Genomic DNA, 111,119 nt, shown 5'->3' on the forward strand with positions numbered 1-111,119 from the left:
AAGGAGTACCTCGCCGGCTTCTGGGTCTTCGAGGCGCCCGACCTCGACGTCGCCCTGAAGATCGCCACCGGCGGGTCACGGCCGGGCGAAGGGGCGGACCTCGACGCGGCGGTTGCAGGCCCGCGAACCCTCGGCGGCGATCTTCAGGGCGACGTCGAGGTCGGGCGCCTCGAAGACCCAGAAGCCGGCGAGGTACTCCTTCGTCTCCACGTACGGGCCGTCGGTGATCAGGCCCGCGCCGTCGCGGTTGTCGAGGACCGTCGCGGCGCTGGGCGCGGCGAGGCCGCCGGCGAAGACCCAGTGCCCCTCGTCCCGCATCCGGTCGTTGAACGCGTCGATCGCGGCCATCTCGTCGTCCCTGGGCACGATGCTGTCGTCGAAGAGGACGGAAACCAGGTACTGCATCCTCGGATCATCTCCCGTGGTCCGGGCCGCCCTCGTCGGCGGCGCTCATCCCATCTACGAACACGTCCCGCCCGATCCGACAGGTTCCTCAGGAATCTCCGAGGACGAGCAGGTCGCTGTCCATTGTGATGTGGCCCGGGTCGTCCCCGGCGGCGACCGCGCGGTCCAGGGCCGCGAAACCGAGCCGGGTCTCCTCCTCGGTCAGGTGCTCGAAGGTGGAGATGGCGCGCAGGCGGAGCCGCCGCGCGTAGGCGGCGAGGTCGGTGGCGACCGTCTCGCGGATCCGGTCGAGGCCGAGGACCGTCAGGCCAGCGTCCTCGAAGAGGCCGGTCACCTCGGCGACCGTCGGGAACATGCGCAGCTCGACGTCGCGGGCGCTGGGGAAGAACCGGTGCCAGTACAGGTCGGGCAGGCGGTCGGCGAAGGCGCTGCGGACCAGGACCCGGCCGCCCGGGCGCAGCACCCGGTGGATCTCCGCCGCCGCGCCGGGCCGGTCGACGATGTGGTGGAAGACGAGGAACAGCAGCACGACGTCGCAGGAGTCGTCCGGCAGCGGGATCGCTTCCGCGCTGCCCGCCAGGTACTGCACGCGCGGGTGGGGGGCCGCCTGCTCCCGCATCCGCCCGGACGGCTCGACGCCGTAGACCGGGCCGCCGAAGGTCTCCGCGAGGATCGGGGTGAAGCGGCCCGTGCCCGAGCCGAGGTCCAGCACCGTCAACGGGTTCGCCGCGCCCGCCCACCTGGCGAACACCCCGGACCAGAGCCCCGCGGTCCCTTCCGGCAGCGCCCGCCCGGCCGAGTACACCGAATGCTGCCGTACGTCGTAGTCAACCCGCTCCAGCATGGCCACCGTCCTCGAGGTTGCCGGCGGCCTGGGCCGCGACCGTGCCGTCGAGGTGGCAGTGCGACTCGTGCCGCACCCGGGTGCCCTCCCCGCAGCGATCTGACGATGAGTGTGACCGTACCCGTGCGGCCGGGCCCGCCGTGCCCGGCCGCTCCGAACTTGTGGCTCAGGGCGCGGAAAGCGCCTCGGTCGGTGACAGCCGGCTGGCGCGGATCGCCGGGTACAGGCCGGCGACCCCGCCGACGAGCATCGTCGCGGCGACGGCACCGGCGGTCGCCCACGCCGGGACGACCGAGGGCCACGCCTGGTAGGTGGCGTAGCCGGCGGTGACGGCGACGCCGAGCACCACCCCGCCGAGGCCGCCCATGGTGGACAGCAGCAGCGACTCGACGAGGAACTGGAGGCGGATCTGTCCGCGGGTGGCGCCGAGCGAGCGGCGCAGGCCGATCTCGGCACGGCGCTCCAGGACGGAGATGACCATCGTGTTGGCCACGCCGACGCCGCCGACCAGGAGGGCCACCGCGCCGAGGCCGAGGAGCAGGCCGTTGAGCGTCGTGTCGGCGGCCCGGCGGGCGGCGAGGACGGCCGACGGCTTGGACACCGCGACCGTGCCGGGCGCCTGCGGGTTGGCGGTCGCGGCCAGGACGCCGTGGACCGCCTCGATCTGGCTGTCGCGGGTCCGCGCGTAGACGGTGCTGGCCCGGCCGTCGAAGCCGAACGCGGTGGCGGCGACGTCCCAGCCGATGAGCACCGCCGCGTCCAGCTCGGGGGCGAGCGCGACCGGGCGCAGCACGCCGATCACGGTGAACCGTTCGCCGCCGACCAGGATCTCCACGTCGGGGCTGGCCCGCCCGACGCCGAGCCGCTCCGCGGCCGCCGCGCCCAGCACCGCCGCCGGGTACCGGCCGGTCAGGCCGTTGAGCCAGGTTCCGCCGCGCACCGTGGCGCCGACGGTCCGCGGCAGGCTCTCCCGCGCGGCGAGGACGGTGAGGCCGTTGGTCTCCGCCCGGTTGATCCGGTCCGTCCGGTACACCTTGGCGCCGGTGACCTTCCCGGTCGCCGAGACGCCGGTGACCGGGCCGATCCGCGCGATCATCGCCTCGGCCTCGGCGGGCAGCTTCGCCGCGTCGCCCTCGACGGTGCGGCCGGGCGCGACCGTCAGCAGGTTGGTGCCGAGGGCGGCGAGCTGGCGGTCGAGCTGTTCCCGGGACGAGGAGGAGATGCCGACGACCGCGACCATCGCGGCGATGCCGATCGCGATGCCGAGCGCCGACAGCAGCGCCCGGGTGGGCCGGGTGCGCAGGCCCGCCGCGCCGACCCGGACCACGTCCCGCACGTCCATGCGGGCCGGGGCGAGCTGGGCCGCGGTCACGATCGCGCCGCCGTCGCGGAGTCGGCGACGACCAGGCCGTCCCGCATGTGGACCTGCCGGTCGAGCGCCGCCGCCACCGAAGCGTCGTGGGTGATGACGACGACCGTGGTGCCGCCGGCGTGCAGCTCCCGCAGCAGCGCCAGGATGCCCCGCCCGGACACGGTGTCCAGGTTGCCGGTCGGCTCGTCGGCGAGCAGCAGCGCCGGCCCGCCGACCACGGCGCGGGCGATCGCGACCCGTTGCCGCTCGCCGCCGGACAGCTCGTGCGGCTCGTGGTCGAGGCGGTGCCCGAGTCCGACCCGCTCCAGCGTCGCCTCCGCCCGCCGGCGGCGCTCCTTCACCCGTACGCCCGCGTAGAGCAGCCCGTCGGCGACGTTGTCGAGTGCGGGCACCGCGGCGGCGAGGTGGAACTGCTGGAACACGAAGCCGATCCGGCTCGCCCGCAGCGCCGACAGCTGCCGGTCCGACAGCCGCGACACGTCGTGCCCGTCGACGGCGACCGTGCCCGAGGTGGGCCGGTCGAGGGTGCCGAGCATGTGCAGCATCGTCGACTTCCCGGAGCCGGACGGGCCGACCACGGCGACCAGCTCGCCGGCGCCGACGCGCAGCGTGATCCCGGCGAGCGCCCGGACCCCGCCCGGGTACTCCTTGGTGACGCCGGTCAGCTCGATCATCGCGGCATCCCCACGGTCATGCCCTCGCGCAGGCCGTCGCCGGTGACCTCGACCCGGCCGTTGGCGAACAGGGCGGTCTCCACCCGCACGTACCGGGTGCCGGAGCCCTCGACGACCTCGAGGCCGTAGCCGCCCTCGGCGAGCGCGACGAGCGCCGCGACCGGCACGGTCAGCACGTCCTTGTGCTCGGCGGCGGTGAACGTCACGGTGACCACGGCCGCCTCGACGCCGGTCGCGGCCGACGGGTCGCCCAGCGACACGATCGCCTCGATCTTCGTCAGCGGCGGGCCGTCCTGCTGCTCGATCACCGTGTACACCCGCTCGACCCGGCCGGGCACCGTCCGGCCGTCGGGCATCTGGACCTGGACGGCGACGCCCTTGCGGGCCAGGCGCTGCTTGGACACGTCGAGCTTGACGGTGATCTCCCGTCCGGTGCCGGTGAACCGCAGCACCTCGTCGCCGCCCCCGGTGGACGCGTTGACGCCGGCGGTGACGGTGTCGACGCGGATCGCCCCGGGCGCGAACAGGACCCGGCCGAGCTCGACCTGCCCGGTCTGCGGCAGGTGGTTCGCCTGCTGCCAGCGGCGTACCGCGGTGGCCGTCGTCGTCGAGTAGTTGTCGTCGACCGTGAACCCGGTATAGCCGAGCGCCCGCAGGTTCGTCTCCAGCTGCCGGACGTCGGCGCCGACGACACCCGGGGCGAGCGTCCGGTACGCGGCGACCTCCCCGAACAGCAGCACGACCGGCGCGTCGTCCACGCGGTACACCGGCTGGCCGCGGTCGATGACGTCGCCGGCCTGCGGCAGCCGGGTGAGCACGCCCGGGATCCGGCCCGCGAGGGCCGTGGCGGGACCGTAGCCGAGGCTGCCGGGCTCGTCGTCGGTGTCCAGCATCGTCGTGCGGGTCACCTGCGCGGTGGCCGGCGGCAGGTCGGACGCGTCCTGGGTGCCGGTGTCGCCGCCGCCGAACTGGAACCCGGCGAGCCCGACGGCCGCCGCCGTGGCCGCGCCCACGACCCCGGCGACCGCGGCGGCCTGCCCGCGCCGTCTCACCGGGTCACCGCGGGGCCCGGCGTGCAGGACCGGACGTGGTCGTCGCACAGCAGCGGCAGCGACCCGGCCGTCAGCGACCTGCTCATCGGGACGCCGCCGGGGACGGGGTGAACGAGCGGACCTGGTCGTCGCAGAGGCGCTTCGTCTCCTCGTACCGCGGACTCTGGCGGATCGCGTCCGGCACGACCGCCCGTCCGTCGGCGTCCGGGTCGGGAAAGTCGGGGAAGCCGTGCGCCCGCATGCACCGCGAGAACTCCCGGGACTTCTCCACCTTCGCCGCCGCCTCCGCCGGCGGGAGCTGCGGCAGCAGCGGCGCGCACGCCGCCTCCGCGGCCACCAGCTTGTCGTTGCCGACGGCGGCCTTGTCGACCGGGCCCATCCGAATGCTCGACGCGCTGACCTCCGGGTCGCCGAGCGGGACGCCGTGCTCCCGCATGCACCGCGTGTAGGCGATCGCCTGCTCCTGCAGGCTGCCGGTCGCGGTCGCGCTTGGCCTGGACGTGCCGTCGACCGTGGCGACACCGTCGTCGCTGCCGGCGTTCGAGCAGGCGCCGGCGCACGCGGCGAGCAGGAGCGGCAGCACGGCCCGGGCGAGGAGTCTCGTTCTCATGGCGGCCAGTGCAGCAGCGGACCGGCAACGCGGGCGTCACAGCGTCTGTAACGCTGGTGTTATCCCCGCCCACCGACAATGGCAGGGAAAGGACGGTCCGGTGCGGGTGCTGCTGATCGAGGACGAGGCGCTGCTGGCCGAGCAGGTCGCCGACGGGCTGCGCGACCACGGCATGGCGGTGGACGTGGCCGGCGACGGGCTGGACGGGCTGCACAAGGCCGGCGCCAACCGGTATGACGTGGTGGTCCTCGACCGGGACCTGCCGCTGCTGCACGGCGACCAGGTCTGCACGGCGCTCGCCGCGGGCGGCAGCGACGCGCGGGTGCTGATGCTCACCGCCGCGGGCGAGGCGGCGGACCGGGTCGCCGGCCTGATCCTGGGCGCCGACGACTACCTGCCGAAGCCGTTCGTCTTCGACGAGCTGGTGCTGCGGATCCGGGCGCTGGCGCGGCGGGCCAACAACGCGCCGCGGGTGCTGCAACGCGCCGACCTCACGTTCGACACCGGCCGGCGGGTCGTGACCCGCGGCGGGCGCATCATCCCGCTCACCACGAAGGAGCTGGCCGTGCTGGAGATCCTGATGTCCGCCGCCGGCGCCGTGGTCAGCGCCGAGGATCTCCTCGAGCGGGCGTGGGACGAGCACGCGGACCCGTTCACCGCGACCGTCCGGGTGACCGTGGCGCGGCTGCGCAAGAAGCTCGGCGACCCGCCGCTGATCGAGACGCTCGTCGGCGCGGGGTACCGGCTGTGAAGACGCACCGGCCCCGCCGCTCGATCCGGCTGCGGCTCACCCTGGTGTACGCGGTGATGCTGGTCCTCACCTGCGCGGGGCTGCTCGCGCTCAACTACGCGCTGCTGTACAACAGCCTCTACACCAACGTGCACGGCCCGACCGCGGCCGAACTGGCCGTGATCCAGCCACCCACGGACGGCTCGGAGGGGGCCGACAAGTTCGAGGCGGTGAAGCGGGAGCTGGCCGAGACCGAGCGGCTGCGCCGGCGCGAGCTGCTGCACACCGGGGAGATGTCGGTCCTGGCGCTGGCGTTGACGTTCGTCGCCGGGGTCGGCGTCTCGTGGATCGTCACCGGCCGCATGCTCCGGCCGCTGCGCACCCTGACCACCACGACCCGGCGGATCTCGCAGGACCACCTGCACGAGCGGGTCGCGCTGGCCGGTCCGGACGACGAGCTCAAGGAGCTGGCCGACACCTTCGACGCGATGGTGACCAGGCTGGAGGGGTCGTTCAACAGCCAGCGGAGGTTCGTCGCCGACGCCTCGCACGAGCTGCGGACCCCCCTCGCCATCGTCCGGACGGGCGCGGAGGTCCTGCTCGCCAAGCGGCAGAGCACGCCCGAGCAGTGGCAGGCGATGGCGACCCGCGTGCTCACCGCGACCGGCCGGGCCGAGCGGCTGCTGGACGGCCTGCTGGCCCTGGCCCGCAGCGACAGTGGTGCCGTCACCCGCGAGCCGCACGACCTGGCGCTCGCCGCGGCCACCGCGCTCGGCGACGCGGACCCCGAGGCCGTGGCCGCCGACCTGACCGTCACCACCGACCTGCGCCCGGCGCCCGCGCTCGGCGACCCGGCCCTGCTCGACCAGCTGGTGCGCAACCTGGTGGACAACGCGGTCCGGCACAACGTCCCCGGCGGCTGGGTCGACGTGACGACCGGCGGCCCCGACGGCCCCGGCGGCCCGGCGGTCGTGGTGGTCCGCAACAGCGGCCCGGCCATCCCGCCGGCGGAGGTCGACCGCCTGTTCGAGCCGTTTCAGCGGCTGTCCGCCGGCCGCCCGGCGGGCGGCCGCTCCACCGGCCTGGGCCTCGCCATCGTCCGGTCGATCGTCCGCGCCCACGGCGGCACGGTCGTCGCCGAGCCACAGGACACCGGCGGCCTGACGGTCACCGTCACCCTGCCACCGCCGCCGTGACCGGGCCACCGGCGGGTGCCCGGGTGTGGCAGGAACGCCTGAGCGGCCGGGACCAGGCGTGGGTCAGGCACGGTCCGCGGGGTCTTCCTTCGGGTAGCAGGCGACCGCCAGGCGGAACCCGTCGCCTTCGGCGCCGCCGTAGCGGGTGAACAGGTCCTGCAGCGTCTGCTGCAGCTCCTCGAGGAACGCCTTGCGCTGCTCAGGGCGCACCTTGATCTCGCCCGACACGCCGATCGACGGCAGGTCCGGACGGGTGAGGTCGAGCGCGGCGATGTCCGCCTGCACCTCCTCCATCAGGTCGACCAGGTGGCCGAGGCTGAGCAGGTCGCGGGCCTGGCGCAGCCCGATCCGGCCGACCAGGCCCGGGGACAGCCAGTAGGACCGGCCGGCCGCCTGATAGATCCCCTCGTGGATCCCGCGCACCCGGCGCTCGGCGACCTGACTGACCAGGCCGGCCTCCACCAGGCGCTTCACGTGGTAGTAGACCCGCTGCGGGGTCTGGTCGAGCTCGACCGCGACCTCGGTGCAGGACCGGGGCTCGGCGAGCCGCCGCAGCACGTCGATCCGCTGCGGCTTGAGCAGGGCCTCAGCCTGCTCGATCTGGTCGAGGTAGACGACGTCTCTCATGACAAGCCAAGTCTTTACGTACAAGATTTTTTTGTCAATAGGCACGCCGGAGGAACCCGGCATCCTCCACGGAGGCCGGGCTCAGTGGCAGTGCGGCTCCTGCCGGTCGCCGACCGGGGTCACGGACGGCCTGGTCCACTGGGGCACGGGCCGGCCGTCGCGGCGCCACCTGGTGTACGTCGGCTCCTGGGGCCAGCCGTCCGGGGACGACTCCCAGGCCTCCTGGCGGCCGTAGGCGGTCATGTCGAGCAGCTTGTGCGAGCCCATGATGGCCTCGACGCCGCGGCCGGTGGTCTCGTACGTGAGGAAGAACCGGTCGCCCTGGCGCAGGTAGCAGGCGATGACGCCACCACCGGCGTAGGCGGGGTCGTCGATGCCGTAGGTCGAATACCAGCGGTGGGTGTAGCCCATGAACTCCCGGAACGGGGCCATCTGGTAATACGGGCCCTCGCCGAAGACGGCGAACGAGATGCCGCGCTCCTCCAGGTAGGCGGCGTCGTGGAAGTCCCAGATGGACGCGGTGCAGCCCTCGCACTGGTCCTCGAACGGCTTGTCCAGGTGCCACATGTGCTTGTAGACGACCAGCTGGTCGCGGCCGGCGAAGATGTCGGCGAGCGGGGTCGGGCCGCCGGCCCCGACCAGGGAGGTCGGCGTGACCTCGGTCATCGGCAGGCGGCGGCGCGCCGCGGCGATCGCGTCGCCCTCGCGGGTGTGGGCCTTCTCGCGGGCCAACAGGCCTTCCCGCTCGCGCAGCCAGGTCGCGCGGTCCACGACCGCCGGGGTGGGCGTCACATCATGGGAAGCGGTCATGTCCAGTATCCTAAACATAGTCGAACCTATGTTCACCAGAGTGAGCCGGGATGAGCCAGAGTGTTCCGGAGCGATCCAGGGTGAGCCGGAGCGGGGAGGGGCGAGGCGCGCGTGCCGGTCAGGCAGGGCTACGGCGACCACGGCGACGCGTGCCGCGCCGCGAACGCGCTCGACCTCGTCGGCGACCGGTGGACGCTCATCATCGTGCGGGAGCTGGTCCTCGGCCCGAAGCGCTTCGGGGACCTGCAGGACGCGGTCCGCGGCATCACCCCCGCCGTCCTCACCGAGCGGCTGCGGTCGCTGTGCCAGGCCGGCATCGTCGACCACGTCGTGCTGCCCGACCTCGCCCGCACCCGGGCGTATGTCGCCACCGCGTGGGGCCGCGACCTCGAGGGCGTCCTGGCGGCCCTCGGCCGCTGGTATTCCGCCGGCCCCGACCCGGCCACGACCGGCGGCATGACGCCCGACGCGGTCGTCCTCGCGATGCGGACGATGGCCCCGGAGGCGCCGGGCGAGGTGCCGGCCGTCGTGCTGCGCCTCCACGACGCCCGGCGCGCCCACCCGCCCGTCCGTGTCTTCCACACCGTGGCCGAGGGCGGCGCCGTACACGTGAGGACCGGCGAGATCCGGGACCCGGCCGCGACCGTGACGGCCGACTCGACCGCGTGGACCCACATCCTCTTCGAGGGCCTCGGCCTCGACGCCGCGGACATCGACGGAGACCAGGGCGCCGTCGCCCGGCTCGTCGGCCTCTACACTCCACCGGCGTGACCCTCGGCCCCGACGCGCAACAGCTGCTCCAGGCCATGACGGGGCCCGCCCCGGACGACCCGCGGTTCACCGGCGAGCCCCCGGACCTGAGCCGCGTCGGCGACGAGGAGCTCGGCGCCCTGTTCGTGGCGGCGTGGCAGGTGGCCCCGGAGACAACACAAGGGGCAACACAAGGGGCGACACAGGAGACGGCACCGGCGGCGGTCACGGCCGCCGGCGCGGTGCGGCTCGCGGTCCAGGAGCGTTCGCCGGCGTTCACCCCGACCGCGTGCACCGACCTGTTCCACACCATCGCGGAGCGCGGGTTCAGCCCCGGCGTGGCGGTGGCCGCGGTGCTGCGCTGCACCGGCCCGCTCCCGCCCGATCTCGCCGCACCGGCGGCGGTGCTGGCCCGCGACGCCCGGGGGCTCGGACGGCTCGTGCTGGCCGCCCTGGCCGGGCCCGCCGTCCACGCGGCCGTCAGCGCCGGGGTTCGGGCGGACCTGGCCGGCGACCCGCTCGCGGCCGCCGAGGTCGAGGAGGTGCTCGCGCTGGACGTGGCGGGACGGGCGGTGGTGGCCGAGGCCGACCGGCACCGGGACATGGGCGGGGTGGCGGCGCTGCCCGACATCATCGACCGGCTCGCCGGCCTCCCCGGGTACGGGCCGTTCGCCCGCACCGCGCTGGAGACCGCCGGCGCGCGCATCGTCGACATCCACAGTGGACGGACCGCGTACGCAGCGGACAAGGCGTTCACACCCCTCGAGGTCGACGTGCTCTGGCGGGCGTGCCAGGTGGCGCTGCTGCGGGACGAGCCTTGGGTGGGCGAGGTGCTGCAGCGGCTGCTGCCCGGCGCCGTGGTGGCGCCGACCTCGGCGAGGACCGCACCGTCCCAGGCGGCCGGCCACGCCCTCGCCCAGGCGGTGGCGGCCTGGCCGACGCCGGAGTCGGTGGCGGCGCTGCGGGCGGCCCGCACCGCGGCCCGCCACGCCGGTCTCGTCAAGAAGCTCGACCGGCTGGTGCCCGTCGCGGAGCAGGGCCTCGCCCGGCGGCCCGCGATCGCGCTGCGCCTGCCGGCCGGCGCCGCCCCGACCCGGGCCCAGCTGACGACGATGACCCACGCCCTCGAGGGCGGGTACCTCGGCGACGTCAGCTTCCCGTGGGAGCGGTGGCACGCCGACGTGCCCGGCGACCTCGCCGCGCGGCTGATCTGGGAGGCCGAGACCGCGCCCGGCCGGTGGGAGGCGGCCCTCGGCGCGCCGCCGCGGGGCGGGCGGGTGCGGCTGTGGCACCCTGCGCGGGCCGGCGCGGCGGACCGGGCCGCCTGGCGGGACACGGTCGTCGAGCGGCGGTTGACGCAGCCGGTCCGGCAGGCGTTCCGCGAGCACTACCCGGCCAGCGACGGCACCGAGACCGACATGTTCGGCGGGTACGCGGTGGCGATCCGGCCGCTGCTCGGCGTGGCGGTGCGCGACGGCTGGCGCGGCGAGCACGGCGCCGGGCTGCTCCGCCGCGACCTGGGCCGGTGGCGGGTGGCGTTCGCCGTCGACGGCCCGCTGCACCGCGGAGCGTCCGGGTTCGGCTTCACCGGCGCGCTGCACCTGCAGCACCGCGACGGCAGCCAGTGGTGCCCGGCCCGGTTCACCGACGCGCCGCCGGTGCTCGTGTCGGAGGCGCTGCGCAGCGTGGACCTGCTCGTCAGCGTGGCCGCGTTCGGTCTCGACGACGACCCGCGGCTGCGCGACGACGCCCGCTGGCAGGCGCTCACCCGTCTCGCCGACCGGCCGCTCGGCGAGCCGGACCGGATGCGCCGCGCGGCGCTGCGCCGGATCCTCGCCGGCGTCGACGGCGTGTCGTTCGGCGACCGGCACGTCCACGTCGGCCCCTACGCCGTGCACCTCGCCACCGCCCGCGTCACCCGCGACGGCGACCCGGTCGCCACCGACGTGCGGCACCGGGTCCCCGCCTCGGCGGTGCCGTGGCTACCGTACGACGAACACCTGCTGGAACGCGTCGCCCACACGGTCGTCGCGCTCGCCCACTGATTCGGGGTGCCCGGATGGCGGTCCTCTACGTCGCGCTGCTCGTCACCGCCGGATGGGCCGGGGCGGGACTGCCGCGCCCGGCCGGGCCCGCGAAGGTGCCGGTGGCGACGCTGGTCTCGGTGGCGGTCGTCGCGGTCGTGTCGGGGCTGCAGCTGACGGTGGCGCCGGGGCTGTTCGAGGCGCTGCGGCGGGACCGGACGGCGATCGCGGACGGGCAGGTGTGGCGGCTCGTCAGCTCGTTCGTCGTGCAGGACAGCGGCTGGACCGGCACCGTCTTCAACCTGGTCGCGCTGGCCGTCCTCGGCACGCTCGTCGAACGCCGCTGGGGCGCGGCGCGGTGGCTCGTGCTCGCCGGCACGGTGCAGGTGCTCGGCGGGCTGTGGGGGCTCGTCGTCCTGCCGGTCGGCGCGGGCAGCTCGCTGGTCGACTTCGGCCTCGCCGCGTCCCTCGCCGCGGCGGCGCTGGTGCTCGGCACGTCGGTCCAGGTCCGGGTGCTGGGGACGGTGAGCCTCGTCGCGGCGCTCGTGCTGCTCGTCCTCGGCGACGTCCACGGCGGGGCCGCGACGCTGGGCGCGGCGGCGGGTGTGACGCTCGCCGTCCAGCAACGGCGGTCGATAGGCTCGGTGCATGTCTGACGGGGAGACGCTCGGCATCGACTTCGGCACGTCGCACACCGTCGCCGCCCTCGCCCGGGCCGACCCGCACCGCGCCGTCGAGTTGCTGCTCTTCGACGCCTCGCCGCTGCTGCCGTCCGGGGTGCACGCCGAGGGCGGCGAGCTCCTCGTCGGGCGCGACGCGCAGCGCGGCGCGCGGCTCGACCCGTCGGCCTACGAGCCGCACCCGAAGCGCCGCGTCGACGACGGTGCGCTCCTGCTCGGCGGCGCCGAGGTGCCCGTCCGTGACGCGATCGCCGCGGTGCTGCGGCGGGCCGGGGGTGAGGCCGCCCGTACCCTCGGCGGCGCGACACCGTCAGGGCTCGTCCTGACGCACCCGGCCGGTTGGGGGCCGCGGCGGCGGCAGCTCCTCGTCGACGCGGCCGCGGCGGCCGGCCTGCCCGCACCGCGGCTGGTGCCGGAGCCGGTCGCGGCCGCCGTCTCGTTCACCACGGTGCTCGGCCACCGCGTCGACGTCGGCAGCACGGTGGTCGTGTACGACTTCGGCGGCGGCACGTTCGACATCAGCGTCGTGCGGCGCACCGGCGGCGACCCAGGCGGTGATGCATGGGACGTCGTGGCGGCCGACGGCCTCGACGACGTCGGCGGCGTGGACCTCGACGCGGCGGTCGTCGACTGGGTCGGCCGGCAGGTCGCGGACCGCGATCCCGCGCGGTGGCAACGGCTCGCCTCGCCCGGCTCCGCCGTCGACCGGCGGCACCGGGCGACGCTGTGGGAGGACGCCCGGGCCGTGAAGGAACAGCTGACCCGCGGCAGCAGCGCCGGGCTGAGCGTGCCGCTCTTCGACGTCGACCTGCACCTGACCCGCGATGAGCTCGACACGCTCGTCCGGCCGTGGCTGGAGCGCACCGTCACGCTCACCACGGCGACGCTCTTCACCAGCGGGGTCACCGCCGACCGGCTCGCCGGGGTGTTCCTCGTCGGCGGGTCGAGCCGGATCCCGCTGGTCGCCACGCTGCTGCACCGGGCGCTGGGGGTGGCGCCGGTGGTGCTGGAGCAGCCCGAGCTCGTCGTCGCCAACGGCAGCGTCCACACCGTGGGCGCCGCACCCACGCCCGCGGTGGCGGCTCCGCTTCCGGTCGATCGCACTGTACGGGCGGCTGCCCCTCCCCCGCCTCCACCGCCGGTCGCGCCGGTCGAACCCGCCACCGCCCCGGTCGAAGCTCCCACGGCCGCTCCTGTCGCCGGTCGTGACAGCGTCCCGGAAGAGCCGGTCACGGCGGCGCGGCGGCGGGTCGCGCACCCGGTGCTGCTCACCGCGGCCGGCGTCGCCGTGCTGCTCACCGCGGTGCAGATGGCGCAGTTCCGGACGCTGTTCGGCGACCTCAAGGCCCGCTCGCCCGGCTCCACCGACTTCGGGATCACCGTGGAGGGCGTCGCGTATGCGGCGGCGCTGCCGCTGCTCGCCCTCATCGCCGCCGTCCTGGCGGCACGGGCCCGCTCCTGGCCCTGGGCCGCGGCGCTCACGGCCACCGCGGCCGGCACCGTGCTGCTCCTGCGCGCGACGCGGTTCGTCCACGACGGCGACGGCGGCGTCGAGCGGCACGACCTGCTCGGCTGGCTCCGGGACGCCACCACCGCCGGCGGCGCACCCGGGTCCGCCTTCATCGCCGTACTGTGCCTGCTCGCCTGCGCCGCACCGGTCGCGTGGTTCGCGGTCCGCGGCGCGGGCCGGCCGGCACCGGACCGCGTCCGGCCGGCGCTGCTCGCCACCGCGGTCACCGCCGTCCTGCTCGCGGTCGCCAGCACCGCGACGATGGTCCTGGGCCGCGCCAACCCGGTCCGCGCGAAGTTCTCGCCGTTCACGCCGTTCACGCCGATCACCGTCATCGACGCGTCCGGACCCGGCCGCAACGTCCACCGCGGCCTGCTCGGCCTGGGCGTCGTGGACTGGCCCGGCAACCACGTCGGCCCCCAGCCGTGGCAGATCAGCTGGATCCTCGCGCTGCTCGCCGGCGCCGCCGCGCTCGCGCTCGCCGTCCGCGCCGGCCGCCAGGCCTGGGCGGTGCTGACCGGCGGCGGACTGCTCGCCTCGGTGGTCGTGGCCGTGCTCGCCGCCGGCACCTACCTCAACAGCCGCCAGCCCCTGCTCGCGGTCCTGCTCCTCGCGGTCACCATGCTCGCCGCCGTCCCGGCGGGCCAGTACGCAATACGCTTCCACGCCGTCGCCCGGACATGACGGCGCAGGGTTCCGTCGAAGTTTGCCGGGACCCTCTTGCTCCGGCGAAGGCATTGACCTACGTTGAGCATCGACATCCACCGGGGGCGATGTGCTGAAGCACGGCCGCGCGCCGGTGGCCCATGCGATCCACGGGGGATTCGATGACGTCTGTCTGGAAGAAGTCTGCCCAGAGCCTGCTCGCGGTGGCGGCTGTTGCCGCGTCTGTGCTCTTCGCGCCCGCCGCGGGCCACGCGGCACCCTCCTGCTCCCCGGTCGCACCGACCGAGGCGGCGGCCGCCGCAACCGCGAAGGCCTGCGGGATCACCGTCGAGGCGCTCGACCACCGCTCCGCCACGAGCAGCCTGCAGGTGCAGGCCGACGGCACCGCCGTGCTGTACGTGTCGACGTACGCGTGGACCCAGGTGTCCAGCGGCTACCCGACCACCTCGTTCTGGACGACCAACCGGGACGCCATGCGCTCCGGCCGGGAGTACGGCACCACCCGGGCGTGGCGGTCGTTCGTCCGCTTCGACGGCCTGGCCCCGGTCGCCGGCACCCAGATCCTCAACGCGACCGTCACGCTGACGCTCAACCACTCGGCCTCGTGCGCCGCGACGCCGGTCGACCTGTGGAAGACCCAGGACCTGACCACTCCGGCGACGACCACCTGGGCCAACTCGCTCGGCTACTGGCAGACGAAGGTTGCGTCGGTCTCCACGGCGGCCAACACCACCTGCGGCTCGGCGCCGCACGCGGTCACGTTCAGCGGCGGCGTGACCAACGCCGTCCAGCAGAAGGCCGCCGGGGGCGGTGCCGACATCACGTTCGGCCTGCGCGCCCTGGACGAGAACGACCAGCTGCAGTGGAAGAAGTTCGCGCCGACCGGCGCGTTCCTCGAGATCTGGTACCAGACCGCCTGACGGTGGACTGATCACCCCATCGGTCATCAGTACCGGCGGACGCCGGGCACTCCTCGTGGAGGATGATCGCGGGGTGGACATCGCAGACACACCTCGCGTCATGAACGTCGCGCGCGGGGACGGCGGGGTCCGATGAGCGTGCTGGTCGTCGGCGCGGTCAACGTCGACCTCGTCGTCCACACGCCGCGGATCGCGCCGCCCGGCGAGACGATCATCGCCACCGGGTCGACGACCGTGGCGGGCGGCAAGGGCGGCAACCAGGCCGTCGCGGTGAGCCGGCTCGGCGGGGCGTGCGCGCTCGTCGCCCGGGTCGGCGCCGGGTTCGACTACGGCAGCCTCGACGGTGTGGATGTGACGCGGGTGCGGCAGGACCCGGCGCCGACCGGACTCGCCATCGTCATGCTCGACGCCAGGGGCGAGAACGCGATCACCGTCGTCCCCGGCGCCAACGCGAACCTGGCACCCGACGACGTCGGCGAGCTCACCGGCGCCGGCGTCGTCCTGGCCAGCCTCGAGGTGCCCCTGGAGACCGTCGCCGAGGCGGGCCGGCGGGCGGCCGCGGCGGGCTGGACGTTCGTGCTCAACCCCGCGCCGACGGGGCCGCTGCCGTCGTCGCTGCTCGCGCAGGTCGACGTCCTGGTGCCCAACGAGCACGAGCTGGCGCTGCTCGGCCCGCCCGAGACCCTGCTGGCCCGGGGTGTCGGCACGGTGGTCGTCACGCTCGGGTCGGCCGGCTGCCGGGTACACCGGCCGGACAGCGTCACCGAGTTCCCTGCCCATCCGGTGCGGGCGGTCGACACCACCGGCGCCGGGGACGCGTTCTGCGGCGCGCTCGCCTGGGCCCTCGACGCGGGCCGCGACCTCGACGACGCCGTCCGGCTCGCCTGCGCCGCCGGCGCCCTCGCGACCCGGGCCGTCGGTGCCCGCGCCAGCCTGCCCACCGCCGCCGAGGTCACCGCGCTGGCCGCGAGCCTGCGAGCGTGACGGCTAGTTCCGGGTGACCGGGAGCGCCATCATCTGGTCGCCGTCGCGGCTGCGGCTGTAGTGCACGGCCTTGCCCTCGCGGGCGCGAACGAGCAGGCCGGCACCGAGCAGCGCGGCGAGGTGGTAGGACACCGTCGACTTGCTGAGCCGGTGCCGCCGGCTGAGCTCGGTCGTGGAGCGCGGCACGTCCAGGTCACGCAGGATCGCGGCCCGGTGCGCGCCGAAGAGCTGGACCGGGCCCTGCACCTGGGCCGGCGGGGCGGGGGTCGCCCGCAGCGCGTACTGCACGAACGAGTTGGCGGGGTCACCCAGCTGGATGTTCAGTCCCGGCCGGCCGAGCAGCGACGGCACCAGCGGCAGGCCGGTGGCCGACAGGTCCCACGTCTCGCGGAACGCCACCCGCAGGTCGATCGCCGCGCCCGACCAGTGGATCTTCGGGTGGAGTGTGTTGACGGCGTGCCCGATGCCGTGCCGGGCCATGAGCCGCGCGCGCATCGCGACCTCGGCGTCGATGGCGGCGCGGACGGTGGAGATCTGCTCCGCGAGGACGGTGTCGTAGAAGTGGCGCAGCGCCCGGGCCGCTCGCCCGGCGAACGTGCCCTGCTGCACCGCGTCGCGCACCTCCCGCGGCAGGTTGCCGGGCAGCATCCGGACGGCGTCGGCGGCCGGCGTCGCACGCACCTGCTCGAGCTGCTGCCGCCAGGCGGCGTCCCAGTCCTGCTCCGGCGGGCTCGGCATCAGCAGGTCCGGGACGTAGTGGCGGTAGGTGCGCAGTACCGCGCCGACCAGGGCGACATCGCGGTCCCGCAGCGCGAAGCGGGCCGCTGCGCCCGGGTCGCCGAACTCCCGGTGCCGCTCGCCGCACGCGGCCAGGCGCAGCCACTCCAGGGTCTCCGCGACCGGCGACGGCGTCAGCCGCACGTATGCGAGGCCCGGACCACCGACCGACACCGAGATCACCGTCGAACTCTACCGACTCGCGCCACGCCTGGCACCGTTCGACGAGGTTCGAACGGATTGCGGGCCGCCGCCGCGGCGTAGTGCACTGCGTACGGCGCTTCGCCGGGTTCAACGGGGGACCCGGCGACGCACCCTCGCCGGCCGTTCGGTGACCGGCTTGACGCACTGACAATGGGTGCGTTACGGTCGGTGCATTACCGACAAAAGATTTTTTCGGCTGTGCTAAGGTGGGTTAGCCGGCGCGCCACCGGGACCGAGCACCGCTTCCACGGCGCCGACGGGCCGCGGCGGCCCGGCGCCCTCCCCGAGGTGGTCGGCCTGCTGGTCCTGCTCGTGGTGTTCACGCGCCTGCACGCGGCCGCCGGCACTGACGCCGCCGCCGCGACCTCGAACGCCGTGGCGCTGCAGTCGATCGAACGCGGCCTGCACCTCGACGTCGAGCGCGGCGCCAACCACTGGCTCGACGGCCACCTGCTCCTGAGCCATGTCGCCGTGTACTTCTACCGCCTGTACTACGTGGCGATCGCGGGCGTCCTGCTGTGGGTGTACCTCCGCCACGCCGCCGTGTACCGGCACGTGCGCCGCACGATGGTCGCGATGCTGCTGCTCATCCTGCCGGTCTACTGGGCGGTGCCGATGTCCCCGCCGCGCTTCGCCCTGCCGGGCGTCGTGGACGTCGTCGCCCTGTACGACCTCTTCGGCGACGCCTCCACCGACACCACGAACGGGCAGAACCACTACTCGGCCATGCCGAGCCTGCACGTCGGCTGGTCGCTGTGGTGCGCGTACGCCGCCTGGACCGCGCTGCGCCCGGCCCGCCCGCGCGTGGCCCTGTTGCCGTGGCTCTTCCCGCTGATCATGGCCGCCACCGTCCTCACCACCGGCAACCACTACATCCTCGACATCGCCGGCAGCGTCGTCCTGCTGCTCGCCGCCGTCGCCGCCGCGCTGCTCTGGCGCCGCCTGGCGTCGTCCCGCGGTGGCCGCCCGGCCGCGCCGGACGGCGGTGCTCCCCCGGCCGCGCCGGGCGGTGGCGTTCGCCCGGCCGCGCCGGGCGGTGGCGTTCGCCCGGTCACGCCGGACGGTGGCGCACCGGTCGTCGCCGGATCGGGTCCGTCTGCGGGCGCCTCACCCCGGGTCAGGCGGCGGTGGCGCCCGTCGGCGCGGAGTCTGCCGGGGCGCCGGGGGTGGGGCGGCGGGTGAGGACCTGGGGGCCGGAGGGCGTGACGGCGACGGTGTGCTCGGAGTGGGCGGTGCGGGAGCCGTCGGCGGAGCGGATGGTCCAGCCGTCCTTGTCGTACTTGATCTTGTCGGTGGAGCGGCAGAACCAGGGCTCGATCGCGATGGTGAGGCCGGGCTCGAGCTTGATGCCGCGGCGGGCGCGGCCGACGTTGGCGACGTGCGGGGCCTCGTGCATGGTGCGGCCGATGCCGTGGCCGCCGAACTCGCCGTTGACGCTGTACCCGTAGGAGTGGGCGACCTCGGCGATCGCGGCGGAGATGTCGCCGAGCCGGCCGCCGGGCTGGGCGGCGTTGATGCCCGCCTCCAGGGCGACCTCGGTGGCCTCGATGAGCTTCAGGTCGGCGGGGTCGGGGGTGCCGACGACGAAGGACAGCGCGGAGTCGGCGACCCAGCCGCCGATGCCGACGGCCATGTCGATGCTGAGCAGGTCGCCGTCGCGCAGCACGTAGTCGTGCGGCAGGCCGTGCAGGACGGCGTCGTTGACCGACAGGCACAGCACGTTGCGGAACGGGCCGCTACCGAACGACGGGGCGTAGTCCCAGTAGCAGGACTCGGCGCCGCGCTCCTTGATCCGGCGGCGGGCGTGGTGCTCGACGTCCATCAGGTTCACGCCGACCGCGGCGACGCCGCTCAACTCGGCCAGCAGCTCACCGACGAACTGCCCGGCCACCGCCATCCGGCCGATCTCGTCGGCGGACTTGAGCTCGATCACGACGCCTCTCCCCACTTCCGTGTGCGGTATTTTTATACCACACACGGTCCGGGGCGGTATCCTGCTCGCATGGTTCGCCAACCACTCTCCGTCGAACAGATCGCCGCGGGCCAGCGCCTCGGAGCGGCACTGCGGGCCGCGCGGGCGGGCCGCAGCCTCGTCGAGGTGGCCCTGGCGGCCGGCATCTCCCCCGAGACGCTGCGCAAGATCGAGACGGGCCGTCTCCCGGCGCCGGCGTTCGGCACCGTGGTCTGCCTGAGCCAGGCCCTGGGCGTCCCCCTCAGCGACCTGGCCGACGCCTGGCTCCCCGACACCCCCGTCCGCCAGGCGTCGTAACTTTCACGTCGCCGCTGGCCGTACAGTGGCAGCCGACCCGATTCGTTGACCGCCGTCGATGCGGTGAGCCAGTCTCGGGCCATGCCCGGAACTCGATCGCTGCTTCGGCTGGCGTCCGTCGCCGGCACCGCCATGCTCGCCGGCGCCCTGCTGGTGGCCGTCAACGACGCCAACGGCAGCGTGGCGGTCACCCCCGCCCCGCCCGCGCCCTCAACCTCGGGGACACCCGACACCTCGCCGTTCCCGCCGACCCCGCCCACGAACCTGCGGGCGACGGCCGTCACGTCCACGTCGGTGACGCTGAGCTGGACCGCCTCGAGCCGCGGCTGCTGCGCGGTCACCGGCTACGACATCACGTCCATGCCGGCGTTCAACGACTACGGCCGGGTCATCGCCGTCGGCGACGTCACCACGGCCACCGTCACCACCGACATCCGGCCGGGCCAGCAGTACACCTTCCAGGTCTCGGCCCACGACGGCCTCGGCCACCGCTCCGGCGGCTCGAACACGGTCGTCGTCGTCACGCCGGTCACCGACACCGGCCCGGACACCGTGCCGCCCGCCGCGCCGACCGGCCTGCGGGCCGACCCGACCAGCGGGCCCAGCACCACGCTGACCTGGTCGCCCTCCACGGACAACGTGGCCGTCACCGGCTACAACGTCTACCGCTTCGACGGCGTGTTCATCTCCACGCTGCTGGCCACGGTCCCCGGCACCACGTACACGGCGGCGGTGGTGTCGCCCCGTGACCAGTTCTACGTCCGGGCCCGCGACGCGGCCGGCAACGTCTCGATCGCCTCCAACACGGTCGTCGTCACCGGCGGGACCGGCGGGCCGGGCAGCCCGTCCGCAAGCTCGCCGCCAGCGCTGTCGTGCCGCGCCACATTCACGTACACATCGGTGTGGGCCAACGGGTTCGTCGCCGACGTCACGGTCACCAACACAGGGACGACGCCCATCTACGACTGGGTCATCACCTTCACGTTCCCCGGCGACCAGCGCGTCACCCAGGCCTGGAACGCCACCTCCAGCCAGACCGGCGCCGCGGTCACCCTCACCCACGCGAGCTGGAACCGGGTCATCCCGCCTGGCGGTTCGGTGACCGTGGGCATGTACGGCACCCGGACCGCACCGCCCACCCCGCCGCCGACCGTCTACGTCAACGGCGTGCCCTGCACCGCCTGACTGTCCACTTGCGACTCCCGCACCTCCCACCCGTTTCGCCTGGTAAAGTAGACGGCTCCGACGGGCGGGAGGTGCGGGATGCGAATCGCTTCCGTCCTGCGCACGACCGCGGTCGGCCTGGCGCTGAGCGCGTGCGTCCTGCTGCTCGGGCTCTCCCGGGCCCACGACGCGCTGCCCGGCGACACGTTCCAGTTCGCCCGCGGCACGGTCGCCATCGCCGCGGCCGGTGCCGAGACACCGCACGGCAGGAAGCTGCCCGAGTCGCGGGACCTGCGGTCCGGCGCGCCGCACTGGCTCGCCGTGCTCCCACCCGTCACCGACGCCGACCCCGTCCTGGGGCCGGCGTGCCGCGGCCCGGCCGCCGCCATCGTCCACGCCGGACGGCCGGCGGCGGCGCCGACCTGCCGGGGCCCACCCATCTCCTGAGCGTCCACGTTGTCCGCAGCCGCGACCCTGCCGGGGTCGACGGTCTCGTCGCGTTGACCCTCAGGAGGTCGTCCGTCATGAACCCCACACCACCGATCACGCCGGCACGCCGGCGCCCCCGACCCGGATCCCCACCGCCGCCGGCGCCGCGCATGGCCACCCGGCGGAGCGTCCCGCGCACCACCAGCGCTCCCCTGCCCGGCATCGGCACGCTGCACGTGCTCGCCGCCCGGGACGGGCACCACGTCGGCGTCATCCGGCACGACGACGACCGGCGGGAGCTCGTCGTGTACGACCCGGCCGACCCGGACACCCGCCTCACCGGGGTCCTGCTCACCGCAGCGGAGGCCCGTACCGTGGCCGAACTGGTCGGCACGACCGGCCCGATGACGCACTGCGCCCGCCTCGACCGGCACACCGACGGCGTCGCGGTGCTGCAGGTCCTCATCGGGGCGGACTCGCCGCGGGTCGGCAGGCCCCTGACCGGCACCGGCGTCGCCGGCACGACCGTCATCGCGGTGGTCCGTGACGAGCACGTCGTGCCGTCCCCCGGGCCGGACCTGCGGTGCCGGGCCGGCGACATCGTCGTCGTCATCGGCCGGCCGGACGCCGCGTTCGAGGTGATCGACTCGGTGACGGCGGCCTGATGTACCGCTTGCTGTATCGCCAACAGGATCGCTGAGTGCCCTACCGCCGGACGCACCCGGGTGGTGCCATCGAGTGCACCGAGCAACCATGCTCGTCGATGTTTCCGGAGGCGGTCTCATGCGTTCGCTGTGCAGGCGGTACATCGTGACGGCGCTCGTCGGCATCGTGGGTGCGGCGGCGTCCGCCGTGCCCGCCGGCGCGGCGCCGTCACCGCTCGTCGTCGACCAGGCCCGCGCCGACGAGCTCGTCTCCCTCGCGGGCGCCGACCAGGCGACCTTCGGCGGGGTGAGCGTCGACGAGGCCGGCAACGTCCTGACCATCCGGTACGCGCCGGGCCGGCTCGCCGCGGCGCGTTCCAAGGTGGGCCCCAGCGCCGCCGGTCAGGGCGGGCGGGGATGGCGGGTCGACCTCGTCCCGGTCAGCCACAGCCTGGCCGAGCTGGACGCGGTGCGCCAACGCGTCGGCCGGTGGCGGCCCGGCGGCGGGTCACTGTCGGAGTGGTACGTCGACGTCACCCACAACCGCGTCGCGGTCGGCGTGACGGAGCTGTCGCCACGGCTGGTGGCCGCCGCGCGGGCGGAGTTCGGCGACCGGGTCGCCCTGCACCAGGCCGCGCGGGCGAACCGGGCGAGCCGGAACGCCGACTGGAAGCCCTGGGCCGCCGGGATCCGGATCACTTCCGGCGGCACGGCCTGCACCGCCGGGTTCTTCGTCGAGGTGCCCGGCACGCCGGCCACCCGCAGGATGGTCACGTCGGGCCACTGCTTCGCCAACGCCGCGGTCGTCTCCAACAACGGTGTCTCGATCGGCACGGTGACAAGCCGGACGCTGACGGACAACGGCAAGGACGTCGAGTACGTCCTCGGGACCTTCACGCCGTGGACCTACAAGGGCCCCTCGACCAGCGACTACGGTGACACCATCCGCGGGACGAAGGCCTCCGTGGTCGGCCAGACGTTCTGCACCAACGGCGCGTTCGGCGGCGAGGTGTGCTCGGGCACGGTCGACGCGACGAACCTCTGCGTGCTGATGACCGACGGCATCACCACGTGCAGCCTCGACCGGCTGGTCAGCGGCGGCGGCGTCATGACCCGGCTGGGCGACAGCGGCGGCAACGTCTTCACCTATGACGCGGCCGGGCTGAAGATCGGCGGGATGATCGTGGCCATGTCGCCGGGCGGCACCACGACGTACTTCCACCCGGCCGCCGCCGTGACGCCGATGGGCTGGCGGGTCTCCGTCGGCTGACGCTCAGCGCGCCGTGGTGAAGTGCCGCTCCAGGCGGTCGAGCAGCGCGGTGCACCGGCGGACGTCGCCGAGGTCCTCACCGAGGGCCTCGGCGAGCTCGCGGGCCCAGACGGCGCGCAGCGTCCGCAGGTTGGCGGCGGCGCGTTCGGTCGGGTGGACGGCGACGCCGCGGCCGGCGGTGGCGCGACGGGCGACCATGCCCTTCTCCTCGAGGCCGCGCAGGGCGGTGCTGACGTTGGTGCGCTGGAGCCCGGCGCGGTCGGCGATCTGGCTGGGCGAGGCGCCCGGGAAGAGGTCCACGACCCGCATCACGTGCCGCTCGGTCTCGGTCATGGGCACGACGTCGGGGCCTTCCGGTGTACGGGCGCGCACCAGCCGGCCGACATTGAGGATCAGCTGCGCCAGGTCGGCGAGATCGGTGTCGTTGCCCACGGTTCACATCCTAGTGGATTATGACATCATAGTTATGTGCTGATAACCCTTGCCGGCGAGGACCTGCGCCGCGGGCGGCGGGCCCGGCTGGCGGTGGTGCTCGGCTCGCTCGCCGCGTTCGGCCCGCTCACCATCGACATGTACCTGCCGGCGATGCCCGGCATGGCGCACGACCTGCACACCAGCGCGCCGCTGGTGCAGCTGACGCTGACCGTCTTCGTGGTCGGGCTCGCCGCCGGCCAGGTGATCGCCGGCCCGCTGTCGGACGCCTGGGGACGCCGCCGGCCGCTCCTGCTGGGCCTGGCCCTGTACGTCTTCGGTTCCCTGTGGTGCGCGTTCGCCCCGGACGTCGGCTGGCTGATCGCCGGCCGGGCCGTGCAGTCCCTCGGCGCCGCGACCGGCGTCGTGCTGTCCCGCGCGATCGTCCGGGACCTCTTCGAGGGCACCGCCATGACCCGTTTCTTCTCCACGCTCATGCTCGTCAACGGCGCCGCCCCGATCCTGGCGCCCGTCGTCGGCGGCCAGCTACTGACGGTCGCGACCTGGCGGGCGGTGTTCCTGGTGCTGGCCGGCTTCGGCACCGTCCTGTCCGTCGCGGTCGTCCTCGCGCTGCCCGAGTCGCTGCCCGCGCAACGCCGCCGGTCCGGCTTCCGCGACACGCTGCGCGCGTTCCGGACCCTCGGCACCGACCGGCACTACCTGCGGCACGTCCTGGCCGCGGCGCTGATGTTCGCGGCGGTGTTCGCCTACATCTCCGGCTCGTCGTTCGTTCTGCAGGAGGTGTACGGGCTGAGCGCCCAGCAGTACAGCCTCGTCTTCGGCGGCAACGGCCTGGGCATCGTGCTCTTCGGCCAGCTCAACGGGCTGCTCGTCGGCCGGGTCGCGCACGAGCGCACGCTGCTGCGCGGCGCCCTCTGCGTCGCCGTCACGGGCGCCGCCGGCGTCGTCGTGGCCGCCGTGGCCCGCCTGCCGCTGCCGGTGCTGCTGGTCTCCCTGTTCGTCGTCGTGTCGATGCTGGGCGTCGTGCTGGCCAACGCCACCTCGCTCGCCCTCGCCGGGCACGGCGCCTCCGCCGGTGCCGCCTCCTCGCTGCAGGGGCTGCTGCAGTTCCTGGTCGCGGGCGTCGCGGCGTCCGCCATGAGCCTGGCCGGCCAGGCTTCCGCCGTACCGATGGCGGCGACGATGCTCGTCTGTGCCGCCGCCGCGCTCGGCGTGCTGACGCTTGCCCGACAGCCGGTATCTGCCCGGTCCGCTCCCCCGTCCTCGCCGTGACCTTGTTCAGCCGATGTACGTGGCGACGAGCGACGCCGCGGTCGGCGTCACGCGTATCTCCGTTGTCCGTAGCCGCGGATGCTCCAGCCAGAACATGCGTGCTTCGTCGAGCTCTCCTGCGTGTCGGGGCGGCCAACTGGTCATGGGAGTGAAGTCGTCGATCACCACCACGGCCCCTCGGCGGAGCCAGTCGGCCGGTTCGAGCGGTGGCTCGTCCGCCTTGCCCTGGCCGCCGCCGTCGAGGACCAGCATGTCGAACGGCGCCTCGTCAACCAGCTCGCGCCAATCACCGCAGCGGACCTTCACCCGCGAGTCATCCGCGAACAGCTGTTGCGCTCGCTGGGCTCGATGCGGTTCTCGTTCGATGCTGAACAGTTGAGCGTCAGGATGCGCCCCGCTGACCATCCACGCCAGGCCGACGCCGTACCCAGTGCCGGTCTCGGCGATGCGTCCGGCGCCGATCCCGGCGGCCAGCAGCTGCAGCAGGCGACCGTGCTCAGGCAGGCACGACGCGGTGAAACCAGCGCCGCGGGCCGCCGCCACCGCGGCGGCGACACGGTCCGGCAGATCAAGCTGAGTCTCGTGCCGCGCGGTTCCGCCGATCGCCATAGCCGAATGATGCCGTATCCCGTCACGATGCCGGCGGGTCCGCCGGCCTGGCTCGCTGCGGATGGATCGTCTCGTGCCGGGCGAGCATCGCTACGAACTCGGCGATCTTCCGGGTGCGCGTCTCGGCCCGCTTGACGGTATTGACCCGGCTGATGAGGGAGAAGCGGTTGGTCTTGGTGAGCACGTCGAACATCGCCTGCGCCGCTGGGTCGGCGGCGATCGCGGCGCGCAGGTCGGCCGGCACCTCCGCTTCCGACGACGGCGCATAGGCGGCTGTCCACCGCCCGTCGGCCTTCGCGGCGTCCACCGCGGCCCGGCCGGCGGGCAGCATCAGACCGGCCGCCTCCAGCCGGGCCACGTTGGCGACATTGCGCTGGGACCAGACGCTGCGGGGCCGGCGCGGGGTGAACCGCCTCCAGGAACTCCCCTCGTCGCGCTTGCGGGCCTGCCCGTCGATCCAGCCGAAGCACAGTGCCTCGTCGACCGCGTGCTGCCAGGTCAGCGTGGTGACGGAGCCGTCCTTCCTGGTCAGCGCAAGCCACACGCCAGGGGAGGCGGTGTGGTGGTCCAGCAGCCACGCGCGCAGCGCAGCGCCGTCAGCCACGATCAACTCGTCCAGTTCGGTTCCTGCCACCACCACAGGCTAGTGGAACGATCATGCTGGGCGGCGCCGCCGAGTCCGCTGGGCTGGACGGACTACACCGTCGGTTGAGCTGCCGTCAGCTCGGCTGACCGGCTCGGGTTCGGGTTCGGTGTGGCGCTGGACGGCGTCGCCGCCCGCTCCACGACGTGGGCAGCCAGGAGGGTTACCAGGGTCAGCAGGGCGAGGAAGGTACGCACCAGGTGCAGTCGCTGCCAGCGGCTGCGGACCTCGGTCCAGTCGGCTGGTGGAGCGTCCGGGTTCCACGTGTCGCCGATGGCGTTGAGTGGCTCCAGCCGGCTCACGGTCAGCCCGATGGTGACCACGATGAGCAGGATCGCCACGACCGCCGCGACGAAGGCCGGCTTCGAACGGCCGTAGCCCAGCACTGCGGTGAGGGTCAGCAGGCCCACACAGGTCAGCAACATCGGTGGCATGGCCCGGCTCATATCGGTGTTCATGGCTTGCCACCAGCGCGTGTAGGCGTCGGCGGGCAGGCGGGTCACGCTCGGCGCGATGACCACGAACAAGACGCCGCCGGCATACAGCGCGACGAGCGCCGTTGCCAGGGCACGCACGACCTCGAACGACCAGGTACGCATGACCGAACTCCACTCGATTGGATTGACTTATATTGAATAGAATCTCTTCCACTGAAAATTCTGGCAACATGGTGTCCGATGACCGACAAGCCCAAACGCCGGTACGAGAGCGAACTCCGTCGCGAGCAGTCCGACGGCACGCGCCAGCGAATTGCCGACGCCGCCCGGGAACTCATGCTCGCCCGCGGTTACGCCGACACCACCATGGGCGACGTGGCTGCCGCAGCCGGGGTTGCGGTCCAGACGCTCTACGCCGCCTGCCCCGGAGGAAAGGCAGGCCTGGCAAAGCTGGTCTACGACACGACCCTGGCCGGCGACGCCGCGCCGGTCGCGATGAGCGAGCGGCCGGCCGTGGCGGCGATCATCGCCGAGCCCGACCCAGCGCGCAAACTGCGGCTCTACGCCAGCATGGTGGCCACCACCGCCGAACGCATCGCCCCGGTGCACGCGGTGCTGCGCGCGGCGGCCGGCGGCCTGGGTTCACTCCTGCAGGAGTCGGAGGCCCAGCGCCGCACCGGGACTCGCGGCCCAGCCGGCATGCTCGCCGCAGCCGGCGCTCTGCGACCCGGCGTCGACGCGGACCGCGCGGCCGACATCATCTTCGCGCTGACGTCGATCGAGGTCTTCGAACGACTGACAACCACCTGCGGCTGGCCCATCGACGACTACGCCGACTGGCTGACCTCCACGCTCACCGACGCGCTGCTGCCACACCAGCCGGTTCGGCACACGCAGCCCGCGGACTGACCCACGCCGGCTAGGCCTCGGCGAGACGCTTGACATGGGCCGCACGCTGCTGCAGCAGCCGTCGCAGGTACGGCGCAAGCAGCACACGGGTCACCAGGAACCCCACCGGCCCCAACGGCGCACTGACCGCCATGCGGTCGGTCATCCGCGTCCGGCCGCCACCGAGGTCATCGAACAGGTGCTCGTGACGAAGGGCTCGGAAGGGCCCGCGGACCTGCTCGTCCGTGAAGCGGCGCGGAGGCTCGTACGCGGTGATCCGGCTGGTCATGCGCCACACGCGGCCGAAGTGGCGCGCCCGGAAGGTGACCTCGTCCCCGAGCTCGACCCGCCGCCGGCCCGTGCTCGTGGTGGCCGTCTCCCCGCTCGCCGCCAGGGAAGCGGCATGGACGTCCATGTCGAGCTCCAGGCCGAAGACCACGTCCGAGGCCGCATCGATCTCGGTCACCACCTCGATCAACGCATGCACCCCGCAAGCGTATGACGACCCACAGGAACGCCCACTCGCCGGCAACCGAATGGCACGAGCTCGAACCCGCCACCGGCTCCAGACTCGCTCCCGCCCTCGACCTGTTCATGAAGACCGTCACCACCGTTGAGATCCGCAACCGCGGCGCTCTCGCTCTCACCTTCGACGGCGGCGAGATCCTCATCGGCGTCGACGCCCGGTTCGAGTCCTGGCACCTGTCCGGCCACGGCGTCGACAACATCCTCGTCGGACCCGGCGGTCACGCCGACTGGCAGCAGCCGGACTGAGCAGATCCCGAAGTGTCACTGCCGTGCTTCAGAGGTCAGTGACACGGCCGTCGTCGGCGAACACCGCTACGGCGTTCAGCAACCTGCGCAGGAAGTCGTCGAGCGTCTCGGCCACCACCGTGACGTCGACGTTGAGGGCGCCCTCGTACACGCCCGCCAGATAGGAGCACTCCCGCAGCCGGAAGACCCTGCCGGTGGCACCGACCGCGACCGCGTAGAGCGTGCCGCCGCCGTCGCTGCCGAAGACGACCACGTCGACCTCGCGCTCGAACGGCCGGCCGATGCGGTCCGGACGCCCGTCGTCGTGGTCCAGCGCGTTGAGGATGTAGTCCGGCTCGAACATGAACAGGCCGTTGGCGATGTCCGGCAAGCAAACCGCGCCGACCAAACCGCACACGCCGACCAGGTCTTCAGGGATCCAGGGCAGGCGCGACCGCAGCGCGGTGAGCTCCACCTCCGGTGCGGGCGGCCCGATCGTGTGCGTGCCTGGCTCGAACGGAAACGTCGACACGATGGCGCGCAGCGCCCGCGTGACGGCCACCTCGATCGACGCCCTCCAACCTGCCAGGCCTTGCTCGTCCAAGCGGCATCCCTCCAGTCCGGCCGCTCCACACGCGGGCATCGTCCGGTGACGCCTACGATCATCACCGTGGCCGAGACCGTGATGCTCATGTTCAGCTACTTCGAGCACGACTGGGACGAGAGTCTTGAGGGTGCTGAGGCGATGGATGCGGAGCTCATGCGGCGCGTCACCGAAGGTGCGTGGATGCCGTACAGCGGCGACGAACCCGACCCGGAGAACATCGCGACGATCGAGGAGCTTGAGGGCCGCGCCCGCGAGGCGGTCGACGAGTGGGACGTGCCCGACGACGTCGTGCGCATCCCGATCGAGAAGTTGCGGGCCGTCATCGACGGCGGGGGCTGGACGTTCGTCGCGGGCGAGTTCTCCGAGTTCGAAGGGCACCACAACGACACCGAGTACGTCGTCAAGCTCACCCGGCAGCCGGCATGACCGAGTCCGTGCTGCTGATGTTCAGCTACTACGAGCACGACTGGGACGAGAGCATCGACAACCCCGAGGCGGCGACCACGGAACTGATGCGGCGCGTCACCGAGGGCGATTGGACACCGTACAGCGGCGACGAACCCGACCCGGACGACATCGCCACGATCGAGGACCTCGAGGCCCGCGCCCGCGAATCGATCGACGCGTGGAACGTCCCAGACGACGCCGTCCGCATCCCCATCGACAAACTGCGGGCCATCATCGCCGACGGAGGCTGGACGTTCGTCGCCGGCGAGTTCACGGAGCTCGTCGGAAACCACCACGACACCGAGTACGTCGTCCAACTCACCCGGTAACCGCCGCGGGGTAGGGTGCGCGGCGTGCTTGGTGGCCTTGACGCAGTTGCCTGGGGCGAGCTGTCTCACGCGTACGGCAGCGCGGGCGACGTGCCGGACCTTCTCCGGCAGGCGGCATCCGAGGACAACGAGGAGGCCATCTCCGAGCTGCACGGCAGCATCTTCCACCAGGGCACGGTGTACCCCGCCACGGCGGCCGCGGTGCCGTTTCTCGCGGAGCTGGCAGCGGTGGCCGCGGTCCGTCGGGCTGACTTCGTCTGGATGCTCGGCATGCTCGCCGACCCCCAGCACGCCTCCGGTGCCGCCTTCCCGCAGGTACGGGCGGCGGTCATCGACCAGTTGGAGCCGCTGACGGGCCTGCTCGACGACGCCGAGCCCGCGGTCCGCGAGGCCGCCGCGTATGCCGCCACCAGGGCCGGCGTCGCCGCCGGAGCGTTGTGGCAACGGTGGGCGGTCGAGGACGACCCGAAGGCGCGGGCGGCCCTGGCACTCGCGTTGGGCGAGGTGGATCCCGGCGCCGCCGAAGCGGCGCTCGGCGAGGCTGCCCTGCGCGGCGGGCCAGCGGTCAGCGCGGCGGCCGCGGTGGCGTTGCTCCGGGCCGGCCTGGATTGGCCGGCGGGCACGGTCCCCACCGTGGTGGCCGCGATCGACGCGGGTGCGACCGTCGCCTGGCCGTGGACCCGCGGAGCGGAATGGTTCGAAGACCTCGCGACCCACGAGGTGGTCCAGCACATGCTGCGGTCCGGCAACCCGCGGACCCGCGAGTCCGGGCTGTGGGCGTTGAGCGCGCGGAGCGACGCCCGGCGGTCGGCGCCCGCGCTGCTCGTGCCGATGGTCGCGGCGCTGCTCGACGATCCGGATCCTGACGTCCGCGATCAGGTGATGCACGTGCTGCGCCGGGCGGGCGCCGCGGCCGGGCGGTTCGCCGATGTGGTGGCCGACGTCGCCGCCCGCTTCCCCGACACGGCCGGGGCGCCGGGATTCACCGTCGAATACCGGGCGGTCGAGACGTTGCACCGGCTCGGTGACCCGCGCTGGGTGGTGCCGGTCTGTGCGGCGGCCGCCCGAGGGCACCGGTTCCGGTTCGCGCCCGGCGCGGTCCGCTGCACGCCGGAGGTCCTGGCCGCGGTGCACGGACGGCTGGTCGCCCGTCCGGCGGACGCCGAGGTGCTGGCCGGGATGGTCGGGCACTGGGGCGCCGGCGCCACCGTGCTCGTGCCGGCGCTGGCCGCCGCCTTGCCGCACGCCGGTCCGCAGGTCGCTCAGGCGCTGCTGCTGTTGGGTCACGACGAGCACGCCGCCGTCCCGTACTGGCGGACTCGAGCGACGGAAGTAGGTGACCTGGACGCGGCGCTGGCGGTCCGGCGGCTGACCGGGGAAACCGACGTCGTTGTCGACGCTCTCCGGGTCGCGCTCACCAGCGGTGCGGGGCCGTCGATGCCGGACCTCCGTGACCTCGGCGATGCCTTGGCCTCCTTGCTGACCGTCGCGGCCCCGTTCCTGACCGGTGTCGCCGCGCCGGTCCACCCACAGCGCGACCAACAAGTCCTGGCAGCCAGGGTGGTGGCGGCGGTGGCCGGTCCGAAGGAGGTGCTGCCGACCGTGGAGGCGGTGCTGGCCGCCGGGGACACGCCCGCGCGTCATGCCGCGGACCTGATCGCCGACTTCGCGCTCGGCTCGCCCGGCTTGGTCGCCCGCTTGGAACCGCTGCTGCGCGACCGCCTTGGTGACCGCTGGAGCAGGCTGTCGGCCGTCCGGGCGCTCGCGAGGCTCGGCGTGCCGACGGCGGAGTTGGCCGAGCCGCTCGGCCGCGGGCTCCTCGACTACGACGGGCGCTCGGCGCTCCCGCTCATCGTGGAACTGCACGCGGTCGAGACGATTCCCGTCCTGGAAGCGCTCCTCGACGGCGACGACCGCTCCGGCGTGGCCAGCTCCGCCGACGACGTCGTCTGGGCCGACGAACTGTTCCAGGAACGCATCAGCGAAGCCCTCGGCAGCCTCAGGCGGGACACGGCCGGGCGGCGTCCTCGATTTCGGTGATCTCTGCCCCGGTAGTGCCGCTCCGGGCCGCCGCACCCCACCGGTGACGCGGCCGCTACGGCTTGGGGGTTGTGGGGGGTTTGGCGCAGTCGTCGCCGATGTCGAGGGTGTGGTCGGGGCGCAGGATGGCGTCGGCGGGTTCGGATTCGCTCGGGTGCGGGGTGGCGGGTGCCGGTTTACCCGGGGCGAGCAGGCCCTTGTCGGCGCCGGCGCAGTCCATCCATGCGACGTAGGAGTCGGTGTCGGCGATCCACATGCCGCGGTCGTTCTTGCGGACCTGGTCGGGCTTCGGAAACTCCCAGCGGATGCTGTCGTGCACGGCGGCGATCGGGGTTGGCTGGCGCACGTCGAACGCGTAGACCCAGACGAAGTTCGTGGTGATGCGCAGGGTCTGGACGCCGTCGACCTTGGCGGAGTCGAAGGTGACGCGGCCGCTGACCCGGGGCTGCTCGTCGGGGTCGAGTTTCGTGGACGGGTCGATCCAGGTCACCGCGTTGATGCGGGTGGCGCCGGTGAGCCACTTCGTGGTCCCGGTGCGGGCGTTCGGTGCCAGCAGCGCGAGGAACGCGGAGTTGTCGTGGCCGACGAGCATCTTCTGGTCCAGGCGGCCGGCCACCAGCGCCTGGTGCACCAGTTGCAGGTCCGCGCTCACCTCGGCCTGGCTGAAGCCGGTGACGGCGGTCGCCGGCGGCATGGTGATCCCGGCGTCGCCCTTGGGGTACGTCGCGGCCGCGGTGCCGTCGAACGGGCCGGTCGGGGCGGCGCTCGCCGAGGTGGTCACGGAGATGCCGCTGGGCACCGGTTGGGTCGGGTAGGCGGCCGGACCGGTGTCGCCGCCGCCCGGATCGGACGTGAACGCCGCTCTCACATACGGGAAGGCGGCGGCCAGGAGCACCGCCGCGGCGACGGCGCCGGCGATCCAGAGGGTCGTCTTGGTGACCTCGGACCAACCGAAGGACCATCGGAACAGGCGCGCCACGCGGCCCCAGCGGTGGGCCCGCTTCGCCCGTCGTTCGACGTCCTTGGCCCAGTCGTCAAGCCCGTGGAACGGGTCGTCGTCGTGGTCGTTCATTGTGCTCTCATCCGCCCGGGCTTGATCATCTGGCGGCACAGTATGCACGACGGGCCGGACCCTGGACAGCCGTCCCGCGGCGACGGCACAGCCACTATCTGGGACGGCGTGATCGGCACCGGGGCGCCACGAGCGCCTGCCAGAACGCCAGGTCGTGCGCCGTCGCTTCCACCAGGTGGGAGGTGTGCGGGCATGGTGTGGGAAATTTGGCTCCGGTACCCACTGTGAGAAACCTGGGCTGCACCGCTAAGGTGCACCGACAGGCCGGGCCAACGCTGTCCCACCGTATTCCGATGCACCCACAGGCAACGGTGGAGGTCAGGCATGCCCGATCCGATGGGCTTCATGAAGTACCGGCGTCAGCTGCCGCTGCTGCGTCCTGTGACCGAGCGGGTCGCGGACTGGCGCGACGTCTACCAGCGCGCGGACTCGCAGCTCATCCACGAGCAGGCCGCCCGGTGCATGAACTGCGGTGTCCCGTACTGCCACAACGGCTGCCCCCTGGGCAACCTGATCCCGGACTGGAACGACCTGGTCCGCACCGGTGACTGGGAGCGCGCGGCCGACGTGCTGCACGCGACCAACAACTTCCCCGAGTTCACCGGGCGGCTGTGCCCGGCGCCGTGCGAGGCCGCCTGCGTCCTCGGTATCGGTGACGACCCGGTCACGATCAAGCAGGTCGAGGTCGAGATCATCAACCGCGCCACCGACGGCGGGCCGCTCAAGCCGTTCCCGGTGGCGGCGCCGTCGGGGCGCAGCGTGGCCGTGGTCGGGTCCGGCCCGGCCGGCCTCGCCGCCGCGCAGCAGCTGGCCCGCGCCGGTCACGCGACCACGGTGTACGAGCGCAGCGACGCCATCGGCGGCCTGCTGCGCTACGGCATCCCGGACTTCAAGTTCGAGAAGCACCACATCGACCAGCGGGTCGCCCAGCTCGAGGCGGAGGGCGTGACGTTCGTCACCAGCTGCCACGTCGGCGAGGACGTGTCGCTCGCGGACCTGCGCAAGCAGCACGACGCCGTCGTCCTGGCCTGCGGCGCGCTCGACGCCCGTGACGTGCCGGACACCCCCGGCCGCGAGCTGAGCGGCATCCACCAGGCGATGGAGTACCTGGAGGGCGCCAACCGGGTCGTCGCCGGCTCGCTGGACGCCCCGCCGATCAGCGCCGAAGGGCGTCACGTCATCGTCGTCGGCGGCGGTGACACCGCGGCGGACTGCCTCGGCACCGCGCACCGCCAGGGCGCGGCCAGCGTCCAGCTCGTCGAGGTCGCCCCGCTGCCCCCGCCGCAGCGCGACTCGGCCCGCAACCCGTGGCCGACCTGGCCGATCATGCTGCGCAGCGGCTCGGCCCACGAGGAGGGCGGCGAGCGCAACTTCGGCTGCGCGATCCGCCGCTTCATCGGCACCGAGGACGGCAAGCTCCGGGCGGTCGAGCTGGTCGACGTCCTGCTCGGTCCGGGCTTCACCCTCACCGAGGTCGAGGGCACCATCCGCGAGATCCCCGCGGACCTGGCCCTGCTGGCGATCGGCTTCGGCGGCACGCAGGACGGCGCCCACCTCGAGCAGGTCGAGCTGACCCGCAACCGGCGCGGCACGATCGACACCGACGCCGCGTGGCAGACCGACGCGCCGGGCATCTTCGTCGCCGGCGACGCCCGCCGCGGGCCGTCGCTGATCGTGTGGGCGATCGCCGAGGGCCGCTCCGCGGCGGCGGCGGTCCACGAGTACCTCGGCACCGGCGGCGCCCTGCCGTCGCCGATCACCCCGTCCTCGATGCCGCTCGCCGCGCACTGAGCGCACCCGGCGACACCGTGCAGGGCGGAGCGGCATCACCGCTCCGCCCTCCCCCTTTGCGCACCGGGTCCGGCCGGCGCCGTCAGTCGTCGATGGCGAACATCCCGGCGGGGATGCCCGGGGCCTCGTACTGGCGCCAGATCCGGCGGAAGCCGGGCACCTCGAGGTAGCGCCGCACCGCGGCGAGGCCACTGAGCCAGCCGGACCAGCCCGGGTAGGGCGGGTTCTCCACGTCGAACCCGCTCTGCACGAACGTGAGCCGGGTCCGGCCGCCCGAGCCCTCCAGCTCCCAGGTGGAGGTGAGCCCGTCGGGGAACCGCAGCGACGCCCGGCGCCCCGGCTCGAACTCGACGAACCTGACGCCGCCCGACGGGTCCAGGTCGAAGCCGCCCATCGCGAACCGGCCGTCCACCCTCGGCTCGATGTCGACGCGGACACCGGACCACCTGGTGTAGCGGTCCGACTGGGTGAGCGCGTCGAACACCGCCTGCGGCGTGGCGTCGATGACCACCGAGCCCTGCAGCTGCAGTGAGGTGTAGTCGCACTTCGGGGTCAGCTCGCGCCCCGCCAGGTGGTCGTGCAGGTTCTCCAGGGCGAGCGTCCAGAACGTCTGCAGCTCACCGCGCGGCCCCGCCATGTCCGACAGGACCTCCGCGAAGGTCGGCAGGTCCGTCTGCGTCAGGGTGAGCAGCGTGCTCTCCGTGCCGTCGGCGCCGGCTTCGTGCTCGGTCAGGGTGATCTCGACCGTGGTCTCGACACCGCCGACGGTCCAGGCCAGCCGCAGGCCGCGCTCGTCGGCGGACAGCACCCGCTGCCGCGGCTCGGCACCGTCGGGCGTGTGGCGGCCCCAGAACTGGAACCGGTCGGGCAGCGTCACCTCGGCGTGCTCGGCCAGCCACACCCGCAGCGCGGCCGCGTCGGTCAGCGCGGCGTGGACCACCTTCAGCGCGGCCGGCATGACCGCGCTCAGCCGCAGATCACTGTGCTCTGTCAGCTCTGTCATTGGGATCTCCTTCGGTACTGCCTACTGGAGCCGCCGAGTTGGGCGAGGTCACTCATGCGAAAGCGAGTCTTTACGTAAAAAGATGTTTTGTCAATCGCCCACGCGCAGCCCGTCCGCCGCCGTGTGAGGCCTGTGTGAGGCCCGTGGCGAGCACGTCCGGCAGTCGCCGCGGCGGCGGATGCGGTACGCGGCCGCGGCGACGGCCAGGGCGGCGCCCCATACCGGCCACAGCAGGGCGGGGCCCATCATCGCCAGCTTGTCCGGGTCGGGGTCCAGGTACAGCACGCGGGCGAACATCAGGCCCGCCGACGTGACCGCCATCGCGACGACGACCGCGGGGACGACGGCGAGGGCGACCGGCACGCGGCATCCGCGCAGCAACGGGATCCAGCGCGGGAACCGTTCGCCCCACGGGCGGATGAGGCCGAAGGTCAGCACCGAGCCGATGAGGCCCATGCCGCCCAGCGCCGCGCCGCCCCACCAGATGCCCGGCATCTCCTCGGCCATGTCGCGCAGCTGGGCGGAGCTGAAGCCGAGGGGGATGCCGAGGGCCCAGGCGAACCGGGTCGCGGCGTACACGACCGGGACGCCGGCGGCGACCCACACCGCGGCCCTGCCCCAGCGCGCCGGATTCCGGCCGGGGGGCTGAAGGCCGGCACGGCCGCAGGTGGTGCAGGCGCCGCGGCGGGCGCGGCGGTGGGCGAGCGCGGCGAGGGCGAACAGGGCCCCGCCGGCCATCAGGATGCCCTGGTGCAGCACCGGCCACGGCAGCTGCGAGGCGACCGACACCCCGTCGGGCCAGCCGAACGGCTTGCCGGCGAGCAGGACCGGGACGTGGCCGAGCGCGACCAGCGGCCGGTAGTCCGGCACGACGACGCCCAGAGCCAAGGCCACGGTCCAGGCGGCGGCCTCCAGCGCGGCACCGGCGCGGGCGGGCACCGCGAGCCGGGCGCCGGCGGCGAGCAGGCCGGCGACGAGGGCGGCGCCGAGCGCGGCCGCCGCGACGACCGGCGCCGCCGTGGACCGGTGGACCCCGCCTAGGATGGACAGGCCCTTCGCGATGCCGGGGTCGGGGTCGGCGGCGCCGAACGGGAAGCCGGCGCCACCGGCGGTCCAGTGCAGCGCGAGCAGCCCGTACGCGAGCGCCCAGCCGGCGGCCAGGGCGGGCCAGTTGATGCGTGGTGTCATGCGTCCAACCCTCGGCGGGCGGGCGGCGGCGGGGCATCTGCCGAAGGACGGATTCCCGGGGCCGGGGCGGGGCCGGCTCTGCCGTTCGGCGGACCGCGGCGCCGCCGGCGGGTCTCTACGCTGATCGGGTGAGCGTTGCGATCGGGGCCCTCGCGGTCGTGCCCGCGGCGGCCGCGGGCGGCGCCGTCGTGGTCGCGGCCGTCGTCGCCGCGACCGGCCGGCCTGACCGGCGGGTGTGGCCCGCGCGCCTCGCCGTCGCCGCCGGGGCGGTGTCGCTGGCCGCGACCGGGCGCATGGCGGTCGCGCCGCCGGACTACGGCGACGCCGCCGGCTGGGCCGGGATCGGTGAGTGCGGGGCGCTGCTGGCGCTCGTGGTGGCCGCGACCCGGTGGGCGCCACGGCGCGCCGCGGCCGCCGGGGTCGGCGTCGCCGGGCTCGCGGTCGCCGTGTGCGTGCTGCGGTTCCTGCCGTCGGACTCGCTGCTGGACGCCGTCGGCGCCTGCGCGCTGTGGGCCGGCGGGCCGGCGGTCGCCGTGGTGATCGGTGGATACCCGCGGCTCGCGGAGGCCCGCCGCCGCGACTCCGTGGCCCGGGAGCGCCGGTCGCAGCGCCTCGCGCTCGCCCGCGACCTGCACGACTTCGTCGCCCACGACGTGAGCGGGATCGTCGCGCTCGCGCAGGCCGCGAGGTTCGTCGCCGGCACCGACCCGGCCCGGGCCCTGGACGCGCTGGCCCGGGTCGAGGCGGCCGGGCTGCGGGCGCTGGACACGATGGACCGCACCGTGGCGATGCTCGGTGACCTCGCCGGCCCGCCGGGCGCCGCGCCCGGTCTCGGGGACCTGCCGGACCTGCTGCGCCGCTTCGACGGGCCGGCCCGCGTGGAGTCGGACGTCGCCGCGCCCGAGGGCGTGCCGGCGGAGGTCGGGACCACCGCGTACCGGCTGGTGCGGGAGGCGCTGACGAACGTCCGCCGGCACGCCCCGGCCGCGACGGCGGTGCGGGTGGTCGTGGCCCGGACGCAGGACGCGCTGGCCGTCACGGTCACCAACGACGCCACACCCGGCGGCGCCCGCACGCCGGGCAACGGCACCGGACTGGCCGACCTGCGGCACCGGGCGCACCTGCTCGGCGGGACGCTGCAGGCCGGGCCGTCCGGCGACGGGTGGCGGGTCGCCGCGGTGCTGCCGCTGGGGCGGCCGTGACCACCCGCATCCTGATCGCCGACGACCAGGAGAACGTGCGGATCGGCTTCCGGCTGGTGCTGGACAGCCAGCCGGACATGACCGTCGTCGGGGAGGCCGCGACCGGCACCGCCGCGCTGGACCTGGCCCGGCACCTGCGCCCGGACGTCGTCCTCGCCGACATCCGGATGCCCGGGCTCGACGGGCTGGAGCTGACCCGGCGGCTGGCCGGCACCGGCCCGCGGGTCGTCGTCGTCACCACGTTCGACCACGACGACTACCTCACCACCGCGCTCCGCGACGGCGCCTGCGGGTTCCTGCTGAAGCGGTCCGGGCCGGCGCTGCTGATCGAGGCGGTCCGGGCGGCAATGGCCGGCGACACGCTGATCAGCCCGCAGCTGACCGTCCGGCTGCTGCGCCGCCTCCAGCCGCTGCCCTCGGCGGCGGCCGGCGTCTCAGGGCTGACCGGCCGGGAGCGGGACGTCGCCAGGGCGGTGGCGGCCGGCGGCACCAACGCGGAGATCGCCGAGTCGCTCAGCATCTCCGCCGGGACGGTGAAGACCCACGTCGCCAGCATCCAGGCCAAGCTCGGCGTGCGGAACCGGGTCGGCATCGCCGCCCGCATGTGGGCCGTGGGCGAGGCCGGCGGCCCGCCCGACCCGGCCGGCTGACACCGGCGGACGGCGGACGGTCGCAACCGGGGTGCAGCCGGGGAGCGGCCCGCGAGCCGCGCTCAGCCCCGGACCGTGCGCCCCGATGTCGTGGTGTCGGACGACGGCCAGGCATTCGAGGGGCGGCGGCAGTGCAGCGTTCGCAGCGACGGCGGTGGTACGCCGTGACCGGCCTCGCCGTGATCATGCTGGGCCTGACCGGGCTGAGCGTCACCGGGGTGGCGCAGACCCGCCGGTCGGCGGCGGCCGTCAGCAAGGTGTGCGCGCTCGCCGCCGCGTACGGCCGCATCCACGACGCCGTCATCACCGAGGAGCGCAGCGAGCGGCTGTACCGGGTCGAGCCAGGATCGGTCGTGCGGATGTCGCACACCACCGCGGGCGCGTCGCTGCAGGACGCGCTGCTCGACGTGGAACGGTTCGGCACCGACACCGACCGGCGCCTGGCGACTGAGCTCGGCGCGCTGCACGGGCAGTACCTGCAGGCGGTCACCGACGTCTTCGACGCCGTCGACGACGGTGACGTGGCCCGGATCGACACCGGCCGGGCGCAGTCGCTGTTCGAGCGGATCAACCGGATCGTGCAGACCGCGACCGTCGAACGGGACGCGCAGGCCGCCCGCGCGCTGCGGCACCTGGAGCGGGTCGAGACGCTCGCGTTCATCGCGACGGTCGCCGGGTTCGCGGTCGGGCTGGTGCTGATGACGGTGCTGCTGGTGGCCAGCGTGGGGTACCAGCGCCGGCTGATGCGGCACGCCGCCTCCAGCGAGTACCTGGCCTCGCACGACTCGCTGACCGGCCTGCCGAACCGGGCGCTGTTCGCCCGCCGCGCCGCCGACGCGCTGCAGGACGCGCAGGACCGCGGCGCCGGCACCTCCGTGCTGATGCTCGACCTGGACCGGTTCAAGGAGGTCAACGACACCCTGGGCCACCACTACGGCGACGAGCTGCTGCGGCAGGTCGCGGCCCGCACGAGCGCCACGGTGCGCTCCGGCGACCTGGTCGCGCGGCTGTCCGGGGACGAGTTCGCGATCCTGCTGCCGCAGGCCGCCGCGCACGACGCCGCCCGCCTGGCCACCCGCCTGCAGAGCGAGCTGCACCGCAGCTTCGTGCTCGACGACGTGACCGTCGACATCGAGGCCAGCATCGGCGTCGCGGCGGCCCCGGAGCACGCCACCACGGTCGAGGCCGCCCTGCGCTGCGCCGACATCGCCATGTACAGCGCGAAGGACACCAAGACCGGTGTCGCCGTCTACGACCCGGCGATGCAGGTCGAGGACGGCAGCCGCCTGCTGCTGCTCGGCGACCTGCGCCGCGCCCTGGACAGCACCGACCAGCTCACCCTGCACTACCAGCCGAAGATCCGGCTCAACGACGGGCAGGTGTCCGGTGCCGAGGCCCTCGTGCGCTGGCAGCACCCGACCCGCGGCGCGATCCCGCCGGCGGAGTTCATCCCCGTCGCCGAGACCACCGGACTGATCAGCCGGCTCACCCTGTACGTGCTGCGCGCCGCGCTCGGTCAGGTCCGCACCTGGCTGGACGACGGCCTGACCCTGCCGGTCGCGGTCAACGTGTCGCCGCGCTGCCTGCTCGACGCGGGCCTGGTCGGCCACGTCGTCGCGCTGCTGCGCGAGTTCGACGTGCCGGCGTCGCTGCTGCGGCTGGAGGTGACCGAGTCGGCCGTCATGGCGAACCCCGCGACCGCCACCGCCACCCTCACCGAGCTGCACGAGCTCGGCGTCCGGCTGTCGATCGACGACTACGGCACCGGCTACTCGTCGATGGCGTACCTGAAGCGCCTGCCCGTCGACGAGCTGAAGGTCGACCGCACGTTCGTCCTGCACATGGACGCCGACCACGACGACGCCGTCCTCGTCCGCGGCGCGATCGAGCTCGGCCACAACCTCGGCATGACCGTCGTCGCCGAGGGTGTCGAGGGCATCGCCCACGTCGCCGCCCTGCAGGCGCTCGGCTGCGACATCGCCCAGGGCTACCACTACGCCCGCCCGATGCCCGCGGCCGACCTCAGCCGGTGGATCAGCGACCAGCGCCCCGCCACCGTCCCGGTCGGCTGACGCCACCCGCCCCTGCCACCACACCGGAAACCGGCGGCCGCGACCCGACCGCATGCCGCATGATCACCTTATGGACCTGGACGCGCCGGTCGATCTCGCCGGCCTCACACCGGTCGAACGGACGCTGCTCCGCCTCGGCGTCATGGAATGGGAGCGCACGGACGGCGACAGGGAGACCTCCGCCCGGCTGCTGGGCTACGACGACCAGCGCCAGCTCGGAGCCGACGTCCAGCGCCTCGCCGGCCTCGTCGACGCGGCCCGCCCCATGACGCGCCGCGACTGCCGGCGCCTGCTGCTCGCGACCGAACTGGCGTTCGCCAGCGAGACGCTGGGCTGGGCCCGTGACTGGGAGGCGGACACCGGCTTCACCGACCGCGACACCAGCACCGTGCTGCGCGGCATCCAGGAGAGGCTGGCCGGCGTCGTCCACGGCTCCGCCGACCGCGTGGCGGCGGCCGAACCGTCGGCCCGACCGGCGTGGGAACCGATTCCCATGGATGCCGATGACATCTACTGGGAGCCGTTCCACCAGCGGTTCGCCTTCCGGCCCGGCATGCGATCGTGGCCCGCGATCAACGAGCCCGTGCCGTCGGTCACCTTCGACCTGGCGCCGATCTTCGCCGGCAGCCACCCGGAGTTCTCCGCGGCGGCGAGCGCCGTCGGGAGCCTCGCGCTGGTCGCGTTCGCGCGGGTGCTCGAGATCGGGACGGGCCTGGTGGTGCTCGACTGGCAGCATCAGACGTTCCGGTTCTGGCCGCATCTGTTCGCCTGCCAGCAGGACCAGCACTGGTCGACGCCGGTCGTCCCGAACGGTGACTACTCGATCTTCCTCACCGAGGACATGCGGACCGGCACGTTCGGACACCCCTGGGAGCAGACGCTCTGCGTCTTCGGCGACCGGCTGGTGCCCACCCTGGCGCCGATGCTGGAGAGCTGGCTTCCCGTCAAACGCAGCAGCCGGTAGCGACCAGCCCGGGCGGGACGGGCCGTCAGCTCACCGGCGCGGGCGCGGGCGCGGGGGTGTCGCTGAGGCGCCAGCTGTTCTTGCCGGCGGACTTGACCGCGTACATGGCCGTGTCGGCGCGGCGGAGCAGGTCGGCGGCGCCGCCCGGGGCGTCGCTGACAGCGGCGATGCCGATGCTCGCGCCGACCCGGACCGGGTTGCCGCCGATGACGGCGTGGACGGCGACGGCCTGCACCAGCCGGCTGGCGAGGCCTGCGGCGCGCCCGCCGGTCTGGCCGGTGAGCACGACGAACTCGTCGCCGCCGAGACGGCAGACGACCGCGTCGTCGCCGGCCTCGCGGGTCAGCCGGCCGGCGACGTCGCACAGCAGCTGGTCCCCGACCACGTGCCCGAAGGTGTCGTTCACCGCCTTGAACCCGTCCAGGTCGATGAGCAGCAGCGCGGTGTCGTCGCCGGTCGCGGTGAACCGCTCGATCGCCTCGTCCACGTGGCGGCTGAACGAGGCCCGGTTCGCCAGGCCGGTCAGCTCGTCGTGCCACGCCTGGTGCCGCAGTTGCTCGGTGAGCGCCCTGTTCTGCGTGAGCAGCCGGTTGTTCTCGTGCAGGGCCGCCAGCTGGCGGGTCGCGACCAGGACCAGCAGGACGCCGGTGCCGGCCAGGACTCCCCCGCGGCGCCAGTCCAGCCCGGGGCCGACGACGGCGACCAGCAGCCCGAACGCGGCGGCGGAGGCGCCGTACGGCAGGACGGTGAACGGCCGGTCGCGGCGGGCCAGGGGCGGCACGGTGCCGGCGACGCTCGCCTGGTGCTGCAGCACCGCCCCGGTCAGCGAGGACAGCTGCGCCAGCAGCAGCAGGACGGTCGGGGCGATCGGCGCTTCCTCCTGCCCGACGGGCAGCGTGGTGGCGACGCCCGACAGCGTGATGCAGGCGGCGTAGCAGGCCAGGGTCGGGCGGGTGAGCAGGCCGGCGCCGACGAGCGCGACGCGGAGCACGCCGAACCCGGCGACGAGCACCGTCACCGGCAGGGCCAGGGTCTCCGACAGCGACAGCCAGCCGAGGTCCGGGGCCCAGTGGCTGCTGACCGTGAAGTACCAGATGAATGCGGCGGTGCCGACGAGCACGATGCCGGCGTCGAGGCCGACGCGCAGCTTCTGCGACCGGCTGTGGGTGACGGTCGGGTAGCGGAACACGGCGTACATGGTGAACACGCCGGCGACTGGATAGACCAGTTGCGCGCCGTACATCGACACGGACCGCCCGCTGACCGAGGTCGTCAGCAGCGCGGCGAGGTCCACGGCCATGCCGATCGCGTACACCAGCAGCGCCCGCGCCAGGCTGACCCAGAACCGGGCGGCCGCGGGCGGCACCCCGGGGACGCGCGACGTGTGGTGCACCACGAACGTCAGCGCACCGAGCAGCCCGAGGTCGGCCAGGACCGTCACCGGCCGGGAGGCGTCCGGCGGCAGCAGCAGCCCGGCGAGCACCGCCAGCACCGCCAGCACCGCACCGGCCGGCAGCAACGCGCCGACCCCGCGAGACAGCCGCATCCTCAACCCTCCTCGCCCCCGCCAGCTGGTCGTCGGCAGACATCGGCACCGTCCGGGCCGACTTGAACAATCCCCGCACGCCCGGTCGGCCAGGGTACCGGCGGTGCGGCGCGCTTACCCGCCGCGTGGATGGGAACCAGTACCGGCGAGAGGTCCTGCGCAATCCCAGGAGGAGCAGATGCCAGCCGGTTCCAATGCCAAGCGCGAACGGCAGTACGAGCACATCAAGGAAAGCGTGAAACGGCGCGGCAGGTCAACGGACGTCGCCGAGGAGATCGCCGCGCGGACGGTCAACAAGGAGCGGGCCCGCGCGGGAGAGTCCCGGACGGCCGGCCGCTCCTCGATCAACGACGTGTCGTCCGGGCATCGCGGCGGGAAGCGCTCGCACTCGGGCGCTCAGGGACGTACGAAGGAGCAGCTGTACAACGAGGCCAGGCAGCGCAACATCAAGGGGCGCTCCGCCATGAGCAAGGCCGACCTGGAGAAGGCGCTGTCCCACTGAACGGCACCGGCCCGTGCTCATCGGCCGTCGAGGGTGATGACGACCTTGACGTCCTCGTCGGTGGCGGTGAACGCCTCCGAGGCCCGCTCCAGCGGCACCCGGCGGGTGATCAGCCGGCCGAGCCAGTCCCGGTCGGCCTCGGCCAGCGCGTCCGCGGCCGTGGCGTAGTGGCCGAGGTTGGCGTTCACCGAGCCGACGACCACGTCGTTGTCCAGGACGAGCTCCCGGTTGAGGTCGCCGGCGTCCACGGTGACGCGGCGACCGGCCGACGAGACGCCGGTGAGGCAGACGATCCCGTACGGTGCGGTGCCCGCCAGCGCGCCGAACACCACCGACCCGATGCCGGTCGCCTCGACGACCACGTCGGGGCGCACACCCGACATTACGGTGCCGATCGGCTCGTGGTGGTACACGGCGCCGAGGTCGCGGACCAGGCCCGGCTTCGGACCGGTGGTGACGCGGTCCAGCACGTGCACGTCGAGCCCCCGCCGCACGCCGAGCAGCGCGGCCAGCAGGCCGATCGGCCCGGCCCCGGTGACCAGCACGGTCTTCGGCTCGAACCAGGCGCGGGCACCGATCTTCTCGATCTCGTCCCACGCCTTCGCCACGACGCTCGCCGGCTCCAGCAGCATGCCCACGCCGGCCAGGCCCGGGTCGAGCTTCACCGCGTAGCCGGGCTCCACGGCCCAGGCCTGGCTGGCGTAGCCGTCGAGCTCCTTGATGCCGCGTTCGGTGTACCGGCCGTTGCGGCACATGTCGAACTGCCCGTGCGCGCACGCACCGCACGGCACCGGGTCCGGGCGGCGCACGACGCCGACCACCAGGTCGCCGGGCGCGAACCCGCTGCCGGACGGGGCGTGCCGAACTCGGCCCAGGGACTCGTGCCCGATCACCAGCCGCTGCCGGTCCGGCGGCGCCGAGCCGTAGTCGCCGTGGGCGATCTCCTTGTCGGTGCCGCACACCCCGACGGCCAGCCCCTCGACGAGCAGCTCGCCGTCGCCCGGCTCCGGGTCGGGGACGTCGGTCACGGCGAGGGACTGCCGTTGCCGCGGGATGACGGTCAGGGCACGCATCCGGCGCACACCTCCATGGTCGATCCGGCTGATGACGGTGGCGGGCACGCGCGGCCCGTGTGCCGCATACCCAGTGCGCGATGCATCCATGTACGGACGGCCGCGCCGCCGGTTGCTACCGGGGTGCGAGCGGGTGCAGCGCCCGCGGCGGCACCGGGTGTGCGCTGATCTCGCCTTCGGGGTCGGCGACGTACAGCCGGTCGGCGGCGACGGCCACCGCGAGCGGTACATCGGGCAGGGCGACGACGTGCCGGGCCGCGCCGGTGAGCAGGTCCCACACCGTGAGCGCGTGTCCCGTCGCGGCGGCCAGGACCGCACGGCCGTGCAGGACGCCGACCGCGGGCGCGCTCAGTTCCTGCACGGCCTCAGGCAGCGCCGGGCCGGCCGGGCGGCGCAGGGCCAGGTCGAGGACCCGGTACTCCCGCCAGTCGGTCTTCACCAGCAGCGCCGGCCGCCGGCCGAGGGCCCACGGGCCCCAGCGGTAGCCGCGCACAAACACGGGCGGCCCGACCGGCCGGCCGCCGATCGCGTCCCACAGCCAGCCGCGCCAGTCGGTCCGCGGCGAGTCGTCGTCGGGCTCCAGCCAGGTGTACGCCCCGCCGGCCACCGCGACGAGCTCGTCCACCCGCCAGCCGTCCGGCGCGCTCCACGGCGCCCGGAGCGCCTCGCCGGTGCGCAGGTCGTGGTAGTGGACGCGCCGCCAGTCGCTGCTGAGCACCGCCGGCCGCCCGGACACCACGGCCGCCGCCACGGTGTAGACGCCGTCGCCGTCCGGTTCGAACCGGCCGACCGGCTCCGGGCCGTCGACGGTGAGCCGGTGCACGATGCAGTCGTAGCCGCGGCCGCGGACGATCGAGTACGCCTCGCCGTCCGCCGCGAACGTCGACAGGTTCGTGTCGGGGCGGGAGAAGCACCAGTCGTAGGGCATCGGCCACCCGCCGAGCAGCCGGCCCGTGTCCGCCTCGTGCAGCGTGCAGGCCGTGGCCTGGTCGACCGTGCTGAACATGCCCGCGACGACGGCCACGCCGCCGACGGTGGCCGTCCGCAGGGCGCCGAAGTCCCACGTCCGCACCCGACGCATCGTACGGACTCCGGCGGGCGCTCACTCCTTCACGCCCATGTGCTCCATCGGCGGGACGCGCAGCAGGCGGCCGATCGGCAGCACGGTGGTGAGCAGGGCGAGCAGCGCCGTGCCGGCGATGACGGTGGCCCAGCCGAGGGGCGGCACGTAGGGCAGCGGTTCGCCGGTCACCGCGTGCACCACCATGGTCAGGGTGGCCAGGGCGATCGCCGAACCCATGAGGACCGCGACGCCGAGGAGGCCGGCCTGTTCGGCGTGGACCATCCGCTTCGCCTGGCCGCGGGTGACGCCGGCGAGGCGGAGCACGGCGAGCTCGCGGCGGCGGGCGAGGGCCGCGATGACCATCGTGTTGGCGGCCGCGAGGGCGGCGTAGCCGACCATGACGCCGACGAGCAGCCTGTTGAGCCAGGCGCTGACGGCGAGGTCGGCGGCGAGCTGCCGGGTCTGGCCGCTGGTGGCGACGAGCGTGCTGCCGGGGTGCCGGGCCGTGAGCGCCGACAGGTCCGCCGGGCCCGACGTGCTGATGAGGACCTCGTCGTCGACGTCGCGGGCGGTGTGGCCGGCGACCGTGTCGCGCGCCAGGGTGATGTCGCCGAAGCCGAGGCCGCGCTCATAGACGGCGACGAGGGTGAGCCGCACGGGTGTGCCGTCGCCGAGCCACAGCGGGACCGTGTCGCCGATCTCCCAGCCGTGGGTCGATGCTCTGATCGACGATGCGGCCACGGTACCGGCGGACAGCGCGGACAGGTCGCCCTGGCGCACCCGCAGGTCCATCGTGGCGGTCAGGTCCGGCCCGGAGACCGCCTGAGCACCGACCGTCTCCGCGCCGTCGAGGAACTTCACGATGACGGACGTGCGCCGTACCGACGTGGCGGCCCGGACGCCGGGAAGCTTCCGCGCGTCGTCGGCGGCGCCGACGGGCAGCCCGGCCGGGGAGACCAGGGCCTGCGAGGCGCGCAGGCCGTCGCGGCGCTGGGCGAGGGTCTGCCGTTCGAGGTTGTCCTGCAGGAACCACACGGATCCGCCGAGCCCGACGGACAGCACCAGCGCGGTGAGCACGGCGGCCGTGCCGCGCGCGTTCGCCTTCAGGTTGGCGGTCGCCAGGTATCCGCTGGTCCCCCACACCGCGCGCAGCACCGGCGCCAGCGCCTGGGCGGCGGCCCGGTTGATCCACGGCGCAAGGAGGCCGACCGCGGTCACGAACAGGTACAGCATGCCGACCGCGGCGGCGAGCGCCGCCTGCCCGCCGGCGCCGAGCGTGAACGCGCCTGAGGAGCCCGCGCCGGCCAGCGCGACAAGCCCGCAGACGAGGCGCGCCTTACCGCCGCGAGCCGGCTCGACCGCCAGCTCGCCGAGGGCCTCGACGGGGCGGATCGCGGTGACGCGGCGGGCGGCGATCAGCGCGGACAGCACCGCGACGAGCGTGGTGACGCCGGCGGCCGCGACGGTCGCGAGCAGGCCGTCGGCGATCGGGAACGTCGCGGGGACGAAGCCGCGGCCCACGAGCTGGCCGCGCACCCAGCGGGTCGCGAGCAGGCCTGCGGGGACGCCGATCGCGACGGCGGCGAGACCCACCGCGGCCGCCTCGGCCATGATCATCCGGCGGACCTGGCCGGGGGTCGCGGCGACGGCGCGCAGCAGTGCGAGGTCGCGTCGGCGGTGCCGCACCGACAGCCCGACGGTGGCGGCGACGACGAACCCGATCAGCAGCACGACGTACCCGCCGAACGCGCCGCCGGCCTGGATCAGCAGGTCCCGTGCGTCGAGGTCGGCGGAGCCCTCGGCCAGGCCGCGGTCCGCGCCGGTGTAGACCTTCGCGTCCGCTTCGGCCGCGAGCCCGCGTACCGCCGCCGCGAGGGCGGCCTTGTCGGTGCCGGGTTGCGCGACGATCCCGATGGCGGCGACCCGGCCGGGGTGCGGCGACAGGGTCGCGGCATGCGCGTCGGTGAAGAAGACCGCGGGTGCCGGCCCGTCGACGACGCCGCTGACCCGGTACGTCCGTGCGGCGCCGCCGACGACCAGGTTCATCTGCTGGCCGGGCGCCATCCCGAGCCGCCGGTCGACCGCGATCTGGTCCGCCGCGGCCGGCGGGACTCCGGCGACGAGCCGGAACGGTGTCAGTGCGGCACTGGCCCAGCCGTGCCCGGTGACATCGGGCAACCCGACCGGCACAGGGTCGTCGGCCGCGACCGTGGCGACCCCGGCGAGCCCGCGGATCCGCTCGACCAGGTCCGCCGGGACGGTACCGCCTTCGGGGAGCCGTACCGTCGACCGGACGACCTCACCGTCGAGGTCCTTGGCGCTGATGGTGATGTCGCGGTGCGCGACCACCACGTCGGCCGCGGCGTATTGGATCGGCTCCGGCCTGTACCGCAGCCCGGACTCGACCAGCGCGCCCATGGCCATGAGGATCATGACGCCCGCGGCGAGGGCGACGAGCGAGGCGACCGCCGAACCCGTCCGGTGCCGCAGCATCTTCAATGCGAGCGCGGTCATGCCGCCACCGCCCGGCGGCGGCCCAGCGACGCGAGCTGCTCGGCGATGCGCTCCACGCCCGGCTGCGGCAGGTCGCGCACGATCCGGCCGTCGGCGAGGACCAGGACCCGGTCGGCGTACGAGGCGGCCACCGGGTCGTGCGTCACCATCACGACCGTCTGCCGGTGCTCGTCGACGACGGCGCGCAGCAGGCTCAGCACGTCCGCCGCGGTCTCGGTGTCCAGCGCGCCGGTCGGCTCGTCGCAGAAGATCACCTCGGGGCGGGTGGCGAGGGCCCGGGCGATCGCGACCCGCTGCTGCTGCCCGCCGGACAGCGCGGACGGCCGGTGGTGCAGGCGTTCCCGCAGCCCGACCCGGTCGACCACGTGGTGCAGCCACGGCTGGTCGGGCCGCCCGCCCGACAGGCGCAGCGGCAGCACGATGTTCTCCTGCACCGTCAGCGCGTTGACGAGGTTGAACGCCTGGAACACGAAGCCGATCCGGTCGCGGCGCAGCTTCGTCAGTTTCGTCTCCGACAGGCCGGACAGCTCGGTGCCGCCGATCCACACCCGGCCGGACGTGGCCCGGTCCAGGCCGGCCGCGGTCTGCAGCAGCGTGCTCTTGCCGGAGCCGGACGGCCCCATCACCGCCGTGAACGTGCCGCGGTCGAACCGCACGTCCACGCCGGCGAGCGCGGTGACCGCCTGCGGTCCGGTGCCGTACGTGCGGGTCAGCTGCTCGACGCGGACCGCCGCGCCGGCGTCCTGTTCAACGTTCATGTCCATGCCGACGACGCTATGGCGGCACCCTGCCATGATCGATCCAGCGTGCTGGCGGACCGTGGTACAGCAGGCTGTACTTACTCCCGCGCTCACGCTGTGCTAACCCTGCGCTCACCCTAGGCGCCGGGTGTCCTCCAGGTGCCGCAGGACCGCCGTGACCCGCCGGTCGGCGCGGTCGTCGGGCGCGAGGCCGAGCTTGGCGAAGATGCTGCGGATGTGCTTGTGCACTGCCCCTTCGGTGACGAACAGCCGCTCCGCGATCGCCGTGTTGCCGAGGCCTTCGGCCATCAGGGCGAGCACGTCGCGCTCCCGCGGGCTGAGCAGGCTCAGCGTGCTGTCGGGGCGGGTGCGGGCGAAGAGCTGGCTGACCACCTCCGGGTCGATCGCGGTGCCCCCGCCGGCGACGCGGTGCAGCGCCTCGAGGAACTCCTCGACCCGGCCGACCCGCTCCTTGAGCAGGTAGCCGAGCCGGGCCGCTCCCCCGGCGAGCAGGTCGGTGGCGAACGCCTGCTCCACGTACGCCGACAGCACCAGCACCGCGAGGCCCGGCTGGCGGCGCCGCGCCTCGACGGCGGCCACGATGCCCTCGTCGGTGTGGGTCGGCGGCATGCGGACGTCGACGATCGCGACGTCGGGCCGGTGCTCGTCCACCGCGGCCAGGAACGTGTCCGGCGCGCCGGTGACGGCGAGCACGTCGAGCTGCTCGGCCCGCAGCAGCAGGGCCAGGCCTTCCCGCAGCAGGGCGTCGTCCTCGGCGATCACGATCCGCACGGCAGCTCCACATGTATCGTCGTCGGCCCACCGGGTGGGCTGGTCAGGGTGAACCGGCCGTCGTGGGCCTCGACCCGCCGACGGATGCCGCCGATCCCGGAGCCACGGCCCTCATCGGCGCCGCCGTGGCCGTCGTCGGTCACCGTCACGTGCAGCCGGTCGGTCCTTCTCGTCACGGTGACGGCCACGGTACCGGCGCCGCTGTGCCGGGCGACGTTGGTCAACGCCTCGGCGACCACGAAGTACGCCGTCGCCTCGACCGACGCCGCGCACCGCCCCGGCACGTCCACCTCGACGGTGCACGGCACGCCGCAGCCGGCGGCCAGGCCGTCGAGCGCGCCGGCGAGTCCGCGGTCGTCGAGCACCGGCGGCAGGATCCCGCGCACGACGGTCCGCAGCTCCGCGAGCGCCAGCTCGGCGGCGTCGTGGGCGCGGTCCAGTACCTCCGCCGCCAGTGCCGGATCGCGGGCGAGGGCCCGCCGGGCGGCGCCGAGCAGCACGGTGACCGCGACGAGCCGGTTCTGCGCCCCGTCGTGCAGCGACCGTTCGATGCGGCGCAGCTCGACGGCGTGCGCGTCGAGGGCGGCCGCGCGGGTGGCGGTGAGCTCGGCGATCCGCAGCGACATGTCCACGTCCCGCGGCGGCGGAAGCCACCGCCGCCCCGGCGCCGCCTGCCAGCGGGCGATCCGGGGGCCGAGCGCGACGGACACGGCGAGCCAGCCGGCACCCATGAGCGCGACGGCGAGCGCGTCGGGCAGCCCGTCGATGCGCCAGGTGACGTAGCCGGGGCCGCCCACGTCCGGCGGCAGCGCCCAGTAGTACAGCGGGAACAGCAGGTACTGCACGGCCGACAGCGGCAGCGCGAGCCCGATCATCCCCAGCGCGAACCCGCCCGTGCCGTGGACGGCGACGAACGCGGCATCCCGCCGGACCCACGGGTCGCGCACGGCGTCGCGCCAGCCGGCCGGCACCGGCGGCGGCGACGGCAGGACGGCGTCCCATCGCGACAGTCGCGCCCGCTCCCGGTCCGCCGCCCACCGGGCCGCCTTCAATGCCGACGGGACGGCCACCAGGCCGATGCCGGCCAGCGACGCGACCGCCGTGACGAACAGCGACAGGAACGCGCCGAGCGCGATGGTCGCCGTGCCGAGCCCGCCGACGACGCGTTCGAGCGCGTCGACGGACGTGCGCACCCGGTCCCGAATGTACTGCCGCACGGCAGAGACGATAGGCGACGAGCGGGACGGCCGGCCGCTCGCGGCCCGGAAAGTACAGCCTGCTGTACCTGCACCGGCGCGCTGGCTGGATCGCCGGCGGGCACCCGGCTGCATAGCGTTGCCGGCATGACTGACCGTTACCGCATCGAAGCCGCCGACGCGCCTGAGCGCCGCGGCATGCTCCGCCCCGTCCTGTGGCTGGTGCTGGTCCTCAGCGCCGCCACCAACGCCGCCATGTCCGGCATCGGCGCCAACCCGTTCGTGGGCGCTGTCTTCGGGCTGGTCACCCTCGCCTGCGCGACCGCCCTCGTCGTTCACCACTACCGCCACCGCGCCCGGTGACCTGCCGGCCCTCACGCTCGGCGGGCGCTGGCCCTCAGCAGGCGGTCGCGGTGACCGTGCCGGCGGCGTCGAGCGTGATGCCGTTGGCGGCGGGCGGCTCCTCGTTCAGGTAGCCGGCCGTCACCAGGTCGCCGACCGCCGCCGGCTTCGCGTTCTCGTCGGCGACGTACGCCTGATAGGCGATCTCGACGGCCCGCTTGTCGGCCTCGCAGGCGGTCGACCTGCTGTTGCCGGTGAGGTCGCCGACCGAGGTGACGGCGATCGCGCCGAGCGCGGCGACCACGACGGCCGCAACGAGCATCTCGTTGACCGTGGAGCCGGTGTCCCGCTGCTGCCGGGGCGCCGTGATGCGACGAAGCACGAGGTATTTCTCCATCAAGGGGGGACGGGGACGGGCGGCTGCGGGGACGCGGCGATCCGCCACAGCCGCCCGTCGGCTCCGGTGCGAAACGGTAGCGGTTCGGTTGCAGCCGTCCTGTCCACCGGTCGGGCACGTGTACCCACCCACCGCCCGACACGCGGCCGTCCGGCGCCCGGTCGCTCAGCGCACGGTCGCTCAGCGCACGGTGGCGGGGGCCGGGCCGGTGGAGGCGCGGACGATCAGCCGGGCCGGCAGGGACGTGCGGGTGCCGCCGGGGCGGTCGCGGTCGTTGAGCAGGTCGGCGAGCAGGTCGATGCCGGCCCGGCCGCACTGGTCCTTCGGCTGGCTGACGGTGGTCAGGGCGGGCGTGACCAGGGCCGAGGCCGGGATGTCGTCGAAGCCGATGATGCTCACGTCACCGGGCGCGGTCACCCCCCGGGCGCCGAAGCGGCTGGCGAGACCGAGGCCGATCATGTCGTTGTAGGCGATGACCGCGGTGACGCCGGCGGCCAGGACCAGGTCGGCGACGGCGACGCCGCCCTCGAAGTCGGGTGAGACGTTGCCGGCCTCGACCCCCTCGAGGCCGAGGCCGGCCGCCACAGCACGGAAGGCGCGCAGTCGCTCGCGGTTGACCCATGAGGTGCGGGGGCCGGCGACGTAGGCGACCCGCCGGTGGCCGAGGGCGGCGAGGTGGGCGAGCGCCTGGCGGATGCCGTCGGCGTTGTCGAAGATGATGGACGGCAGCTGGCCCACCCGGCGGTTGAGCAGCACCACCGGCAGGTCGCCGCAGACGGAGCGCAGCTCGTCGTCGCCGGCGCGGGGTGCGCACAGCACGAAGCCGTCGACCTGCTTGGTCAGCGTCCGGATGAGGTCCAGCTCGGTGGCGGGTTCCTCGTCGGAGTCGGCCAGCAGCACGGCGAGCCCGAACTCCCGGGACCGGCGCTGGGCGGCCTTGACGATGCCGGCGAACAGCGGGTTGGCGATGTCTGGCACCAGGAACCCGATGGTGCCGGTGCGCCCGGTGCTCAGCCCCCGGGCGATCCGGTTCGGCTCGTAGCCGAGCTGCGCGACGGCCCGCTCGACCCGCTCCCGGGTGGCGGGCCGCACCTGGTCCGGGGCGGCGAGCGCGCGGGACACCGACGACTGGGAGACCCCGGCGAGCCGGGCGACGTCCTTGATCGTCGCCGCCATCCGCAGCTCCTCACCTCGTTCTGGAAGCGGTTCCAGATCTTGTCAGTTCGTCGACGGTAGCACGAAGGCCATCGATGCGAAACCGGTCTATTGCAAGGTATTGACAAAACTCGCTGCGGCGGACCACTGTGGGAACCGTTTCCGGCGCGCTCCAACCGCCAACCCGCCCGGAGACCCAATTCGCCGCGCGCGCCGCTGCGCACACCTCACCGCCACAAGCGCAACGGATTCGCCCGCACCTGTCGAGGAGAGTCGATGCGATGAAGAGAAGGAACGTGCTCGGCATGGCCGCCGGGCTGTCGATCGGCGCCGTCGCCGCCGGACCGGGCCGGGCCGTCGCGGCCGTCGGGGAGCAGCTGGGCAACTACGCGTCCCACCTGACCGACGCCCGCAGCGTCACCGTCACCAGCACCACGGGCCAGCGGTTGCGGATCACCGCGTACGGCAACCAGATCGTCCGGGTCCGCGCGATCCGCAGCGGGGAGACGTTCTTCGCCGACTCCCGCTACGAGATGGTGGTGCCCGCCAACCACGCCGGCATGGGCGGCACCCTCACGGTCACGAATGACAGCACCAGCCTGACGATCGTCACCGGCGCGGCCGACGGCATCCGGATCGTGCTGCAGAAGAACCCGCTGCGGCTGGAGTTCTACCACCGCGGCACCGGGGCGCTGCTGGCGAAGGAGGACGCGACCCGCAGCATCACCTGGGGCGGCACCAACAACAGCGTCATCACCGAGGCCTTCGTCCCGCCGCCCGCCGACGAGCACTTCGTCAAGGCGGGGCACGGGCTCTACGGACGCTCCCCCCGAGTCGACCGCACCGGCGACGTCGTGTCGCACAACTACGGCACCGTCCGCTCCGACCAGGCGCCCGCGATCGTGCCGCTGTACCTGTCCACCAAGGGTTACGGCGTCTTCTTCAACACGACCTTCGACACCACGTTCGCCTTCGCCAACGGCGCCGCCAGGGACTACGCGTTCTCCGCGGACGACCACAACACCGCCGGCGTGCGGCCGCAGATGGACTACTTCCTCATCAACGGCCCGGAGTTCGCGAAGCTGCTGGACCGCTACACCCAGCTGACCGGGCGGCCGCGCCTGCCGCAGATCGCCATCTTCGGGCTGCACATGTCGGACAAGGGCTTCCCCGACGTCAGCGACCAGAACTGGTGGCGCACGAAGATCACCCAGCACCGCGACGCCGGCTACCCGTTCGACCACCACGTCAACGACAACCGCTGGCGCAACGGCACCGGCGCGTGGGGCGGCTCCTGGTTCGAGTTCAGCCCCACGCGGTGGCCGGACCCGGCCGGATACCAGGCGTGGGCCGCGGAGAACGGCGTCACGATGACGCTGGACTACAACCGCAACAACTCCAACCTCATGGCCGGCTGGGTCGGCGGGCCGCCGCCCGGCTACAGCTTCAAGGCCAGCGACCTCACCGGGGTGGCCGACAGCGGCTCGGTGCCCGACTGGACCAACCCCGCGACCCGCGCCTGGGTGTGGAACGTCTTCTGGACCAAGGCCCTGAACCCGGCGCTGCACTTCCCCGGCGACGGGCTGTGGCTCGACGAGACCGACGAGCTGGGCCCGATCCCGTTCAACGCCGACTCCGCGGGCGGCAAGAAGTGGTCGGAGCTGCGCAACGCGTACTTCTTCTACCTGCACAAGGGCGTCGGCGAGGAGGGCTGGGACCCGCAGGCGGCCGGCCACATCGGCACCGCCAAGCGGCCGTGGACGTGGAGCCGCGGCGCGTCGGCCGGGCAGCAGCGCTACGGCCACTACTGGACCGGCGACATCGGCTCCACCTACGACGAGATGCGCCAGCAGATCCGGGGCATGCTGGCCGGCGGGATCGGCGGCTTCCCCTTCTCCAACATCGACGGCGGCGGCTTCCACGGCCAGACCGGCGGCCTGATCCCCGAGCCGTTCTACCGCAACTGGACGGCCGCCTGGTCGAGCCTGTCGCCGATCTGGCGGCCGCACAGCGGGGCCAGCACCACGTCGCAGGGCGCGATCGCCTCCCGCTGGCCGCTCGACCAGAGCGCCGTCATCCAGGCGGACTTCCGCAAGTACGGCGAGCTGCGGTACACGCTGCTGCCGTACATCTACAGCATCGCCCACGAGGCGAGCACCACCGGGATGCCGATGGCCCGGGCGATGGTCATCGACTACCAGAACCGGCCGAACGCCTACTCGCACGACCTGCAGTACATGTGGGGGCCGTCGCTGCTCGTCGCGCCCGTCACGTCCGACGGCGGCGCGACCCAGAACGTCTGGCTGCCCGCCGGCGCCACCTGGTACAACTTCTGGGCCGACATCAAGCACGTCGGGACCGACGCGTCCGACCTGCCCTACGTCACCCACACCGGCGAGATCATCCTCTTCGTGAAGGCCGGCGCGATCCTGCCGAAGTACCAGTACGCGCAGAGCACCGCCTACCTGAACAAGCGGCAGCTGGAGATGGAGGTGTACGCCGGCGCGGACGGCACCTTCAACCTGGTGGAGGACGACGGCGTCACCGAGGCGCACCGCGTCTCCGGCGCCAGGGCCGTCACCACCCTGACCTACACCGACGCCGCGACGAGAACCGTGATCCGGCACCCGCAGGGCACCTACGACGGCGCACCCACCGCACGCCGGTACACCGTGCGCGTCCACGGCCTGACCGCCCCGGTCGGCATGCGGGTCAACGGCGGCGCGACCCTGCCGGCCTACAGCACCGAGGCGACGGCGATCACCAGCGGCGGCGGCACGGTGTGGGACGCCACCCGCAAGGTCCTGTCGATCGTCACCGCGGCGATCCCGGTCGTCGCCGGCGGCGGCGTGGCCGCCACGGTCGAGCCGAGCGGCGCGGCCTTCCCGGCGGTCACGGGCGGCACCTCCTACCCGGCGGAACGGGCCCTGCTCAGCGGCGCCGTCATCGACACCCGCCACGCGGACTACACCGGGACGGGCTTCGTCGACTTCGCCGACACCTCGGCCAGCGGCGCCTACGTCCAGTGGACCGTCAACGTGCCCGCCGCGGGCACCAGGACGCTGACGTTCCGCTACGCCAACGGCGGCACCGCCAACCGGCCCCTCGCGATCTCGGTCAACGGCACCGGCGTCAACGGCGCCCTGGCGTTCAACCCGACCGGCTCCTGGGACGCCTGGAGCACCACCTCGTTCACCGCGTCCCTGCCCGCCGGCAGCCAGGTCACCGTCCGGGCGACCACGACCGGCGCCAACGGGGCGAACATCGACAGCCTCACCATCACCTGAGCCACGGCGACCGGCTTCCGGCGGACCCGTCGCGGCCCGCCGGGAGCCGGGCTCAACCGTGGACGGCCACCGGGCGGGGCGCGGCGGGGTCCAGCGCCGTCGGCAGGCTCGGCCACTCGGCGGCGGAGCGGTGCAGCAACGCCTCGACGTCGCCGGCGGGCAGCGGGCGGGCGAAGTGGAAGCCCTGTGCGGTGCGGTACCCGAGCAGGGTGAGCTCGGTCGCCTGGGCCGGATCCTCGATGCCCTCGGCGACGGTGTCCATGTGCAGGATCTGGCTGAGCCGGATGACGGCCTCCGCGACCGCGGCGCGCTCCGGGTCGCCGCTGAGGTCGGCGACGAAGCAGCGGTCGAGTTTGAGGATGTCGACGGGCAGGCGGGTGAGGTACCGCAGCGACGAGTAGCCGGTGCCGAAGTCGTCGAGCGCCACCCTGACGCCGCGGGCCCGCAGCCGCTCCAGCTGCGGCACGGCGGACCGGTCGTCGACGAGCGCGCTCTCGGTCATCTCCACGACCAGGGCCCGCGGGTCGAACCCCTCCCGCTCCAGGACCTCGAGGATCTCGTCGGCGAGGGCCGGCCGCTCCAGCTGGATCGGTGACAGGTTGACGCTCAGGTGCAGCGAACGCCCCGGCGGCAGCTCCGCCTGCCACGCACCGACCTGCCGGCACGCCTCCCGCAGCACCCATCCGCCGATGCCGTGGATGAGCCCGGTCTGCTCCGCGAGCGGGATGAACGTGTCCGGTCCGAGCAGGCCACGCGTCGGATGCTGCCACCGTACGAGCGCCTCGACGGCCACCAGATCGCCTGACTCGAGCGCGACGATCGGCTGGTAGAGCAGCCGCAACTGCCCCGCGTCGGCCGCCCGCGCGAGGTCGTCGGCGAGCGCCGGCACCGCCTGCTCGGCGTCCATGGCGTCGGCGGTGTACTCCGCCCAGCTGGGCGTGCCCCGGCGCTTGGCGGCGTACATGGCGAGGTCGGCGCGGTGCAGCAGCTCGTTGGGATCGACGCTGCCGGCGTCGGGCCCGCCGCGCTGGGCGACCGCGACGCCGATGCTGGCGCGCAGCTCCAGGCGGTGCCCGGACAGGTTCACCGGGGCCTGGCAGGCGGCCAGGATCCGCTCCGCGACCTGGGTCGCCTCCTCGGCGCAGCCCGGCAGCACGACCGCGAACTCGTCGCCGCCGAGGCGGGCCGGCACGTCGGCGTCGCGGACGGTGCGCCGCAGCACGTCGGCGAACGCCACCAGCATCTGGTCGCCGACCTCGTGGCCGTAGCCGTCGTTGACCTGCTTGAAGCCGTTGAGGTCGATGAGCAGCACCGCGACCGGCGCACCCGTGCGGCGGTGCCGGTCCACGGCGGCGGTCAGCGCACCCCGCAGCTGGATGCGGTTGGCGAGGCCGGTCAGGCTGTCGGTGACGACGAGCGTGTAGTTCTCCCGCGACGCGAGCACCTGCCGGGCCGCGACGCCGACCGTCATGACCAGCGCGCCGAGGACCAGTCCGAGCCACGGGAACAGGCCGGCCTTCGCGGCCGCGACGACGAGCAGGGCGAAGCCGCCGGCGAGGGCGGCGTACGGCAGCCAGGCGTTGCGGCGCAGCCTGCGCCCCGCCGCGGCGCCGCCGGCGGTCTCCTGGCGCACGGTGGAGGCGAGCAGGATCAGGAACATCGGCAGGTGCAGCGCCGTCGGCACGACCGCGTCGTGCAGCGCGCCGTCGTGCACCATCGTGTACAGGAAGACCGTGTCGACGACGAGGTAGCCGGCGGTCCCTGCCAGCATCAGCACCAGCGGCCCGCGGGACGGGACGGCGGAGCCGCGCAGCAGGACGGTGCCGACCCCCACGAGCAGCACGACGTCGCCGACGGCGAACAGCACCGCCCCGAGCCGCAGCGGGTCGAGCAGGCCGCCCGCCTGCAACACCGGGCCGAGCACCAGGTACCACATGAGCATCGCGCCGGCGCCGAGCACGGTCGCGACGTCCATGCCGAGCTTCCACCGCGCCCGCCGGTCCATCGGCTCCGCGGCGAAGCTGAGCAGCCCCAGCAGCAGCACCGGCACCGCCAGGGTCCGCAGCGCCACGGCGGCGACCGTCGCGACGCCCCAGCTCCGGTCGTGGGTGTTGAACGCGACCGAGAACCCGACGCCGGCGATGATGAGCAGCGCGAGCGCGGGGCTGGTGAACCGGTACGGGCGCTTGGCGGCCGCCGACAACCGCCGGCTGAACGCGACACGCAGGTGCAGGCCGAGCGCGACGGTCTCCAGTGCGCAGATCGAGATCCCGGCCGCCTGCGTGTTGTACAGGTCGGTGAACCGGAACACCACCAGCCCGGCGAAGAGCAGGCACACCACTCTCGTCACGTTCGACACACCCATCGCACCGCCCCGGTTCGCACACGTCCGGTCCCCTATCGGAGGAGGCCGCGGCGATCTGAGCGCTTCCCGGCTCTTGTCGCGACCCGATCTATTCCTTCGCTGCACGGCCGAGTCGGACGGCGGAGATGAGGAAGAAGACGGCGCCGGGGATGGCGTAGCCGATCGCGTTGGTCAGCGCCGGGTCGTCCGCGGCGGCGCCGGCGATGAACGACCCGCCGGCGAGCACCGAGATGCCACCGCTGATGATCATCGGCCACTGGCCGCCCATGCCGCGGCGGGTGATTCCCACGGCCAGCTGCACCAGTCCGGCCACGACTGCCCACGCACCCCAGACGCGCAGGACCGCCGGGATGCCGTCCGCGCCGGCGAAGACCAGGCCGGCGGCGGCGAGCAGGCTGACGGCGACGTTCACGTACAGCAGCGCGGGCGATCCGGTGCCGCGGGAGCCCCGGGCGTCGACGACGGCGGCGGCCACGTCGAACAGCGGATAGAGCACCAGCAGCGTCCTGGCGAGCGGGCCGAGGTGCTCGGCGGTCGTGAACATCACGAGGGCCCAGGCGATGGCGAACGCGAAGCGGACGAAGTACAGCCTCCGCAGGGCGGACGCCGTCGCCTCGATGCCGGACGTGGTGAGAGTGGTCATGGCGCTTCCTTCGCTGAGAGAACGAACGTTCTGTCTCGGCCCAGCGTGCAGGCTTCGCGGAGGCCTGTCAAGACCGAACGTTCTATCTCTAAGATGGACCCCATGGCACTGGGCGGAGTTTCCGAGGCACGGCAGCGGCTCCTGGTCACCGCCGCCGGGATCTTCTACCGGGAAGGCATCCACTCGGTCGGCGTCGACCGGATCATCGGCGAGGCGAAGGTGACCCGGGCCACGTTCTACCGGCACTTCCCCGGCAAGGAGGATCTCGTCCTCGCCTACCTGCAGGCGGCCGACCAGCAGATCCGGGGCCAGGTGGACGCGGCCCTGACCGCCGGCCTCACGGCCCCCGACGCGCTCCGCGCCGTCGCGGCGTCGATCGCCGAGGGCATCCGGTCGGACGGCTTCCGCGGCTGCGCCTTCCTGAACGCCGTGGCCGAGTACCCGGACCCCGGCCACCCCGTGCACCAGGCCGTTCTGGCGCACCGGCAATGGTTCCTCGACACGGTCACCGCCCTGATGGGCAGCGATCCTCGCGCGCAGCGGTTCGTCATGCTCCGCGACGGCGCCATGGCGGCCGGCTGCCTGTCCGACCGCGACCAGGTCTGCGAGACCTTCCTCAGCGGCGTCGACGACCTCATCCGGTCCGGCGCCGGTGGTTCATGAGCGCAGCGCCCGCCCCGGGTACGCGTCCGGCAGCAGCTCGCCGTCGCGGATGACGGGCTCGCCGTTGACCAGCAGGTGCCGGACGCCGTGCGACGGTGCCGTCGAGGCGAGCACCGTCGCCTGATCCGTGACCCGGTCCGGGTCCAGCACGACGACGTCGGCGTCCGCGCCGATGCCGAGGTGCCCCTTGCGCCGGGCGGCGGGCGCGTGCGCGTGCGCGTCGAGCAGCCGGGCCGGCAGGTAGGAGCAGCGCCGGAACGCCTCCGGCCAGTCCCAGATCCCGGTCTCCCGCACGAACCGCCGCAGCGCCTTCGCAAACGTGCCGGCCGTGCGCGGGTGGGTCGCGCCTTCCGGCAGCGGCCACTGCCGCGTGTCGCGGGTGCCGTCGTTGAACGTCACCGGCAGCGCGTCGCTGGCCACGATCGTGCCCGGGTCGGCGAACGTGCCCTCCAGCAGCGCACGGTCCGACGGATCCGTCTCGTCGAGGATCTCGATGAGGCACAGCGCGCCGGGCGTGGCCGCCCTGACCTCCCGCAAACGTGCCGCGTCGGCGATCCGCTCGCCGGACGGCAGCAGCACCAGGTTGTGCGGCTTGAGCCCCCACACGTGCAGCCGTTCGGGAGCGAGGAACGCGGCACCGATGCCCGTGCACGCGGTGCCGTACGGGTACGCCTCGTACGTCACCCGCGAACCCGCCGCGACCGCCGCGTGGATCGTGCCGAGCGCCCGCTCCACATGCCGGCCCGAGGTGCTGTTGACGTGGCAGTAGTGCATCGCGACGCCGGTCTCGGCCGCGGCCGCGGTCACCTCGTCCGCGCCGTCGACGACCACATCCGGGTCGGCCTCGATCAGGTTCCGCACGTGCGCGAACACCGGCACCCCGTTGCCGCCGGCGAGCCGGGCGACGTGCAGGAACTCGCTGGGCTCGGCACGTGGCGTGTACCCGATCGGCACCCCGATGCCCAGCGCACCGTCGGCGAGCTCACCCGACAGCAGGTCCAGCCACCGGTCACGCTGTACCGGCGACGACGACGCCTGCCAGTGCTCGTTGCCCATCAGCGCCAGCACGCCGGCCAGATCCGGCACCGGCTCGACCCCGGCGAGCACCAGCCCGCGGGCCGCCGCCCACGACGCGGAGTACCCGTAGTTCAGCGGCCGCCCCTCCTTGGCGGCCCGCTGGAGCGCGACGGCCACCGGCATCAGCCCGATCTCGAGGTCCAGCGCCGTGGTCACGCCGTCGAACGCCTGCAGCCGCTGCCCGGCGATCGTGTTGACGTGGCTGTGCACGTCGACGAACCCCGGCCCGACGACCAGCCCGGTCGCGTCCACGACGACGGCACCCTCGCTCACGCTGGCAGGATCGGCGATCGAGCCGTCGCGCACGAGCAGGTCACGGACCTCGTCCGTCCCCGCCCCCGGGTCGATGACACGCCCACCACGAATCACGATCTCGGTCATGCGCCCACCCTAGGACCGCCGACGCCATCGAGGTTGGTGACCGGCGACAGTTCCGCTCCCCCGCGTTCGTACCGCCGCACCGACCTTCACGACATCCACCCATCCCGGCCACCCGTTCCACCGCCCACGGCCGCGCGTCCATCGCCGCGCCCACCTGTCACCGCCGCTACACCTGGGGCTCGAGGACCAGGTCGCGCTGGAACCAGGTGCCTGACTTGCCCCCGAGGTGGGCCGGGTCGGCAGGGCCGGCAGGCCGGTCGGTGAACTGGTCGAAGAAGTCGTCGCCGCGGTCAGAAACCGAGGCAGCGAAATACGCTCGGTTCGCCAATTCGAAGGCCAGGACCGCCGGGGCATGACCGGCATCCAACCGTTTCAGCTCGGGCATTGTCCGACCTTACCGGCCGCTTGATTCCGCAATCATGGAGGCCGTCCCCGATGCCATTGCCGGATCGGACGGAGACCCGCCGGAGGATTTCCTCCGGCGGGTCCGGGCCGTTCGTTCACGTGACGACGGCCGGTGTCAGCACCAGCCCTTGACGGCCGGGGCGCTCTGGATGGAGCCGGAGACGGCGTACACCGTCGTGCGGCAGTCCGAGCCCCCGGTCACGGTCGTGGCGGTCACCTCGGCGGTGCCTGCCTGCGCCGGCACGGTGAACTGCCGGTCGACGTAGTAGGCGCGGTACATCTGGCCCCAGCGGGGGTCGTTGTACTGCTCCCAGTACTGGCGGGTGATGACGACCCGGAAGGAGGTCTCCTCGACCGAGTTGTCCTTGAAGCCGAACACCGTGGTGCCGTCATCCGCCCTGGAGATGGTTCGCACGTCGGTCGGGGCGGCGAGGGTGGCGGTGTACGTCCTGCAGCCCAGCTGCGGGTTGCCGGGGTTCGCGGCGCCGGCGGGCACGACGCTGATCGCCCACGCGCACACCTGGTGGGTGCCGAGACCCGCCGGGACGTTGGCGTCGAAGCCGCGGTAGGAGCCGTAGGCCGGGTACGCGGCGGCAACGTCCGGGCGGTACGTGTTGGCGCTGAGGGTCTGCTTCCACGCGCCGTCGATGTAGATGTCGACGATGAGCGGCGCGCTGCCGCTGTCCCGGTCGATGCCCCAGCCGGTGACCCGCACGGCATTGCCGACGTACGTGACCGTGTCGAGCGTGCCGTGCACGGGGATGTCCCGCACCACCGGTTCGCCGTCGCCGCCGCCGTCACCGCACGCCGGCGGTGGCACCGGAACGTTGCAATTCGGCGCGGCGCTGGCCGGGCTGGACGGTAAGACGATCGCGCTGAACAAACCGGCCAGCGCCACCGCGCCGACCTGAAGAAGTCGTCGTTTCACTGCTCTTTCTCCTCTGTACGAGGTCATCTCGGTGATGACGAGAGGAATGTAGAAATAGGACGTCGCCGCCGATTCAATTCGCCGCGGACCGTGGCACGAACTGGGGAGTGGCCCGAGTGTCCAGGACAATGTTCAGGACATAATTCGGGACACCTGTCCCTGTCCGTCCGGGACACCCTGATGATTCAATGCGGCGGTAGTTGCATCGCAATTCTTCTGCAATTCCGTCCGGGAATCAGCACGGAATGGTCGGTGGTCCGGCCCCGCGACGCCCGGGCGGTGAAGCCCCCGATGGCAGGCACCCCCTCCGATGAAAGTTTCGCCGGGTTTCCAGCGGATTCGCCCGTCCACCTTGCCGAAAAGGTTTTCGGGGCGCACCGTGGCGGAGTCCATTGATGAAAGGGGATGTGATGCGGCTTCAACGGTACCGGGGCCTCGTGCTCGTCGCCGCCACGGTCGGCCTCGTCGCGGGCGGCGCGGTCGTCGCCGGTACGTCGGCCGGTGCGGCGGTCGCGGGCTGCCGGGTGACGTACACGATCAGCTCGCAGTGGCAGGGCGGGTTCGGGGCCGACGTGGCGGTCAGCAACCTCGGCGACCCGATCAACGGCTGGACGCTGACGTGGAGCTTCTCCCCCGGCCAGAGCGTCACCCAGGCCTGGAACGCGACCGTCACGCAGACCGGCACCAGCGTCTCGGCGGTGAACGCCGGCTACAACGGCGCGCTCGGCACCGGCGGGAGCACGTCGTTCGGCTTCAACGGCGCCTGGAGCGGCTCGAACCCGGTGCCCGCCACGTTCCGGCTCAACAACGTGCTGTGCACCGGCACCGCCGGCCCGACCACGAGCGCCTCACCGACCAGGTCGCCGTCGCCGAGCGCCTCCAGTACACCCGGAAACCCCGGCACACCGGGCACGAAGACGGTGCGGGTGTTCTGGCTCAAGCCGACCGACGTCGCGTTCGACCAGCGCTACCCGGACGGCATCGCGAACGTGATGCGCGAGGCGCAGCGCTATTACCGTCAGGAGCTCGGCAAGACGTTCGCCCTGAACGCCACGGTCGTCGAGACGGTCAACGGCGAGCACGACACCAACTGGTACATCAACACCAACTGCGACCCGAACGGCGACCGCTACTGGTGCGTCGTGTTCAACATGCAGGCCGAGCTGCGGCGCCGGTTCAGCCTCGCCAACCCCGACAACCGCTGGCTGATCGTCGGCGAGATCAGCGCCGAGGACGTCGGCAAGTCCGGCGGCGGCGCCGGCCCCGGCTGGGTCCTGCTCTCCGGCCACGACGCGGACGGCGGCGCCGGCCGCAACGGCCCGATGAACCGCTGGTACGGCGGGATGGTCCACGAGCTCGGCCACGGTTTCGGCCTGCCGGACTCGAGCTCCACGGACGGCACCCCGATGTCCGCGTCGTTCTACAACTACCCGAACACGCACTTCAGCCAGGCCCAGAAGAACGCCATCCTGGCCGGCCCGTACGGCAGCTTCCTGAGCTGACCACCGCCGCCGCGGATCCCCTGCCCGGCACGGGATCCGCGACGGCGCCCGGGCTGCCGATCGTGCGAGGTCGTGGGGTGCGGGGACTGGCACCCCGCCGAGGAGCTCAGTCCGGAATGTTCAGAAAATCCATGGCCCAACGCGTCCACTGTGCGTACGGGTTACACGGGTACACGTCGATCCCGGTGCCCCAATTGCCATTGGGGTCCACGGTGTCCAGGCACATGCCGGGATACTCGATGGCCTCCCACTGTTCCTGGTTCGCGGGGTGCCGCCAGCCCTGACCGGCCTGTCCGCAGGCCTCGGCCCACACGGCGTTGGCCGGGGAGCCCGGACTTGCGACCCCGTTGACGTTGTAGGTCAGGCACTTGTTCGTGGCCTTGTTGCGGAACCGCCGGTTGTTGTCGGGCTGCCCCGCGAAGCCCTCCTGACTGAACGCCTGGTACTGCACCTGCGGCTGCTCGGACGCCGCCCGGCACCGGTAGGTCTGGACATTGGCCCGCACGTTGCCGGCCGTCTCCGCCTGAATGTCGACGCACCAGGTGCGGACGTTCTCGGCCCAGCCCCTGAACTGGTAGTACACGACATTCGGCGAGGCGCCCGCAGGCGCCGCACCCAGGGCGATCGACAACGCCATGGCCACGGTCGCCACGACGCCGAAGCTGCTACGTCTGAACAAGCTCCACCATCCTCGAGTCGATGGAGCCAGACGCTATACGTGCACACTCTTCGATCGCTCTCCGCTCGCTGGCGGCTACCTGAGCGTGCAGGTGACGGCGGTCAGGGGTTGGTTCTGGCCGGTGACGACCATGCCCCAGCTGGTGGTGCCGGCGGGTGGGATGACGGCGTTGTAGGGCTGGTTCGTCGCGGTGACCCGGGTGCCGGACTGGGTCGTGACGGCGTTCCAGGAGCTGGCGATCCGTTGTGTACCGGGGAAGGTGAACGCCGTGGTCCAGCCGGTCGACGCGGTGCCGCCGGTGTTGCGGACGGTCACCTCGGCCTGGTAGCCGTCGTTCCACGAGCCGGTGACGGCGACGGTCGCGGTGCAACCACCGGCGGACCCTGAAGCAGACACAGAAGCAGACACAGAAGGTGACCGCGAGGCCGACGGGGAAACAGACCTGGACGGCGAGACCGAGACCGACGGTGAGACCGAGACGGAGGGCGAGACCGACGGTGACGCGCCCGTCGTGGTGTACGTCGCCTTGGTGTACGCCTGGCCGCACTGGGCCGAGCAGGCGTCCGGCAGCGCGAAGCTGTACTCGCGGCCGCCGAACAGCGGCGCGTCCGCCGCGTCCCTGGCCCGGATGCGGAACTGGGTGCCGCCGGAGGTGGTGCCGCCGATCACGAACGACTGGCCCATGTCGCCGTTGGGCTGGGCCGCCCGCCAGGCGCCGTCGGCGTAGTACTCGACGCCATGGATGCCGTTGGGCAGGCGGGAGACGGCGATCGCGGGCCACCAGCGCTGCGCGCCGCTGAGGAAGCCGATCTGGATGTCGCCGGAGTAGGCGGGCGCCGGGATGAAGTTCCAGGCGACGTGCCGGTTGTTCCAGTGGTTCGGGTACAGGTCGCCGAGGGTGGAGCCGTTCTTCGAGAAGCGGTTCAGCGACGCCTTGGACAGGTCCAGGTGGTACGGGTCGTCGCGGCACCAGGCGTTCGTGTCGGCGCAGCTGTCGGCGACCAGCATGTTCAGCACGCCGCCGTTGTAGGCGTCGGCGGTCCAGGATCCGTTGCGGCAGAACGGCTGGCCGAGGGCGCCGTCGTTGGTTCCGGTGCAGTAGTCGGCGATCTTCACCTGGACCCAGCGCCCGCAGTTGCGGCCGTTGTCCCACACGCCCATCTTGTCGGCCATGGCCGGCGGCACCGGCCGGGTGTTGTAACTGCCGTCGCCGGGGGTGTCGAAGACGTTCAGGGCGACGAAGTCCTGCGTCTCCAGCTCCGCCTGCGGCAGTCCGCAGCCACCGTACGGCGAGCCGAGCCCGTCGAAGTAGGTCGCGTTGCCGGTCACCGGCGCGGCCGGTGGCGGCACCGTCGCCTCGGCGGCGGGCAGTTGCAGGTACGCCACGAGCAGGGCGGCGCACGCGCCGGCGGCACCGAGGACGGCGAGCCTCTTCGTCATGGCGCACACGCTCGCGCCGCCCGCGGCCGGCCGTCAACGGTGGCAGGTCCGAACGCCGCGGTGACCTCGGCGCGCTGGCGAAACTTCCACACGCAACCTGGTGCTCTACCCGCACGCGGGCGGCTCACCCTGGGCGAGCGGCACCGTCCGCCCCTGAAGTCGGGTCATCGCGGCCAGCTCAATGTGATCAGCCGGCCGCGGCGCGGCGGGCGCGGAAGTCGCGGACCTTGCGCCGGTTGCCGCACTCCGACATCTGGCACCAGACGCCCTTGCGGTTGCGGGCGTGGTCGTAGAAGGCCCACCGGCAGTCCTCGGCTGGGCACAGTTTGAGCCGCTCCCAGGTGCCGTCGAGGGCGGCGACCGCCACGACCGCCAGCAGCCGGGCGGCGAGCGGGTCGGTGGCGTCCTCCCCCGCCGTGAGCAGCGCGGACTGGCCGCCGAGGCGCAGCCGGAGGGGCTGGGCGGCGGCGATCGCGTCCAGGGTGGCGGGGTCGCCGTCGATCGCGTCGCGCAGCGCCGTGCGCAGTGCGACGGCGTCGCGCAGGGCGGGCGGGGACACCTCGGGCAGGTGTTGCCGGCACCACGCGGCGAGGCCCGCGGCGTCGGCGAGATGGTCGGTGCCGTGCTCCAGGTCGAGCGTGTTGGCGAAGGACCGCACGATCTCCAGGGCTCCGGGTGCCTCCTGTGGTTTCATTGCGCCGCCTCCGGTAACCGGTAAACTGCTTTAAAGGTTACATCATCGAGGTGCGGACGGAGTGACGCCATGGCAGCGCAGACCTCATCGAGCCCTCCGGTCACGGTCGCGGTGGCACGCGGACCCGAGCCGGCCCGGCGCGGGCAGGGCCGGCTGGCGGGTTACGCGGCGGTGGTCGTGGCGGCGGCGCTGTGGGGGTTCGGCGGGACCGTCGCCAGCCGCCTCTTCGACGCCGGCGTCGACCCCCTGGAGCTCGTCGCGACCCGCACGTTCATCACCCTCGCCGGGCTGGCGCTGCTGGTCGGCGCCGGCCGCGCCACCCGCCGGCAGGACCGGCAGGACCGGCAGGCGGCGCCGGAGCGGGCCGGCTGGGCCGTGACCGTCGGGTTCGGCGTGTCGGTGGCGGTGGCCAACGGCTGCCTGTTCCTGGCGATCCAGCACCTGCCGGTCGCAGTGGCGATGGTGCTGCAGAACCTGGCCCCGGCCCTCGTGGTGGGCTGGCTGATCCTGCTCGGGCGGCGGCGGATGAGCCTGCCGCTCACCCTCGGCCTCGCCGCGGCGCTGCTCGGTGTGGCGCTGGTCGTGCGGCTGCCGGAGACGTCCTGGGGGCGGCTGGACCTGGTCGGCATCGGCTTCGGCCTGGCCACGGCGGCGGGTGTCGCGGCGTTCTCGGTGCTCGGCAGCGCGGCGACGCGCGCGCACGGCGCGCTGCGCGCCAACGTGTACGCGTTCGCCGTGTCCAGCGTGGTGTGGCTGGTGGTGCTGGCGCCGGGCGGCGCCCCCGGCATCACCCGGCACGGCGACCAGTGGCCGGGAATCGTGTTCGTCGGGGTGCTGGGCACGTTGGTGCCGTTCCTGCTGTACGCGTGGGGCACGGCACGCGTCGGCGCGCAGGCAGGCGCCGTGAACATCTCGCTGGAGCCGGTGTTCAGCGCGGCGCTCGCCTGGTGGTGGCTGAGCCAGCGGCTGACCGCGATGCAGATCGCCGGCGGCGTCGTGCTGGTCGGCGCCGTCATCGCCCTGCAACACCTGCGGGAGCACCCCGAATGGGAGCGACCGGATGACCCCCTGAAGAAGCAGCCGGACGACGACACCGGTCGCGGCAGATGACCGCGCCGTTACCGGTGTGTTGCCTTTGACGGAAAGCTCCCCCGGTCACCAGGAATCGACAGTCACGGTTGATGCGACTCCGGCTACTGATAGTTATGCTTCGATATCGTTGCGGTGATGCCACCGTCGACGCTCGGGAGCCTGAAGTTGGAGTCCGATGGAGCTGCGGGTGCTGGGGCCGATGGAGGTCGTCCACGAAGGCCGGCGATGGACCATCTCCAGCACCCGCAGCGGCACGGTGCTGGCCTGCCTGGCCGTCAACAGCGGCCTCGTCGTGCCGGTCACCGACCTCATCGAGGCGGTGTGGCCCGAGCCGCCACCCACGGCCCGGTCGCAGATCCAGATCTGCGTCTCCCAGCTGCGCCGGACGCTCGCCGAAGCCGGCCGCGCTTCTGCCGTGATCACCCGCACCGGCGGGTACCAGCTGCGGATGGCGCCCGAGGAGATCGACGCCCACCGGTTCGGCCAGTTCGTCGACGAGGGTCGCCGGCTGGCCCGGGAAGGGTTCACCGAGGAGGCGCTGGAGCAGCTGCGCGCCGCGGAGGCCATGTGGTTCGGCCCGGCGCTGCCCGGCATCCCGGGCGAGCCGGCCGAGGCGTGGCGGCGGCAGCTGGAGGAGGCCCGCGACACCGCGGTCGAGGAGCGGATCCGGCTGGAGCTGGCCACGGGCCGGCACGAGGAGCTGCTCAGCGAGCTGGAGCGGCTGGCGGTGGTGCACCCGCTGCGGGAGCGCATCCACGCGCATCTCATGCTCGCGCTGTACCGGTGTGACCGTCAGGCCGAGGCGCTGCAGGTGTACCGGCGGGCCCGCCAGCTGCTCGTGGAGCGGCTCGGCGCCGATCCCGGGCCGGAGCTGCAGCGGCTGGAGCGGGCGATCCTCACCCAGGACCCGGCGCTGGAACTGCCGCCGACCGCCGGTCCGGTCGCGGCGTTGCGGACATCCGCCGGGACACCCGGGCCGCCGCGGCAGCTGCCGATGGACGTGGCCGACTTCACCGGCCGCGAGAAGCTCGTCGAGGAGATCCAGGCGGCGCTGACGGCGCGCCGGGACGACCCGCAGCAGCCGGGCAGCTCACCGGTGGTGGCGATCAGCGGACCGGGCGGCGTCGGCAAGACCAGCGTCGCGGTACACGCCGCGCACGGCCTCGCCGACCAGTTCCCCGACGGGCAGCTGTACGCGAACCTCGGCGGGCGGCCCGGCTGGGAACGGGTGCCGGAGGTCCTGGCGCAGTTCCTGCGGGCGCTGGGCACCAGCGGCACGGCCATCCCGGAGAGCGTCAGCGAGCGCGTCGCCCAGTTCCGCAGCCTGCTCGCCGGGCGGCGGGTGCTGGTGCTGCTGGACAACGCCGCCGACGAGACGCAGGTGCTGCCGCTGCTGGTCAACGCGGCCGGCTCCGCGGCGATCGTCACGTCCCGGGTGCGGCTGACGGCACTGCCGGGCTCGCACCAGTTCGACGTGCAGGTGCTGTCCGGCCGGCAGAGCGCGTCGCTGCTCTACAGCATCGTCGGGCCGCGCGTCCTCGCCGAGCCCGACGAGGCCGACGAGCTCGCCGCGCTGTGCGGGCACCTCCCGCTGGCCTTGCGGATCGCCGGCGCCCGGCTGGCGTCCCGCCCGCACTGGCGGGTCGAGCGGCTGGTCAGCCGGCTGCGGGACGAGGCACAGCTGCTCGACGAGCTCGTGCACCGGGACCTGTGCGTGCGCGGCACGCTGCGGCTGAGCTACGACAGCCTGCCGCCGGAGACCCGCCGGCTGCTGCGCCGGCTCAGCGTGCTGCCCGGCGACGACTTCCCCGCCTGGATCGCGATGCCGCTGCTGGAGGCCGGGCACGACGTCGTCGAGGACTCGCTGGAGCGGCTGGTGGACGTCCGCCTGCTGGAGGCGCACGCCGACGAGACGACCGGCGCCGTGCGGTACCGCTTCCACGACCTCGTGCGCGCCTTCGCGCGGGAGCTGCTCGCCGCCGAGGAGCCCGACGGTGCCCGCGAGGAGCTCGTCCGGCGGGTCGTCGCGGGCTGGCTCACCGCCGCGGAGCTGGCGCACCGCCGCGAGTACGGCGGCGACTACACCATCGTGCACGGCACCGCGCCGCGCTGGCCGTTACCCGACCCGGTGACCGGGCCGATGCTGGCCCGCCCGATGGAGTGGCTCGAACTGGAGCGGCTCAACCTCGTCGCCGCGGTCCGCCTGGCCGGCGACGCGGGGCTCGCCGAGCACTGCTGGGACCTGGCGTTCACCCTGGTCACGCTGTTCGAGACGCGGGCGTACTACGACGAGTGGGCCGAGACCGCCGGCATCGCGCTGCACGCCGCCCGCCGGGCCGGCGACCGCCGCGGCGAGGCGGTCACGCTGCACTCCCTCGGCACCATGCACATGTTCCTGCGCAACCCGGACCGGGCCGAGCCGAAGCTGCGGCAGGCGCTGCGGCTGCTCGACAGCGTCGACGACCCGCACGCCGCCGCGCTGGTCCGGCGCAACCTCGCCTACCTGGACCGGCTGCGCGGCGACGCGACGGCGGCCCTGGACGGCTACCGGGCGGCGCTGACCGCCCTGCGGCGGGCCGGCGACCTGGTCGCGGAGGCCCACGTGCTGTCCAACCTGGCCCGGGTCCGGCTCAGCCAGGGCGCCGCCGACGAGGCCCGGGAGCTGGTCGAGGAGGCGCTGAGCATCTGCCGGTCGGTCGGGGTGCGGCGGGTCGAGGCGCAGGTGCTGCACCGCGTCGGCGAGGTGTACCTCGACACCGGCGATCTCGGTCGCGCCGCCCAGGCCTTCGAGCAGGTGCTGCACCTGGTCCGCAGCGCCGCCGACCGTACCGGTGAGGCCCACGCCCTGCACGGTCTCGGCACGGTGCACGCGAGGGCCGGACGGACCGCGCGGGCCCGGGCGACGCTGCAGCGGGCCGTGCAGGTGGCCCAGCGGGTCGCCGAGCCCGTCGTGGAGGGGCAGGCGTTGTACGAGCTGGCCCGGCTGCCCGACCGCGAGCCCGGCGAGGCGGCCGCGCAGCTGGCCGCGGCGCTGGAGATCTTCGACAACCTCGGGGCCCGCGGCTGGCACGCCCGGGCCGCCCAGGCACTGCGTGACCTGCACGAAGACGCCCCCTGATCCGGACCGGATCCAGGGGGCGCACTGCCCGTGCCGCCCGCTACCGCGGGTGACCGACGACGGCGACGGCCGGACTGCTCCAGCCCGTCTCCGCCCGGACCTGGCCGGGGCCGCGCACGACGGCGGCGGCCGGCAGGACGGCGACCAGCGCGGCGGCGGTCACGACGAACCGACGAATCATCGGGGCTCTCCTCACGTGGTGCGGACTGCGGTCGCACCGGTTCTACCCGGGCCGCTATCGTTTCGCTTTCGCCGCGCCTTCGCCGGCGTGCCGCCCCGCCGGATAGCCGCGGGATAACCGGCCGAATAGGGCGCGGGCACAACCTCCTTGCGAACGACGCGAACACGCGAATGACGCCGAACACGCGACAACGCGACAGACAGCCGACGCGAGGAGATGGCAGATGACGATCGTCGAACAGCCCGCCCGCCGCACGACGGCACAGCTCCCGCCCGCCGGGAGCATCGAAGGCCTGCAGCTGGTCGAGGTGCTCACCGGGGTGGCCCTCGACACCCTGCGGGAGGTGACCAGCGCCCGGCCGGGCCCGGTCACCGCGGGCGGGCCCGCCGCGGTACGCGAGGCCGCCGGGCGGCTGCTCGCCGGGCCGCTGCTGCCCGAGGAGCCGGGCGACCCGGTCGAGACGTTCCGGCGGTTCGTGCGCGACTTCGCGACCTGGTCCGTCGACATCAGCCACCCCGCCGCGGTGGCCCGCATGCAGTGCCCGCCGACCCCGGTCGCGGCCGCCGCCGAGCTCGTCCTCGGCGTGCTCAACCAGTCGCTGCACGCCTGGGAGGCCGGGCCGTGGGCGCTGGAGCTGGAGCGGTACGTCATCCGCAACCTCTGCGACGTCGTCGGCTACGGCCCGGCGGCCGGCGGCACGATCACCGCCGGCGGCAGCATCTCCAACCTCATGGCGATCCTGACCGCCCGGGACAGCGTGATGCGCCGCGAGTCCGGGGTGGTGCCGTTCTTCGACGGCCTCGGCGGGACGGGCCGGCGGCCGGTCGTGCTGGCCACCGACGCGACCCACTTCTCCATCGGCAAGGCGGTCGGGATCACCGGCATCGGCGAGCAGGCGATCGTGCGGGTCCCCAGCGACGCTCTGGGCCGACTCGACCCGTCGCAGCTGCAGCGCACGCTGGAGAACCTGCCCGACGACGCCGTGCCGGTCGCGGCGATCGCCTGCGTCGGCTCCACCGACCAGGGCTGGGTCGACGACCTGCCGGCCCTGGCCGACGTGTGCGGGCGGTGGGGCGTGTGGCTGCACGCCGACGCGGCGTACGGCGGCGGCGCCCTGTTCTCGCCGCGGCTGCGCGGGCGCCTGGCCGGCCTCGAGCGGGCCGACTCGGTGACGCTGGACCTGCACAAGTTCGGCTGGACCCCGGCGACCTCCGGCATCTTCCTGGTGTCCGACGCCGCGCACCTGGCGCCGCTGTCCGGGCAGACGACCACGACGCTGAACGCCGACGACGACAAGGCCGCGGGTTACATCGGCCTGTACGGGCAGTCGGTGCAGGCGACCCGCCGCGCGGAGGCGTTCAAGATCGCCGTGACGATGGGCGCGCTGGGCCGCGCGGGCATGGCCGAGATGGTCGACGGCTGCCACGACCTCGCCCGGTACGCGGCCGGCCAGGTCGCCGCGCACCCGCGGCTGGAGCTGGCCGCCGAGCCGTCGCTGAGCACCGTGCTGTTCCGGTACCTGCCGGCCGGCGCTGACGGTGACGACGCCCGGCTCGACGCGTTCAACGGTGCGCTGCGCCGGGAGCTGATGGACCGCGGGGTGGTGCTGCTGGCCCGCACCAGGGTCCGCCGCGCCGACGGCAGCCAGCCGGTCTTCCTGAAGATCATGGTGCTGAACCCGGCCACGACACCGCAGGAGATCGACGAGATCCTGGCCGGCATCGTGGCGGTCGCCGACGAGCGTTCCGGCCGCGAGGGGGCGTGAGCGATGACCGCCACCGTGCACCGGCCATCGCCGGACACCATCGCGGCCACGGCACCCGAACGGCGGTTCGCGACCACGGACTCCGCGGACAACAGCGTCCGTGACGGGATGCGGCGCCTGCCCGGCGTGCTGCAGCTGCCGCTGACGATGCTCACCGGCCGCCCGTACACGGGACAACGCCGGCTGCACCTCACGCCCACTGCCCATCTGATCGCGGCGCTGGCCTCCATGGCGGCCGGTCTGGCGCTGAGCGGGGCGGCGCTGGCCCTCGGCGGGTGGTGGCTGTGGCTGCTGCTGCCGGGCTGGGCGAGCACCCTGCACGGCGCCCGCAACCAGCGGATGATGATGTTCCACCAGTGCGCCCACCGCAACATGTGGGCCAGACGCGGGCCGGACCGGGTGCTGGGCAAGATGATCGCCGGGCTGCTGATGGTGCAGGAGTTCGAGCGGTACAGCACCGAGCACGTCGCCGACCACCACGCGCTGCACCACATGACGCTGCGGGACCCGACCGTGCAGGCGTTCCTGGTGAGCCTGGAGCTGCGCCCCGGCATGACCCGCCAGCAGATGTGGCGGCGGGTGCTGGGCAAGCTCGTCTCGCCGGTGTTCCACGCGCGGTTCCTGTGGGCGCGGGTGCGCTCCTACGCCCACGCCGCCAGCCCGCTCGAACGGGCGCTCACCCTCGCCTGGTACGCCGGGCTGGCCGTCGCGGCGACCCTGCTGGACGGCTGGGCGCTGCTGCTGCTCGGCTGGGTGCTGCCGATGACCCTGTTCTTCCAGGTCAGCAACACGCTGCGGTTGTGCGTCAAGCACACGTTCCCCGGCCGGGACGTCGAGTCCCGCCGCGGCAAGGAGTACTTCGCGAGCCTCACCAACGCCATCTGCATCGGCGAGCCGGTGCCCGCGGCCGGCCTGCGCGGCGGTGCCCGGCTGCGCGCCTGGACCCGCTGGTGGACGCGGATGCTGCTGGTGCACGTGCCCAGCCGGTACCTCGTGCTCACCGGCGACACGGTGTGCCACGACTTCCACCACCGGCGGCCGATGACCCGCGACTGGGCGAACTACATCTTCGCCCGCCAGGACGACGTGCTGACGGGCCACAAAGGGTGGCCGCCGTACCGCGAGATCTGGGGCATGGTGCCCGCGATCGACCTGGTCTTCGAGTCCCTGTCGCTGGCCGACCCGGACGAGTTCGACCGGGCGCGGCTGGCCGAGGCGAGCGACCGCGAGCTGTTCGCCGCCTTCGACGACTGACTGCCCCCCAGAGGATTCCCAAAGGAGCGAACCATGCAGCGACTCGTCATTCTCGGCGTGGCACACAGCGACGCCCACGCGGTGGCCAACCATCTCATCGCGATGCAGCTGCGCGAGTACGGCTTCACCGTCGTCAATCTGGGCGTCTGCACGCCCCTGGCCGACTTCGCCGCGGCGCTGGAGGCCAACCCCACGGCCGAGGCGGTCGTCATCGGCAGCCTCAACGGCCACGCCTACGCCGACCTCGCCGACCTGCCCGCGCTGCGGGCCGCGGGACGGCTGCACTGCCCGGTCGTGCTCGGCGGGAACCTGACCGTCGGCAGCCACAAGTCCGCCGGCGGCATTGAACGGCTGCGCGGTCTCGGCGTCGATCACATCCTCGAGAACCCGTTCGAGCTGCCGATGGTGCTCGACCTGATCCGCGAGGCCGCGACCGCTGGGAGGGTGGCGGCCGGTGTCTGAGACCGTCGAGTGGGCCGGGATGCGCATCGACCGGTCCACCGCCGCAGACCTGCCGCAGTGGCGGGAGACCGTCGACGCGCTGCGCACCTCAACCCGGCCGCGGGCCGCCGACGCGCTGCGCGCCGCACACCGCACCGGCCGGCCGATCGCGCAGCCCCGCTGCGGGGTCGGCGGCCACGAGGAGATGCTGGAGCTGCTGCGCCGCCTCGAGCCGGCCGGGCCGGGCATGCTGACGGTCACGATCGACTCGTACACCCGGCTCAAGCAGTTCGACCGGGCCGCCCAGGCGCTGCGGGAGGCGCCGGCGGACCTCAACGGCTACCCGCTCACCGTGCACGGCTGGCGGCGCGGCCGGCAGCTGCTGGACGCCGTCGGCGTGCCGCTGGAGGTCCGGCACGGCTCACCGGACGCCCGGGACCTGTTCGCGGTGGCCCTGGCGGCCGGGTTCACCTCCTTCGAGGGCGGCGGCATCGGGTACAACGTGCCCTACTGCAAGGACGTGCCGTTCGCGACGTCGATGGAGGCGTGGCGGCAGGTCGACGCGGTCTGCGGGGCGCTCGCCGACGACGGCGTGATCGTCGACCGGGAGCTGTTCGGCACCCTGACCGCGGTCCTGGTGCCGCCGTCGATCAGCCTGGCCTGCACGCTGCTGGAGGCGATCGCCGCGGTGCGGGAAGGGGTGCGCTGCCTGTCGATCGCCTACCCGCAGGGCGGCGAGGTGCACCAGGACGTGGCCGCGCTGCGCAGCATCCGTGCGCTCGCCGCGCGGTACCTGCCGCCGCACGTCGCGGTGCACCCGGTGCTGCACGAGTTCATGGGGGTGTTCCCGCGCGGCCGGGGCACCGCCGACGCCCTGATCCTCTACGGCGGGCTGGTCGCCAGGCTCGGCGGCGCCGACAAGATCATCAACAAGACCAACCAGGAGGCGTACGGGATCCCCGACGCCGACGCCAACGCCCTGGGCATCCGTACCGCCCTGATGGGCACCTCGGAGCTGCTGGACTTCGTGGCGCTGGACGAGGCCCGCATCGACGAGGAGATGTCGTGGCTGCAGCGGGAGGTCGCGGAGCTGGTCGACCCGGTGCTGCAGGACGGCGACGTGCCGGCCGGGGTCGCCGGGGCGTTCGCGGCGGGGCGGCTCGACGTGCCGTTCAGCGCGAGCGTCCACGCCCGGTCGCTGGTCGTGCCGGCCCGCGACGCGACCGGCGCGATCCGCTACCGCCGCACCGGCGAGCTGCCGTTCTCCGCGGCCGTGCGGCAGCGCAACGACCGCCTCACCGACACCGGCGCCGCGGCACCGGACCGCTTCATCCAGGCGGTCACCGCCGACATCAACTACTTCCTGACCAGCGAAGGGGTCACGTCATGAGCGCGCACCGCACCAACGCCGAGGCGACCGCGGCCGACCGGGCGCACGTGTTCCACTCCTGGTCGGCGCAGGGGGCGCTGCGACCGCTGCCGGTGGCCGGCGGGCGCGGCAGCCGCTTCTGGGACCTGGAGGGCAACACCTACCTCGACTTCTCGTCCCAGTTCGTCAACCTCAACATCGGCCACGCGCACCCGAAGGTCGTCGAGGCGATCCAGCGGCAGGCCGCGACGCTGCCCACGATCGCCCCGCACTTCGCCAACGACCAGCGCTCCGAGGCGGCCCGGCTGGTCGCGTCGCACGCCCCGGACGGGCTCACCAAGGTGTTCTTCACCAACGGCGGCGCCGAGTCCAACGAGCACGCGGTGCGCATGGCCCGGGTGGTGACCGGCCGGCCGAAGGTGCTGTCGGCGTACCGGTCCTACCACGGCGCCACGCACACCGCGATGCACCTGACCGGCGACCCGCGCCGCTGGGCCACGGACACCGGCGCCGCCGGCGTCGTGCGCTTCTTCGGCCCGTACCTCTACCGCAGCGCCTTCCACGCCACCACCGAGCAGGAGGAGTGCGACCGCGCCCTGGCCCACTTGGAGCAGGTCATCGCGCTGGAGGGCCCGGGCACGATCGCGGCGGTGCTGCTGGAGCCCATCGTCGGCACCAACGGCGTGCTCGTCCCGCCGGCCGGCTACCTGCCCGGCGTGCGCGAGCTCTGCGACCGGCACGGCATCCTGCTCATCTTCGACGAGGTCATGACCGGGTTCGGCCGCACCGGCGCCTGGTTCGCCGCCGACCACTGGGGTGTCCGCCCCGACCTGCTCACGTTCGCGAAGGGCGTCAACTCGGGCTACGTCCCGCTGGGCGGGGTCGTCCTCTCCGACGCCGTCGCCGCCGCGTTCGACGAGCGCCCCTACCCGGGCGGGCTGACATACTCCGGACACCCGCTCGCCTGCGCCGCCGCGGTCGCCACGATCACCGCCATGCGGGAGGAGGGCATGGTCGAGCACGCCGCCCACCTGGGCGAGCACCTCATCGGCCCGCGCCTGGCGAAGATCGCCGACGCCCACCCGAGCGTCGGCGAGGTCCGCGGCCTCGGCGTCTTCTGGGCCGTCGAGCTCGTCCGCGACCGCGCGACCCGGGAGATGCTCGTCCCGTTCGGCACCGCGGGCGCGCAGGGCGCCGTCGGCGAGGTCGTCGCCGAGTGCCACCGCCGCGGCCTGTGGCCGTTCGCCCACTTCAACCGCATCCACGTCCTGCCCCCGTGCAACACCACCGAGGCCGACGTCCACGAGGGCCTGGACATCCTGGACGCCGCCCTGGACCTCGCGGACCGCCACGTCACCCGCTAGCCGCATCTGCGGACCACGACACGCGACGCGAGATTCCTCCGGCGGCACGCCTGGCGATACCATCACCATCACCATCATCGGAACAGGCGACGGGAAAGTCCGCATTCAAGATTGGGCTTGAGTGGGGCGGGTCGAGCCAGCCGCCGCGACAGCGGCCGAGTCTCTCGAGGCATTGACGAGCGAGGCAACCGTAGCGCTCTCGACGATGCCTTCGGCCACGCGCGCCACCGCCGTCTCGGGCACCGGCTTCTTCGTCACTCCCGACCTGGTCGCGACCTGCGCGCACGTCGTCGCCGGCGACGTCACCGACCTGCCCGACTTCGTGCGCGCACGCGACACGGTCACCGGTGAGAAGCTCACGCTGCGGGCCGTGCCGGAGCTCTACTTCCGGCACCGCGACGGCATCGACCTCGCTCTGCTCAGCATCACCAGGTCCGTGCCGGCCGCGGGCCGCGCGTTCGTCCTGCCGTCGACGGATCTGGTCGCCGGGGACCGGCTCTGGACCTGCGGGCATCCGGCGGGCGACGTCCCCGCCGGCTTCCAGTACCAGGGAACGTCGCGACACAAGCTCAGGCCGGCCGGCCGGCTGCCGCGGCTCTTCGGCGCCCCGCTCCAGGGCACCGCCAGCGGCAGCCCTGTCGTCAACCTCCGCACCGGGGCCGTCTGCGGGCTGCTGTGCCTGTCCGACGACGGCGGCGGCGCGCACCTCGTGCCGATCGGCGCCGTGCTGGAGCGCTGCGCCGAGGCCCAGGCCCTGCTTGACGCCGGCGCCACCGCGCACGGGCGCTGGCTGGCCCGGCTCAGCGACGAGCAGCTCCTGGCCGGGGCGTGGCCGGTGCCGACCAGGCGCCTGCGCGGCTACCTCGACGCCGCCGAGAAGGCCGCCCAGCGCCACCCCTACCAGGAGCTGATGGTCCCGCAGGACCACGGGGCGCACCGGATGCCGACGCTGTCGGAGATCTACGTGTACCAGCTGGCCACCGGCGAGAACGAGGAGGCCCGCGACGGCATCGAGGCGACCGACCTCGTCCCGATCGCCGCGGATCAGATCTTCGAAGGCACCGGCGACAGCGTCCTGCTCGGCGACGCGGGCTCGGGCAAGTCCAGCCTGCTGCAGTCGGCCGTCTGGACCTCGGTGCAACGCTGGGAGCGGGACGTCGACACGGTCGTGCCGGTGCGCGTCCGCGCCGCCCAGCTGCTCGGCAGGAAGATGCTGCCGGAGCTCGTCGCGGCCGCCGTCAACGAGGAGCTCGGCGCGGTCGGCGCCGGTCAGCAGTGGCCGGCCGGGTTCTTCGCCACGCCACCGATGGCCGGCGTACGGTGGCTGGTCCTGGTCGACGGCCTCGACGAGATCATCGAGTACCGCGACCGCAAGGCGGTCATCGACAAGATCGTGGGCTTCCGGGCGCTGTCGGACCGTGCCGCGCACCGGTTCGTCGTCGCCACCCGGCCGCTGACGGAGATCGACCACTACGCCGGCCCCGACTTCACCCCCGCGGCCTTCCGCCTGCTGCCGTTCACCGATCAGCAGTTCGTGCAGTTCGCGCAGCGATGGTTCGAGCACCTCGGCTCGCCGGAGCCCGGGGACCGGGCCACGGACCTGCTCGACCGGATACTCGGCGGCGGCCTCGACGACCTGTTCCGGATCCCGCTGGTCGCGATGATGATCTGCAAGCTGGTCGCGGACCGGCCCGGCGACGCGCTGCCGTCCTCCAGCATCGAGCTGTATCAGCGGTTCGTGTCCATGCTGACGGAGCGGCTCTTCCGCTCTGATCTGCGCGCGTCGCTCAACCGGGTGGCCGGCGACTACGGCGCCGAAGCGCTGCCCGCGGTCGACCGGCTGCTGAGCCAGGTCCACCCGCTGGCCTGCCGGCTGGCCTGGCGGCAGCGCACCGATCAGCGCACGGACGCGCTCGCGGCGATGGTGGAGTGGACCGCTCACCTGCGCCCCCCGCACCTGCCGGACGGCACCTGGCGGGTGCTGGTCCGCGAGACGCTGCGCCGCACCGGCCTGCTCGTCGAGCGCGACGGGCGCTTCCAGTTCCTGCACCACAGCATCGCGGAGTTCCTCGCTGCCCTGCACGTCGACGCCGACCGGCGCCTGCGCACCGACGAGTTCGCCGCCGTGTTCCGTGCCCGCCGGGGCGGCTGGTCCGCGGCGCGGCCGCGCTGGCGGCACCCGTACGCCCGGTTCCTGGCGTTCCTGTGGCGGGACCGCGAGGACCTCGGCGAAGCGCTGCGGCACATCGCCGCCGGCGGCGGCCTCGACGGGGGCCTGTTCATCGCGGCGCTGCGCCACGACGGCGTACCGGTGCCGCCGGCCGCCCTCGCGACGGCGGTGAAGACGCTGACACCGTTCGCCGGCAGCAACCGCGACCTGCCCAGTCGACGGTCCGCGATCGATGCGGTGACCGTGCTCGACCGTGCGGCCGGGGCCCGCCTGCTGGTCGCGGCGGCGACCGATGCCGCCGTGGACAAGCTGGGACGGCGTTGGGCCGTCGAGACGCTGGCCGGGCTGGCCGACCGGCGGGCCGCGGCCCGCCAGTCCGCGCACCGCCGCGACGGCGTGCCCCGCGATCACCGGTGGGCGCTCAGGGTGCTCGCGGCACGGCCCGGCCCGGCGGGCGCGGACCTGCTCGCGAAGCTCGCGGCCGACCGCAGTCTGGACGAGGTCGACCGGGAGTGGGTGTTCCAGGCGCTCGAGCGGGCCGGTGACCCGCGGGTGGGAGGGCTACGGCTCTCTGCGAAGGGCGTGTACCCCGTGGGCCTCACCGAGCCCAGTTCGCCGGTGGACGCGGCCCTGCTGTTCGGCACCGCGCCGACCGGCCGCCGGGTCCGCGCGCGGTTCGCCCGGTTCAACGCGCCGTGGCAGAGCCCGGCGGTGAGCGAGGTGCTCGAACCGCTGATCGCCCAGCACAGGGCCGTCCACCCGAAGGCCGACCTGCGGCTGCTGCAGCGGGCGTATGACATGGCCGAGCACTTCCACAGGGGGCAGTACCGCGAGTCCGGCGACCCCTACATCACCCACCCGCTCGCCGTGGCCACGATCCTCGCCGACCTGGGCATGGACACCACGACCCTGGTCGCGGCGCTGCTGCACGACACGATCGAGGACACCGACTACACGATCGAGCGGTTGCAGCTCGACTTCGGCGGCGAGGTCACGCTGCTCGTCGACGGCTTGACCAGGCTCGACAAGGTCAAACTACGCGCCGCGGCGAAGCCCGAGACGATCCACAGGATGATCGTCGCCACGGTCAAGGACCCGCGGGTGCTGGTCATCAAGTTCGCCGACCGGCTGCACAACATGCGGACGCTGACGTTCGTGCCCCGCACGAAGCAGGAGCAGAAGGCCAAGGAAACCCTGGAGATCCTGGCGCCGCTGGCGCTCCACCTCGGCATGAACGCGATCAGGCGGGAGCTGGAGGACCTCGCGTTCGCCACGCTCTTCCCGAAGCGGTTCGACGAGATCAGCCGACTCGTCGCCGAGCACACCCCGCAGCGTGACTCGCTGCTGCGCTCGGTCACGCAGAAGGTCGCCACCGACCTCAAGTCAGCGAAGATCAGGTCGGAGGTCACCGGCCGGCCGAAGCACCTGTTCTCCATCTACCAGAAGATGATCGTCCGCGGCCGCGACTTCGGCGACATCTACGACATGGTCGGCGTGCTCGTCCTGGTCGACACGGTCCAGGACTGCTATGCCGCGCTCGGTGTCATCCACGAGAACTGGCAGCCCGTCCCGGGGCGGTACAAGGACTACATCGCGACGCCGAAGTTCAACATGTACCAGTCGCTGCACACCACCGTGATCGGGCCGAACGGCAGGCCGGTCGAGCTGCAGATCCGCACCTACGCGTTGCACCGCACCGCCGAGTACGGCATCGTCGCGCACTGGCGCTACAGCGCGGGCAGGGACGCCGCGATCGCCGAGCCCGGGACGGGACCGGCGGAGTTCCTCGACGCGCTGCGCCTCGACCTGTCCGGCCGGGAGGTCTACGTCTTCACGCCCAAGGGCGACGTGATCGAACTGCCGGCCGGCGCGACGCCCGTCGACTTCGCCTACGCCCTGGACACGGACATCGGCCACACGTGCATCGGCGCGCGGGTCAACGGCAGGCTCGTGCCCTTGGAGGACGCCCTGTCCAGCGGCGACGTCATCGAGGTATTCACGTCGAGGTCCGAGACCGCCGGCCCGGCCCGGGAGTGGCTGGGCTTCGTCAAGAGCCCCGAGGCCCGCACCGCGATCCGGCGGCACTTCGACGAGAACGCCACAGGGTGAACCATGCCGATCTGGCCCTGCACATCGGCACCCTCGTGCCCGCCGGCTGGGGGTCGTGGAAGCTGCTGATCGGCGAGGAAGTACATGCTGAACATGTCGTGCGTGTGCCGAACCCGCCGATGACGGTCCCGGTCGGGCGCCGTGAAACACTTGCGTGAAACTGTTACATCGACGGGGGCGGGGCGGTGGAGTCGCGGACGACGAGTTCCGTGGCCAGTTCGACGTGCAGGGCGTCGAGCTCGTGGCCGCCGATCATGCGCAGCAGCATGGTCACCGCCATCCGGCCGAGCTCGGCCAGGGGCTGGCGGACCGTGGTGAGCATCGGGTGGGTGGCGCGGCTGACGTCGATGTCGTCGAAGCCCGCCACCGACAGGTCGGTGGGCACCCGCAGGCCCCGCTCGGCGGCCGCCCGCAGGATTCCGACGGCGATCTTGTCGTTGAAGCCGACCAGCGCCGTCGGCGGGTCGGGCAGGTCGAGCAGGTCGCAGGCGGCGGTGTGGCCCTGCGCCTCGTTCGGCTCGGTGACGAAGCGCAGCAGCTCGGACGGCGGCAGGAGGCCGAGCTCGATGAGCGGCGTCACGTAGCCGGCGAGCCGCCCGTCGTTGACCGACCACTCGCGGGGCCCGCCGATGATCCCGACCCGGCGGTGCCCGAGCCCGACCAGATGGGCCATGAGGCTGCGGGCGCCCGCGAAGTGGGCGGAGGAGATGGCGACGACGTCGCGCGGCGGCGCGGTGCGGGGGTCCACGACCACGAACGGGAACCGCCGGTCGCGGAGCATCACCAGGTCCTCGGTGGGCTCGGGCGGCAGGATGAGCACCGCACCGCGCACGCCCGGCCGGTCCGGCAGCGCGGGGAGCGGGCTGCGGCCGGCGGCGCCCTTCCCGGCGTTCATCATGACGCTCATGCCGTGCAGCTCGGCGGTCTCCACGACCGAGGAGACGATCAGCCCGAAGTAGTCGCTGAGCACGTACGGGCAGCGGACGAACACCACGTCGCCGTCGGTGGCGCGGCCGCCGTGCCACCCCAGCTGGCCGGCGGCGTGCAGCACCCGGTCGCGGGTGCCGGCGGCGACGTTCGCGTGCCCGTTGAGCACGCGCGACACGGTCGCGATCGACACGCCGCTGCGGTGGGCGAGATCGCGGATCGTCGCACGTCTCGGCACGTCGGCTCCTCCAGTATGTCGCCGGCAGGGGGCCCGGGATGCGGCGAAGTATAGGCAGGCGCGGCAGCGATGTAACAAATTTACAGAAAATTTGTGCTTCACTTTGATTGACTCGACACCGCATCGGGTGTGTTCTATGGAACACCCGTCACCCCCACCGGCGACCGTGCCCCGCCCGCCAGCGATGGCGCCCGGTCGTGTCCCGCCCCGGAAAGGCGCGCCCATGTCGCATGCCCACGAACCGTCCAGCCCACCCAGCGAGATGCGGCGCGGCGCCCGGCCGCGGCGCCGGCGGGGGCGGCTCGTCACCGTCGCGGCGGCCGTCAGCGTCGTCGCCGCCGCCGTGATCGTGCTGCCCCAGCAGTTCGCCAACGCCGCCAACGAGAGCGTCAACGTCTGGCTCACCACCACCTCCGACAGCGGCGGCCGCACCGTGACCCGCGGCCTGCAGCAGCAGTCCTCGGTCGTGTTCACCGCCAGCACCGGCAGCGCCAACCAGACGGTCACCGTCAACGAGGGCAGCACCTACCAGCCGTTCGAGGGCGCCGGCGCGTCGTTCACCGACACCGCCGCGTTCAACATCCGCGGCAGCGGCGCGCTGAGCCAGGCGACCCAGAACGACGTCATGACCAAGCTGTTCAGCCCGACCGCCGGCATCGGCGTCAGCGCCACCCGCAACGTCATCGGCTCCTCGGACCTGGCGCAGAACAGCTACTCGTACGACACCACCTGCTGCGACCTGAACGACTTCTCGCTCGCCCGGGACGCCGACGTGATGGCACTGACCAAGCAGGCCAAGGCCCTCAACCCGAGCATGATCGTCATCGGCTCGCCGTGGTCGGCGCCGCCGTGGATGAAGGACAACAACGCCTACAGCCAGGGCTACCTGCAGGCCCAGTGGTACAAGACGTACGCGCAGTACATCACCAAGTACGTCCAGGGCTACGAGGCGCAGGGCGTGCACGTCAACTATGTGACGCAGCAGAACGAGCCCGGCTGCTGCCCCGGCTACCCGTCGATGCAGTGGCCCGTCTCCGGCCTGCAGTCCTTCGCCAAGAACGACCTGATGCCGGCGCTGCAGGGCGCGGGCCTGAGCACGAAGCTGCTCATCGGCGACTGGAACTTCGACACGTACGACACGTGGGTGGCGCCGCTGGTCAACGACGCCGCGCTGCGCGGCCACCCGAACTTCGGCGGCATCGCCTGGCACGACTACGGCGGCAGCCCGACGCAGATGACCACGGTCCACAACCAGTTCCCGAACGTCAACCAGTACTTCACCGAGCACTCCGGCGGCACCTGGGTCGGCAACCAGCACTCCGAGGACATGTACGACCTCATCGAGTACTTCCGCAACTGGGGCCGGTCCTGGACCAAGTGGAGCCTCGCCGTCGACCAGAACATGGGCCCGCACAACGGCGGCTGCGGCACCTGCACCGGCCTGATCACCGTGCACCGCGGCGACTCGCGCAGCGGCCAGGTCGACTACACCGTCGAGTACTACACGATGGGGCACCTCACCAAGTTCGTCCGCCCCGGCGCCGTGCGCATCGACTCCACCGCGAACGCCACCATCCCCAACGTGGCGTTCAAGAACCCGGACGGCTCGAAGGCGCTCATCGCCTACAACTCCAGCGGCTCGACGCAGACGCTGAAGGTCAACTGGGGCGGCCAGTCGTTCGTGTACAGCCTGCCGACCCGGACCTCGGCGACGTTCACGTGGAACACCGCGACGGGCAACCCGACCCCGACCGCCACGCAGACCGGTGGCGGCGGCACCCGCACCGGACAGATCACCGGCATCGGCGGCAAGTGCGTCGACGTCGCCGGCGCCAGCTCGGCCAACGGGACCGCGGTCCAGCTGTACGGCTGCAACGGCACCGGCGCCCAGCAGTGGACGACGGGCAACGCCGACAACAGCCTCCGCGCGCTCGGCAAGTGCCTCGACGTGACCGGCGCAGGCACCGCCGACGGCACGACCGTGCAGCTCTACGACTGCAACGGTAGTAACGCGCAGAAGTGGACGGTGAACGCCGGGAAGCTGGTGAACACCGGCTCCGGTAAGTGCCTCGACGCGACCGGCAACAGCTCCGCCGATGGCACCCGCCTGCAGATCTGGACCTGCTTCGGCGGCGCCAACCAGCTCTGGACGCTGCCCTAGCGCACATCCGGTGGCGGCGCCCCTCCGCCCGGGGCGCCGCCACCCCCACCGCTTCCCCGCATCGACCCCGACATCGAGGGCGCGACGCTGAACAACACCACGGCGAGCTGGACGCTCGGCTAGCGCGTCAGGCGGCGAGGCCCTGCTCCGGGCGCCAGGCCGTGTCGGCGTCGAAGCCGGCCGGGGCGTCCGACGGGGTCCCGCCGCCCGGCGCGGCGATGTAGCCGACCGCGTTGTAGTGCCGCACGTACCGGTCCGGGAAGTTGTAAGACCGCAGGCGCACGCCGGCGGTGGTCGTCTCGGGGCAGAAGGTCGCGTCGGCGCGGAACAGCACGGTGTCCGCGGACGGGTCGAGGTGCACGGCGAGGCTGCGGTGGCGCAGGTACGCGCCGGGCACGTCGAGCGCCGCGAACGACACGCAGCTCGGGTCCGCGAGCCCGGGCCGGACGGTGAACGTCGCCGCGCGGCGGTCCCCGACCGGGCTGCCGGCGGTCAGGACGGCGGTGACGGTGCCGCCGTCCTGGTGGCGCAGGAACCGGTCGGGGAAGTTCACCGACCGCAGCGACACCGCCTGCCCCGGTAGCAGACCTGCGGGGTGGTCGACGACCGGCGCGAACGGGAACCGCTGCGCGGCGGCGCCGTTGCAGTCCCACAGCCGCAGCCGCGTGCCGTTGGCGGTGACCCCGTCGGGGGCGTCCAGGCAGCGGCCCGAGTTGGGGTTGAGCAGGGCGCCGTCGGCGCGGCGCAGCCACTGCTGGGCGGGGGAGCCGTTGCAGTCCCAGATCTGCAGCGGGGTGCCCGCCGCGGACGGCTCCCTCGAGGCCCGCGGCCGTTGTCGAGGCTGGTGAACATGGCGCGGCCGTTGACCGCGGCGTCGGTGCCGTCGGCGTTGCGGACCCGCTGGCCGATGAGCAGCACCCGGCCGGTGGCGGTGGTGGCGAGTGTCGGGGTGGCGGTGAGGTAACGGCCGTCGGCGGCGGTCACGACCGGGTCGAGCCGCGCCGGGTCACCCCAGGTGGTCGCGTCCGCCGAGGTACGGGTGCGGACCACGCAGTCGTACTGGCCGCCGAAACCGCACACCTCGTAGGCCAGCAGCCAGCGCCCGTCGGGCATCCGCCGCACCGCCGCCATGCCCGGCCGGTGCCCCGGCTGCGGGCCGGTGACGATGACGGTGCGCGCCGGCCAGTTCACGCCGTCGGTGGAGACCGCCTGGACGAGGACCTGGCTGCGGCCCGGCTGGCTCTCGTCGGCGAAGTACACGACGAGCCGCCCGGCCGCGTCGACGGCCAGCTCCGGCTCCCACAGCCCGCCGCTGTTGCCGGACCGGGCCACCGTCGACAGCAACCGCCAGCTGCGCCCGACGTCGTTGCTGGCCCACAGCCGGATCGCCATGCGCCGCTCGCCGCCGCCGTCCTGGCCGACGGCGCCGGCCCACAGCAGCGTGCCGGCGCCCAGCGCGCCGACCTGCCGGGGCAGCTCGAACAGCGTCGTGCAGCACAGCCCCTGCCGCGCGTCGGGGTCGGCGACGGTGCCGACCCGCTGGAACCCGCCGCCGGTGTTCTCGTAGATCGCGCCGGCCGGGCCGCCAGCCGGGAACTGGGTGACGGTGAGCAGGACCCGGCCGTTGGCGGCGCCGGAGGCCGCGAGCCGGACCGCCCGCGGGTACATGGCGGCGCCGCCGTCGACGGGCCGCCCCGTCGCCGCGCCCGCGACCGGCGCGTCGGCGAGCACCGGCGCCAGCATCGCCGCCGCGGTAGCCAGTACCAACGCGGCAAAACGCACTCGTCCCACCATCGCTCCCTTCGCACGCTGCGGATCCAGGCTCCGCGACGGCCGCCGACACATCCATCGTTTTCGAAATCTGGTGTCGAATCGAGGACACGGCGGGCGCGGTGCGTCAACCGGCGGGAGGGGTCGGGCGTCTGGGTCGTGTCATCGCACTCGATCCCTCTGGAAAGGCCACTGCCATGCGGATGACCAAGCTCCGACTGCTGTCCGCCGCCCTGCTGCTCGTCCCGGTTCTCGCCCTGCCGGGCACCGCGGCCGCGGCGGACGACCTGCCCGCCCCGACGGGCGTCACGCCCATCACGGGCACCGCGACCGTGCCGCCGTGGGACCCGCACCCGCCGACGTTGGTGGGCGTCCGGACCGGCCGGCACGACGCCTACGACCGCACCGTCTTCGACTTCACCGGCGGCACCCCCGGGTACCGCGTGGAGTACGGCCCGCTCGTCGCCGCCGGCAGCGGCGCCACCATCCCGCTGGCGGGCGCCACGACGCTGCGGGTCGTGTTCGACGGCGCGTTCGCCCACGACGTCGCGACCGGCGCGTCCACGATCGACCTCACCCGGGTGTACGACCCGCGCCTGCCGACCCTGCGCCAGATCAAGTCCGGCGGCGCGTCCGAGGGGTACATCAGCTTCGGTCTCGGGCTCGCCGACGGGGCCGGCTTCCGGGTGCTGCGGCTGACGAACCCGCCGCGGATCGCGGTGGACGTCGCGCACCAGCCCACCCAGCCGTTCACCACCGAACGGTTCCTCGGCGGCGCCGGCACCGCGGCACAGGTCCAGATCGCCGGCGTGCGGTCGGCCGCGCACCCCGGCTACGACCGCGTGGTCCTCGACCTGAGCACGGCGACCACGCCGCTGATCAGCGTCGCCTACACGGCGCCGAACCCGACGACGATCCACGTCGGCCTCACCGCCGCCACCACCCAGCGCGGCGTCGTCACCGGCCCGAACCCCGCCCCGACCGGCCTGTCCCAGGCGCAGTCGGTGTCGTTCACCGTCTACGACAACGGCACCGTGTCGGCGTTCATCACCACCCACCACCGCACCGGCTACCGGGTCATGCTCCTGACCGACCCGACCCGCCTCGTCGTGGACATCGCGTACTGAAGCGTGGGCAGCGGCGAACCGCACCGGTTGCCGGCGCGGTTCGCCGGGACCTGTGCGGTCGATCGTGTCCCCGTCGAACGGCTCAACGCCACGCACATCCGGTCGCGCAGCACCAGGTGGGCGTACCGCTGTCCGACCCATCGCCGATGCTCGGGATCGCCCGGCGCCGGCACCTGCCGGAGCCAATTGCATGCGGGTTCAGGAAGGTCAATCAGTTGCGAGGAACTTTCAAGTGCGCTGCGACACTTCAGCCGCGGCCGCGGACGAGTGGCAGAAACACCTCGTCGACGATCTCGACGAGCACCTCGTCGGGGACGGAAGGGATGCCGCGCATCGCGTACTCGGCGCGCAGCAGCAGCATCGGCGTGGCCGCGACCCTCAGGTGGACGGCCGCCGCCGGCGCCTCGCCACGGGCGGCGGCCCGTTCGAGCATCGCCAGCCAGGCCCGGTCCATGGTGTCGGCGCCGGAGCGTTCGCGCATGAGGGTGAGCAGCTCGGGGTCGTCGGCCGCGGCGGCGAGCAGGCCGCGCAGGATCGCGCCGTGCGGTGAGGACCAGGTCTGGTTCGCCCGGCGCAGCATCTCCAGCGCGTCGCCCCGCAGGGTGCCCGTGTCCGGGTCAGGCAGGACGGCGTCGGACAGGTGCCGGTACGCGGCGATGCCCAGCGCCGCACGGTTCGGCCAGCGGCGGTAGATGGCGTTCTTGTTGGTCCCGGCCCGCCCCGCGACCCGGTCCATGGTCATGCCCGCGTAGCCGGACTCCCGTAGCTCCTCCGCCGCCGCGTGCAGGATCGCCCGCTCAAGGTCCTCGCCGCGGCGCCGCGTGCTCATGACTTGCAGGGTACCGGACGTACCTTATAGGGTACGCGTCGTACCTTATAGGCGAGGAGGACCTCATGCGCGTCTTCGGCATGAACTACGACACCGGCTTCGTGAGCGCCGGGTCCACCACCCATGAGCCGTTCGACGCGGAGACCGTGCGGCGCGACCTGTGCGTCATCCGCGACGAGCTGCACTGCGACGCGGTGCGCGTCACCGGCGGCGAGCAGGACCGGCTCGAGCTGACCGCGCGGCTCGCCGCCGACGCCGGCCTCGAGGTCTGGTACTGCCCGTTCACCAACGGCCTCGACCGCGACGAGCTCATGGCCTTCGTGCTCGACGGCGCGTCGCGGGCCGAGCGGTTGCGGCGCGACGGCGCCCGGGTCGTGTACCTGGTCGGCTCCGAGATCTCGATGTTCACCGACGGCTTCCTGCCCGGCCGGGACCTGACCGAGCGGATGGCGCTGTTCACCGACCCGATGCGGATGCGGGAGGCCGTCCCGGCCGCACGCGCGGCGGTCCACGCCTTCTTCGCCGAGGCGGTCCCGGCTGTGCGGGAGCGCTTCGGCGGACCCGTCGGGTACGCCTCGATCCCCCTCGAGGCCGTGGACTGGGCACCGTTCGACATCATCGCCAGCGACGCCGGCTACCGCGACGCGACCAACGCCGCGGCGTTCCCGCAGACCCTGGCGGCGGCCGTGGGCCAGGGCAAGCCGTACGCCGCGACCGAGTTCGGCTGCTGCACGTTCCGCGGCGCCGCCGACGTGGCGGGCGCGGCGGAGCCGGTGACCTACGACGAGCACGGCCGCGCCGCGTCGCTCACCGCCGGCCTGGAGCGCGACGAGGATGGGCAGGCCCGATACCTCGTGGACCTGCTGCGCGACTACGAGGCAGGCGGCGTCGAGGCGGCGTTCGTGTACACCTTCGCCAACCGGCACCTGCCGACGACCGACGACCCGCGGCGCGACTTCGACCTGGCCGCGCGCGGGATCGTGCGGGTGCTGCCGGACGGCACGTGGACGCCGAAGGCCGCCTTCCACGCCCTCGCCGAGTACGGCCGCGCCCGCGCGGACCTCAGGGCGCGCAGAGGAACTCCGAGCGCTCCTCGTCCGTGACGCCACGCTGTTGACCTCAAGTCCGGTTGAGGTTTTAGGGTTGCGGTGTCGGTGTTGTCCACGAGCGGGACGGAAGGCGGGGCGGCGGTGACCCTCGAGGTCGGCACGGGTGTCGTGGCGTCGTTCAAGGCGGCCTTCCGTGGTTACCCGACGGGGGTGGCGGTCATCGCCGCTGCCGGGCCGGACGGCCCCGTCGGCCTGACGGCGTCGAGCGTCGCATCGGTGTCGCTGGCCCCGCCGGCGCTGTCGTTCTCGGTCATGGACTCGCCGTCGGCACGGCTGATCGTGGCGGCGGGCAGCTTCGTCGTACACCTGCTCGGCGCCGCGCACGAGGACCTGGCCCGGCAGTTCGCCCAGCCAGGCGGCCGCCGGTTCACCGCCGACCAGCCGTGGACGACGCTGCCCACGGGCGAGCCGCTGCTACACGGCGTGCCGGCGGCGCTGCGCTGCACGGCCCTGCACCGATTGCCTGTCGGCAGCTCGACGGTGGTCGTCGCCGAGGTCGCCGACGCCTGGATCGGCCCGGCCGACGCCCCGCTGACCTACCGCGAGCGCGAGTTCCACACCAGCCCGTAGCCGCCCGCGGACGCGTGTGCTCCCCGAGGTCGCGAGCGCCCCGCTCCGGCGCAACGGAACGACAGAGGAGCTGTCGCCGCCTGCGGGCGTCAGGTCGTGGCGAGGGCTTCGGCGATCATCCGGTGGCCCTGGGCCTCGAAGGTCTCGTCGCCCACCTTGTACGCCCAGCCGGCCGTGGCGATCGCCTCGCGGACCCGGGTGCGGTGCCACGCGGCGGGGTCGCGCGGGTCGGCGCCGTAGCCGTCGAGGAACGCCGCCTCCAGCGACGGGTCGCGGCGGAACTGCTGCGCGGCGAGGCGGGTGAGGTCGCTCGCGGCGGGGCGCATCGCGGCGCGGCCGAAGTCGATGACGGCGACGGCACCGTCGTGGACGAGCCAGTTGCGGGGCTGCCAGTCACCGTGCGTCGGCACCAGGCGGGCCGGCGGCGCCGGCCAGCCGGCAATCTCGGCCCGCAGCCGCTCGGCCGTTGCTGCCGGGATCCGGTGCGGACCGTCCAACCAGGCCAGCGACTTGGCGTTCTCGCGCCGCTCGTAGTCGTTGTCGGCCGCCGCGGGCTGCGCATGCAGCAGCGCCAGCAGGGCGCCGGCCTGCCGGTAGGTGGCGGGCTCGTCCTCGAAGGCGGTGCCGAGGACGAGGCCGCCCGGCAGGTGCCGGGTGACGAGCAGCTTCGCGTCGTCGTCGCCGTGCTCCAGTGCCGGCGCCAGGCCGCGGGACGTCCACGGGCCGAGCCAGTGCCGGTGCGCCTGCAGCTCGCGGACGATGTGGTGGTCGCTGACGCCGCCGGCCTTGACGATGAACCGGGCGCCGCCGGAGGTCACCTCGAGGACGGTGGTCGCGACCAATCCCCAGCTGTGGTCGTGCTCGACGGTCGCGTCCGGCAGCCATTGCCGCAGGAGATCCTGCTGCCGCGGCGAGAGACCTGTCACCGGCCGATTGTAGGACGCCGCCCGTGCCGGACAACTCACCGGCGACGACGCCACGGCACCCGGGGTCCGGGCCGCCGCTCGATGTCAGGCCATCTTGCGGGTGCGCTGCTCCAGGTCGTCGGCGACGCGTTGCCACTCCGTCGCGCACCGGCGGGCCACGTCGCTGAGCACGTACGCCGCGTGGGGCGGCAACCCGTCGCTGACCTCCTGCCATTCCTGGGGCGAGAGGACCTTCGTCAGTACCCACCGCAGCAGCCGCCGTCCCGAGTCCGTCAACCGCAACGACGGGTCTGCCTTGAGCCCGTGCACCAACGCCTCGATGCCGATCAGGTCCGGCTCCGTCGCGGGGCCTCCCCCGCGTCCGGCGCCGCCGTTCGCCGCGCCCTGCCGCTTGATCCGGCTCGACGGCACCGGGCTCTCACCGCGCTCCACACGCTGCCGGACGTCGCGCACGGTCGCCGCCGACAGTCCGACGCTGCGCGCGATCACCCGCAACGACGCGTCGGGGTGTTTCTCGATGAAGTCCGCCGCCCGCAGCCGCCCCTCGGCGCTGTCGACGGGGCGGACCCGGCCGTCCCGGCCGGTCCGCGCCTGGACCTCCCCCACCTCGTCGAGGTCGCCGGCCAGCCGGCGTCGCAGGTTCGCCACGGACCGCGCGCTCAGCCCGGCGGCGGCCGCGATCACGCGGTCGGACCAGGCGGGATGCGACGCCATGATGCGCTCGGCGGCGCGGATGCGGTCCGACAGCGGCAGCGGCCGGCCGTGCGAGATGTTGGCCTTCACGCCGAGGACGAACGCCTCCTGCGCCGAACCGTCGAAGAACTGCACCTCGATGCACTCGTCGCCGCGCAACTGGGCGGCCCGCAACCGGTGCATCCCGTCGATCACCCGCATGGTCGCGCGGTGCACGAGGATCGGCGGCAGCCTCGTCTCCACGTCGGCCAGCATCTGGATGTGCTCGACGTCCTCGCCGTCGAGGCGGGGCGAGTCCGCCGGCCGCAGCGACGTGATCGGCACGAACCGGGTCGGCGACGCTCCCCCGATCAACAGGTCCAGGTGTTTCCCACCAACCGGTTCGGCACCCTTCATCATCCGTTCGAGTCTCAACGTCGGAGCGGTCGACTGATCCAAGATGGCCCTCCCCGTGCGCCGACTGGCCAGGTCTGCCGGAAGAGTAGCCACCGCAATGACGAAGGTGACACAGCTGCATAAAAGTTCTAATACCGCCTTGCCCTGCGCGAAAACGGCCTGCTATAGATGCCTACTACATGTACGTGACAGAGCGTTGTCGATGGACCGACGGCGAAACAGGCGCCATTCGAATGCCGGCCCAGCCGTTCAACTGCGCAACGACGCGGTTGAACGGCCGGAAGGCGCTGCGCGTGAACTCGTCGTCATCGGCGCCGGTCGGCCACGCCCGCAGTCTGCTTCATGCCTTCGATGAGCACGAGCGTGGCCCGGGCGGTCGGCAGGATCAGCTGCCCCGCGATGGTCAACTCGACTCCGGTCGGGCCTCGCGTGAGCAGCGCCGCACCTAGCGCCGACTCCAACCGCCTGATCTGATAACTGAGTGCCGGCTGTGAATATCCCAGCTCCTTGGCCGCCAGGTCCATACGGCCGAACTCGGCGATTGAAGTGAAAGCCCTCAGCTCACGGTCGTCCATGGCAGCCTTTCCGTGTGGATGACCTACCCCGTAAAGGTCATCGACTCGGCAACCATTGCGAACGCTCTATGCCATTGTCAATAGCCATCCCGGATTCCGAGGTACTAAGCCCGCACTTTGGACAAATCGTACCTTCTTCGCGAATGGCTTAGATGTTCCCTGTCTCAGCCGCCCAGGCACCACTCCAGAACGGCCATCGCGCTGGCCAGTTTCATCCGCGCCTGCGCCCAGGCGATCGAGCGGGGGCCGTCGAGGACCGTGGCCGCGACCTCCTCGCCGCGGTGGGCCGGCAGGTCGTGCATGAACACCGCGCCGGGCCACCGGGACATCAGATCCTCGGTGACGGCGAACGGCTCGAAGTGCCGCCGCCAGTCCGGATCGGGCTTCGTCGTGCCGGTCGTGCACCACTGCGTCGTGTAGACCACGTCCAGGTCGTCGCCGAGGTCGTTCACGTCGTGGACCTCGCGCACCTGACGGCCGGACCCCGCTACGAGTTGCCGCGCCTCGGCCAGGTACGCGGGATCCAGGCCGTACCCGGACGGTGTCGCCAGGCTCAAGGACGGGCCGGGCACCTTCGCCAGACCGAGGGCCAGGGCGGTCGCGCTGTTGTTGCCCTCCCCGAAGTACCCGACGTGCAGGCCGTCGAGGCGGCCGAAGTGCGTCCGCAGCATGGCCACATCGCTCACACCCTGCGTCGGGTGCTCCTCCCGCACCATCGCGTTGATGACCGGGATGCCGGAGACATCTGCGAACCGGCGCAGATCGGCCATGGGCACCGGGTCGCGCACCACGAGCGCGTCGAGCATTCCACCGAACACCCGTGCGGTGTCATCGAGCGTCTCGCCGGTGACCAGTTGCAGATCCCGCGGCCCGTATGCGACAACCGTCCCGCCCAGTCGCGCCACGCCGCTGCTGAACGCCGTCCGGGTACGCGTGGACGTGACCGTGAAGAGGACGCCGACGACCTTGTCCCGCAACGGCCGGTGGTCCACCGGCTGCGCGGTGAAGTACTCACCCGAGCGGGCCACCAGGTGCTCCAGCTCGGCCGTCGTCAGGTCGGCGATCGAGATCAGACTGCGACCGCTCATCACGCGGCTCCCCCCGCTCGGGTGGCCGCGCCCAGCAGGTCCACCATGACTCCCAAACCCTCGGCGCGGGCCAGATCGGCGACCGCCCGGCCCATGACCACGTCCGCGACAGCCATCCCGAACGGGTTGCTGACGACGAATCCGTCGTCCGGACGGACCGCTGGCAGCGCGCCGCGCAGGACGTCGCCGTACGCGCCGGTGATCGCCCGGCCGGGGCCGGACCCGGGTGCGTCCGAGGTGCCGGGCACCGCGACCCGGCCGTCGCGGATGAGCGCGCCCAGGATCCGCCGCGGGTTGTCGCACACGAGGCCGAGGTCGTCGACGTACACGGCCTGCGCGCGTTCGAACACCTCGGGGCGCAGGTCGTCGAGCGACACGTGGGCAACGAACGTCCCGGGCCGAAGACTGCCGGCCTCGATGTAGGGCGTGTCGGAGACGGTCAGCGTCACGAGGACCTGGCTGGCCGACACGCACGAATGCACGTCCGGGTGGATGTCCACTGTGTACTCCGGGAACCGCCCGGTCACGTCCGACGCGAACCGCCGCGCCCGCTCGGGGTCGATGTCGTGCACGTGGATGCGCCGCACGGCCCCGAAATAGCGGTGCAGGAGCCGCACGTGCGCCCGCGCGAGGGTCCCACAGCCCACAATGGACACCTCGTCGAACCCCGCCGGGCCCAGCACCCGCAACGTCGACATGGTGTACGCGGCCGTGCGTTCGGCACTGATGAAGCCCGCCTCCACGAGTGCGGTCGGCCGGGCCGTCTCGGGATCGAACAGCACCGTGAACCCGCCGGCCCGTTCGATGCCGAGGCCCGGGTTGCTCACCGACGCGTTGATGAGCTTCATCCCGTACGTACGCCCGGACGACGTGTCGGACCCGCCGAGCATCGCGATGGCGCGCGTGTAGGCGCCGACACCGTTGCGCCACGCGAGGTACCCCTCGGCCGGCAACACGGTGCCGCCTGCGGCGTGATGGTGGAGCATCGACTCGACCAGCGCCACCGGGTCCTGTTTCGCCAGGCACCGCTCAACGGTGTCGCGATCGATGATCAGAATCTCGTCCGGTCGCAAAAGGCTCCACCTTCGTCGGCGACGACACCTTCCTCCGACGGCCAGTCTTCGTGCCGGGCCGCTGTTTGTCGAGTTCCGATCGTCGTGCGCGCGGGGCACTCCACAGCGCCGAAGTCGTTCGGTTGACAAGGTTCTGGGGCGCTGACACCGTGCCGGTACTGACGTGTGACCGTGCCCGGCAACCGTTCCCACGCATCAAAGAGGATGTCTTGCTGCACTCAAATGTGGTGAGCTGCGTCGGATCCACGCCTATGGTCCAGTTGCAGCGACTGTTCGGCGCGGACGCGCCCCGTGTCTACGCGAAGCTCGAGTTCCTCAACCCGGCCGGCAGCGTCAAGGACCGGGCCGCCCGGTACGTCATCGAGCGCGGTGTCGAGGACGGAGTCCTGAAGCCCGACACCCATGTCGTCGAGAGCACGTCCGGGAACTTCGGTGTCGCGCTCGCCATGATGGCCAGCATCTACCATCTGCGCCTGACGCTGGTGGTCGATCCGAACATCACGGCCAGCAACCTCACCATCCTCAAGAGCTTCGGCGCGACCATCGACATGGTCGACGTCCCTGCGCCGCAGGGTGGCTACCTCGAAGCCCGGATCGACCGGGTCCGCCAGTTGCTGACGGCCGACCCGTCGTCGGTCTGGATCAACCAGTACGCCAACGCGCTGATCCCGCGGGCGCACCACCTCACCGCGGCGGAGATCCTGGCCGATCTGCCCGGCCCCGTCGACTATCTGGTCCTCGCGGTCAGCACCACCGGCACGCTCGTCGGCATCGCCGAACGGCTCAAGCAGGCGCATCCCCGGCTGCGCGTGGTCGCGGTCGACGCCGTCGGATCCGTCGTGTTCGGCACCCCGGCCGGCCCCCGGCGCCTTCCGGGCATCGGCGCGTCACGGGTGCCGGAACTGCTCGACATGCGCCTCATCGACCAGGTCATCCACGTGACCGACGACGAGGCCATCGCCGGCTGCCGGGATCTGGTGGCCCGCGAGGCCATCTTCGCCGGCGGTTCGTCGGGCTCGGTGATCGCCGCCATTCAGAAGCTGGTGCCGGCCGTCGCGCCGCTCAGCTCGATCGTGACGCTGTTGCCCGACCGCGGCGACCGCTATCTGGATCTGGTGTACGCCGATCGGGCCGCACACCGGGATTCCGGCCCGCCACGATGAGCGGGCGCACGACGTTCAACTGAAGAATGCCGACGGTTGAACACCATCATCGGGTCCGGCCGGGCCGGGCCCGTCACCAGGTGACGTGGAGGTGGGTCAGGCCCCGGGTGGTCAGCCCGTCCTTCCACCGCACCGCGTCCGGCCCCGGGGCGAGCGCCAGGCCGGGAAACCGGGCGATCATCCTGCTCAGCGCCGTCCGCACCTGCATGCGCGCGAGCGGGGCACCGACGCAGTAGTGCGGGCCGATCCCGAACGTGAGGTGAGCGGTCGCGCGCCCGTCGGCCTCGAGCCGCCCGGGATCCGGGAACACCTGCCCGTCGCGGTTGGCGTGCACCACGTCGACGAGCGCGGCCTGCCCGGCCCGGACGGTGACGTCGCCCAGACGCACGTCTTCCAGGGCGACCCGGGGGAAGCTCACCGACGCCGCGGGGGTCAGCCGGATGAGCTCCTCGACGATCGCCCCGGACACCTCACCGCCGTCGAGTCTCGCCCGCAGCGACGGCTCGGTCAGGTACCACAGCGCCGCCAGCCCGAGCTGGCCGACCGTCGTCTCGTACCCGGCCATCAGCAGGGCCAGGCCGAGGTGGAGCAGCGCCTCCGAGGACAGCGCGCCACCGTCCTGCGCGGCGATGAGCGCGCTGATCAGGTCGTCCCCGGGGTGCCGGCGTTTGCGTTCGATCAGCCCGGTCATGTACGCCACCAGCGCCATGCCGTGCTGCGCCTTCTCCCGCGGGGTGCTGAAGGTGATGTCGAAGAGCATCTCGACCCGGGTCCGGAACTGCTCGCCGTCCTCCAGGGGCACGCCGAGCAGGCGGGTGAGCACGGCGATCGGCAACGGGGTGGCGAACGACGCGATGAGGTCGGCCGGCGGCCCGGTCTCGGCGACCTCTGTCAGGAGCCGGTCGGTGAGCTCCTCCACGTACCGGGTCATCGCGGCGGTGCGGGACGGGGTGAACGCGCCGTTCACCAGCCGGCGCAGCTGGGTGTGTTCGCTGCCGTCCATGCTCATGATGGAGTTGCGCGACGGGTTGGCGGTGTTGAACTTCGGCGCCTCCGGCCGGGCCGCCGCGGCCCGGCTGAACCGCGGATCGGTGAGCACGATGCGGGCGAGCGTGTAGTCGCTCACCACCCACATCTCGTCACCGGTGGGCATCCGGACCCAGGCGACCGGTTGCCGCGCGTCGGTGCCGAGAAACGCGGGGAGCGGGCCGAGCCGGTCCGAGGAGCCGCTCACTGCATCACGTCCGCGATCGCCGCCCAGACGTCGCCGAGCCATTGCGGGTCCACCATCTGGCTGTGCAGGCAGGGGATCCGGGCCTCCCGGATCGTGCCACCCACGTAGGGCTCCCATGCCTGGGCGGTCGGGGCGTCGTCCGGCCGGTCCGCCGCCGCGACGAGCACCAGGGCGTCGCCGTCGAACCGCCGGTACGTGTGTTCGACGGAGATCCGCCGGCTGTTCTGGAACAGCCGGGCGAGGCGCATGCAGTCGTCGTCCGACAGCCCGCCCAGCGGGCCGGTCAGCCGGCGGACCCAGTCCCTCAGGTCCTGCAGCTCCGCCTCGGGGTCCGGCGGCAGCTCCTCCAGCTCGGCCGGATCGGCCGTCTGCGACGCTGGATCGGGAACGGGGGGTGGCGGATAGACGTCGAGGAGGATCAGCGCCGACACCTCGTCGCCGGCCTCCTGGAGCTTGACCGCGATCTCGTGCGCGACGCGCCCGCCGGAGGACCAGCCGAGCAGACGGTACGGCCCGGTGGGCTGGACGGTGCGCATCTGGTCGAGGTAGTCCTGCGCCATCTCCTCCATCGTGGTCGCGAACGCGGTCTGCCCGTCCAGCCCCCGCGCCTGCAGGGCGTACACCGGGATGTCGCTCGGCACGAATCCGGCCATCGGCATGTAGCACCAGCTCAGGCCGCCGGCGGGGTGGAAGCAGAACAGGGGCGCCCGGTCGCCCTTCTCCCTGATCGGCAGCAGCACGTCGAGCACGTCGCGCAACGACGACAGGTTCGTGCGGTCCATCAGGCCGCTCACGGTCGGCGCGGCGAAGATGTCGCGGACCGCGAACGACATGCCCCGCTCCTTCAACCGGGCGACCGCCCGCACGGCCAGCAGCGAGTGACCGCCCAGCTCGAAGAAGTCGTCGTCGACGCCGACCGACTCCAGCCCGAGGACCTCGGCGAGCACCTCGCGGATGTGGCGTTCCAGGGCGGTGACCGTGCTGATGTCGATCGTCGGCACGGCCGTCGGGTCGGGGGCGGGCAGGCCCTTGCGGTCGAGCTTGCCGTTCGGCATCAGGGGCATCGCGTCGAGCACGACGACCGCCGACGGGACCATGTACGCCGGGAGGCGCACCGCCACGAACGTCCGCACCTGGGCGGGCAGGTCTTCCTCGACGTCCCGGTCCGCCACGACGTAGGCGACCAGGCGCCGGTCCCCCGGTTCGTCCTCGCGGGCGATCACGGTGGCCTGGGCGACCCGGGGGTGAGCGGCGACGACGGCCTCGACCTCGCCGAGCTCGACCCGGAAGCCGCGGATCTTCACCTGGTCGTCGACGCGGCCGAGGAACGCGAGGTCTCCGTCGCCGTTCCAGCGCACCACGTCGCCGGTGCGGTACATCCGGCCGCCGCCGAACGGGCAGGCGACGAACCGTTCGGCCGACAGACCGGGCCTGCCCAGGTAGCCGCGGGCCAGGCCGTCACCGGCGATGTAGAGCTCGCCGTGTACGCCCGGCGCGACCGGCACGAGCGCGTCGTCGAGCACGTACAGCCGGGTGTTGGCGATCGGGCCGCCGATGGACGTCAGGTCGGCGGCGTCGCCGTCGATCAGTTTCGCCGTGGACCAGACGGTGGTCTCGGTCGGGCCGTACATGTTGGTCAGTGCCGGTGTGCGCGCCAGAAGGGTCCGGGCCAGGTCTTCGGGCAGCGCCTCGGCGCCGACGTACACCCGGATCCGCGTCCAGTCGATGTGATCGTCGTCGTCGGCGACGAGACCGCGCCAGAGGCTGGGCGTGGCGTGCACGACCGTCGCGGCCCGGGTCCGGATCAGGTCCCGCAGCGCCCACGGGTCGAGCACCTGTTCCTGCGACGCGAGAATCATCGGTACGCCGCAGATGAGCGGGAGGTAGAACTCCAGGCCCGCCATGTCGCAGCCGACCGTGCTGACGGCCAGCAGCCGGTCGCCGGGGCGGAACGCGAACCGTTCGCGCATCGACATCAGGAAGTTCACGACGGCGCGGTGCCCGACGAGCACCCCCTTGGGCCGGCCGGTGGATCCGGAGGTGTAGATGACCCAGATCGGGTGCTCCGGCAGCAGCGCGGCGTGCTCGACCGGTCCGCCGGGCCGTGCGGCCAGGTCATCGGCGACGGCGGGGTCGTCGAGCAGCACGACCGGCACGATGTCGTAGCCGCCGACGCGCACCTCGAACTCCTCGAGCCGGTCGAGCAGGCTCCGGTCGCTGATGAGGCACACCGCGCCGGAGTCGGCGAGCACGAACGCGGTGCGGCCGGCGGGATAGGCGGGGTCGATCGGCAGGTACGCGGCCCCGGCCTTGAGCACGGCCAGGAGCGCCACGACGAGCTCGACCTCCCGCTCCAGCACCACGGCGACGATGGTGTCCGGCCCGACGCCCCGCTCGATCAGCAGCCGGGCGAGGCGGTTGGCGCGCCCGTCGAGTTCCGCGTACGTGACCTCCGCGTCGCCCGCGAAGATCGCCACTGCTTCCGGTGTACGGACGGCCTGGTCCTCGAACAGGCCGACGACAGTCGCGGCGGGGATCGCGGCGGCCGTGTCGTTCCACGTCGTGAGGATGGTCGCCCGTTCGTCGCCGGCCAGGACCTCGACCTCGCTGAGCCGGATCCCGGGGTCGGAGCTGACCGCGTCCAGCACGCGCACCCAGCGCTCGGCGATCCGGCGGGCCGACGCGGGGTCGAACAGGTCGGTCGCGGCGACCAGACCGCCATACAGGCCCGCGGGCGTGCCGTCCGGGGCGTACACCTCGCCGATGCTGAAGTCGAGGTCGAACTTCGCGGTCGCGGCCTGGTCCGGCGCGGTGTCGCCGCCGGCGGGGTCCGCCTCGGCGACGGCGGCGTCCTGCAGCAACAGCATCACCTGGAACAGCGGGTGCCGCGCCAGGGAACGGGCCGGTGAGAGTTCCTCCACGAGCCGTTCGAACGGCACGTCCTGGTGCTCGAACGCCGACAGTGCCGTCTCGCGCACGCGGGCCAGCAGCTCCGCGAACGTCGGGTCGCCCGAGAGGTCGGTGCGCATCACGAAGGTGTTGACGAAGTACCCGACCAGGCCGTCGAGGGCCTCGTCGGTGCGCCCGGCGACGGCCGAGCCGATCGGGACGTCCGTGCCGGCGCCGAGTTTGGACAGCAGCGCGGCCAGGGCCGCCTGCAGCACCATGAACATGGTGACGCCCTGGTCCCGGGCCATCGCGAGCAGCCGGGCGTGCACTGGCGCGGGCACGGCGAGCATGGTGCGGGTGCCGCTGTGGCCGATCAACGCGGGCCGCGGCCGGTCGAACGGCAGGCTCAGCTCCTCCGGCAGCCCCGCCAGGGCCCGCCGCCAGTGGGCCACCTGCCGGGAGATGAGGCTGTCCGGGTTCTGGTCGTCGCCGAGCAGCTGCCGCTGCCACAGCGCATAGTCCGCGTACTGCACGGGCAGCGGCGTCCAGGACGGTTCGCGACCCTCGCGGCGGGCCTCGTAGGCCGTGGTGAGGTCGTCGCCGAGCGGCCCCCAGGACCAGCCGTCGCTGGCGATGTGGTGTGCCACGACGACGAGCACGTTGTCCTCGGGCCCGGCGGTGAAGAGCCAGGCCCGGATGGGCACCTCGGTCGCCAGGTGGAAGACGTGCCGCTCGGCCTCGGCGATCGCCGCGGGCAGGTCGGCGCCGGCGACCTCGGCGACCCGCAGGTGCCAGTCCAGGTCGTCGAGGCCGACGATGCGCTGGAACGGCTCGCCGTCGGCGGTCGGGAAGACGGTCCGCAGCACCTCGTGCCGGCCGAGTACGTCACGCAGCGCGGCGGCGAGGGCGTCCCGGTCGACCCGGCCGGGCAGCCGGACGACGACCGGGATGTTGTACGTCGGGCTCGCCCCTTCCAGCTGGTCGATGATCCACAGGCGGCGCTGGCCGTACGACAGCGGGATCCGCGCGGGGCGTGTCTGCGGGGTCAGCGCGGCCCGCGCCGCCCGGGCGGTCGAGAGCCGCCCGGCCAGACCGGCCGGTGTCGGCACCTCGAACAGGGTGCGGATGTCGACCTCGGTGCCCAGCAGCGTGCGGATGCGGCTGACCAGCCTGACCGCCAGGAGAGAATGGCCGCCCAGGTCGAAGAAGTCGTCGTCGACGCCGACCGTGTCGAGCCCGAGGATCTGCGCGAACGCCTGGCACAGCAGCTCTTCGCGGGCGTCGGCCGGGCCGCGCCCCGATCGGGCGGTGGTGGTGACCTCCGGCGCGGGCAGGGCGCGGCGGTCCAGCTTCCCGTTGCCGGTCAGCGGCAGCTCCGCCAGGGTCACAACGGCCGCCGGCACCAGATGATCGGGAAGACGACCGGCGAGGAACTGCTTCACCGTGGCCGGCGGCACCGGGTCGTCCGTGTCGACGGGGACGACGTAGGCCACCAGGCGGCGTTCCCCGGCGGCGTCCTCGCGGGCGACGACAGCGGCGAGTGCGACCTGCGGGTGCGTGGTCAGCACGGCCTCGACCTCGCCCGGCTCGACGCGGAACCCGCGGAGCTTCACCTGCTCGTCGGCGCGGCCCAGGTACACCAGGTCGCCGTCGCGGGTGCGGCGCACGACGTCCCCGGTGCGGTAGAGCCGGCCGCCACCGGTGCTGTCGAACGGGTCGGCCACGAAACGTTCGGCCGTCAGGGCGGGGCGGCCCACGTACCCGCGGGCCAGTTGTGCCCCAGCGACGTACAGTTCGCCGGCCACACCGGCCGGGACGGGCGTGAGCTGGTCGTCGAGCACGTACGCGCGGGTGTTCGCGACCGGCCGGCCGATCGGCGCCGGCACCGCCCCGTCCAGCCGGGCCGTCAGCACCCCGATCGTGGTCTCGGTGGGCCCGTAGTGGTTGAAGACCGCGCGCTCGTCGCCGGCCAGCAGCTCGCGCACCAGGTCCGCCGGGGCCGCCTCGCCCCCGAGGACGACCGCCCGCCCGGGCAGCACGCCGGGCAGCCCGGCCGGCCCCGCGCCGAGGGCGGCCAGGTGCGAGGGCACGATCTTCATCGCGTCGATGCGATGCGTGGCCACGAAGCCGGCCATCCCGGCCGGGTCGGTGACCACCGGTTCCGGCGCCACGACAAGGGTTCCGCCGGTCGTCAGCGCCCCGAACACCACGGTGTTGCCGAGGTCGGTGACCTGCCCCTGCAGCACCCCGTAGCGGCCCGGCCCGGCCAGCCCGACCCGCGACGGCACCGAGGCGACGTAGTTGGCCAGGCCCCCGTGCGTCACGCCGGCCCCCTTCGGCGCCCCGGTCGACCCGGACGTGTAGATGACGTACGCCAGCTGCCCCGGCAGCGCGCGGGCGTCCACGGGGTCGGCGGACGTGCGTGCCAGCCGCGGGTCGTCCAGCGCGAGGGTGCGCAGCCGGCCGACCGGCAGCTCGTCCAGCAGGTCCTCGGTCGCGACCAGCACGGCCGCCCGCGCGTCGGCGAGCATGAACGAGATCCGGTCTGCCGGGTGGGCCGGGTCGAGCGGCAGGTACGCGCCGCCGGCCTTCCACACCGCCAGCATCGCCACGATCGTGTCGAGGCCGCGCGGCAGGCACAGGCCCACCACCGACTCGGTGCGCACGCCGAGCCCGGTCAGGAACCTCGCCAGGCGGTTGGCCCGCGCCTCCAGGTCCCGGTACGAGACCTCGGACCCGTCGCAGACGAGCGCGACCGTGTCGGGCGTCCGGTCCGCCTGGGCGGTGATCATCTCGGGTACCGTCCGGTCGGGCAGGTCGGTGGACGTGTCGTTCCAGTCCGCCAGCAGCCGGTGCCGCTCGTCGGCGGTCAGCACGTCGATCGCGGAGACCGGCCGATCGGGGGCGGCCGTGGCGGCGGCCAGGACGCGTATCCAGCGCTCGGCGATGACGGCGACGGTCGGTGCGTCGAAGAGATCCACCGAGCCGCTGAGACCGCCGAAGATGCCGTCCGGGGCGCCGTCCGGGGCGAAGGCCTCCCCGACGATCACGTCGATGTCGAACTTGACGGCGGTCGTCATCGCCTCGGCGACCGCCGCGTTCACCTCGCCCGGTGCCGCCGTCGTGTACGGGACCTCGCCGGCGCGTACACCGGGCAGGTCCAGGTCAGCGCCGGCGTTGTTCTGCATCGTGAGCAGCACCTGGAACAGCGGGTGCCGGGCCAGCGAGCGGGCCGGGGCCAGCTCCTCGACCAGCCGCTCGAACGGCACGTCCTGGTGCTCGAACGCGGCCAGGGTCCGCTCGCGCACACGGGCCAGCAGCGCCGCGAAGGTCGGGTCACCGGACACGTCGGTGCGGATGACCAACGTGTTGACGAACGACCCGACGAGATCGTCAAGGGCTTCGTCGGTGCGGCCCGCGACCGCAGAGCCGATCGGGATGTCCGTGCCCGCGCCCAGCTTCGCGACCAGCACCGCCAGGGCGGCCTGCAGCAGCATGAACACCGTCACGCCCTGCTCGCGGGCGACCGTGCGGGCCCGGGCGTGCACGTCGGCCGGGATCCGCACCGGCACGGTGTACCCGAGATGACGGGAGACCGCGGGCCGAGGGCGGTCGACCGGCAGGGTCAGCTCCTCCGGGGCTCCGGCGAGGGCCTGCCGCCAGTAGGCGACCTGCCGGGAGATCGGGCTGCCCGGGTCGCCGTCGTCGCCCAGCAGGTCGCGCTGCCACAGCGTGTAGTCGGCGTACTGGACCGGCAGCGGCGCCCACACCGGGGCGCGCCCCTCCCGCCGGGCCGCGTACGCCCGCGACAGATCTTCGGTGAGCGGTTTGGTCGACCAGCCGTCGCTGGCGATGTGGTGCACGACGACGACCATGACGGCATCGGTCCGGTGGCCGGTGTTGCTGAACAGCCAGGCCCGGATCGGCGCCTCGGCGGCCAGATCGAAGGTGTACCCGGCGGCGGCCGCGACCCGCGACTCCAGGTCCGCCGGGGCGACGTCGGCCGTCTGCAACTGCCAGTCCAGGTCCTCGAGGCCGATGATGCGTTGGTACGGGCGGCCGTCGTCATCGGTCGGGAAGACCGTCCGCAGGACCTCGTGCCGGCCGATCACGTCGCGCCACGCGGCCCCGAGCGCGGCGTGGTCGACGTCGCCGTCGAGCCGCACGACCATCGGCCGGTTGTAGGTCGCGCCGGCGCCTTCGAGCTGTCCGATGAACCACAGGCGCTGCTGCGTGAACGACAGCGGCAGACGCGGCGGGCGGGCCGCCGGGACCAGTGCGGCGCGGGCCGTGCCGGCGCCGGCCAGCCGGGCGGCCAGCCCCGCCGGGGTGGGCGCATCGAACAGGCTGCGCAGTGACACCTCGACACCCAGTGTGGTGCGGACCCGGCTGACCAGCCGGACGGCGAGCAGGGAGTGGCCGCCGATCGTGAAGAAGTCGTCGTCGACGCCGACCGTGTCCAGGCCCAGAACGTCGGCGAACGCGAGACACAGCAGTTCTTCGCGGACGGTGGCCGGGCCGCGCCCGGATCCGGCCGCCGCCGCGAAGTCCGGCGCGGGCAGGGCCCGGCGGTCCAGCTTGCCGTTCGGCGACAGCGGCAGTTCGTTCAGCACCACCACGGCGGCCGGCACCATGTACTCCGGCAGGCGCTCGCCGACGTACTGGCGGAGCGGGGCGGTGTCAGCTTCCCCGACCACGTACGCCACCAGACGCTTGTCACCGTCCGCGTCCTCACGGGCGAGGACGGCCGCCTGCCGCACCTGCGGGTGCCCGGTCAGGACGGCCTCGATCTCGCCCGGTTCGATCCGGAATCCGCGGATCTTCACCTGCTCGTCGGCACGGCCCAGGTACACCAGGTCGCCGTCGGCGTTCCAGCGCACCACGTCGCCGGTGCGGTACAGCCGGGCACCCTCGCCGTACGGGTCCGCGACGAACCGCTCTCCCGTCAGGCCGGGGCGGCGCACGTAGCCGCGCGCCAGGCCGGGACCGGCCAGATACAGCTCCCCCGCCACGCCCACCGGGACGGGCATCAGGCCGTTGTCGAGGACGTACACCCGTGCTCCGGCGATCGGCTTCCCGATCGGCGGCACCCAGCCGGCTTCCCGGTCCCCACCGTCGTCGAACCACGCCGTCGCGTACACCGTCGCCTCGGTCGGGCCGTAGATGTTGGCCACGCGCGCGCCCGGCAACGCGGCCCGCACGTCACCGAACACGCCCGCCGACAGGCCCTCGCCGGCCAGCACCACGGTCTCCACGCCCGCGCCGTCCCAGTCACCCAGCACCCGTGCCAAAGCCGACGGGACCGCGCTCACCAGCGAGACGTCGCGTGGTGCGTCCGGCCCGTCCGCAAGGGCCAGCAGATCGTCGACGAGGCGGACACGACCGCCCGCGCACAACGGACCCCACAGCTCGAACACCGACACGTCGAAGCTCAACGAGGTGGAGCCCAGCACCCGCCGGAACCCGGTGCCGCCGAACCGTTCCCCCGCCCACATGACCAGCGCCGCGGCCGAGCCCTGTTCGACCGCGACGCCCTTCGGCACACCCGTCGACCCCGATGTGTAGATGACGTATGCCGGATGCCCGGGCCGCAGCGGCACTGCCGGATCTTCGGCGGAGTGCCGGGACAGTTCCTCGACGACCCGGGTGTCGCTGAGATCCACGATCGGGCGCCCGGAGGAGGACAGCCGGCCGTGGGACGCGGCGTCGGTGAGGACGCACAGGGCGCCGGAGTCGGCCAGGACGAACGAGATCCGATCCGCGGGCAGTGCGGGGTCCATCGGCAGGTACGCGGCGCCGGCCTTCATCACGCCGAGCGCGGCGACGAGCATGTCGGCGCCGCGCGTCAGGCACACCGCGACGACCGATTCGGGCCCGGCGCCGTTCTCCGCCAGGTGATGGGCCAGGCGGTTGGCCCGTGCGTCCAGGTCTCGATACGACACCGTGGTGCCGCCGTGCTCCACGGCCGGCGCGTCCGGCGTCCGCGCGACCTGGGCCGCGAACAGCTCCGGCAACGTCCGGGCCGGTGTGGCCGCCGCCGGGCCGTTCCAGTCGACCAGGAGCTTGTTCAGCTCGACGGCGTCGAGCACGCCGATCTGCGACAGCGGCGTCTGCTCCGGCGTGTGCTCCAGTGCGTCGACCAGTTCACCGACGGCGGTGCGCAGCATCTCGGCCACGGACCGCGGGTCGATCGGGGCCACCGCTGCGACGACGAGCACGAAGCCGTCACCGTCGTCGTCGACCGACACCAGCAACGGGTAGTTGGTCCGCTCCCGCGAGAGCACCGGCCGGACACCGGCGAACCCGTCGGACGGTTCCCCCTCGCCGGCGGGGCCGCTCGGCGCGTTGTGCCGGTAGTTGAACAGCGTCGTGAACAGGGGCGCGTCCGCCGGCACCGCGCTGGCCCGTTGCGCGACGGTCAGCGGCGCGTGTTCGTGCTCGAGCAGCACGGCGAGCTGGCCGCGCATCGCCCGGACCGCGTCCAGCACGCCGGTGTCGCCGGTGCGCACCCGGACGGGCAGGGTGTTCATGAACAGGCCGGGCACCCGGTCCGCGCCCGCGCCCGCGTTCATCCGGCCGAACAGGACCGTGCCGAACACGACGTCGTCACGGCCCGACACGACGGCCAGGACCCGCGACCACGCCACGTGCATCACGGTCGCCGGGCTGGTGCCCACGTCACGGGCCACCCCGCGCAGCCGGGCGGCAAGGCCGGCGTCCAACTCCACGCCGACCTGGACGGCGCCGGACCCGTCGCCACGGACGTCGGTGACGCCGAACGCGGCGGTCGGCTCGTTCACACCGGCGAGAAGCTCCCGGAAGTACTCCTCGTGTGCGCCGCTGTCGAGGCCGGCGCGGGCCTGGGCCACAAAGGTGCGGTACGGCAGCGGCTCCGGCAGGCCGGCGGCCCGGCCGGCGAGCACGGCCTCGATCTCGGCCAGGATCACCTCGAGGGCGGTGTGGTCCTGGACGAGGTGGTGGGCGCGCAGCAGGCCGAGCCAGCGGCCGTCGGCGAGGGCGGCCACGTGGACGTCGAGCAGCGGCGCCTGCGCGAGGTCCATCGACAGCCCGGCCGCCGACATGAGCGCCTCGACCGGCTCCGCGGCGTCGGCGACGCCGGGCACCTCCGTCACGGGCAGCGTGGCGGAGCGCCACACCACCTGGACCGGTTCGCGCAGGCCCGCCCACACGACCGACGTTCGGAACACGTCGTGCCGGTCGATCACGTGCTGCAGCGCGGCGACGAACCCGTCGAGGCGGTCGCGGTCGTCGAAGGCGAGGACGAACGGCGTCACGTACGCGTCCTGGCCGCCGTCGGCGAGGAGATGGTGGAAGAAGATGCCTTCCTGCAGCGGTGCCAGCGGGTAGATGTCCGCGATGGCGGGGGCGCCGCCCGGGACGGCGGCCACCACGGTCCGGATCTCGATCTCGGTCAGGTCGACCAGGGGCAGCATGTCCGGCGTGATCGCCGGCGCGTCGCCGGGGATGCGGTTCGCCGGCACGTCCACGGTCACGCCACCGGCCGCGGCGGCCATCCCGGCCGGGGTGGGTGACAGGAACAGCGCGCGTACGGACACCGACACACCGCGGACCCGCAGCCACTCCACGAGCCGGACGGCGAGCAGCGAGTGGCCGCCGAGAGTGAAGAAGTCGTCGTCGACGCCGACCGACCGCAGTCCCAGCACCTCCGCGAACGCCAGGCACAGCAGCTCTTCCCGGCCGGCCGACGGACCCCGACCGCCGCCCGCGGCGGCCGCGAAGTCCGGCAGGGGCAGGGCCTTGCGGTCCAGCTTGCCGTTGGGTGACAGCGGTAGCTCGTCGAGGACGAGCACGGCCGACGGGACCATGTGGTCCGGCAACCGTTCGGCGGCGAAGCCGCGCACCTCGACGCCGTCCGCGGCGCCGACGACGTACGCCACCAGGCGCTTGTCCCCGTCCGTGTCCTCGCGGGCGATGACGGCGGCCTGCCGGACCTGCGGGTGCGCGGTCAGCACCGCTTCGATCTCACCCGGCTCGATCCGGAAGCCGCGGATCTTCACCTGCTGGTCCGCCCGGCCCATGTACACCAGGTCACCGTCGGCGTTCCAGCGCACCACGTCACCGGTCCGGTACAACCGGCCGCCGTCGCCGTACGGGTCGGCCACGAACCGGCCCGCCGTCAGCCCGGCCCGGCCGGCGTAGCCGCGCGCCACGCCACGGCCCGCCACGTACAGCTCCCCGCCGACTCCCACCGGCACCGGTGCCAGCCAGTCGTCCAGCACGTACACCCGTGCTCCGCCGATCGGCCGCCCGATCGGCGGCACCCAGCCGGGTGCCCGTTTCCCGTTGTCGTCTTGGTCCTCGTCGAACCATGCCGTCGCGTACACCGTCGCCTCGGTCGGGCCGTAGATGTTCGCGACCACCGCGCCCGGCAACGCCGCCTGTACCGCGTCGAACACGCCGGCCGACAGGCCCTCGCCCGCCAGGACCACCGTTCCCACGGCCGAACCGTCCCAGCCGGGCAGCACCCGCACCAGCGCCGACGGCACCGCGCTCACCAGCGACACGTCGCCGAATCCGTCGGCCAGGACCAGCAGGTCCTGGACCACCCGCACGCAACCGCCGGCGCACAACGGCGCCAGCAACTCGAACACCGACACGTCGAAACTCAGCGACGTCGAGCCCAGCACCCGTTCGAAGGGGCCACCGCCGAACCGTGAACCCGCCCACTGCACCAGGGCCGCCACCGAACGCTGCTCGACCACCACCCCCTTCGGCACGCCCGTGGAGCCCGACGTGTACATCACGTACGCCGCGGACCCCGGCCCGCCGGCCACCGCGGGAGGGCCGTCCCCGCCCGCGGACACCGCCGGATCGTCCAGGTCCACCACGGGAACCGCGCCGGTCACGCCGTCGAGCGCCGCGGCCGCGGCAGGCAGCGTCAGAACGCAGACCGGCGCGGCGTCGGCCAGCATGAACCCGATCCGCTCCGCCGGATATCCCGGATCGACTGGAAGGTAGGCGCCACCGGCCTTCCAGACCGCCAGCAGCGCCACCATCATCTGCACACCGCGCGGCAGGCACAGCGCCACCACGGACTCGGGCCGCACCCCCAGCCCGGCCAGGTGCCGCGCCAGCCGATCCGCCCGCCCGTCCAGCTCCGCGTACGACACAGCGCCGTCGCCGGACACCACCGCCACCGCGTCCGGTGTCCGCTCGACCTGCGCCGCGAACAGCTCCGGCACGGTGACGTCCGGCGCCACGAACCCGGTGTCGTTCCAGTCAACCACGATCCGGTCCCGCTCCGCGGTGTCGAGGACGCTCACCTCGGACAGCCGGCGGGTGGGGTCGGCGACGAGCGCCTCCAGCAGCCGCGCCAGGCGGGCGGCGAGCGTGTCGACGCTGGTGGCGTCGAACAGCGCGGCGGCGCCCGTGACGCTGCTGCGGAGGCCCGCCGCGGTGCCGTCGGGGTGGAACGTCTCGCTGAAGCTCAGGTCGAGGTCGAACTTCGCCACGGACACACCGCCAGGGCCGTCGTCCGCCGGCCCGGCGCCCGCCGGCGGGGCCCCCGGCGCGGCGTTCTCGACGGTGAGCAGGACCTGGAACAGCGGCTGCCGCGACAGTGAACGGGCCGGGGCGAGCTTCTCCACCAGACGTTCGAACGGCACGTCCTGGTTCTCCAGAGCGTGCCACCCGACGTCGCGCACCCGGGCAAGTGTCTGTGCGAGCGTCGGGTTCCCGGACAGGTCGGTCCGGATCACGAGGGTGTTGACGAAGAACCCGACGAGGTCGTTAAGTGCGTCGTCGGTACGGCCGGCGACCGCCACACCGATCGGGATGTCGGTTCCGGCGCCGAGCTTCGACAGAAGCACCGCCACCGCCGTCTGCAGCACCATGAACACGGTGACGTCGTGTTCACGCGCGACCTCGATCAGCCGCGCGTGGACGTCGGCCGGGACGAACGCGACCGATGTGTGCCCCTCGTGCTCCGCGACGAGGGGCCGCGGCCGGTCGAAGGGCAGGACGAGCTCGTCGGGCGCGCCGGCGAGGGCCTCCCGCCAGTACGCGACCTGCCGGGAGAAGACGCTGTCCGGGTCGTCCTCGCGGCCGAGCAGTTCCCGTTGCCACAGCACGTAGTCCGCGTACTGGACGGGCAACGGTTCCCAGCGTGGGGCGTGACCGGCGAGACGGGCCTCGTACGCCGTGGTGAGGTCCCTGATGAGCGGCTCGCCGGACCACCCGTCGCTGGCGATGTGGTGCACGACCAGCACCAGGGTGTGCTCGCCCGGTCCGGCCTCGAACAGCCACGCCCGGATCGGGATCTCGGACGCGAGGTTGAACACGTGCCGCAGCGCCTCGTCGACCGCGGCGGGCAGCTCGTCAGCGGCGACCGGGTGCACCACCAGCTGCCAGTCGAGGGCGGCGAGCTCGAGGACGTCCTGGAGCGGTTCCCCGCCGACGACCGGGAAGACCGTGCGCAGCACCTCGTGCCGGCCGATCACATCACGCAGGGCGGCATTCAGCGCGGCGGGGTCGACCCGGCCGGGCAGGGGCATCACCGTCGGGATGTTGTACGTCGTGCTCGGGCCCTCCATCTGGTCGATGAACCAGAGGCGCTGCTGCGCATACGACAGGGGGTACATCAGGACTCCTCCGTGGTGCGCATCGGCCGCAGCGCCGGCCGGGCTGATTTCTTGGTGTCCATCCGGGCGGCGAGCCGCGCGACGGTCGGCTCGCTCACCAGCAGCCGCAACGACATGTCCACCTGGAGCAGGGACCGGATGCGGCTGGTGAGCCGGACGGCGAGCAGTGAGTTGCCGCCTAGGTCGAAGAAGTCGTCGTCGACGCCGACGTGGTCGACGCCGAGGATTTCGGCGAACGCCCGGCAGAGCAGTTCTTCCCGTTCGTTGGCCGGGGGGCGGCCGGTGCCGGGGATCGTGAGGTCCGGGGCGGGCAGGGCCTTGCGGTCGAGCTTTCCGTTGGGTGTCAGCGGCAGCGCGTCGAGGGCCACGAAGGCCGTAGGAACCATGTAGTCGGGCAGCCGTTCGGCGGCGTGGTTCTTCAGCGTCGCACCGTCGGCGGCACCGACCACATAGGCCACGAGGCGCTTGTCGC

The 111,119-nt window shown here is 73.3% G+C and carries 91 protein-coding genes and 3 pseudogenes; 45 read left to right on the top strand and 49 right to left on the bottom strand.

Annotated features, from left to right (window positions below; genetic code table 11):
• Positions 1-75: 75 nt before the first annotated feature.
• From ABZ321_RS43885 to ABZ321_RS43910, 6 genes are all read right to left on the bottom strand, one after another.
• Complete coding sequence (locus ABZ321_RS43885) at positions 76-405, bottom strand: YciI family protein (RefSeq protein ID WP_354901765.1); 330 nt, start codon at positions 403-405, stop codon at positions 76-78.
• An 88-nt stretch (positions 406-493) separates the two neighbouring features.
• On the bottom strand, positions 494-1,249 hold the full coding sequence (locus ABZ321_RS43890; RefSeq protein ID WP_344507434.1) for a class I SAM-dependent methyltransferase: 756 nt from the start codon (positions 1,247-1,249) through the stop codon (positions 494-496).
• A gap of 166 nt (positions 1,250-1,415) precedes the next feature.
• Complete coding sequence (locus tag ABZ321_RS43895) at positions 1,416-2,621, bottom strand: ABC transporter permease (protein ID WP_354901767.1); 1,206 nt, start codon at positions 2,619-2,621, stop codon at positions 1,416-1,418.
• A complete protein-coding gene (locus ABZ321_RS43900; RefSeq protein WP_354901769.1) occupies positions 2,618-3,295 on the bottom strand; it encodes an ABC transporter ATP-binding protein in 678 nt (225 codons plus the stop codon). Before ABZ321_RS43900 ends, ABZ321_RS43895 begins: the two co-directional genes overlap by 4 nt.
• The gene (locus ABZ321_RS43905) at positions 3,292-4,347 is read right to left on the bottom strand and encodes a peptidoglycan-binding protein (protein WP_354901771.1); all 1,056 of its coding nucleotides are present in this window, start codon (positions 4,345-4,347) and stop codon (positions 3,292-3,294) included. The genes ABZ321_RS43900 and ABZ321_RS43905 overlap by 4 nt, the downstream gene beginning before the upstream one ends.
• An 82-nt stretch (positions 4,348-4,429) precedes the next feature.
• Positions 4,430-4,957 (bottom strand): hypothetical protein, encoded by a 528-nt coding sequence (locus ABZ321_RS43910; RefSeq protein ID WP_354901773.1) that lies wholly within the window; start codon positions 4,955-4,957, stop codon positions 4,430-4,432.
• A gap of 100 nt (positions 4,958-5,057) precedes the next feature.
• Between ABZ321_RS43910 and ABZ321_RS43915 the strand changes: the two genes are divergently transcribed.
• Together ABZ321_RS43915 and ABZ321_RS43920 are read left to right on the top strand one after the other, a co-directional pair.
• Positions 5,058-5,708 carry a response regulator transcription factor gene (locus ABZ321_RS43915; RefSeq protein WP_344507425.1) on the top strand — a complete coding sequence of 217 codons (651 nt, stop codon included), beginning with the start codon at positions 5,058-5,060 and terminating at the stop codon, positions 5,706-5,708.
• Positions 5,705-6,883, top strand: a complete 1,179-nt coding sequence (locus ABZ321_RS43920) for a HAMP domain-containing sensor histidine kinase (protein ID WP_354901775.1) — start codon at positions 5,705-5,707, stop codon at positions 6,881-6,883. Before ABZ321_RS43915 ends, ABZ321_RS43920 begins: the two co-directional genes overlap by 4 nt.
• A 63-nt stretch (positions 6,884-6,946) precedes the next feature.
• On the opposite strand, the gene ABZ321_RS43925 is transcribed toward ABZ321_RS43920, so the two are convergent.
• Both ABZ321_RS43925 and ABZ321_RS43930 read right to left on the bottom strand, forming a co-directional pair.
• Positions 6,947-7,510 (bottom strand): helix-turn-helix domain-containing protein, encoded by a 564-nt coding sequence (locus tag ABZ321_RS43925; RefSeq protein WP_344507421.1) that lies wholly within the window; start codon positions 7,508-7,510, stop codon positions 6,947-6,949.
• Between the two features lie 81 nt (positions 7,511-7,591).
• On the bottom strand, positions 7,592-8,320 hold the full coding sequence (locus ABZ321_RS43930; RefSeq protein WP_344507419.1) for a DUF899 family protein: 729 nt from the start codon (positions 8,318-8,320) through the stop codon (positions 7,592-7,594).
• A 111-nt stretch (positions 8,321-8,431) separates the two neighbouring features.
• Between ABZ321_RS43930 and ABZ321_RS43935 the strand changes: the two genes are divergently transcribed.
• The 6 genes from ABZ321_RS43935 (at position 8,432) to ABZ321_RS43960 (ending at position 15,854) form a co-directional block, all read left to right on the top strand.
• Positions 8,432-9,091: a helix-turn-helix domain-containing protein gene (locus ABZ321_RS43935; protein WP_354901778.1), complete on the top strand. Its 660-nt coding sequence runs from the start codon at positions 8,432-8,434 to the stop codon at positions 9,089-9,091.
• Complete coding sequence (locus ABZ321_RS43940) at positions 9,088-11,115, top strand: DUF4132 domain-containing protein (protein ID WP_354901780.1); 2,028 nt, start codon at positions 9,088-9,090, stop codon at positions 11,113-11,115. The genes ABZ321_RS43935 and ABZ321_RS43940 overlap by 4 nt, the downstream gene beginning before the upstream one ends.
• 14 nt (positions 11,116-11,129) lie before the next feature.
• On the top strand, positions 11,130-11,750 hold the full coding sequence (locus tag ABZ321_RS43945) for a rhomboid family intramembrane serine protease (RefSeq protein WP_354901782.1): 621 nt from the start codon (positions 11,130-11,132) through the stop codon (positions 11,748-11,750).
• On the top strand, positions 11,743-13,968 hold the full coding sequence (locus tag ABZ321_RS43950; RefSeq protein WP_354901784.1) for an Hsp70 family protein: 2,226 nt from the start codon (positions 11,743-11,745) through the stop codon (positions 13,966-13,968). The genes ABZ321_RS43945 and ABZ321_RS43950 overlap by 8 nt, the downstream gene beginning before the upstream one ends.
• 143 nt (positions 13,969-14,111) lie before the next feature.
• On the top strand, positions 14,112-14,870 hold the full coding sequence (locus ABZ321_RS43955; protein WP_354901786.1) for a DNRLRE domain-containing protein: 759 nt from the start codon (positions 14,112-14,114) through the stop codon (positions 14,868-14,870).
• 132 nt (positions 14,871-15,002) lie between these two features.
• A complete protein-coding gene (locus tag ABZ321_RS43960) occupies positions 15,003-15,854 on the top strand; it encodes a ribokinase (RefSeq protein WP_344507409.1) in 852 nt (283 codons plus the stop codon).
• Positions 15,855-15,857: 3 nt separating this feature from the next.
• Here the strand turns inward: ABZ321_RS43960 and ABZ321_RS43965 are convergent, their stop codons facing one another.
• Positions 15,858-16,814 carry a helix-turn-helix domain-containing protein gene (locus ABZ321_RS43965; RefSeq protein ID WP_354901788.1) on the bottom strand — a complete coding sequence of 319 codons (957 nt, stop codon included), beginning with the start codon at positions 16,812-16,814 and terminating at the stop codon, positions 15,858-15,860.
• A gap of 219 nt (positions 16,815-17,033) precedes the next feature.
• Here ABZ321_RS43965 and ABZ321_RS43970 point away from each other — a divergent pair, with 219 nt between their 5' ends.
• Positions 17,034-18,017 carry a phosphatase PAP2 family protein gene (locus tag ABZ321_RS43970; RefSeq protein WP_354901790.1) on the top strand — a complete coding sequence of 328 codons (984 nt, stop codon included), beginning with the start codon at positions 17,034-17,036 and terminating at the stop codon, positions 18,015-18,017.
• On the opposite strand, the gene map is transcribed toward ABZ321_RS43970, so the two are convergent.
• A complete protein-coding gene (gene map / locus ABZ321_RS43975) occupies positions 17,953-18,768 on the bottom strand; it encodes a type I methionyl aminopeptidase (RefSeq protein WP_344507403.1) in 816 nt (271 codons plus the stop codon). The two genes, ABZ321_RS43970 and map, sit on opposite strands and share 65 nt — an antisense overlap.
• A gap of 69 nt (positions 18,769-18,837) precedes the next feature.
• On the opposite strand from map, the gene ABZ321_RS43980 reads away from it, so the two are divergent.
• The 5 genes from ABZ321_RS43980 to ABZ321_RS44000 all read left to right on the top strand — a co-directional run bounded on the left by ABZ321_RS43980 (position 18,838) and on the right by ABZ321_RS44000 (position 22,611).
• A complete protein-coding gene (locus ABZ321_RS43980) occupies positions 18,838-19,104 on the top strand; it encodes a helix-turn-helix transcriptional regulator (protein ID WP_344507401.1) in 267 nt (88 codons plus the stop codon).
• A gap of 81 nt (positions 19,105-19,185) precedes the next feature.
• Positions 19,186-20,289 carry a cellulose binding domain-containing protein gene (locus ABZ321_RS43985; RefSeq protein ID WP_354901793.1) on the top strand — a complete coding sequence of 368 codons (1,104 nt, stop codon included), beginning with the start codon at positions 19,186-19,188 and terminating at the stop codon, positions 20,287-20,289.
• A gap of 78 nt (positions 20,290-20,367) precedes the next feature.
• Entirely contained in the window at positions 20,368-20,715 is a 348-nt protein-coding gene (locus ABZ321_RS43990) for a hypothetical protein (RefSeq protein ID WP_354901794.1), read from the top strand.
• Positions 20,716-20,867: 152 nt separating this feature from the next.
• Entirely contained in the window at positions 20,868-21,362 is a 495-nt protein-coding gene (locus ABZ321_RS43995; protein WP_354901796.1) for a TrkA C-terminal domain-containing protein, read from the top strand.
• A 118-nt stretch (positions 21,363-21,480) separates the two neighbouring features.
• Positions 21,481-22,611 (top strand): alpha-lytic protease prodomain-containing protein, encoded by a 1,131-nt coding sequence (locus ABZ321_RS44000; RefSeq protein WP_354901798.1) that lies wholly within the window; start codon positions 21,481-21,483, stop codon positions 22,609-22,611.
• Positions 22,612-22,614: 3 nt separating this feature from the next.
• Here ABZ321_RS44000 and ABZ321_RS44005 read toward each other — a convergent pair whose 3' ends face one another.
• Entirely contained in the window at positions 22,615-23,043 is a 429-nt protein-coding gene (locus ABZ321_RS44005) for a MarR family transcriptional regulator (protein WP_344507391.1), read from the bottom strand.
• Between the two features lie 36 nt (positions 23,044-23,079).
• On the opposite strand from ABZ321_RS44005, the gene ABZ321_RS44010 reads away from it, so the two are divergent.
• A complete protein-coding gene (locus tag ABZ321_RS44010) occupies positions 23,080-24,315 on the top strand; it encodes a multidrug effflux MFS transporter (RefSeq protein WP_354901800.1) in 1,236 nt (411 codons plus the stop codon).
• A 6-nt stretch (positions 24,316-24,321) separates the two neighbouring features.
• On the opposite strand, the gene ABZ321_RS44015 is transcribed toward ABZ321_RS44010, so the two are convergent.
• The 3 genes from ABZ321_RS44015 to ABZ321_RS44025 form a co-directional block, all read right to left on the bottom strand.
• Positions 24,322-24,924 (bottom strand): class I SAM-dependent methyltransferase, encoded by a 603-nt coding sequence (locus tag ABZ321_RS44015; protein ID WP_354901802.1) that lies wholly within the window; start codon positions 24,922-24,924, stop codon positions 24,322-24,324.
• Between the two features lie 22 nt (positions 24,925-24,946).
• On the bottom strand, positions 24,947-25,558 hold the full coding sequence (locus tag ABZ321_RS44020) for a YdeI/OmpD-associated family protein (protein WP_344507385.1): 612 nt from the start codon (positions 25,556-25,558) through the stop codon (positions 24,947-24,949).
• Between the two features lie 62 nt (positions 25,559-25,620).
• Positions 25,621-26,166 (bottom strand): DUF1772 domain-containing protein, encoded by a 546-nt coding sequence (locus ABZ321_RS44025; protein ID WP_354901804.1) that lies wholly within the window; start codon positions 26,164-26,166, stop codon positions 25,621-25,623.
• Positions 26,167-26,244: 78 nt separating this feature from the next.
• On the opposite strand from ABZ321_RS44025, the gene ABZ321_RS44030 reads away from it, so the two are divergent.
• A complete protein-coding gene (locus ABZ321_RS44030; protein WP_344507381.1) occupies positions 26,245-26,913 on the top strand; it encodes a TetR family transcriptional regulator in 669 nt (222 codons plus the stop codon).
• Positions 26,914-26,923: 10 nt separating this feature from the next.
• Here the strand turns inward: ABZ321_RS44030 and ABZ321_RS44035 are convergent, their stop codons facing one another.
• Positions 26,924-27,379, bottom strand: a complete 456-nt coding sequence (locus tag ABZ321_RS44035; RefSeq protein ID WP_354901806.1) for an SRPBCC family protein — start codon at positions 27,377-27,379, stop codon at positions 26,924-26,926.
• An 11-nt stretch (positions 27,380-27,390) separates the two neighbouring features.
• Between ABZ321_RS44035 and ABZ321_RS44040 the strand changes: the two genes are divergently transcribed.
• Positions 27,391-27,666 carry a DUF6188 family protein gene (locus tag ABZ321_RS44040; RefSeq protein ID WP_354901808.1) on the top strand — a complete coding sequence of 92 codons (276 nt, stop codon included), beginning with the start codon at positions 27,391-27,393 and terminating at the stop codon, positions 27,664-27,666.
• Positions 27,667-27,694: 28 nt separating this feature from the next.
• On the opposite strand, the gene ABZ321_RS44045 is transcribed toward ABZ321_RS44040, so the two are convergent.
• Positions 27,695-28,249: a hypothetical protein gene (locus ABZ321_RS44045; RefSeq protein WP_354901810.1), complete on the bottom strand. Its 555-nt coding sequence runs from the start codon at positions 28,247-28,249 to the stop codon at positions 27,695-27,697.
• Positions 28,250-28,315: 66 nt separating this feature from the next.
• Here ABZ321_RS44045 and ABZ321_RS44050 point away from each other — a divergent pair, with 66 nt between their 5' ends.
• The 3 genes from ABZ321_RS44050 to ABZ321_RS44060 all read left to right on the top strand — a co-directional run bounded on the left by ABZ321_RS44050 (position 28,316) and on the right by ABZ321_RS44060 (position 31,068).
• Positions 28,316-28,678, top strand: a complete 363-nt coding sequence (locus ABZ321_RS44050; RefSeq protein ID WP_354901812.1) for a hypothetical protein — start codon at positions 28,316-28,318, stop codon at positions 28,676-28,678.
• On the top strand, positions 28,675-29,028 hold the full coding sequence (locus ABZ321_RS44055) for a hypothetical protein (RefSeq protein ID WP_354901814.1): 354 nt from the start codon (positions 28,675-28,677) through the stop codon (positions 29,026-29,028). The genes ABZ321_RS44050 and ABZ321_RS44055 overlap by 4 nt, the downstream gene beginning before the upstream one ends.
• A 90-nt stretch (positions 29,029-29,118) precedes the next feature.
• Positions 29,119-31,068 carry a hypothetical protein gene (locus tag ABZ321_RS44060; protein WP_354901815.1) on the top strand — a complete coding sequence of 650 codons (1,950 nt, stop codon included), beginning with the start codon at positions 29,119-29,121 and terminating at the stop codon, positions 31,066-31,068.
• A 55-nt stretch (positions 31,069-31,123) separates the two neighbouring features.
• Here the strand turns inward: ABZ321_RS44060 and ABZ321_RS44065 are convergent, their stop codons facing one another.
• On the bottom strand, positions 31,124-32,140 hold the full coding sequence (locus ABZ321_RS44065; RefSeq protein WP_354901817.1) for a hypothetical protein: 1,017 nt from the start codon (positions 32,138-32,140) through the stop codon (positions 31,124-31,126).
• Positions 32,141-32,464: 324 nt separating this feature from the next.
• On the opposite strand from ABZ321_RS44065, the gene ABZ321_RS44070 reads away from it, so the two are divergent.
• Positions 32,465-33,931 (top strand): glutamate synthase subunit beta, encoded by a 1,467-nt coding sequence (locus ABZ321_RS44070; RefSeq protein WP_354901819.1) that lies wholly within the window; start codon positions 32,465-32,467, stop codon positions 33,929-33,931.
• An 82-nt stretch (positions 33,932-34,013) separates the two neighbouring features.
• Here ABZ321_RS44070 and ABZ321_RS44075 read toward each other — a convergent pair whose 3' ends face one another.
• Both ABZ321_RS44075 and ABZ321_RS44080 read right to left on the bottom strand, forming a co-directional pair.
• A complete protein-coding gene (locus tag ABZ321_RS44075; protein ID WP_354901821.1) occupies positions 34,014-34,934 on the bottom strand; it encodes an SRPBCC domain-containing protein in 921 nt (306 codons plus the stop codon).
• Between the two features lie 90 nt (positions 34,935-35,024).
• Positions 35,025-36,122, bottom strand: coding sequence for a hypothetical protein (locus tag ABZ321_RS44080; RefSeq protein WP_354901823.1), 1,098 nt, complete (start codon positions 36,120-36,122; stop codon positions 35,025-35,027).
• A 128-nt stretch (positions 36,123-36,250) separates the two neighbouring features.
• Here ABZ321_RS44080 and ABZ321_RS44085 point away from each other — a divergent pair, with 128 nt between their 5' ends.
• The 4 genes from ABZ321_RS44085 to ABZ321_RS44100 all read left to right on the top strand — a co-directional run bounded on the left by ABZ321_RS44085 (position 36,251) and on the right by ABZ321_RS44100 (position 41,010).
• Positions 36,251-37,324: a histidine kinase gene (locus ABZ321_RS44085; RefSeq protein WP_354901825.1), complete on the top strand. Its 1,074-nt coding sequence runs from the start codon at positions 36,251-36,253 to the stop codon at positions 37,322-37,324.
• Positions 37,321-37,974, top strand: a complete 654-nt coding sequence (locus ABZ321_RS44090; RefSeq protein ID WP_354901827.1) for a response regulator transcription factor — start codon at positions 37,321-37,323, stop codon at positions 37,972-37,974. Before ABZ321_RS44085 ends, ABZ321_RS44090 begins: the two co-directional genes overlap by 4 nt.
• Positions 37,975-38,138: 164 nt before the next feature.
• Positions 38,139-40,046, top strand: a complete 1,908-nt coding sequence (locus tag ABZ321_RS44095; RefSeq protein ID WP_354901828.1) for an EAL domain-containing protein — start codon at positions 38,139-38,141, stop codon at positions 40,044-40,046.
• Between the two features lie 70 nt (positions 40,047-40,116).
• Entirely contained in the window at positions 40,117-41,010 is an 894-nt protein-coding gene (locus ABZ321_RS44100) for a DUF2716 domain-containing protein (RefSeq protein ID WP_354901830.1), read from the top strand.
• Positions 41,011-41,035: 25 nt separating this feature from the next.
• Here ABZ321_RS44100 and ABZ321_RS44105 read toward each other — a convergent pair whose 3' ends face one another.
• Positions 41,036-42,556, bottom strand: coding sequence for a GGDEF domain-containing protein (locus tag ABZ321_RS44105; RefSeq protein ID WP_354901832.1), 1,521 nt, complete (start codon positions 42,554-42,556; stop codon positions 41,036-41,038).
• Between the two features lie 178 nt (positions 42,557-42,734).
• On the opposite strand from ABZ321_RS44105, the gene ABZ321_RS44110 reads away from it, so the two are divergent.
• A complete protein-coding gene (locus tag ABZ321_RS44110) occupies positions 42,735-43,058 on the top strand; it encodes a plasmid stabilization protein (protein ID WP_354901834.1) in 324 nt (107 codons plus the stop codon).
• Positions 43,059-43,075: 17 nt separating this feature from the next.
• Here ABZ321_RS44110 and ABZ321_RS44115 read toward each other — a convergent pair whose 3' ends face one another.
• The 6 genes from ABZ321_RS44115 to ABZ321_RS44140 form a co-directional block, all read right to left on the bottom strand.
• On the bottom strand, positions 43,076-44,131 hold the full coding sequence (locus ABZ321_RS44115; RefSeq protein ID WP_354901836.1) for a glucose 1-dehydrogenase: 1,056 nt from the start codon (positions 44,129-44,131) through the stop codon (positions 43,076-43,078).
• Between the two features lie 115 nt (positions 44,132-44,246).
• Complete coding sequence (locus tag ABZ321_RS44120) at positions 44,247-45,203, bottom strand: hypothetical protein (protein ID WP_354901837.1); 957 nt, start codon at positions 45,201-45,203, stop codon at positions 44,247-44,249.
• A 30-nt stretch (positions 45,204-45,233) separates the two neighbouring features.
• Positions 45,234-47,708, bottom strand: coding sequence for an FtsX-like permease family protein (locus tag ABZ321_RS44125; RefSeq protein ID WP_354901838.1), 2,475 nt, complete (start codon positions 47,706-47,708; stop codon positions 45,234-45,236).
• Positions 47,705-48,472: an ABC transporter ATP-binding protein gene (locus ABZ321_RS44130; RefSeq protein ID WP_354901840.1), complete on the bottom strand. Its 768-nt coding sequence runs from the start codon at positions 48,470-48,472 to the stop codon at positions 47,705-47,707. The genes ABZ321_RS44125 and ABZ321_RS44130 overlap by 4 nt, the downstream gene beginning before the upstream one ends.
• Before the next feature lie 108 nt (positions 48,473-48,580).
• Complete coding sequence (locus tag ABZ321_RS44135) at positions 48,581-49,240, bottom strand: response regulator transcription factor (protein ID WP_354901842.1); 660 nt, start codon at positions 49,238-49,240, stop codon at positions 48,581-48,583.
• Complete coding sequence (locus ABZ321_RS44140) at positions 49,228-50,457, bottom strand: sensor domain-containing protein (protein WP_354901844.1); 1,230 nt, start codon at positions 50,455-50,457, stop codon at positions 49,228-49,230. Before ABZ321_RS44140 ends, ABZ321_RS44135 begins: the two co-directional genes overlap by 13 nt.
• A gap of 126 nt (positions 50,458-50,583) precedes the next feature.
• Here ABZ321_RS44140 and ABZ321_RS44145 point away from each other — a divergent pair, with 126 nt between their 5' ends.
• Positions 50,584-50,799: a hypothetical protein gene (locus tag ABZ321_RS44145; RefSeq protein WP_354901846.1), complete on the top strand. Its 216-nt coding sequence runs from the start codon at positions 50,584-50,586 to the stop codon at positions 50,797-50,799.
• 34 nt (positions 50,800-50,833) lie between these two features.
• On the opposite strand, the gene ABZ321_RS44150 is transcribed toward ABZ321_RS44145, so the two are convergent.
• Together ABZ321_RS44150 and ABZ321_RS44155 are read right to left on the bottom strand one after the other, a co-directional pair.
• On the bottom strand, positions 50,834-51,160 hold the full coding sequence (locus ABZ321_RS44150) for a hypothetical protein (protein WP_354901848.1): 327 nt from the start codon (positions 51,158-51,160) through the stop codon (positions 50,834-50,836).
• 195 nt (positions 51,161-51,355) lie between these two features.
• Positions 51,356-52,351 carry a LacI family DNA-binding transcriptional regulator gene (locus ABZ321_RS44155; protein WP_354901850.1) on the bottom strand — a complete coding sequence of 332 codons (996 nt, stop codon included), beginning with the start codon at positions 52,349-52,351 and terminating at the stop codon, positions 51,356-51,358.
• Positions 52,352-52,611: 260 nt separating this feature from the next.
• On the opposite strand from ABZ321_RS44155, the gene ABZ321_RS44160 reads away from it, so the two are divergent.
• Complete coding sequence (locus tag ABZ321_RS44160) at positions 52,612-55,617, top strand: TIM-barrel domain-containing protein (RefSeq protein WP_354901851.1); 3,006 nt, start codon at positions 52,612-52,614, stop codon at positions 55,615-55,617.
• Positions 55,618-55,669: 52 nt separating this feature from the next.
• Here the strand turns inward: ABZ321_RS44160 and ABZ321_RS44165 are convergent, their stop codons facing one another.
• Entirely contained in the window at positions 55,670-57,967 is a 2,298-nt protein-coding gene (locus ABZ321_RS44165) for a bifunctional diguanylate cyclase/phosphodiesterase (RefSeq protein ID WP_354901853.1), read from the bottom strand.
• 103 nt (positions 57,968-58,070) lie between these two features.
• A complete protein-coding gene (locus tag ABZ321_RS44170; protein ID WP_344507334.1) occupies positions 58,071-58,625 on the bottom strand; it encodes a hypothetical protein in 555 nt (184 codons plus the stop codon).
• Positions 58,626-58,727: 102 nt separating this feature from the next.
• On the opposite strand from ABZ321_RS44170, the gene ABZ321_RS44175 reads away from it, so the two are divergent.
• On the top strand, positions 58,728-59,288 hold the full coding sequence (locus ABZ321_RS44175; RefSeq protein ID WP_354901855.1) for a TetR/AcrR family transcriptional regulator: 561 nt from the start codon (positions 58,728-58,730) through the stop codon (positions 59,286-59,288).
• On the opposite strand, the gene ABZ321_RS44180 is transcribed toward ABZ321_RS44175, so the two are convergent.
• The 3 genes from ABZ321_RS44180 to ABZ321_RS44190 form a co-directional block, all read right to left on the bottom strand.
• On the bottom strand, positions 59,283-60,746 hold the full coding sequence (locus ABZ321_RS44180) for an amidohydrolase family protein (protein WP_354901857.1): 1,464 nt from the start codon (positions 60,744-60,746) through the stop codon (positions 59,283-59,285). The two genes, ABZ321_RS44175 and ABZ321_RS44180, sit on opposite strands and share 6 nt — an antisense overlap.
• 166 nt (positions 60,747-60,912) lie before the next feature.
• Positions 60,913-61,131 (bottom strand): hypothetical protein, encoded by a 219-nt coding sequence (locus ABZ321_RS44185; protein ID WP_344507328.1) that lies wholly within the window; start codon positions 61,129-61,131, stop codon positions 60,913-60,915.
• Between the two features lie 135 nt (positions 61,132-61,266).
• Entirely contained in the window at positions 61,267-62,079 is an 813-nt protein-coding gene (locus ABZ321_RS44190) for a hypothetical protein (RefSeq protein WP_354901859.1), read from the bottom strand.
• A 410-nt stretch (positions 62,080-62,489) separates the two neighbouring features.
• Between ABZ321_RS44190 and ABZ321_RS44195 the strand changes: the two genes are divergently transcribed.
• Positions 62,490-63,581, top strand: coding sequence for a cellulose-binding domain-containing protein (locus ABZ321_RS44195; protein WP_354901861.1), 1,092 nt, complete (start codon positions 62,490-62,492; stop codon positions 63,579-63,581).
• A gap of 106 nt (positions 63,582-63,687) precedes the next feature.
• Here ABZ321_RS44195 and ABZ321_RS44200 read toward each other — a convergent pair whose 3' ends face one another.
• The 3 genes from ABZ321_RS44200 to ABZ321_RS44210 form a co-directional block, all read right to left on the bottom strand.
• Entirely contained in the window at positions 63,688-64,233 is a 546-nt protein-coding gene (locus ABZ321_RS44200; protein ID WP_354901862.1) for a hypothetical protein, read from the bottom strand.
• Between the two features lie 102 nt (positions 64,234-64,335).
• Positions 64,336-65,700, bottom strand: coding sequence for a cellulose binding domain-containing protein (locus tag ABZ321_RS44205; RefSeq protein WP_354901864.1), 1,365 nt, complete (start codon positions 65,698-65,700; stop codon positions 64,336-64,338).
• 187 nt (positions 65,701-65,887) lie between these two features.
• Positions 65,888-66,394: a CGNR zinc finger domain-containing protein gene (locus ABZ321_RS44210; protein ID WP_354901866.1), complete on the bottom strand. Its 507-nt coding sequence runs from the start codon at positions 66,392-66,394 to the stop codon at positions 65,888-65,890.
• Positions 66,395-66,463: 69 nt separating this feature from the next.
• Between ABZ321_RS44210 and ABZ321_RS44215 the strand changes: the two genes are divergently transcribed.
• Together ABZ321_RS44215 and ABZ321_RS44220 are read left to right on the top strand one after the other, a co-directional pair.
• Positions 66,464-67,504 (top strand): DMT family transporter, encoded by a 1,041-nt coding sequence (locus tag ABZ321_RS44215; protein WP_354901868.1) that lies wholly within the window; start codon positions 66,464-66,466, stop codon positions 67,502-67,504.
• 157 nt (positions 67,505-67,661) lie between these two features.
• The gene (locus ABZ321_RS44220) at positions 67,662-70,604 is read left to right on the top strand and encodes a BTAD domain-containing putative transcriptional regulator (protein ID WP_354901870.1); all 2,943 of its coding nucleotides are present in this window, start codon (positions 67,662-67,664) and stop codon (positions 70,602-70,604) included.
• Between the two features lie 40 nt (positions 70,605-70,644).
• Here the strand turns inward: ABZ321_RS44220 and ABZ321_RS44225 are convergent, their stop codons facing one another.
• Positions 70,645-70,785 carry a hypothetical protein gene (locus ABZ321_RS44225; RefSeq protein ID WP_344507312.1) on the bottom strand — a complete coding sequence of 47 codons (141 nt, stop codon included), beginning with the start codon at positions 70,783-70,785 and terminating at the stop codon, positions 70,645-70,647.
• Positions 70,786-71,008: 223 nt separating this feature from the next.
• Here ABZ321_RS44225 and ABZ321_RS44230 point away from each other — a divergent pair, with 223 nt between their 5' ends.
• From ABZ321_RS44230 to ABZ321_RS44265, 8 genes and pseudogenes are all read left to right on the top strand, one after another.
• On the top strand, positions 71,009-72,550 hold the full coding sequence (locus ABZ321_RS44230; protein WP_354901872.1) for a pyridoxal-dependent decarboxylase: 1,542 nt from the start codon (positions 71,009-71,011) through the stop codon (positions 72,548-72,550).
• Between the two features lie 3 nt (positions 72,551-72,553).
• Positions 72,554-73,804 (top strand): fatty acid desaturase, encoded by a 1,251-nt coding sequence (locus tag ABZ321_RS44235; protein WP_354901874.1) that lies wholly within the window; start codon positions 72,554-72,556, stop codon positions 73,802-73,804.
• Positions 73,805-73,837: 33 nt separating this feature from the next.
• Positions 73,838-74,266 (top strand): cobalamin-dependent protein, encoded by a 429-nt coding sequence (locus tag ABZ321_RS44240; protein WP_354901876.1) that lies wholly within the window; start codon positions 73,838-73,840, stop codon positions 74,264-74,266.
• The gene (locus ABZ321_RS44245) at positions 74,259-75,635 is read left to right on the top strand and encodes a methylaspartate mutase (RefSeq protein ID WP_354901878.1); all 1,377 of its coding nucleotides are present in this window, start codon (positions 74,259-74,261) and stop codon (positions 75,633-75,635) included. Before ABZ321_RS44240 ends, ABZ321_RS44245 begins: the two co-directional genes overlap by 8 nt.
• On the top strand, positions 75,632-76,978 hold the full coding sequence (locus ABZ321_RS44250) for an aspartate aminotransferase family protein (protein ID WP_354901879.1): 1,347 nt from the start codon (positions 75,632-75,634) through the stop codon (positions 76,976-76,978). Before ABZ321_RS44245 ends, ABZ321_RS44250 begins: the two co-directional genes overlap by 4 nt.
• A gap of 205 nt (positions 76,979-77,183) precedes the next feature.
• A pseudogene (locus ABZ321_RS44255) lies at positions 77,184-77,639 on the top strand (serine protease); the annotation flags it as partial.
• A gap of 2,154 nt (positions 77,640-79,793) precedes the next feature.
• Positions 79,794-81,242: pseudogene (locus tag ABZ321_RS44260) on the top strand (RelA/SpoT family protein); the annotation flags it as partial.
• Between the two features lie 11 nt (positions 81,243-81,253).
• Positions 81,254-81,415, top strand: a complete 162-nt coding sequence (locus tag ABZ321_RS44265; RefSeq protein WP_354901880.1) for a hypothetical protein — start codon at positions 81,254-81,256, stop codon at positions 81,413-81,415.
• 5 nt (positions 81,416-81,420) lie between these two features.
• On the opposite strand, the gene ABZ321_RS44270 is transcribed toward ABZ321_RS44265, so the two are convergent.
• A complete protein-coding gene (locus tag ABZ321_RS44270; RefSeq protein WP_354901881.1) occupies positions 81,421-82,422 on the bottom strand; it encodes a substrate-binding domain-containing protein in 1,002 nt (333 codons plus the stop codon).
• Positions 82,423-82,645: 223 nt separating this feature from the next.
• On the opposite strand from ABZ321_RS44270, the gene ABZ321_RS44275 reads away from it, so the two are divergent.
• Positions 82,646-84,583: a ricin-type beta-trefoil lectin domain protein gene (locus ABZ321_RS44275; protein ID WP_354901883.1), complete on the top strand. Its 1,938-nt coding sequence runs from the start codon at positions 82,646-82,648 to the stop codon at positions 84,581-84,583.
• Positions 84,584-84,710: 127 nt separating this feature from the next.
• Here ABZ321_RS44275 and ABZ321_RS44280 read toward each other — a convergent pair whose 3' ends face one another.
• Both ABZ321_RS44280 and ABZ321_RS44285 read right to left on the bottom strand, forming a co-directional pair.
• A complete protein-coding gene (locus tag ABZ321_RS44280) occupies positions 84,711-85,136 on the bottom strand; it encodes an AbfB domain-containing protein (RefSeq protein WP_354901885.1) in 426 nt (141 codons plus the stop codon).
• A gap of 114 nt (positions 85,137-85,250) precedes the next feature.
• Positions 85,251-85,373 (bottom strand): annotated as a pseudogene (locus tag ABZ321_RS44285) (ricin-type beta-trefoil lectin domain protein); the annotation flags it as partial.
• Between the two features lie 1,183 nt (positions 85,374-86,556).
• Between ABZ321_RS44285 and ABZ321_RS44290 the strand changes: the two are divergent.
• Complete coding sequence (locus tag ABZ321_RS44290) at positions 86,557-87,480, top strand: hypothetical protein (RefSeq protein ID WP_354901886.1); 924 nt, start codon at positions 86,557-86,559, stop codon at positions 87,478-87,480.
• 247 nt (positions 87,481-87,727) lie between these two features.
• Here ABZ321_RS44290 and ABZ321_RS44295 read toward each other — a convergent pair whose 3' ends face one another.
• Positions 87,728-88,309, bottom strand: a complete 582-nt coding sequence (locus ABZ321_RS44295; protein ID WP_344507296.1) for a TetR/AcrR family transcriptional regulator — start codon at positions 88,307-88,309, stop codon at positions 87,728-87,730.
• 65 nt (positions 88,310-88,374) lie between these two features.
• Here ABZ321_RS44295 and ABZ321_RS44300 point away from each other — a divergent pair, with 65 nt between their 5' ends.
• Both ABZ321_RS44300 and ABZ321_RS44305 read left to right on the top strand, forming a co-directional pair.
• Complete coding sequence (locus ABZ321_RS44300) at positions 88,375-89,412, top strand: hypothetical protein (protein ID WP_354901888.1); 1,038 nt, start codon at positions 88,375-88,377, stop codon at positions 89,410-89,412.
• Positions 89,413-89,499: 87 nt separating this feature from the next.
• A complete protein-coding gene (locus ABZ321_RS44305; RefSeq protein WP_354901890.1) occupies positions 89,500-89,988 on the top strand; it encodes a flavin reductase family protein in 489 nt (162 codons plus the stop codon).
• A gap of 89 nt (positions 89,989-90,077) precedes the next feature.
• Here the strand turns inward: ABZ321_RS44305 and ABZ321_RS44310 are convergent, their stop codons facing one another.
• From ABZ321_RS44310 to ABZ321_RS44330, 5 genes are all read right to left on the bottom strand, one after another.
• Positions 90,078-90,914, bottom strand: coding sequence for a phosphotransferase (locus ABZ321_RS44310; RefSeq protein WP_354901892.1), 837 nt, complete (start codon positions 90,912-90,914; stop codon positions 90,078-90,080).
• A gap of 84 nt (positions 90,915-90,998) precedes the next feature.
• Positions 90,999-92,006, bottom strand: a complete 1,008-nt coding sequence (locus ABZ321_RS44315; RefSeq protein ID WP_354901894.1) for a ParB N-terminal domain-containing protein — start codon at positions 92,004-92,006, stop codon at positions 90,999-91,001.
• Between the two features lie 302 nt (positions 92,007-92,308).
• A complete protein-coding gene (locus tag ABZ321_RS44320) occupies positions 92,309-92,578 on the bottom strand; it encodes a LysR family transcriptional regulator (protein ID WP_344507286.1) in 270 nt (89 codons plus the stop codon).
• Positions 92,579-92,742: 164 nt separating this feature from the next.
• Positions 92,743-93,669, bottom strand: a complete 927-nt coding sequence (locus ABZ321_RS44325) for an ornithine carbamoyltransferase (RefSeq protein ID WP_344507284.1) — start codon at positions 93,667-93,669, stop codon at positions 92,743-92,745.
• A complete protein-coding gene (locus ABZ321_RS44330) occupies positions 93,666-94,739 on the bottom strand; it encodes a hypothetical protein (protein WP_354901896.1) in 1,074 nt (357 codons plus the stop codon). The genes ABZ321_RS44325 and ABZ321_RS44330 overlap by 4 nt, the downstream gene beginning before the upstream one ends.
• A gap of 50 nt (positions 94,740-94,789) precedes the next feature.
• Here ABZ321_RS44330 and sbnA point away from each other — a divergent pair, with 50 nt between their 5' ends.
• Complete coding sequence (gene sbnA / locus ABZ321_RS44335; protein ID WP_344507281.1) at positions 94,790-95,902, top strand: 2,3-diaminopropionate biosynthesis protein SbnA; 1,113 nt, start codon at positions 94,790-94,792, stop codon at positions 95,900-95,902.
• Positions 95,903-95,975: 73 nt separating this feature from the next.
• Here the strand turns inward: sbnA and ABZ321_RS44340 are convergent, their stop codons facing one another.
• The 3 genes from ABZ321_RS44340 to ABZ321_RS44350 form a co-directional block, all read right to left on the bottom strand.
• A complete protein-coding gene (locus tag ABZ321_RS44340; RefSeq protein ID WP_354901898.1) occupies positions 95,976-97,136 on the bottom strand; it encodes a cytochrome P450 in 1,161 nt (386 codons plus the stop codon).
• Positions 97,133-110,647, bottom strand: a complete 13,515-nt coding sequence (locus ABZ321_RS44345; protein WP_354901900.1) for an amino acid adenylation domain-containing protein — start codon at positions 110,645-110,647, stop codon at positions 97,133-97,135. Before ABZ321_RS44345 ends, ABZ321_RS44340 begins: the two co-directional genes overlap by 4 nt.
• The coding region (locus tag ABZ321_RS44350) for a phosphopantetheine-binding protein (protein WP_354901902.1) at positions 110,647-111,119 on the bottom strand (473 nt) is incomplete at its 5' end. The genes ABZ321_RS44350 and ABZ321_RS44345, both read right to left, overlap by 1 nt.

This window comes from Dactylosporangium sp. NPDC006015, assembly GCF_040614215.1.
GTDB classification, from domain to species: Bacteria; Actinomycetota; Actinomycetes; order Mycobacteriales; family Micromonosporaceae; genus Dactylosporangium; species Dactylosporangium maewongense.

Coding starts and splice junctions, on each gene's coding strand:
- ABZ321_RS43960 (WP_344507409.1), top strand. CDS start 15,003: ATGAGCGTGCTGGTCGTCGGCGCGGTCAACGTCGACCTCGTCGTCCAC.
- ABZ321_RS44215 (WP_354901868.1), top strand. CDS start 66,464: ATGGCAGCGCAGACCTCATCGAGCCCTCCGGTCACGGTCGCGGTGGCA.
- ABZ321_RS44075 (WP_354901821.1), bottom strand. CDS start 34,934: ATGACAGAGCTGACAGAGCACAGTGATCTGCGGCTGAGCGCGGTCATG.
- ABZ321_RS44210 (WP_354901866.1), bottom strand. CDS start 66,394: ATGAAACCACAGGAGGCACCCGGAGCCCTGGAGATCGTGCGGTCCTTC.
- ABZ321_RS44315 (WP_354901894.1), bottom strand. CDS start 92,006: ATGATGAAGGGTGCCGAACCGGTTGGTGGGAAACACCTGGACCTGTTG.
- ABZ321_RS44300 (WP_354901888.1), top strand. CDS start 88,375: ATGCGCGTCTTCGGCATGAACTACGACACCGGCTTCGTGAGCGCCGGG.
- ABZ321_RS43910 (WP_354901773.1), bottom strand. CDS start 4,957: ATGAGAACGAGACTCCTCGCCCGGGCCGTGCTGCCGCTCCTGCTCGCC.
- ABZ321_RS44295 (WP_344507296.1), bottom strand. CDS start 88,309: ATGAGCACGCGGCGCCGCGGCGAGGACCTTGAGCGGGCGATCCTGCAC.
- ABZ321_RS44240 (WP_354901876.1), top strand. CDS start 73,838: ATGCAGCGACTCGTCATTCTCGGCGTGGCACACAGCGACGCCCACGCG.
- ABZ321_RS44155 (WP_354901850.1), bottom strand. CDS start 52,351: ATGGCGGCGACGATCAAGGACGTCGCCCGGCTCGCCGGGGTCTCCCAG.
- ABZ321_RS44070 (WP_354901819.1), top strand. CDS start 32,465: ATGCCCGATCCGATGGGCTTCATGAAGTACCGGCGTCAGCTGCCGCTG.
- ABZ321_RS43950 (WP_354901784.1), top strand. CDS start 11,743: ATGTCTGACGGGGAGACGCTCGGCATCGACTTCGGCACGTCGCACACC.
- ABZ321_RS44055 (WP_354901814.1), top strand. CDS start 28,675: ATGACCGAGTCCGTGCTGCTGATGTTCAGCTACTACGAGCACGACTGG.
- ABZ321_RS44185 (WP_344507328.1), bottom strand. CDS start 61,131: ATGCCCGAGCTGAAACGGTTGGATGCCGGTCATGCCCCGGCGGTCCTG.
- ABZ321_RS44290 (WP_354901886.1), top strand. CDS start 86,557: ATGACCAAGCTCCGACTGCTGTCCGCCGCCCTGCTGCTCGTCCCGGTT.
- ABZ321_RS44040 (WP_354901808.1), top strand. CDS start 27,391: ATGACGACCCACAGGAACGCCCACTCGCCGGCAACCGAATGGCACGAG.
- ABZ321_RS44225 (WP_344507312.1), bottom strand. CDS start 70,785: ATGATTCGTCGGTTCGTCGTGACCGCCGCCGCGCTGGTCGCCGTCCTG.
- ABZ321_RS44195 (WP_354901861.1), top strand. CDS start 62,490: ATGCGGCTTCAACGGTACCGGGGCCTCGTGCTCGTCGCCGCCACGGTC.
- ABZ321_RS44175 (WP_354901855.1), top strand. CDS start 58,728: ATGGCACTGGGCGGAGTTTCCGAGGCACGGCAGCGGCTCCTGGTCACC.
- ABZ321_RS43930 (WP_344507419.1), bottom strand. CDS start 8,320: ATGACCGCTTCCCATGATGTGACGCCCACCCCGGCGGTCGTGGACCGC.
- ABZ321_RS44230 (WP_354901872.1), top strand. CDS start 71,009: ATGACGATCGTCGAACAGCCCGCCCGCCGCACGACGGCACAGCTCCCG.
- ABZ321_RS44235 (WP_354901874.1), top strand. CDS start 72,554: ATGACCGCCACCGTGCACCGGCCATCGCCGGACACCATCGCGGCCACG.
- ABZ321_RS44220 (WP_354901870.1), top strand. CDS start 67,662: ATGGAGCTGCGGGTGCTGGGGCCGATGGAGGTCGTCCACGAAGGCCGG.
- ABZ321_RS43980 (WP_344507401.1), top strand. CDS start 18,838: ATGGTTCGCCAACCACTCTCCGTCGAACAGATCGCCGCGGGCCAGCGC.
- ABZ321_RS44000 (WP_354901798.1), top strand. CDS start 21,481: ATGCGTTCGCTGTGCAGGCGGTACATCGTGACGGCGCTCGTCGGCATC.
- ABZ321_RS44100 (WP_354901830.1), top strand. CDS start 40,117: ATGGACCTGGACGCGCCGGTCGATCTCGCCGGCCTCACACCGGTCGAA.
- ABZ321_RS44105 (WP_354901832.1), bottom strand. CDS start 42,556: ATGCGGCTGTCTCGCGGGGTCGGCGCGTTGCTGCCGGCCGGTGCGGTG.
- ABZ321_RS44025 (WP_354901804.1), bottom strand. CDS start 26,166: ATGCGTACCTGGTCGTTCGAGGTCGTGCGTGCCCTGGCAACGGCGCTC.
- ABZ321_RS43985 (WP_354901793.1), top strand. CDS start 19,186: ATGCCCGGAACTCGATCGCTGCTTCGGCTGGCGTCCGTCGCCGGCACC.
- ABZ321_RS44275 (WP_354901883.1), top strand. CDS start 82,646: ATGTCGCATGCCCACGAACCGTCCAGCCCACCCAGCGAGATGCGGCGC.
- ABZ321_RS44345 (WP_354901900.1), bottom strand. CDS start 110,647: ATGTACCCCCTGTCGTATGCGCAGCAGCGCCTCTGGTTCATCGACCAG.
- ABZ321_RS44205 (WP_354901864.1), bottom strand. CDS start 65,700: ATGACGAAGAGGCTCGCCGTCCTCGGTGCCGCCGGCGCGTGCGCCGCC.
- ABZ321_RS44170 (WP_344507334.1), bottom strand. CDS start 58,625: ATGACCACTCTCACCACGTCCGGCATCGAGGCGACGGCGTCCGCCCTG.
- ABZ321_RS43955 (WP_354901786.1), top strand. CDS start 14,112: ATGACGTCTGTCTGGAAGAAGTCTGCCCAGAGCCTGCTCGCGGTGGCG.
- ABZ321_RS44065 (WP_354901817.1), bottom strand. CDS start 32,140: ATGAACGACCACGACGACGACCCGTTCCACGGGCTTGACGACTGGGCC.
- ABZ321_RS43925 (WP_344507421.1), bottom strand. CDS start 7,510: ATGAGAGACGTCGTCTACCTCGACCAGATCGAGCAGGCTGAGGCCCTG.
- ABZ321_RS44080 (WP_354901823.1), bottom strand. CDS start 36,122: ATGACACCACGCATCAACTGGCCCGCCCTGGCCGCCGGCTGGGCGCTC.
- ABZ321_RS44250 (WP_354901879.1), top strand. CDS start 75,632: ATGAGCGCGCACCGCACCAACGCCGAGGCGACCGCGGCCGACCGGGCG.
- ABZ321_RS44145 (WP_354901846.1), top strand. CDS start 50,584: ATGACTGACCGTTACCGCATCGAAGCCGCCGACGCGCCTGAGCGCCGC.
- ABZ321_RS44115 (WP_354901836.1), bottom strand. CDS start 44,131: ATGCGTGCCCTGACCGTCATCCCGCGGCAACGGCAGTCCCTCGCCGTG.
- ABZ321_RS44180 (WP_354901857.1), bottom strand. CDS start 60,746: ATGACCGAGATCGTGATTCGTGGTGGGCGTGTCATCGACCCGGGGGCG.
- ABZ321_RS44110 (WP_354901834.1), top strand. CDS start 42,735: ATGCCAGCCGGTTCCAATGCCAAGCGCGAACGGCAGTACGAGCACATC.
- ABZ321_RS43900 (WP_354901769.1), bottom strand. CDS start 3,295: ATGATCGAGCTGACCGGCGTCACCAAGGAGTACCCGGGCGGGGTCCGG.
- ABZ321_RS43890 (WP_344507434.1), bottom strand. CDS start 1,249: ATGCTGGAGCGGGTTGACTACGACGTACGGCAGCATTCGGTGTACTCG.
- ABZ321_RS43885 (WP_354901765.1), bottom strand. CDS start 405: ATGCAGTACCTGGTTTCCGTCCTCTTCGACGACAGCATCGTGCCCAGG.
- ABZ321_RS44015 (WP_354901802.1), bottom strand. CDS start 24,924: ATGGCGATCGGCGGAACCGCGCGGCACGAGACTCAGCTTGATCTGCCG.
- ABZ321_RS44125 (WP_354901838.1), bottom strand. CDS start 47,708: ATGACCGCGCTCGCATTGAAGATGCTGCGGCACCGGACGGGTTCGGCG.
- ABZ321_RS44160 (WP_354901851.1), top strand. CDS start 52,612: ATGAAGAGAAGGAACGTGCTCGGCATGGCCGCCGGGCTGTCGATCGGC.
- ABZ321_RS43990 (WP_354901794.1), top strand. CDS start 20,368: ATGCGAATCGCTTCCGTCCTGCGCACGACCGCGGTCGGCCTGGCGCTG.
- ABZ321_RS44320 (WP_344507286.1), bottom strand. CDS start 92,578: ATGGACGACCGTGAGCTGAGGGCTTTCACTTCAATCGCCGAGTTCGGC.
- ABZ321_RS43945 (WP_354901782.1), top strand. CDS start 11,130: ATGGCGGTCCTCTACGTCGCGCTGCTCGTCACCGCCGGATGGGCCGGG.
- ABZ321_RS43995 (WP_354901796.1), top strand. CDS start 20,868: ATGGCCACCCGGCGGAGCGTCCCGCGCACCACCAGCGCTCCCCTGCCC.
- ABZ321_RS44030 (WP_344507381.1), top strand. CDS start 26,245: ATGACCGACAAGCCCAAACGCCGGTACGAGAGCGAACTCCGTCGCGAG.
- ABZ321_RS44130 (WP_354901840.1), bottom strand. CDS start 48,472: ATGGACATGAACGTTGAACAGGACGCCGGCGCGGCGGTCCGCGTCGAG.